The organism is Yoonia sp. 2307UL14-13 (assembly GCF_037572755.1).
Classification (GTDB): domain Bacteria; phylum Pseudomonadota; class Alphaproteobacteria; order Rhodobacterales; family Rhodobacteraceae; genus Yoonia.
Genome location: NZ_JBBIFZ010000001.1, coordinates 1,070,507 through 1,183,191 on the forward strand (window position 1 = coordinate 1,070,507; position 112,685 = coordinate 1,183,191).

Annotated in this window: 120 protein-coding genes, 2 tRNA genes and 1 pseudogene (2 of these 123 running past the window's edge); 56 read left to right on the top strand and 67 right to left on the bottom strand. The window is 59.5% G+C overall.

The window, feature by feature from the left end:
• The 5 genes from glnA to V8J85_RS05520 form a co-directional block, all read left to right on the top strand.
• Positions 1-183, top strand: the 3' portion of a protein-coding gene (gene glnA / locus V8J85_RS05500) for a type I glutamate--ammonia ligase (RefSeq protein WP_339952677.1). It extends 1,224 nt beyond the left edge of the window; the window shows 183 of its 1,407 coding nt (coding positions 1,225-1,407); its start codon lies beyond the left edge, outside the window; the stop codon is at positions 181-183.
• A gap of 88 nt (positions 184-271) precedes the next feature.
• On the top strand, positions 272-748 hold the full coding sequence (locus V8J85_RS05505; RefSeq protein WP_339952678.1) for a hypothetical protein: 477 nt from the start codon (positions 272-274) through the stop codon (positions 746-748).
• Positions 749-858: 110 nt separating this feature from the next.
• The gene (locus V8J85_RS05510) at positions 859-1,173 is read left to right on the top strand and encodes a hypothetical protein (protein WP_339952679.1); all 315 of its coding nucleotides are present in this window, start codon (positions 859-861) and stop codon (positions 1,171-1,173) included.
• Between the two features lie 190 nt (positions 1,174-1,363).
• A complete protein-coding gene (gene dddP, locus V8J85_RS05515) occupies positions 1,364-2,713 on the top strand; it encodes a dimethylsulfonioproprionate lyase DddP (RefSeq protein ID WP_339952680.1) in 1,350 nt (449 codons plus the stop codon).
• A gap of 82 nt (positions 2,714-2,795) precedes the next feature.
• Entirely contained in the window at positions 2,796-3,413 is a 618-nt protein-coding gene (locus V8J85_RS05520) for a LysE family translocator (RefSeq protein ID WP_339952681.1), read from the top strand.
• A gap of 18 nt (positions 3,414-3,431) precedes the next feature.
• Here the strand turns inward: V8J85_RS05520 and V8J85_RS05525 are convergent, their stop codons facing one another.
• Positions 3,432-4,343 (bottom strand): endonuclease/exonuclease/phosphatase family protein, encoded by a 912-nt coding sequence (locus tag V8J85_RS05525; protein WP_339952682.1) that lies wholly within the window; start codon positions 4,341-4,343, stop codon positions 3,432-3,434.
• A 32-nt stretch (positions 4,344-4,375) separates the two neighbouring features.
• On the opposite strand from V8J85_RS05525, the gene V8J85_RS05530 reads away from it, so the two are divergent.
• Entirely contained in the window at positions 4,376-5,581 is a 1,206-nt protein-coding gene (locus tag V8J85_RS05530; RefSeq protein WP_339952683.1) for a bifunctional alpha/beta hydrolase/OsmC family protein, read from the top strand.
• An 87-nt stretch (positions 5,582-5,668) separates the two neighbouring features.
• Positions 5,669-5,842 (top strand): DUF1328 domain-containing protein, encoded by a 174-nt coding sequence (locus tag V8J85_RS05535; RefSeq protein ID WP_339952684.1) that lies wholly within the window; start codon positions 5,669-5,671, stop codon positions 5,840-5,842.
• A gap of 64 nt (positions 5,843-5,906) precedes the next feature.
• On the opposite strand, the gene V8J85_RS05540 is transcribed toward V8J85_RS05535, so the two are convergent.
• Together V8J85_RS05540 and V8J85_RS05545 are read right to left on the bottom strand one after the other, a co-directional pair.
• Positions 5,907-6,515 carry a biotin transporter BioY gene (locus V8J85_RS05540; protein ID WP_339952685.1) on the bottom strand — a complete coding sequence of 203 codons (609 nt, stop codon included), beginning with the start codon at positions 6,513-6,515 and terminating at the stop codon, positions 5,907-5,909.
• 112 nt (positions 6,516-6,627) lie between these two features.
• A complete protein-coding gene (locus tag V8J85_RS05545; RefSeq protein ID WP_339952686.1) occupies positions 6,628-7,041 on the bottom strand; it encodes a DUF6314 family protein in 414 nt (137 codons plus the stop codon).
• Between the two features lie 99 nt (positions 7,042-7,140).
• Between V8J85_RS05545 and purB the strand changes: the two genes are divergently transcribed.
• A complete protein-coding gene (purB, locus tag V8J85_RS05550) occupies positions 7,141-8,445 on the top strand; it encodes an adenylosuccinate lyase (RefSeq protein WP_339952687.1) in 1,305 nt (434 codons plus the stop codon).
• A gap of 54 nt (positions 8,446-8,499) precedes the next feature.
• Here purB and V8J85_RS05555 read toward each other — a convergent pair whose 3' ends face one another.
• Positions 8,500-9,186: an acyl-homoserine-lactone synthase gene (locus V8J85_RS05555; protein WP_339952688.1), complete on the bottom strand. Its 687-nt coding sequence runs from the start codon at positions 9,184-9,186 to the stop codon at positions 8,500-8,502.
• A 166-nt stretch (positions 9,187-9,352) separates the two neighbouring features.
• Positions 9,353-9,874, bottom strand: coding sequence for an autoinducer binding domain-containing protein (locus V8J85_RS05560; RefSeq protein ID WP_339952689.1), 522 nt, complete (start codon positions 9,872-9,874; stop codon positions 9,353-9,355).
• A 270-nt stretch (positions 9,875-10,144) separates the two neighbouring features.
• Between V8J85_RS05560 and V8J85_RS05565 the strand changes: the two genes are divergently transcribed.
• From V8J85_RS05565 to V8J85_RS05590, 6 genes are all read left to right on the top strand, one after another.
• Complete coding sequence (locus V8J85_RS05565) at positions 10,145-10,609, top strand: autoinducer binding domain-containing protein (protein ID WP_339952690.1); 465 nt, start codon at positions 10,145-10,147, stop codon at positions 10,607-10,609.
• Positions 10,610-10,653: 44 nt separating this feature from the next.
• The gene (locus tag V8J85_RS05570) at positions 10,654-11,700 is read left to right on the top strand and encodes a FliG C-terminal domain-containing protein (protein ID WP_339952691.1); all 1,047 of its coding nucleotides are present in this window, start codon (positions 10,654-10,656) and stop codon (positions 11,698-11,700) included.
• An 89-nt stretch (positions 11,701-11,789) separates the two neighbouring features.
• Positions 11,790-12,095 carry a ScnB-like protein gene (locus V8J85_RS05575; RefSeq protein WP_445285883.1) on the top strand — a complete coding sequence of 102 codons (306 nt, stop codon included), beginning with the start codon at positions 11,790-11,792 and terminating at the stop codon, positions 12,093-12,095.
• A complete protein-coding gene (locus tag V8J85_RS05580) occupies positions 12,088-12,369 on the top strand; it encodes an SH3-like domain-containing protein (RefSeq protein WP_339952693.1) in 282 nt (93 codons plus the stop codon). Before V8J85_RS05575 ends, V8J85_RS05580 begins: the two co-directional genes overlap by 8 nt.
• A complete protein-coding gene (gene nthA, locus V8J85_RS05585; protein ID WP_339952694.1) occupies positions 12,359-13,015 on the top strand; it encodes a nitrile hydratase subunit alpha in 657 nt (218 codons plus the stop codon). The genes V8J85_RS05580 and nthA overlap by 11 nt, the downstream gene beginning before the upstream one ends.
• Before the next feature lie 12 nt (positions 13,016-13,027).
• Positions 13,028-13,915 carry a lysophospholipid acyltransferase family protein gene (locus tag V8J85_RS05590; RefSeq protein WP_339952695.1) on the top strand — a complete coding sequence of 296 codons (888 nt, stop codon included), beginning with the start codon at positions 13,028-13,030 and terminating at the stop codon, positions 13,913-13,915.
• Here the strand turns inward: V8J85_RS05590 and V8J85_RS05595 are convergent.
• Complete coding sequence (locus V8J85_RS05595; RefSeq protein WP_339952696.1) at positions 13,912-14,601, bottom strand: DUF1223 domain-containing protein; 690 nt, start codon at positions 14,599-14,601, stop codon at positions 13,912-13,914. The genes V8J85_RS05590 and V8J85_RS05595 overlap by 4 nt on opposite strands.
• Positions 14,602-14,814: 213 nt before the next feature.
• Between V8J85_RS05595 and acnA the strand changes: the two genes are divergently transcribed.
• Complete coding sequence (gene acnA, locus V8J85_RS05600) at positions 14,815-17,592, top strand: aconitate hydratase AcnA (protein WP_339952697.1); 2,778 nt, start codon at positions 14,815-14,817, stop codon at positions 17,590-17,592.
• A complete protein-coding gene (locus V8J85_RS05605; protein ID WP_339952698.1) occupies positions 17,589-18,416 on the top strand; it encodes a tetratricopeptide repeat protein in 828 nt (275 codons plus the stop codon). The genes acnA and V8J85_RS05605 overlap by 4 nt, the downstream gene beginning before the upstream one ends.
• 397 nt (positions 18,417-18,813) lie before the next feature.
• On the opposite strand, the gene V8J85_RS05610 is transcribed toward V8J85_RS05605, so the two are convergent.
• From V8J85_RS05610 to V8J85_RS05655, 10 genes are all read right to left on the bottom strand, one after another.
• Positions 18,814-19,350: a DsbE family thiol:disulfide interchange protein gene (locus tag V8J85_RS05610; protein ID WP_339952699.1), complete on the bottom strand. Its 537-nt coding sequence runs from the start codon at positions 19,348-19,350 to the stop codon at positions 18,814-18,816.
• On the bottom strand, positions 19,343-19,486 hold the full coding sequence (gene ccmD / locus V8J85_RS05615; protein ID WP_339952700.1) for a heme exporter protein CcmD: 144 nt from the start codon (positions 19,484-19,486) through the stop codon (positions 19,343-19,345). Before ccmD ends, V8J85_RS05610 begins: the two co-directional genes overlap by 8 nt.
• On the bottom strand, positions 19,479-20,207 hold the full coding sequence (locus tag V8J85_RS05620; RefSeq protein ID WP_339952701.1) for a heme ABC transporter permease: 729 nt from the start codon (positions 20,205-20,207) through the stop codon (positions 19,479-19,481). Before V8J85_RS05620 ends, ccmD begins: the two co-directional genes overlap by 8 nt.
• A gap of 40 nt (positions 20,208-20,247) precedes the next feature.
• The gene (ccmB, locus tag V8J85_RS05625; RefSeq protein ID WP_339952702.1) at positions 20,248-20,904 is read right to left on the bottom strand and encodes a heme exporter protein CcmB; all 657 of its coding nucleotides are present in this window, start codon (positions 20,902-20,904) and stop codon (positions 20,248-20,250) included.
• Complete coding sequence (gene ccmA / locus V8J85_RS05630; protein WP_339952703.1) at positions 20,901-21,524, bottom strand: heme ABC exporter ATP-binding protein CcmA; 624 nt, start codon at positions 21,522-21,524, stop codon at positions 20,901-20,903. The genes ccmB and ccmA overlap by 4 nt, the downstream gene beginning before the upstream one ends.
• Positions 21,525-21,878 carry an Mth938-like domain-containing protein gene (locus V8J85_RS05635; protein ID WP_339952704.1) on the bottom strand — a complete coding sequence of 118 codons (354 nt, stop codon included), beginning with the start codon at positions 21,876-21,878 and terminating at the stop codon, positions 21,525-21,527. It lies immediately after the preceding gene.
• On the bottom strand, positions 21,878-23,002 hold the full coding sequence (gene secF / locus V8J85_RS05640; RefSeq protein ID WP_445285884.1) for a protein translocase subunit SecF: 1,125 nt from the start codon (positions 23,000-23,002) through the stop codon (positions 21,878-21,880). The genes V8J85_RS05635 and secF overlap by 1 nt, the downstream gene beginning before the upstream one ends.
• 76 nt (positions 23,003-23,078) lie before the next feature.
• Entirely contained in the window at positions 23,079-24,743 is a 1,665-nt protein-coding gene (secD, locus tag V8J85_RS05645) for a protein translocase subunit SecD (protein WP_339952706.1), read from the bottom strand.
• Between the two features lie 4 nt (positions 24,744-24,747).
• Positions 24,748-25,029, bottom strand: a complete 282-nt coding sequence (gene yajC, locus V8J85_RS05650; protein WP_339953071.1) for a preprotein translocase subunit YajC — start codon at positions 25,027-25,029, stop codon at positions 24,748-24,750.
• A 179-nt stretch (positions 25,030-25,208) separates the two neighbouring features.
• Positions 25,209-26,201, bottom strand: coding sequence for a hypothetical protein (locus V8J85_RS05655; RefSeq protein ID WP_339952707.1), 993 nt, complete (start codon positions 26,199-26,201; stop codon positions 25,209-25,211).
• A gap of 166 nt (positions 26,202-26,367) precedes the next feature.
• Here V8J85_RS05655 and serS point away from each other — a divergent pair, with 166 nt between their 5' ends.
• A complete protein-coding gene (serS, locus tag V8J85_RS05660; RefSeq protein WP_339952708.1) occupies positions 26,368-27,660 on the top strand; it encodes a serine--tRNA ligase in 1,293 nt (430 codons plus the stop codon).
• Here serS and V8J85_RS05665 read toward each other — a convergent pair.
• The gene (locus V8J85_RS05665; RefSeq protein ID WP_339952709.1) at positions 27,657-28,775 is read right to left on the bottom strand and encodes a DUF2235 domain-containing protein; all 1,119 of its coding nucleotides are present in this window, start codon (positions 28,773-28,775) and stop codon (positions 27,657-27,659) included. The genes serS and V8J85_RS05665 overlap by 4 nt on opposite strands.
• A 116-nt stretch (positions 28,776-28,891) precedes the next feature.
• Between V8J85_RS05665 and V8J85_RS05670 the strand changes: the two genes are divergently transcribed.
• The gene (locus V8J85_RS05670; protein ID WP_339952710.1) at positions 28,892-29,611 is read left to right on the top strand and encodes a hypothetical protein; all 720 of its coding nucleotides are present in this window, start codon (positions 28,892-28,894) and stop codon (positions 29,609-29,611) included.
• Here V8J85_RS05670 and der read toward each other — a convergent pair.
• From der to V8J85_RS05685, 3 genes are read right to left on the bottom strand one after another with little or no spacing between them, the layout of a single operon-like run.
• On the bottom strand, positions 29,589-31,043 hold the full coding sequence (der, locus tag V8J85_RS05675; RefSeq protein ID WP_339952711.1) for a ribosome biogenesis GTPase Der: 1,455 nt from the start codon (positions 31,041-31,043) through the stop codon (positions 29,589-29,591). The genes V8J85_RS05670 and der overlap by 23 nt on opposite strands.
• Before the next feature lie 48 nt (positions 31,044-31,091).
• Positions 31,092-32,387 carry a PQQ-binding-like beta-propeller repeat protein gene (locus V8J85_RS05680; protein WP_339952712.1) on the bottom strand — a complete coding sequence of 432 codons (1,296 nt, stop codon included), beginning with the start codon at positions 32,385-32,387 and terminating at the stop codon, positions 31,092-31,094.
• 17 nt (positions 32,388-32,404) lie between these two features.
• Positions 32,405-33,073, bottom strand: coding sequence for a tetratricopeptide repeat protein (locus V8J85_RS05685; RefSeq protein WP_339952713.1), 669 nt, complete (start codon positions 33,071-33,073; stop codon positions 32,405-32,407).
• Positions 33,074-33,340: 267 nt separating this feature from the next.
• Between V8J85_RS05685 and V8J85_RS05690 the strand changes: the two genes are divergently transcribed.
• Positions 33,341-34,588 (top strand): efflux RND transporter periplasmic adaptor subunit, encoded by a 1,248-nt coding sequence (locus V8J85_RS05690; RefSeq protein WP_339952714.1) that lies wholly within the window; start codon positions 33,341-33,343, stop codon positions 34,586-34,588.
• Complete coding sequence (locus V8J85_RS05695; protein ID WP_339952715.1) at positions 34,585-38,325, top strand: efflux RND transporter permease subunit; 3,741 nt, start codon at positions 34,585-34,587, stop codon at positions 38,323-38,325. Before V8J85_RS05690 ends, V8J85_RS05695 begins: the two co-directional genes overlap by 4 nt.
• A gap of 1 nt (position 38,326) precedes the next feature.
• On the opposite strand, the gene V8J85_RS05700 is transcribed toward V8J85_RS05695, so the two are convergent.
• The 4 genes from V8J85_RS05700 to V8J85_RS05715 form a co-directional block, all read right to left on the bottom strand.
• On the bottom strand, positions 38,327-39,523 hold the full coding sequence (locus tag V8J85_RS05700) for a multidrug effflux MFS transporter (protein ID WP_339953072.1): 1,197 nt from the start codon (positions 39,521-39,523) through the stop codon (positions 38,327-38,329).
• A 71-nt stretch (positions 39,524-39,594) separates the two neighbouring features.
• Positions 39,595-40,230, bottom strand: a complete 636-nt coding sequence (locus tag V8J85_RS05705; RefSeq protein ID WP_339952716.1) for an exopolysaccharide biosynthesis protein — start codon at positions 40,228-40,230, stop codon at positions 39,595-39,597.
• A 20-nt stretch (positions 40,231-40,250) separates the two neighbouring features.
• Positions 40,251-42,083: an ABCB family ABC transporter ATP-binding protein/permease gene (locus tag V8J85_RS05710; protein WP_339952717.1), complete on the bottom strand. Its 1,833-nt coding sequence runs from the start codon at positions 42,081-42,083 to the stop codon at positions 40,251-40,253.
• A gap of 57 nt (positions 42,084-42,140) precedes the next feature.
• Positions 42,141-43,295 carry a LysM peptidoglycan-binding domain-containing protein gene (locus V8J85_RS05715; protein WP_339952718.1) on the bottom strand — a complete coding sequence of 385 codons (1,155 nt, stop codon included), beginning with the start codon at positions 43,293-43,295 and terminating at the stop codon, positions 42,141-42,143.
• A 99-nt stretch (positions 43,296-43,394) separates the two neighbouring features.
• On the opposite strand from V8J85_RS05715, the gene V8J85_RS05720 reads away from it, so the two are divergent.
• Positions 43,395-43,949, top strand: coding sequence for an LOG family protein (locus V8J85_RS05720; protein WP_339952719.1), 555 nt, complete (start codon positions 43,395-43,397; stop codon positions 43,947-43,949).
• On the opposite strand, the gene V8J85_RS05725 is transcribed toward V8J85_RS05720, so the two are convergent.
• The 9 genes from V8J85_RS05725 to V8J85_RS05765 all read right to left on the bottom strand — a co-directional run bounded on the left by V8J85_RS05725 (position 43,944) and on the right by V8J85_RS05765 (position 51,548).
• Positions 43,944-44,915 (bottom strand): threonine ammonia-lyase, encoded by a 972-nt coding sequence (locus tag V8J85_RS05725; protein WP_339952720.1) that lies wholly within the window; start codon positions 44,913-44,915, stop codon positions 43,944-43,946. The two genes, V8J85_RS05720 and V8J85_RS05725, sit on opposite strands and share 6 nt — an antisense overlap.
• Before the next feature lie 65 nt (positions 44,916-44,980).
• Positions 44,981-45,430, bottom strand: coding sequence for a host attachment family protein (locus V8J85_RS05730; RefSeq protein WP_339952721.1), 450 nt, complete (start codon positions 45,428-45,430; stop codon positions 44,981-44,983).
• Entirely contained in the window at positions 45,423-45,593 is a 171-nt protein-coding gene (locus V8J85_RS05735) for a hypothetical protein (RefSeq protein ID WP_339952722.1), read from the bottom strand. The genes V8J85_RS05730 and V8J85_RS05735 overlap by 8 nt, the downstream gene beginning before the upstream one ends.
• A gap of 112 nt (positions 45,594-45,705) precedes the next feature.
• Positions 45,706-46,305 carry a superoxide dismutase gene (locus V8J85_RS05740; protein ID WP_339952723.1) on the bottom strand — a complete coding sequence of 200 codons (600 nt, stop codon included), beginning with the start codon at positions 46,303-46,305 and terminating at the stop codon, positions 45,706-45,708.
• A 62-nt stretch (positions 46,306-46,367) separates the two neighbouring features.
• Entirely contained in the window at positions 46,368-47,213 is an 846-nt protein-coding gene (locus V8J85_RS05745) for an alpha/beta fold hydrolase (RefSeq protein WP_339952724.1), read from the bottom strand.
• Between the two features lie 63 nt (positions 47,214-47,276).
• Positions 47,277-47,843: a sarcosine oxidase subunit gamma gene (locus V8J85_RS05750; protein WP_339952725.1), complete on the bottom strand. Its 567-nt coding sequence runs from the start codon at positions 47,841-47,843 to the stop codon at positions 47,277-47,279.
• On the bottom strand, positions 47,836-50,898 hold the full coding sequence (locus tag V8J85_RS05755) for a sarcosine oxidase subunit alpha family protein (protein WP_339952726.1): 3,063 nt from the start codon (positions 50,896-50,898) through the stop codon (positions 47,836-47,838). Before V8J85_RS05755 ends, V8J85_RS05750 begins: the two co-directional genes overlap by 8 nt.
• Positions 50,895-51,224 (bottom strand): sarcosine oxidase subunit delta, encoded by a 330-nt coding sequence (locus V8J85_RS05760; RefSeq protein WP_339952727.1) that lies wholly within the window; start codon positions 51,222-51,224, stop codon positions 50,895-50,897. Before V8J85_RS05760 ends, V8J85_RS05755 begins: the two co-directional genes overlap by 4 nt.
• An 84-nt stretch (positions 51,225-51,308) precedes the next feature.
• Complete coding sequence (locus tag V8J85_RS05765) at positions 51,309-51,548, bottom strand: hypothetical protein (protein WP_339952728.1); 240 nt, start codon at positions 51,546-51,548, stop codon at positions 51,309-51,311.
• A 170-nt stretch (positions 51,549-51,718) separates the two neighbouring features.
• Here V8J85_RS05765 and V8J85_RS05770 point away from each other — a divergent pair, with 170 nt between their 5' ends.
• A complete protein-coding gene (locus tag V8J85_RS05770) occupies positions 51,719-51,874 on the top strand; it encodes a hypothetical protein (protein ID WP_339952729.1) in 156 nt (51 codons plus the stop codon).
• A 76-nt stretch (positions 51,875-51,950) separates the two neighbouring features.
• On the opposite strand, the gene V8J85_RS05775 is transcribed toward V8J85_RS05770, so the two are convergent.
• Together V8J85_RS05775 and V8J85_RS05780 are read right to left on the bottom strand one after the other, a co-directional pair.
• Complete coding sequence (locus tag V8J85_RS05775) at positions 51,951-52,178, bottom strand: hypothetical protein (RefSeq protein ID WP_339952730.1); 228 nt, start codon at positions 52,176-52,178, stop codon at positions 51,951-51,953.
• Between the two features lie 64 nt (positions 52,179-52,242).
• A complete protein-coding gene (locus tag V8J85_RS05780; RefSeq protein WP_339952731.1) occupies positions 52,243-53,487 on the bottom strand; it encodes a sarcosine oxidase subunit beta family protein in 1,245 nt (414 codons plus the stop codon).
• Between the two features lie 194 nt (positions 53,488-53,681).
• Here V8J85_RS05780 and ccmI point away from each other — a divergent pair, with 194 nt between their 5' ends.
• From ccmI to V8J85_RS05795, 3 genes are read left to right on the top strand one after another with little or no spacing between them, the layout of a single operon-like run.
• A complete protein-coding gene (gene ccmI / locus V8J85_RS05785; protein ID WP_339952732.1) occupies positions 53,682-54,875 on the top strand; it encodes a c-type cytochrome biogenesis protein CcmI in 1,194 nt (397 codons plus the stop codon).
• Positions 54,872-55,348: a Holliday junction resolvase RuvX gene (gene ruvX / locus V8J85_RS05790; protein WP_339952733.1), complete on the top strand. Its 477-nt coding sequence runs from the start codon at positions 54,872-54,874 to the stop codon at positions 55,346-55,348. Before ccmI ends, ruvX begins: the two co-directional genes overlap by 4 nt.
• Positions 55,345-55,584 carry a DUF1289 domain-containing protein gene (locus V8J85_RS05795; RefSeq protein WP_339952734.1) on the top strand — a complete coding sequence of 80 codons (240 nt, stop codon included), beginning with the start codon at positions 55,345-55,347 and terminating at the stop codon, positions 55,582-55,584. Before ruvX ends, V8J85_RS05795 begins: the two co-directional genes overlap by 4 nt.
• A 66-nt stretch (positions 55,585-55,650) precedes the next feature.
• Here V8J85_RS05795 and V8J85_RS05800 read toward each other — a convergent pair.
• Positions 55,651-55,726 (bottom strand) — tRNA-Val (locus V8J85_RS05800).
• A gap of 42 nt (positions 55,727-55,768) precedes the next feature.
• Complete coding sequence (locus V8J85_RS05805; protein ID WP_445285870.1) at positions 55,769-56,353, bottom strand: histidine phosphatase family protein; 585 nt, start codon at positions 56,351-56,353, stop codon at positions 55,769-55,771.
• 163 nt (positions 56,354-56,516) lie between these two features.
• Here V8J85_RS05805 and V8J85_RS05810 point away from each other — a divergent pair, with 163 nt between their 5' ends.
• Positions 56,517-57,413, top strand: coding sequence for a 5'-methylthioadenosine/S-adenosylhomocysteine nucleosidase (locus V8J85_RS05810; protein ID WP_339952735.1), 897 nt, complete (start codon positions 56,517-56,519; stop codon positions 57,411-57,413).
• A gap of 1 nt (position 57,414) precedes the next feature.
• On the opposite strand, the gene V8J85_RS05815 is transcribed toward V8J85_RS05810, so the two are convergent.
• The 5 genes from V8J85_RS05815 to V8J85_RS05835 all read right to left on the bottom strand — a co-directional run bounded on the left by V8J85_RS05815 (position 57,415) and on the right by V8J85_RS05835 (position 61,959).
• Positions 57,415-57,489: transfer RNA gene (locus V8J85_RS05815), tRNA-Val, on the bottom strand.
• Positions 57,490-57,502: 13 nt separating this feature from the next.
• Complete coding sequence (locus V8J85_RS05820; RefSeq protein WP_339952736.1) at positions 57,503-57,811, bottom strand: HU family DNA-binding protein; 309 nt, start codon at positions 57,809-57,811, stop codon at positions 57,503-57,505.
• Positions 57,812-57,925: 114 nt separating this feature from the next.
• Positions 57,926-60,331, bottom strand: coding sequence for an endopeptidase La (lon, locus tag V8J85_RS05825; protein ID WP_339952737.1), 2,406 nt, complete (start codon positions 60,329-60,331; stop codon positions 57,926-57,928).
• A gap of 205 nt (positions 60,332-60,536) precedes the next feature.
• The gene (gene tgt / locus V8J85_RS05830; protein ID WP_445285871.1) at positions 60,537-61,703 is read right to left on the bottom strand and encodes a tRNA guanosine(34) transglycosylase Tgt; all 1,167 of its coding nucleotides are present in this window, start codon (positions 61,701-61,703) and stop codon (positions 60,537-60,539) included.
• Complete coding sequence (locus V8J85_RS05835) at positions 61,672-61,959, bottom strand: SH3 domain-containing protein (RefSeq protein WP_339952738.1); 288 nt, start codon at positions 61,957-61,959, stop codon at positions 61,672-61,674. The genes tgt and V8J85_RS05835 overlap by 32 nt, the downstream gene beginning before the upstream one ends.
• 310 nt (positions 61,960-62,269) lie before the next feature.
• Between V8J85_RS05835 and V8J85_RS05840 the strand changes: the two genes are divergently transcribed.
• From V8J85_RS05840 to V8J85_RS05865, 6 genes are all read left to right on the top strand, one after another.
• Positions 62,270-62,632, top strand: a complete 363-nt coding sequence (locus V8J85_RS05840) for an SUF system Fe-S cluster assembly protein (protein WP_339952739.1) — start codon at positions 62,270-62,272, stop codon at positions 62,630-62,632.
• Positions 62,633-62,716: 84 nt separating this feature from the next.
• Positions 62,717-63,931 (top strand): glycerophosphodiester phosphodiesterase family protein, encoded by a 1,215-nt coding sequence (locus tag V8J85_RS05845; RefSeq protein WP_339953075.1) that lies wholly within the window; start codon positions 62,717-62,719, stop codon positions 63,929-63,931.
• Positions 63,932-63,988: 57 nt separating this feature from the next.
• A complete protein-coding gene (locus V8J85_RS05850) occupies positions 63,989-64,594 on the top strand; it encodes a hypothetical protein (protein WP_339952740.1) in 606 nt (201 codons plus the stop codon).
• A 195-nt stretch (positions 64,595-64,789) separates the two neighbouring features.
• Entirely contained in the window at positions 64,790-65,491 is a 702-nt protein-coding gene (locus V8J85_RS05855) for a DUF3307 domain-containing protein (protein WP_339952741.1), read from the top strand.
• Between the two features lie 45 nt (positions 65,492-65,536).
• Complete coding sequence (locus tag V8J85_RS05860) at positions 65,537-65,899, top strand: HesB/IscA family protein (RefSeq protein ID WP_339952742.1); 363 nt, start codon at positions 65,537-65,539, stop codon at positions 65,897-65,899.
• Positions 65,899-66,195, top strand: a complete 297-nt coding sequence (locus tag V8J85_RS05865) for a TfoX/Sxy family protein (RefSeq protein ID WP_339952743.1) — start codon at positions 65,899-65,901, stop codon at positions 66,193-66,195. The genes V8J85_RS05860 and V8J85_RS05865 overlap by 1 nt, the downstream gene beginning before the upstream one ends.
• Here the strand turns inward: V8J85_RS05865 and V8J85_RS05870 are convergent.
• Positions 66,190-67,110, bottom strand: a complete 921-nt coding sequence (locus V8J85_RS05870) for an isopenicillin N synthase family dioxygenase (RefSeq protein ID WP_339952744.1) — start codon at positions 67,108-67,110, stop codon at positions 66,190-66,192. The genes V8J85_RS05865 and V8J85_RS05870 overlap by 6 nt on opposite strands.
• A gap of 77 nt (positions 67,111-67,187) precedes the next feature.
• Here V8J85_RS05870 and tpiA point away from each other — a divergent pair, with 77 nt between their 5' ends.
• Positions 67,188-67,919 carry a triose-phosphate isomerase gene (gene tpiA, locus V8J85_RS05875; RefSeq protein WP_339952745.1) on the top strand — a complete coding sequence of 244 codons (732 nt, stop codon included), beginning with the start codon at positions 67,188-67,190 and terminating at the stop codon, positions 67,917-67,919.
• Between the two features lie 73 nt (positions 67,920-67,992).
• Here the strand turns inward: tpiA and V8J85_RS05880 are convergent, their stop codons facing one another.
• From V8J85_RS05880 to V8J85_RS05905, 6 genes are all read right to left on the bottom strand, one after another.
• Entirely contained in the window at positions 67,993-69,471 is a 1,479-nt protein-coding gene (locus V8J85_RS05880) for a TRAP transporter large permease (RefSeq protein ID WP_339952746.1), read from the bottom strand.
• Between the two features lie 3 nt (positions 69,472-69,474).
• A complete protein-coding gene (locus V8J85_RS05885) occupies positions 69,475-70,161 on the bottom strand; it encodes a TRAP transporter small permease (RefSeq protein WP_339952747.1) in 687 nt (228 codons plus the stop codon).
• Between the two features lie 54 nt (positions 70,162-70,215).
• Entirely contained in the window at positions 70,216-71,220 is a 1,005-nt protein-coding gene (locus V8J85_RS05890; RefSeq protein ID WP_339952748.1) for a DctP family TRAP transporter solute-binding subunit, read from the bottom strand.
• Positions 71,221-71,424: 204 nt separating this feature from the next.
• Complete coding sequence (locus V8J85_RS05895) at positions 71,425-72,252, bottom strand: cobalamin B12-binding domain-containing protein (protein WP_339952749.1); 828 nt, start codon at positions 72,250-72,252, stop codon at positions 71,425-71,427.
• Between the two features lie 121 nt (positions 72,253-72,373).
• Positions 72,374-73,600, bottom strand: a complete 1,227-nt coding sequence (locus V8J85_RS05900; protein ID WP_339952750.1) for a sigma-54-dependent transcriptional regulator — start codon at positions 73,598-73,600, stop codon at positions 72,374-72,376.
• Positions 73,597-75,363, bottom strand: a complete 1,767-nt coding sequence (locus tag V8J85_RS05905; RefSeq protein ID WP_339952751.1) for a sensor histidine kinase — start codon at positions 75,361-75,363, stop codon at positions 73,597-73,599. Before V8J85_RS05905 ends, V8J85_RS05900 begins: the two co-directional genes overlap by 4 nt.
• Positions 75,364-75,421: 58 nt before the next feature.
• Here V8J85_RS05905 and V8J85_RS05910 point away from each other — a divergent pair, with 58 nt between their 5' ends.
• Genes V8J85_RS05910 through V8J85_RS05935 form a run of 6 tightly spaced genes read left to right on the top strand, consistent with a single transcriptional unit; the run spans position 75,422 to position 79,610 of the window.
• The gene (locus tag V8J85_RS05910) at positions 75,422-76,600 is read left to right on the top strand and encodes a cytochrome P450 (protein WP_339952752.1); all 1,179 of its coding nucleotides are present in this window, start codon (positions 75,422-75,424) and stop codon (positions 76,598-76,600) included.
• A 27-nt stretch (positions 76,601-76,627) separates the two neighbouring features.
• The gene (locus tag V8J85_RS05915) at positions 76,628-77,059 is read left to right on the top strand and encodes a hypothetical protein (RefSeq protein WP_339952753.1); all 432 of its coding nucleotides are present in this window, start codon (positions 76,628-76,630) and stop codon (positions 77,057-77,059) included.
• Complete coding sequence (locus V8J85_RS05920; protein ID WP_339952754.1) at positions 77,056-77,865, top strand: HNH endonuclease; 810 nt, start codon at positions 77,056-77,058, stop codon at positions 77,863-77,865. The genes V8J85_RS05915 and V8J85_RS05920 overlap by 4 nt, the downstream gene beginning before the upstream one ends.
• Positions 77,866-77,872: 7 nt before the next feature.
• Positions 77,873-78,508 (top strand): SMI1/KNR4 family protein, encoded by a 636-nt coding sequence (locus V8J85_RS05925; RefSeq protein ID WP_339952755.1) that lies wholly within the window; start codon positions 77,873-77,875, stop codon positions 78,506-78,508.
• Entirely contained in the window at positions 78,505-79,122 is a 618-nt protein-coding gene (locus V8J85_RS05930; RefSeq protein ID WP_339952756.1) for a hypothetical protein, read from the top strand. Before V8J85_RS05925 ends, V8J85_RS05930 begins: the two co-directional genes overlap by 4 nt.
• 14 nt (positions 79,123-79,136) lie before the next feature.
• The gene (locus tag V8J85_RS05935) at positions 79,137-79,610 is read left to right on the top strand and encodes a cytochrome P450 (protein WP_339952757.1); all 474 of its coding nucleotides are present in this window, start codon (positions 79,137-79,139) and stop codon (positions 79,608-79,610) included.
• A 42-nt stretch (positions 79,611-79,652) separates the two neighbouring features.
• Here the strand turns inward: V8J85_RS05935 and V8J85_RS05940 are convergent, their stop codons facing one another.
• Positions 79,653-81,470 carry a hypothetical protein gene (locus V8J85_RS05940; protein ID WP_339952758.1) on the bottom strand — a complete coding sequence of 606 codons (1,818 nt, stop codon included), beginning with the start codon at positions 81,468-81,470 and terminating at the stop codon, positions 79,653-79,655.
• A gap of 284 nt (positions 81,471-81,754) precedes the next feature.
• Complete coding sequence (locus V8J85_RS05945) at positions 81,755-82,216, bottom strand: Lrp/AsnC family transcriptional regulator (RefSeq protein ID WP_339952759.1); 462 nt, start codon at positions 82,214-82,216, stop codon at positions 81,755-81,757.
• A gap of 136 nt (positions 82,217-82,352) precedes the next feature.
• On the opposite strand from V8J85_RS05945, the gene cysG reads away from it, so the two are divergent.
• The 6 genes from cysG to V8J85_RS05975 are packed head-to-tail and all read left to right on the top strand — an operon-like array spanning position 82,353 to position 87,746.
• On the top strand, positions 82,353-83,741 hold the full coding sequence (gene cysG, locus V8J85_RS05950; RefSeq protein ID WP_339952760.1) for a siroheme synthase CysG: 1,389 nt from the start codon (positions 82,353-82,355) through the stop codon (positions 83,739-83,741).
• Positions 83,741-84,049: a DUF2849 domain-containing protein gene (locus tag V8J85_RS05955; protein ID WP_339952761.1), complete on the top strand. Its 309-nt coding sequence runs from the start codon at positions 83,741-83,743 to the stop codon at positions 84,047-84,049. The genes cysG and V8J85_RS05955 overlap by 1 nt, the downstream gene beginning before the upstream one ends.
• Positions 84,042-85,712, top strand: a complete 1,671-nt coding sequence (locus tag V8J85_RS05960; protein WP_339952762.1) for a nitrite/sulfite reductase — start codon at positions 84,042-84,044, stop codon at positions 85,710-85,712. The genes V8J85_RS05955 and V8J85_RS05960 overlap by 8 nt, the downstream gene beginning before the upstream one ends.
• Positions 85,702-86,421 (top strand): phosphoadenylyl-sulfate reductase, encoded by a 720-nt coding sequence (locus tag V8J85_RS05965; protein WP_339952763.1) that lies wholly within the window; start codon positions 85,702-85,704, stop codon positions 86,419-86,421. Before V8J85_RS05960 ends, V8J85_RS05965 begins: the two co-directional genes overlap by 11 nt.
• Positions 86,418-86,828 (top strand): DUF934 domain-containing protein, encoded by a 411-nt coding sequence (locus V8J85_RS05970; protein ID WP_339952764.1) that lies wholly within the window; start codon positions 86,418-86,420, stop codon positions 86,826-86,828. The genes V8J85_RS05965 and V8J85_RS05970 overlap by 4 nt, the downstream gene beginning before the upstream one ends.
• 60 nt (positions 86,829-86,888) lie before the next feature.
• Positions 86,889-87,746 carry a ferredoxin--NADP reductase gene (locus V8J85_RS05975; RefSeq protein WP_339952765.1) on the top strand — a complete coding sequence of 286 codons (858 nt, stop codon included), beginning with the start codon at positions 86,889-86,891 and terminating at the stop codon, positions 87,744-87,746.
• Between the two features lie 56 nt (positions 87,747-87,802).
• Here V8J85_RS05975 and V8J85_RS05980 read toward each other — a convergent pair whose 3' ends face one another.
• From V8J85_RS05980 to V8J85_RS06000, 7 genes and pseudogenes are all read right to left on the bottom strand, one after another.
• Positions 87,803-89,053, bottom strand: coding sequence for an ankyrin repeat domain-containing protein (locus V8J85_RS05980; protein WP_339952766.1), 1,251 nt, complete (start codon positions 89,051-89,053; stop codon positions 87,803-87,805).
• A 60-nt stretch (positions 89,054-89,113) separates the two neighbouring features.
• A pseudogene (locus V8J85_RS20035) lies at positions 89,114-89,182 on the bottom strand (ankyrin repeat domain-containing protein); the annotation flags it as partial.
• A complete protein-coding gene (locus V8J85_RS20040) occupies positions 89,164-89,355 on the bottom strand; it encodes a DUF1378 family protein (protein WP_445285872.1) in 192 nt (63 codons plus the stop codon). The gene V8J85_RS20040 and the pseudogene V8J85_RS20035, both read right to left, overlap by 19 nt.
• Before the next feature lie 88 nt (positions 89,356-89,443).
• Positions 89,444-90,505: a phospholipase D-like domain-containing protein gene (locus V8J85_RS05985; protein ID WP_339952767.1), complete on the bottom strand. Its 1,062-nt coding sequence runs from the start codon at positions 90,503-90,505 to the stop codon at positions 89,444-89,446.
• A gap of 326 nt (positions 90,506-90,831) precedes the next feature.
• A complete protein-coding gene (locus V8J85_RS05990; RefSeq protein ID WP_339952768.1) occupies positions 90,832-92,325 on the bottom strand; it encodes an NAD(P)(+) transhydrogenase (Re/Si-specific) subunit beta in 1,494 nt (497 codons plus the stop codon).
• Between the two features lie 13 nt (positions 92,326-92,338).
• The gene (locus V8J85_RS05995) at positions 92,339-93,919 is read right to left on the bottom strand and encodes a Re/Si-specific NAD(P)(+) transhydrogenase subunit alpha (RefSeq protein WP_339952769.1); all 1,581 of its coding nucleotides are present in this window, start codon (positions 93,917-93,919) and stop codon (positions 92,339-92,341) included.
• Between the two features lie 104 nt (positions 93,920-94,023).
• The gene (locus tag V8J85_RS06000; protein WP_339952770.1) at positions 94,024-94,473 is read right to left on the bottom strand and encodes a methyltransferase family protein; all 450 of its coding nucleotides are present in this window, start codon (positions 94,471-94,473) and stop codon (positions 94,024-94,026) included.
• 77 nt (positions 94,474-94,550) lie between these two features.
• Here V8J85_RS06000 and V8J85_RS06005 point away from each other — a divergent pair, with 77 nt between their 5' ends.
• Complete coding sequence (locus V8J85_RS06005) at positions 94,551-95,324, top strand: SDR family NAD(P)-dependent oxidoreductase (protein WP_339952771.1); 774 nt, start codon at positions 94,551-94,553, stop codon at positions 95,322-95,324.
• Here the strand turns inward: V8J85_RS06005 and V8J85_RS06010 are convergent.
• Positions 95,321-96,181, bottom strand: coding sequence for a YihY/virulence factor BrkB family protein (locus V8J85_RS06010; protein ID WP_339952772.1), 861 nt, complete (start codon positions 96,179-96,181; stop codon positions 95,321-95,323). The genes V8J85_RS06005 and V8J85_RS06010 overlap by 4 nt on opposite strands.
• A gap of 208 nt (positions 96,182-96,389) precedes the next feature.
• Between V8J85_RS06010 and V8J85_RS06015 the strand changes: the two genes are divergently transcribed.
• Together V8J85_RS06015 and V8J85_RS06020 are read left to right on the top strand one after the other, a co-directional pair.
• Positions 96,390-97,043 (top strand): sugar transporter, encoded by a 654-nt coding sequence (locus tag V8J85_RS06015; protein ID WP_445285873.1) that lies wholly within the window; start codon positions 96,390-96,392, stop codon positions 97,041-97,043.
• A gap of 15 nt (positions 97,044-97,058) precedes the next feature.
• The gene (locus V8J85_RS06020; protein ID WP_339952773.1) at positions 97,059-98,687 is read left to right on the top strand and encodes an alpha-D-glucose phosphate-specific phosphoglucomutase; all 1,629 of its coding nucleotides are present in this window, start codon (positions 97,059-97,061) and stop codon (positions 98,685-98,687) included.
• A gap of 86 nt (positions 98,688-98,773) precedes the next feature.
• Here V8J85_RS06020 and V8J85_RS06025 read toward each other — a convergent pair whose 3' ends face one another.
• Genes V8J85_RS06025 through V8J85_RS06035 form a run of 3 tightly spaced genes read right to left on the bottom strand, consistent with a single transcriptional unit; the run spans position 98,774 to position 101,706 of the window.
• Complete coding sequence (locus V8J85_RS06025) at positions 98,774-100,084, bottom strand: TRAP transporter large permease (RefSeq protein WP_339952774.1); 1,311 nt, start codon at positions 100,082-100,084, stop codon at positions 98,774-98,776.
• A complete protein-coding gene (locus tag V8J85_RS06030) occupies positions 100,081-100,620 on the bottom strand; it encodes a TRAP transporter small permease (protein ID WP_339952775.1) in 540 nt (179 codons plus the stop codon). The genes V8J85_RS06025 and V8J85_RS06030 overlap by 4 nt, the downstream gene beginning before the upstream one ends.
• 54 nt (positions 100,621-100,674) lie before the next feature.
• Positions 100,675-101,706, bottom strand: a complete 1,032-nt coding sequence (locus V8J85_RS06035; protein ID WP_339952776.1) for a TRAP transporter substrate-binding protein — start codon at positions 101,704-101,706, stop codon at positions 100,675-100,677.
• A 265-nt stretch (positions 101,707-101,971) separates the two neighbouring features.
• On the opposite strand from V8J85_RS06035, the gene V8J85_RS06040 reads away from it, so the two are divergent.
• The 3 genes from V8J85_RS06040 (at position 101,972) to V8J85_RS06050 (ending at position 103,386) form a co-directional block, all read left to right on the top strand.
• A complete protein-coding gene (locus tag V8J85_RS06040) occupies positions 101,972-102,313 on the top strand; it encodes an ArsR/SmtB family transcription factor (RefSeq protein ID WP_339952777.1) in 342 nt (113 codons plus the stop codon).
• Positions 102,310-102,777 (top strand): SRPBCC family protein, encoded by a 468-nt coding sequence (locus V8J85_RS06045; RefSeq protein ID WP_339952778.1) that lies wholly within the window; start codon positions 102,310-102,312, stop codon positions 102,775-102,777. The genes V8J85_RS06040 and V8J85_RS06045 overlap by 4 nt, the downstream gene beginning before the upstream one ends.
• Positions 102,778-103,086: 309 nt before the next feature.
• Positions 103,087-103,386 (top strand): hypothetical protein, encoded by a 300-nt coding sequence (locus V8J85_RS06050; RefSeq protein WP_339952779.1) that lies wholly within the window; start codon positions 103,087-103,089, stop codon positions 103,384-103,386.
• A gap of 129 nt (positions 103,387-103,515) precedes the next feature.
• Here the strand turns inward: V8J85_RS06050 and V8J85_RS06055 are convergent, their stop codons facing one another.
• The gene (locus tag V8J85_RS06055) at positions 103,516-104,202 is read right to left on the bottom strand and encodes a fumarylacetoacetate hydrolase family protein (RefSeq protein ID WP_339953077.1); all 687 of its coding nucleotides are present in this window, start codon (positions 104,200-104,202) and stop codon (positions 103,516-103,518) included.
• A 78-nt stretch (positions 104,203-104,280) separates the two neighbouring features.
• Here V8J85_RS06055 and V8J85_RS06060 point away from each other — a divergent pair, with 78 nt between their 5' ends.
• Genes V8J85_RS06060 through V8J85_RS06080 form a run of 5 tightly spaced genes read left to right on the top strand, consistent with a single transcriptional unit; the run spans position 104,281 to position 109,159 of the window.
• Positions 104,281-104,931 carry a paraquat-inducible protein A gene (locus tag V8J85_RS06060; RefSeq protein ID WP_339952780.1) on the top strand — a complete coding sequence of 217 codons (651 nt, stop codon included), beginning with the start codon at positions 104,281-104,283 and terminating at the stop codon, positions 104,929-104,931.
• On the top strand, positions 104,886-105,533 hold the full coding sequence (locus tag V8J85_RS06065; RefSeq protein WP_339952781.1) for a paraquat-inducible protein A: 648 nt from the start codon (positions 104,886-104,888) through the stop codon (positions 105,531-105,533). Before V8J85_RS06060 ends, V8J85_RS06065 begins: the two co-directional genes overlap by 46 nt.
• The gene (locus V8J85_RS06070) at positions 105,530-107,623 is read left to right on the top strand and encodes a PqiB family protein (RefSeq protein ID WP_339952782.1); all 2,094 of its coding nucleotides are present in this window, start codon (positions 105,530-105,532) and stop codon (positions 107,621-107,623) included. Before V8J85_RS06065 ends, V8J85_RS06070 begins: the two co-directional genes overlap by 4 nt.
• Before the next feature lies 1 nt (position 107,624).
• Entirely contained in the window at positions 107,625-108,179 is a 555-nt protein-coding gene (locus V8J85_RS06075; protein ID WP_339952783.1) for a PqiC family protein, read from the top strand.
• A gap of 5 nt (positions 108,180-108,184) precedes the next feature.
• Positions 108,185-109,159, top strand: coding sequence for a membrane dipeptidase (locus V8J85_RS06080; protein WP_339952784.1), 975 nt, complete (start codon positions 108,185-108,187; stop codon positions 109,157-109,159).
• Here the strand turns inward: V8J85_RS06080 and V8J85_RS06085 are convergent.
• The 4 genes in view from V8J85_RS06085 to xylA are tightly spaced (at most 49 nt apart) and all read right to left on the bottom strand, a layout consistent with a single transcriptional unit that may run on beyond the window.
• Positions 109,143-110,345: a glycerate kinase type-2 family protein gene (locus V8J85_RS06085; protein WP_445285874.1), complete on the bottom strand. Its 1,203-nt coding sequence runs from the start codon at positions 110,343-110,345 to the stop codon at positions 109,143-109,145. The two genes, V8J85_RS06080 and V8J85_RS06085, sit on opposite strands and share 17 nt — an antisense overlap.
• A gap of 8 nt (positions 110,346-110,353) precedes the next feature.
• Entirely contained in the window at positions 110,354-111,559 is a 1,206-nt protein-coding gene (locus V8J85_RS06090) for a hypothetical protein (protein ID WP_339952786.1), read from the bottom strand.
• The gene (locus V8J85_RS06095) at positions 111,556-112,506 is read right to left on the bottom strand and encodes a hypothetical protein (protein ID WP_339952787.1); all 951 of its coding nucleotides are present in this window, start codon (positions 112,504-112,506) and stop codon (positions 111,556-111,558) included. The genes V8J85_RS06090 and V8J85_RS06095 overlap by 4 nt, the downstream gene beginning before the upstream one ends.
• Before the next feature lie 49 nt (positions 112,507-112,555).
• Positions 112,556-112,685: the final stretch of a xylose isomerase gene (xylA, locus tag V8J85_RS06100; protein WP_339952788.1), read on the bottom strand. Its footprint extends 1,175 nt past the window's final position; the window shows 130 of its 1,305 coding nt (coding positions 1,176-1,305); its start codon lies beyond the right edge, outside the window; its stop codon occupies positions 112,556-112,558.

The following is a 112,685-nucleotide window of genomic DNA, read 5'->3' on the forward strand; positions in this document are numbered from 1 at the left end:
ACCGTCTGCGCGTCGCTTCGTGAAGCGCTGGACGAGCTGGAAGCAGATCACGAATTCCTGCTGGCCGGTGACGTGTTCACCAAGGATCAGCTGGAAGGCTACATGGAGCTGAAGTGGGAAGAGGTCTATGCCTACGAGCACACGCCTCACCCGATGGAGTACAAGCTGTACTATAGCTGCTAAATCCCGCCATCTTGAAAAACACCCCCTTTTCGCAAAGGGGGTGTTTTTTTGCCTTATCGTCGCCACAGGGCGGGCCTACCCGATCGGGATGACCGATTCATCTGTGAACAACACCCGCCGTGGCCGCCTTTCATCCACCGTACAGGATTTGCTGGACGAAGACCCAACCGCCTTGCGCATCGCGGCAGAGCAGATCGACCTTCACGGGAAGGAACGGGATGATCCGCCGCTGCAGATGATAGCCGATGTCTTTTGGGGGCGGCGTTCTGTCTTTTTCGTCAAAAAGACAGAGGCACAGTTCAAACGGTCCTTGTGGTTTCAGACGCTTGCCGCATTCCTGATCTTTCCTCCGGTTGGTCTGCTGCTGGCCATCTTCAACTTTGTCGGCGGCATAAAACCACGTGTCACGCGACTGACCTTTTTCGGCGCGGTGGCCTTTGCACTGATCCTCTTGTCGTTGTCGAAGGCGGTTTATAGCGGCTGTACAGCGGTCGATAATGGGCCCGGTAAGATGATGACCGCAGATTGTTCCCAGGCGCCCACCAGTGAACCGATCAGCCTTTAGCGGATCGTAACAAACTGTGCTTAAGGTCACCAAATATGGTGAAGTTGTTGTGCGTGGGATGCAAATCTCGTAGACATTCAAAAAACCTGGGACGTGGAGAAAAACAGCCAATGACATCTTTGGGAAAATTCGTGTTGGTCATGGGTGCGACCGGTCTTTTGGCGGCGTGCGAAGGACGCAGTGGCGACAGTATTGACCCTGTCGATGCCGGGATCGACGGTGGTCCACTTGCTGACGGGGTTGCATCAATCTGGGTCAGCCCTGACGGGTGTCAGTACTGGTACATCGATGACGGGATCGAAGGTTACATGGCCGCCCGCCTGAACCGGGACGGCACCCCGCGTTGCACCGCCGCCGAACGGGGTGAGAGCATCACCACCAAGGGTGGTGGCGTTATCCAGGGGGAGCCTGAGCCGGTCCGCTGAATTTAGCGACAGGTCCGTCAAGGCCGTCGGGCAAAGCCAACGCGATGCAGGATTTTGATCTGGCAAGGGTTGGAATCGTTTGTCCGGTCAAGGCCGTTCTGCGACTTTTCTGCGGGGTTTGAACGTCGCGTTTGCACCAGAACATGCAATAAAATGATGTGAGCATATGGTCCGACAAGGGCATTATGCGATGAATAACCATCAACGGAACAACAGAAAGATCGATCCCAGTCGGGGGCTGATGCTGGGTGATGGCACGCCCAATGATCCTGACCGGGTCGAAATCGGGCCAACGTGCCTTGCCTTTGAGGAATGGGCCGCGGCGGGGCTGGACCTGCCCGATCTTCCCCACATGCGGGCCTATCGTCACAAGCGCCTGACCGATGCGGTCGTCGCGCGCGATTATGGCGGCATCCTGATGACCGATCCGCTGAATATCCGCTATGCGACCGACAGCACGAATATGCAGCTGTGGAACACCCACAATCCGTTCCGGGCCTGTCTGGTCTGCGCCGACGGTTATATGGTGATCTGGGACTACAAGAACGGCATGTTCCTCAGCACGTTCAACCCACTTGTCGCCGAACAGCGGACGGGGGCGGACCTGTTCTATTTCGACCGGGGTGATCAGCTTGGCCCGGCGGCGCGGGTCTTTGCCCAAGAAGTCCGCGATCTGATTGCCGAACATGGCGGGGGCAATATGCGCCTTGGCGTGGACAAGATGATGCTGCACGGTCTGCGCGGGCATGAGGAGGTTGGGTTTACCATCTTCCCCGGCGAGGAACTGACCGAAAAGGCGCGCAGCATCAAAGGCCCGGACGAGATCAAGGCGATGCGCTGTGCGAGCCATGCCTGCGAAACCGCTTGCCACGCCATGGAAGAGGCCGCACGCACCGGTGTGCCACGCGGCGACATGTCGGAAAATGACATATGGGCCGTTCTGCACGCCGAAAACATACGACGCGGGGGTGAGTGGATCGAGACACGGCTGCTCACATCGGGCCCGCGCACCAACCCATGGTTTCAGGAATGCGGGCCGCGGATCGTGCAGAACAACGAAATCGTGGCCTTCGACACCGATCTTGTCGGGGCTTACGGCATTTGCGTGGATATCAGCCGGACGTGGTGGATCGGTGATCGCAAACCGCGCCCTGACATGATCGAGGCGATGCGGATCGGCGTCGAACATATCGACCAGAATATGCAGATGCTGAAACCGGGTGTGTCCTTCAACGACCTGACCCACAATACGCACCAGTTGCCGGACAAGTATCAAAATCTGAAATATGGCTGCCTGATGCATGGTGTAGGCCTGTGTGATGAATGGCCGCTGATCGCCTATCCTGACCGCTGGGTCGAAGGCGCGTTCGATTACGAGGTGCAGGCGGGCATGGTCTTTTGCGTCGAGGCCTTGATCAGCCCCGAAGGTGGCGACTTTTCGATAAAGCTGGAAGATCAGGTGCTGGTGACCGATGACGGGTTCGAGAACCTGACGACCTATCCCCATGATCCGGCGTTAATGGGGCATTTTGGCGCATAGGTTGCCGCGATGCCTTTCTGATCGGACATCGTCCCTCGTCATCGGAGTGTCACCGCGCTAGGTCTTCTGGTGGAGGCGCATTATGACGTTGCAACAACTCATTATTTTCCTGCCGGCGGCGCTGCTTCTCGGGGCCTCGCCCGGCGCAAACAACCTGCTAGCCTTCATCTCGGCCACAAAGGCCGGTTGGCTGTCGACCGCCAAAAGCATCTTGGGGCGGCTTGCCGCTTGGGCGGTATTGGTCGTTCTTGTCTCTTTGGGATTAGATGTTCTTTTGCGCACGTCGGAAATGGCCTTTGTCGCGCTCAAATGGGTCGGCGTCGGCTACCTGCTATTTCTGGCCTTTCAGTTCTGGACCGCCGATGTGTCCAATGAAATTAAGGCACCGGACGTCTCGACATTGATGCGTCGCGAATTCCTGACGCTGATGGGCAATCCGAAGGCGTATCTGCTGCTGACCGCTTTTCTTCCGCAATTCGTCAACGACACCGCGCCGCTTGTGCCCCAGCTTTTCCTTCTGGGCGCGCTTTATCTGATCGCCGAGGGCATCGCTGCATTGCTTTGGGTCAGTGCGGGCAGTTTGGTGGGCGCGCATGCCCTGACACCGCTCAGGCGACAGGTCATCAATCGCGCGTCTGCAGGTCTGATGGGTACCGCGGCATTGCTGTTGGCACGGACGGAAAGGACGGCTCAGCCGTAAAATGGCTTATCAGCTACCCTACCCGTCCAAATCGACCACCGCCAGAATCCCCAGATGGTCCGACCCGAGCGGCGACCGATAGCTGGCATGGCCACCGCCTGGTGCCCAGACGTGGTCGAGAAACAGCGGAACACCTTTCAAATGGAAGGTCGGGCGCAGTGGCGTGACGGACCGCATCCTGCCCGACCGTCGCATCCGCTGCACACTTGCCGCCCAAGGGAAAATGTTGAAATCACCGCCCGTCACGATCGGGCCGTCCAGCCCGAGCAAAAGATCAACCGCGCTGTCGGCAGTCGCGCTGTTCCCATACGGATAAGGCCATTGCAGATGCACCGAAGCTGCCCAGAATGCCCGACCGTCCCGGGTGATCCGCGCCGCCGCCATCGCCCGCCGCGACGAACACGCGGTTTCCGCGATGGGATGAACCGATAAGACGGCGATCCGGCTCCACCCGGCAAAGGGGCAGACATGCTGATGCGGATAGCGTGGCCCCAAAAGCTGCAAGATCATGGCGTTCCGGTCGGACACCTCTTGCAGCATCACCACCTCTGCCCCGCTGTCGATGATATCGGTCGCCAGCGCCAGCAATTCGCCGTTTCGATACCACATGTTCTTGGAATAGATCCGCAAATCGCCCCCCTTACCGGGCACGAAAAGCGGCAGTATCGTCAGGGCCGCAGCGGCAGCGGCTCCAGCCAGGGCGATGCGGGTCACTTTCGCAAACCGCAGGCAGGCCCCCAGCAAACACAAAACGCCCAGCAGCGGGCGTAGCAACGACAGGCTATCGGCAAGTGGCCACCAACGGCCCAGAAACCCCGTCATAAGCGCCAGCCAGGCCAGCGCCATCACGCAGCCGACCAGCCACCACAGCAGCGTAACAACTCTCACCTTGCCGCGACCGGGGTTGTGTGATGCAGCCTGTCTGATCATGTCTGACCGCAGCTACAGGAAAGGGTCAGCCCATGCCAACCGAAAAACTCAGCTTTGCGGGCCATGACGGTCACCAGCTTGCCGCCCGTCTCGATCTGCCTGCCGGCCCGCATCTGGCCACTGCATTGTTCGCCCATTGTTTCACCTGCTCCAAAGATATCGCCGCCGCGCGCCGAATCGCCGCCCGCCTGTCGGCGATGGGGATCGCCGTCTTGCGGTTCGATTTCACCGGACTTGGCCATTCGGAAGGTGAATTCGAGAACACGAGTTTTTCGTCAAATGTCGATGATTTGATCGCGGCATGTCGTGCATTGGATGCGCGCGGCATGTCCCCTTCTTTGTTGATCGGGCATTCGCTTGGCGGTGCGGCAGTGTTGAAGGCCGCGCCGCAAATGCCCTCGGTCAAGGCGGTGGTGACCATCGGCGCCCCGTTCGACCCGGGTCATGTGACCCATAATTTCGCATCCGCCCTTGATGAAATTACGGGTCAGGGCGTGGCCGAGGTCAATCTGGGCGGGCGCCCGTTCCGGATCGGCAAGGGCTTTGTCGATGACATATCGCAGGTCGCGCTGACCGAGTCCGTATCGAAACTGGGTGCCGCGCTTTTGGTGCTTCACGCGCCCCGCGATGAAACGGTCGGCATCGAAAACGCCTCGCAGATATTTTTGACCGCAAAGCACCCCAAAAGTTTCGTCACGCTGGACGATGCCGATCACCTGATCACCCGACCCGCCGATGCCGAATACGCAGCCGACGTGATCACCGCGTGGTCCAAACGTTATCTGAACCTGACCCCGCCGACACCAAAGGTCGCCGCACCGGAAGGTGTCTTGCGCGTGACAGAGGCTGACCCGAACGGTTTCCTGCAGGATATCCAGTCGGGCCCCCACCATCTGGCCGCCGATGAACCGGCGAAATTCGGCGGGACGAACAAGGGGCTGACCCCATATGGTTTGGTGTCGGCGGGTCTTGGGGCGTGCACATCGATGACCATCCGGATGTATGCCCGGCGCAAGGGGTGGCCGTTGACCGGTATCAGCGTCGACATCGCCCATGCCAAGGAACACGCCCATGATGCCGCCGATCCCGGGGCCAAGGTCGATCATTTCGAACGACGTATCAGCCTGGAGGGTGATCTTAGCCCGGAGCAGCGTGATCGGCTGCTGGAAATCGCCGACAAATGCCCCGTTCACAAGACGTTGGAGCGCAGCTCGACGATCGCCACCGAACTGGTCTGAAAAAAGGCGGAACCAATTCGCGGGGCGGTGTGTTCTTTCACCGAGGCACAGAAGTGCCACAAACGAAACAACGAAAGGATGAATCCAATGCTTGGTTGGGCACTGACTTTTTTGGCAATCGCACTGATCGCGGCCCTGTTCGGTTTCGGCGGTATCGCCGGCGCATCGGCCGGGATCGCACAAATTCTGTTCTTTGTGTTCCTGGTTCTGTTCGCCATCGCGCTGATCTCGCGCGCTGTGCGGGGCAAGCCGCCGGTCTAAAATGACCTACTTGACGAAAAAAGGCGCTGCTGCGGCAGCGCCTTTTTTATTGAGATCATTGATCTTAGCGACGTGCGTCGCCAATCAGTTTCCATAGTGCAGGAAAGAGAAGTGCCGCGAGACCCAGTTTCAAAGCGTCAAAAACAATGAAATTCGTCAAGCCCCACTGCATCACCCATTCAATTCCTTTTGCCTCGAGGAAAAGATAGGCCATCCAGGGCAATCCGAAAGCGTAAATGATGATGTTACCGATAAGCATTGCCCCGGCCATTTTCACGACCGACCGATCCCAACCGGCCCGGGCAAGCGATGCCATTGCAACGGCAGCGATGAAGAAACCAACCAAATAGCCCCCGGTGGCGCCGGTCATGTAAGCCCAACCAAAACTCTCGGCGGACGAACCGGTGAAAACATCGTAGCCAAGAAGGCCCACCAACAGGTAACCGCCCAGCGTCAGCGAGCTCAGCCGCAGACCATAGGACGCGCCGATCGCCAGCACGACGAAGGTCTGCATGGTCGCCGGCACAGGCCACATCGGAAATCTGATTTTCGCAGCAATGGCCAGTGCCGCGACCCCCAGCACGACCATGACCGCCTGCTTGATCCGCAAAGCGGTGCCTTCGGATGGACCGAACGCTTCGGTCAGAACTTTGTCATTCAACGCGAGGGCCATGTGCCGCTCTCCCCTGTTAGTGTCCTTGTCGCGTGTTGTGCCCGATGCTGCAGTGCCGCGCAAGGCGGATAGCGTTAACGGCGGTCCGACGTAAGGTGGGTCTCGACCCACCCTATCGGGTGAATTCGGTGACCGATGTGTAATCTTTGCGCGGCCCGCTCACGACCCAAACCGCCCTCCAACGCGGCCAGGGGATGAAATCATAGCGCACCGCATACGTGTCGTCGCCACAATCATGCTCGGTCCCCTCCACGTAACCCTCGGGCACAAAACTGTGGAATGCGCTGCCATCCGCAAAGGTCATTGCGACCACATCGTCACCGAAGTGCCAGCGATAGGGTCGGGTCGCCTGCAGTTTCGGACCATCAGCCAGCTGCAGCGTCCCCTCCTCGACATAGGCCAACGTATTTCCGTCGGTCCGCGTGAACGTCGCCACACCATCCAACTGCCCTGTCTGTCCCGCCAACCGGTCAGTGATCACCCGGCTGATTTGCCAGGTTCCTTCGAAATCAGTGATCTTCAGCATCCGGCCCTCAGATTATGACATGCCTCTCTTGAGGCCCGTCGCCACCACCTTTATGACCCAAGCCGAAATCGCTGCCCAGCCCATATCAGAGGTGCCTTGATGATCCCCCGCTATTCCCGCCCCGAAATGACCGCCATCTGGGACCCCGCGACCAAGTTCCGCATCTGGTATGAGATCGAGGCGCATGCCTGCGACGCGCAGGCCGATTTGGGGGTGATCCCGAAAGAAAACGCAGCCGCCGTCTGGAAAGCCCGCGATGTAGATTTCGACGTGGCCCGGATTGATGAGATCGAGGCCGTGACGAAGCACGACGTCATTGCCTTTCTCACCCATCTGGCCGAGATCATCGGCAATGACGAGGCCAGGTTCGTTCACCAGGGCATGACATCGTCGGACGTGCTGGACACGACTCTGAATGTCCAGCTTGTCCGTGCCGCGGACATCCTGGTCGCGGATATGGACCGGGTGCTTGCCGCGCTGAAAACCCGCGCCATTGAGCACAAGGACACCGTCCGCATCGGGCGCAGTCACGGCATCCACGCAGAACCGACGACGATGGGCCTGACCTTCGCGCGCTTCTACGCCGAAATGGATCGTGGGTGCAAACGCCTCGTCGCTGCTCGCGAGGAGATCGCGACCGGCGCGATATCGGGCGCGGTCGGCACCTTCGCCAATATCGACCCGGCGGTCGAGGAACATGTCTGCGCCCAGATGGGCCTGACGCCCGAACCGATCAGCACGCAGGTCATCCCCCGCGACCGTCACGCAATGTTCTTTGCCACCCTCGGCGTGATCGCCAGCAGCATCGAAAACATCGCCACCGAAATCCGGCACATGCAGCGGACCGAAGTGCTGGAGGCTGAGGAATTCTTTTCCAAGGGACAGAAGGGTTCATCCGCCATGCCCCACAAACGCAACCCCGTCCTGACCGAAAACCTGACCGGTCTCGCCCGGCTGGTGCGCATGTCGGTGATCCCCGCGATGGAGAATGTCGCACTTTGGCACGAACGCGATATCAGCCATTCATCCGTTGAACGCGCCATCGGGCCGGATACGACAGTCACGCTTGATTTCGCGTTGAACCGGCTGGCGGGCGTGATCGAAAAGCTGGTCATCTATCCCGATAACATGCTGGCCAACATGAACAAATTCCGCGGGCTTGTGATGTCGCAACGTGTCCTTCTTGCGCTGACCCAGGAAGGCGTCAGTCGCGAAGACGCCTATCGCCTTGTGCAGCGGAATGCGATGAAAGTCTGGGAGGATGGGGCCGATTTCAAAACCGAACTGTTAGGCGATGCCGATGTCACGGCAGCGCTGTCAGCGGATGAAATCGCGGAAAAATTCGATCTGGGCTATCACACGAAACATGTCGATACGATTTTCGCCCGGGTTTTTGGTGAGTGATCGTCATATGGTGACCGGCCGTCTGTCCCACCCCGGCCGGTCACAGATTTTTCATCAGAGCGTCGCCACAGCGTGAGCCGGAGGGTGTTTTGCCACACGCGACCCTGCTGATGATTCGGCCGTCGTTACCTTTGTCGGTACGACAATCCGCCGATCGCTGCGCACCGTCGGCATGCTGATACAGGCATAGCGACGTCCGTCTTCCGCATTGCGATAGGGCTCCCCTATCCGCTCGGCCTTGTATCCCAATTTGCGCAGCGTCCGCGACATCGCCACAGGTGACAATGACAGCAATTCGGTTGCACCACGTGATTTCGCGACATCGACCGCACCATCCAGCATCATCGACAGGCAGACAGAGCGATCTTCCTGCGTATTGATATCGTCCGCGATCACGGTACGGGTCACTTCCCAGACGTTCGCAGTGGATTCCGCCGCCGGTAGGATATTCTTGGGGATGCCGATCAGCTTACCGGCAACGGCGTCACGCAACATGTATGTATGTGATCCCCATTGCGCCGTCGTCGGCATCACCCGTGTACCGGCAACGACCACGCCGTCGGATACGATCAAGGAATAATAGGCTGTCGGATTATCATACTGATCCATTTCGACATCATCGTCATGCGGTATCTCCCACCCGAGTTGGTCCACGAAGAACCGCTTACGCAACTTCAGGAAATCATAGAACTCGGCGCCGTATTGGTGTAGCTGCGCCAGACTAAAGACAATATTCTCCATAACCCTCTTTCTGTCTCCTCGGGGCGAGTGGCACATCAAGCCACACCCGCCGATTGTCATTTACTTTAACAACGACAAGTTATCTTGATTTGTTCCGATTGCGGAGAAAAAAGACGATGTGGTGGAAATCTGTCGCCGACCGGGCGTTGCAAAAACAACCCAGAGCTTAAATCAAACCATACTGACTGGCGAGCGTAGCGGCTTGTGTTCCTGTCTTTGCGCTGAGTTTTTGCTTTGCGTTCTTAAGCCTTTGTTTCACGGCGCCCTCGCTCACGCTCAACTCATGGGCGATTTCCTTAAGACGCTTGCCGTCCTTGACCATGCTCAACGCTTCCAGTTCGGCATTGGTCAGGTTCGTCGGCGGAGCCGTCTCGTTGTGGCGTCGTGTCAGAAAAGCCTTCAGCAGCTTGACCTCGAGATCGGTGTACTCCCTGTCACCCCGCCCGAACGATGCAAACGACCGCTGCCCGTCGCCGTTCGAATCGAACACCGAAACGACCACGCCGTATCGCATCCCGAATGTCTTGGCCTGTGCAAGCACACGCTTTGGATCATCCAGCGAAAGATCGCTCCAGCGGCATGTGCCGATATGGCTGTAGGCCCATCTAATCACCGGATCGAAAAGCATAAATCGATGCACCGTATAGTGCTCGACCCATTCAGGCGGCAGCGCGTTGGTCTCTTCCATCGGAAACGCGAAACCGATACGCAGGGCGATGTAGTGACCCGCTGGCGCAAGCTGCTCTATGTCCTCCGAACGGAGCAAAGTCGACATTTAAGTACCTCGAGGCTTCCACATTTAACAAAAGCCTTGTTGCTTTCGCACTGTTATACCTACAATGTTGATACGCAATGCCTTGCGCCAAAGTAGTGCGGTCACGATCTATTTGGCAACCTGAAAGCGAGTGTTAGTTTAATGTCGTCGACATCGTTAGAGATCAGCGAAGTATTGGGCGAAATGCGCGAGTTTGCTCCAGCTGGTTATGCGATCGGTCTTCAGATAAAATATACGACGCCGAAATTCATGTTTCAAACCTATGCCAAAGCGTGGCTTGATCACTACGGTCAACAAGGTCTTTTGATGACTGACCCGACGTTAGGTTGGGGTTTTGAAAACGTCGGCGTCGTGCGTTGGAGCGACTTGCAGGATCTGGACATTCAGGGTGTGCTGGTTCAGGCTAAAGAGTTCGGCATCAATTACGGTATAACTTGTGCAAGAGAACGTCAGGACAAGGCCGATGGCATCAGAAGCATTGGCAGCTTTGCACGAGGCGATCGAGATTTCACGGACGCAGAGGTCGAAAAGATCCACGTGGCATTCAACCTTCTTCACGATGGGACCGAGGATCAGGCACAGCTTGACCCCGAGACGATCCAGCAACTGCGCAACATGTCGATCATGGTGACACATCCCGGTTCTTAGCTTCGCCTAACCTTTCCTTTACGGCCTGCGGTTAGTCAGTGGGCATGACGCAAGCCGATCAAACCACACGCGAAAAACCGCTTACACGCCGCCGGAAAGCGGCGGTTGTCGTTCAGATGTTGCTGAATGATGGTGGCCAGCTGGCGCTCTCCTCTCTGCCCGAATCATTGCAAGAGGTTCTTGCGGATGAATTGGGTGATATCCGACTGATCGACCGCGACACCGTCAACGCCGTCGCCGCCGAATTCGCGGCCGAGTTGGAATCCGTCGGACTCACCGCACCGATATCGCGCGATGCTGCGATCACCGCATTGGCGGACCACCTCAGCGCGCCTTTGGCGGACCGTTTGCGTGCCCGGACGGAAAGCGCGCGCAACGGTGATCACTGGCCTGTCGTGCTGGATCTGTCCGTGGATCGGATCGCCCAAATCATGACCGCCGAAAGCACCGAAATCTGCGCCATCCTTCTGTCCAAGCTACCGGTCGCCAAGGCGGCCGAGGTTCTGCAATCGACCGAAGGCAGTCGCGCCCGCCGCATCACTTTCGCGATGTCCCAGACGGCCGATGTTTCACCCGATGTCGTGCGCCGAATCGGCAAGACGCTCGCGACGGATTATGGCCGGCCACGTATCACGGCCTTTGACAAAGCCCCCGTGCAGCGGCTTGGCGCGATCCTCAATTCGACGGCCAACGACACACGCGAGGATTTGCTGGCTGCCTTGGGCGAAACGGACCCGGACTTTGCCAGTGATGTACGCAAGGCGATCTTTACGTTCAAAGACATCCCGCACCGGATCCAACCTTTGGATGTGCCCAACTGCATCCGGCCTGTCGACGGCGATATGATGATCACCGCCATCGCCGCCGCGCTCGCCGGTGGTGAGGACACGGTGCAGGCGGCAGAGTTCATCCTGTCGAATATGTCGCAGCGGATGGCGGATCAGTTGCGCGAAGATGCCAGCGAGAAGGGAACGATCAAGAAGGCGGATGCCGAAAAGGCGATGAACGCCGTCACGACCGCGATCCGGGATCTCGCGGATCGCGGGGATATCATATTGATCGACCCCGATGCGGAAACAGCGGACGGCTGAATTCGCCGGGTGACAAGCCGCGGTCGGACGCCTACCTTTGCGTCATGACAAATGACATGACGGATTTCGATGGCCGGCGCTGGCATGACATGGGCGGTGATGCCGCAGGCCCGGTCCCGCATGATGATCACGACTTCGCTCTATGGGAAAAGCGTGTCGACGCGCTGATGATCATCGCCTCTGGTAAAGGCTATTTCACCGTCGATGGCCTGCGCCGAGCGCTTGAAGACATGGGCGAAGAGGCGTTCGAGACGATGTCGTATTACGAACGCTGGATCGCGTCGGTGAACCAGAACCTGATCGAGGCGGGTGTCTACACCATCGCCGAGCTTGCCGAGCGGATGGACGTCGTGGCAAGGCGCGGCACGACGTATGGCGAGGCCGCGAATGGCTGACTGGGTCCGCGTCAAGGCATCGATGCCGCCGGGCCATGTACGCACGCCGGCCTATCTGCGCGGCAAAACCGGTTGGATCGAACGAACGCTGGGGGCCTTTTCCAACCCCGAAGAACTGGCCTATGGCCATGACGGGCAGCCGACAAAGCTGCTGCGCGTCCGCTTCACCATGGCCGAGCTATGGGGTGACAGGGCCGAAACGCCCAATGATACGCTGGATGCCGAAATCTATGCCCATTGGCTTGAACAGGCGGAGGCACCCGATGCCGCATGATCATCTTTCACCCTCCGGTCACCCCTACCGCCCCGACGACGACACGCCGCTGACCTACTGGCAGCAGATGGAAATCGCGATCCGCGAAATCCTGATCGAAAAGGGCGTGACGACGCCTGCGGCGATCAACGCCCAGATCGGCACGATGGATGCGCGCAGCCCGGCGAACGGTGCCGCCGTCGTGGCACGCGCCTGGATCGATCCGGGGTTTCGCGATGACCTTTTGCAAGATGCAAGCGCGGCGAGCGCCGCCATGGGGTTCGATATCGGCCCGCTGAGACTGATCGCCGTTGAGAATACGGACGATGTCCATAACGTCATCGTCTGCACCTTATGTTCCTGCTACCCACGCAACCTGCTAGGTCTGCCGCCGGACTGGTACAAATCCCGCGCCTACCGGTCCCGCACGGTCAAAGAACCACGCAAAGTGCTGGCCGAATTCGGCGTCATTCTGCCCGACACCACAACAGTTCGGGTCCACGACAGCACCGCCGACATGCGCTATATCGTGATCCCCGCCCGACCCACCGGCACCGACGGATGGTCCGAAACCGACCTTGCCCAGTTGGTCACCCGCGACAGCATGATCGGGACCGGCCTGCCGAAATCACCCGACGCGCTTGTCCGGAACGGCACTGCCGGTTAGGCAACCGGCACAATGACGACAACGGATGAGACAGAGCCCCCTGATGGGTCAACAGCCGATTGGCTGGCCGACAAGGTCTTGCGCGGGCTGATCAGCGCGCTTTTGCGCCTGCCACACGAGCGGCGCGTGCCGCTGATGGGGGCGATCCTACGCCGAGGAATCGGGCCGCTGGTCGGCTATCGCAAGCGCGCCGAGGATAACCTGGCCATGATTTACCCCGACATGCCCCAGGCCAAGCGGCGCGCGATCGCAGCAGCCTGTTGTGACAATTTCGGGCGGACGCTTATCGAAAATTATGCGTGGACGGAATTCGGCCAGCGGCTGAAAGGAACAGTCCCCACCGGGGAAGGGCTGACCGCCTTGTCACAGGCAGCGACAGACAATCGCCCGGTCATCTTTGTCACTGCACATTTCGGTAATCACGAAGCACCGCGTCAGGTGCTGACCGCGATGGGTCATGTTATCGGCGGCCTATATCGCCCGACACAGAATCCGTTCTTCAATGCGCACTATGCCAAGACCATGACGTCATGGGGCGGCCCGGTCTTCGCGCAGGGACGACGCGGCACCATGGGCTTTGCCCGGCATTTGAAATCGGGCGGGATGGGCACGCTTTTGTTCGATGTCTCCGCCAAGGGACCGGCCGTCCCTTTCCTTGGGCATCCGGCACATACGGCGCTATCGGCTGCCGAGATCGCGTTGAAGATGGACGCGCTGATGATCCCCTATTTCGGCATACGCCAACCCGACGGTCTGTCCTTCGCGGTCGAGGTCGAGGCGCCGGTCCCGCCCGGCTCGGCCGAAGAGATGATGATCAACGCAACACAACGGCTCGAAGCGCAGATCGCGCGCCATCCGTCCCAGTGGTTCTGGGTCCACAGACGTTGGAAAAAACGCTAGCGCAACTGGGCCGCGCCGACGATCGCGCCGTGACCGGCCTGCTGGATCAGCACCACCACAGGCTCGTCCCCTTCAGCGGCCGCACGCAGGTTGAGGGCGCTGGACCCGTCCCAACGTCCGACCACGTCCCATTTCCGCACGACATTGGCGTAACTCAGTTCGCGCCCAGCATTTTCGCCCCGGCGAATGGCTATCGTTTCCTGCGGGGTATAGCGAACAAGCTGGACAAGGTAATCCCCTTCCTCGTCCGCATCGGCGCTTATTTCCACGGCACCACCGGATCGTGTGACCGACACATCCACAGAGGACGCCGCCGCCTGATGCCGCATGATCCCGTCCATCACCTGCACGGTACGCGACCCCACAACGTGTTCCTTACCGTTGATCACCATTTGCGGGGTATAGACGACCGCTGCATTGAACGACTGCGCATAGGCATGCTGGCGTGCGGTATATTCCGGCGTCGCAAAGCTGTCTTTCCAACCGATGTAATCCCAGTAGTCGACATGCAACGCCAGTGCGATGACATCGTCGCGCTTTGCCAACTCGTGCAAAAACGCATCTGCCGGCGGGCAGGACGAACACCCCTGCGACGTATAAAGTTCGACCACGACCGGACTGTCGGCCACAGCCTGTGTCGTGGTGAACATCCCTGTCAAAGCCATAGCGGCCAGAAGTGCGCGCATATCGATCCCTCGTCAACGAATTGCATTTCGGTCTATTGCGCATGCAGGCAAAAATCCAATCAATGAATTGCGAGAAACATGTTAGTTTTGTTTCACTGGACCTCCCACCACGATTTGCATACAATCGCATACAATCTCCACTTGAACGCCGCGCGCCGTTAGGGCACAAGCGCGTCAAATACCTTCATAGCCTCCGCCAGGAAAGGGATTCCCATGCCTATCACCGTCGGCAAAGACACAGCCAAAACCCGTAAAACACTGACCGTCGGCGACCAGTCGGTCGCCTATTATTCCATCCCCGCCGCGCAAGCGGCGGGATTGGGCGATTTCACCAAACTGCCCGCCGCGTTGAAGGTGGTGCTGGAGAACCTTTTACGGTTCGAGGATGACGGGTTTTCGGTCTCGGTTGACGACATCAAAGCCTTCGGCGAATGGGCGGAAAAAGGTGGGAAGAACCCGCGCGAGATCGCCTATCGCCCTGCCCGTGTGCTGATGCAGGATTTCACCGGCGTGCCTGCCGTGGTCGACCTTGCCGCCATGCGTGACGGCATCGTCGCTTTGGGTGGTGACGCCCAACAGATCAACCCGCTGAACCCTGTCGACCTTGTCATCGACCACTCGGTCATGATCGACGAATTCGGCAACCCGCGCGCCTTCCAGATGAACGTGGATCGCGAATATGAACGCAATATGGAGCGCTACCAGTTCCTGAAATGGGGCCAGGGCGCGTTCAACAATTTCCGCGTCGTCCCCCCGGGCACCGGCATCTGCCACCAGGTGAACCTGGAATACCTCGCCCAGACTGTCTGGACAGACAAGGACCAGAACGGTGAAGAGGTCGCCTATCCCGACACGCTGGTCGGCACTGACTCGCACACGACGATGGTCAACGGCCTCGCCGTCCTTGGCTGGGGCGTCGGCGGGATCGAGGCTGAGGCCGCGATGCTGGGCCAGCCTGTGTCGATGCTGATCCCAGAGGTCGTGGGCTTTGAACTGACTGGCGAAATGGTCGAAGGCACCACCGGCACCGACCTCGTCCTGAAAGTTGTCGAAATGCTGCGCGAACTCGGCGTCGTCGGCAAATTCGTCGAATTCTACGGCGAAGGCTTGGACCGTTTGCCGCTCGCCGACCGCGCCACCATCGCCAACATGGCCCCTGAATACGGCGCGACCTGCGGCTTCTTCCCGATCGACGGCGAAACCCTGCGTTACCTGCGCAACACAGGTCGCGACGAAGACCGGATCGCACTGGTCGAAGCCTATGCCAAGGAAAACGGCTTTTGGCGCGATGAGAATTACAAGCCGATCTATTCCGACACGCTCAGCCTTGATATGAGCACCGTGGTGCCCGCAATCTCGGGCCCGAAACGTCCGCAGGATCACATCGCGCTCGACGTGGCAGCCACCGAATTCGGCAAATATGTAAAAGGGATCCGCGACGGCAAAGACGCCAGCGCCAATGCCGAAATCCGTTGGGAAGGTGAAGGCGGCCAGCCAGAGCCGCAGGATATCCCCGGTGATGAAGGGCATCACAAGCGGGGCTATGTCGCTACCGAGGATGGCAATTATCAGCTGCATGACGGGTCCATCGTCATCGCCTCCATCACGTCCTGCACCAACACGTCGAACCCCTACGTGATGATCGGCGCCGGTCTTGTCGCACGGAAGGCACGCGAATTGGGGCTGAACCGGAAACCATGGGTGAAGACATCGCTCGCGCCCGGATCGCAGGTGGTCAGCGAATACTTGGAGGCCGCGGGCCTGCAGGACGACCTGGACGCGATCGGCTTCAACCTTGTTGGTTATGGCTGCACGACCTGCATCGGCAATTCCGGCCCGCTGGAAGAACCGATCAGCAAAGCCATCAACGATTACGACCTGATCGCCACATCGGTTCTGTCCGGTAACCGCAACTTCGAAGGGCGGATCAGCCCGGACGTGCGCGCCAACTACCTCGCCTCGCCCCCGCTCGTCGTGGCCTATGCGCTGGTCGGTGACATGAACGTGGACATCGCCAACGACCCTATCGGACAGGACAAGGACGGCAATGACGTCTACCTGAAAGACATCTGGCCATCGTCGGCCGAAATCAATGCGCTGGTCGAGAAAACGGTCACGCGAGAGGCGTTCCAGTCGAAATACGCCGACGTGTTCAAGGGCGACGAAAAGTGGCAGGCTGTCGAAACCTCCGACGGGGAAACCTACGATTGGCCCGCATCGTCAACCTATGTGCAGAACCCGCCCTACTTCCAGGGCATGTCCAAGGATCCGGGCGAGATCAACGATGTGGTCGATGCCAAGGTCCTTGCCGTTCTCGGCGACATGGTCACGACCGACCACATCAGCCCCGCCGGGTCGTTCAAGGACACAACGCCAGCCGGCAAATACCTGATCGAACGGCAGGTGCCGGTGCGCGAGTTCAACTCCTACGGATCGCGCCGCGGCAACCACGAGGTCATGATGCGCGGTACATTCGCCAATATCCGTATCAAGAACGAGATGCTGGACGGCGTCGAAGGCGGCTACACCAAAGGACCGGACGGCAACCAGACGTCCATCTTCGAGGCCGCGATGGCGCACCAGGCCAACGGCACTCCGCTGGTCGTCTTCGGCGGCGAACAATACGGCGCCGGATCATCCCGCGACTGGGCGGCCAAGGGCACGTCGCTGTTGGGTGTGAAAGCGGTCATCGCCGAAAACTTCGAACGTATCCACCGCTCGAACCTCGTCGGCATGGGCGTGGTGCCCTTCGAATTCACCGGCGGCGACACCCGCAAATCACTCGGCCTGACGGGCGAGGAAACGGTGACGATCAAAGGGCTGGCCGACGTGAAGCCACTGCAAGAGGTGACGGCGAACATCACCTTCGCGGATGGATCGACCAAGGACATAACGCTGAAATGCCGGATTGATACAGCGGTGGAGATCGACTACATCAAGTCCGGCGGCGTGCTGCATTACGTGCTGCAGAATTTGGCGAAGGCGGCTTGATTGCAGACGCGCTTAAACAAACGAATGGGCGACCCTTTCCGCCCATTCACAGCATCGTTCTGGAAACTGCCGTGCGGATAAGCATTGTTGTCGCTGCGTTGTTGATTTCGGGCAGCGCTTTTGCTCAAGAGACATCGGACCTTTCATGTTTCGATGCAGACCCCGTTACCAATCCGCCCGAGACGATAACCGCCTGCACCGCCTTGATTGATGAAAAAGGCGGCGACCAAGATTTGCTCTTGTTCGGCTTACATCGGCGCGGCATCGCCAAGCGACAAGCAGGCGATATGGAAGGCAGCATCGCAGATTTTGAACAATATCTCAAAATAGAGCCCGATAATACCGCGACACTTCGGATGCTTGCTTGGACTTATCGTGAACAGGGAAGATCCGAAAGGGCAGAGGCCTCGTATACCAGTATTCTTGAACAAGATGATCATTGGCAAGGCTGGCTCTCGCGCTGTGCGGTCCGCACTGATTTAGGGCGCTACAGCCTGGCCGTCAGCGACTGCATGCAAGTCGAAGAGCGGGTCAATCAAGACCCAGACGCTGACCAAGAACTACGTGAAAGCGTCATGCAGGACGCATGGTACTTTTGGTCATTGTCGCTCAATCAAATGAACAAGCCGGCTGAGGCGGCGCGTGTGGCACGTCGGGGTTTGGGCACGAAAGACATAAACGCACGGTTGTACTTCGTGACACTCGTTGGTCTCTGGAACAGCGATCAAACGGAAGAGATAGATAGCTTGTTGTCTGAGGGGCTTCAAAAGTACCCGGGTGATGCCGATCTGGAGTATTTTCTAAGCGAGTGGGAAAAACGATAATGCAAGGTCGCACGTTATCACCGCCCGATCCCAAACTGCTTAAGGATTGGATCGACAAAAACGCCTAAGCCGATCAAAACAGCGGAAAATAACGGTCCCCCTAAGATCGCCCGGACTTTCGAGACACCCTGCATGTTGCGCTCTAGCTGGGATGGGTGGACCCGATAGCCGCAACTTTGGCAGTTGAAGGCACCGAAACGCCGACCATGCTCTGTCTGACAACGTGGACAAATGCCGTCATTCGCCTGAAATTGTTCGTTTGAACCTATGTTGTGCACAACCACACTTTTGCCATTACCTATCAACGTATACATTAAATTAATTGGCGCGATATGTCATGTAAAATGTGGGCTAAAAACAATCTTACTGTGATACTTGTCGGCTGAGCACACCATCTCTACTCCACTGCCTTGGCCAATTCCGGCAAAAACCGCTGCTCGTAATCCGACCCGACCAGCGGGCCGACGTACCGAAACAGCACCGTCCCGTCCCCATCCACGATGAATGTTTCTGGCGGCGCAGTCACGCCCCAGTCAATCGCTACCCTGCCCCGCAGATCAAACCCGGTGGCAAAGAAGGGGTCCTCATAATCCGCCAGATAGCTTGATGCCTGATCCTGCGCGTCTCGAAAATTCATGCCAGCCACGCGATAGCCCTGCGCCTCAAGGTCTAAAAGGTTCGGATGCTCCGCCCGGCAGGGCGGGCACCAGCTGGCCCAGAAATTGACAATGGTGATCTCGCCCGACCGCAGGTCGTCATCGGTCAACTGCACCGTCCCTTCGACCGCCTCGACAGGCACGGCTGGCGCTTGTTGGCCGACAAAGGTCGAAGGCAGCTCATCCGGATTGTCCCGCATCATCCCCGCCAGCGCGAGCCCGGCAAAGGCCGCGAAGATCGCAGGCGGCAGGATCATCAGGGGCGAGACCTTAGCCATGCTTCTCCACCCTCTCCAACGCCGCGCGGACACGGACATAGCGCCGCCAACTCAGGCCCACGATGGCCAACAAGAGCGCGAGACTGCCCGCATAGGCCAACAGGACCTCGACAGCGTATTCCCCCAAATCAGGCATGCTGCATCCTCATCTCCAGCGCGCGCATGCGGCGGGCGCGTATCTCGGTCCGTGTCCGCATCAGGACCAAGGCGACAAACAGCAAAACAAACCCCGCGATGCAGACCAGCAAAGGTATCCAGAACACATCCGCTACATTCTCCTCTGCGTCCAGCGACAGGGACGCCCCCTGATGCAGTCCTTGGTTCCAGAACAAGACGGCATAACGGGATAACACAGCAAAGATCGACCCAACCATGCACAGCACGCTGGTCAGGTCGGCGGCCGTATCCGGGTCTTCGATCGCTTCCCACAACGCCATGTAGCCCAGATAGAACAGGAACAGGATCAGGAACGACGTCAGGCGCGGATCCCACGCCCACCATGTCCCCCACATTGGTTGGCCCCAGACGGCGCCTGTGAACAGTGCGATCAGCGTCATCGTCACGCCCACCGGTGCTGCGGCCCGCGCGGCAAGGGCCGACACATGATGCCGTCGCACGACCCAGATCAGCGAGGCGACCAGCATCATGATCCACGCATTGATCGCCATCAGGGCGGCGGGCACGTGCAGGTAGATGATCTTGACGGTCGATCCTTGGCGGAAATCATCCGGCGTAAAGAAGAACCCCCAGATCAGACCAACGCCCAGGCACAACCCGGCCAGCCCGAATGTCCACGGCAAGACAGGCCGCGTCCATTCCATGAACTTTTTTGGGTTTGCATATTCCCACATCGACATGCTCGCTATCTAACCTCCCTGCCCGGGGCATCAATGGCCCTCATCGTAAATTGATGCGTAACACAGCCGCAGCGGCGAAGGGCATGATCGCGAATGTGCCTGCAGTGATCCCGCCAAGCAAGATCAGAGCACCGGTCGGGTCCAGCGCATCCGCACCACGCCGCGTCGCCTCGGCCCCAAAGATCAGGGTCGGCACATAAAGCGGCAGGACAAGGAGCGACAACAGCAGCCCCCCGCGCCGCAAGCCAATCGTCAATGCCGCGCCAAACGTGCCGATCATCGACAACGCTGGCGTACCGATCAACAGCGAGACCAGAAGGTAAAGGTAAGCCGAGGGCGCGAGGTTCAGCAAAAACCCCAGCACAGGGGCCGCCAGCGTCAGGGGCAGCCCGGTGGTGACCCAATGCGCCAGCGCCTTGATCAGCGCGACACCTTCCAGCGGCAGCGGCGCAGTGGCCAGCAGGGCCAGCGATCCGTCCTCATAATCCAGCGCAAAAATCCGGTCGAGAGAAAGTAAGGCCGCCAGCAATGCCGCCACCCAGAGGATGCCCGGCGCGATCCGGCCCAACAGCTCCGCATCCGGCCCAACGCCAAACGGCACCAGCACAACAACAATAAGGAAAAACGCGAGACCCAGCCCAAAGCCGCCGCCCGCGCGGATCGCCAACCGCAGGTCACGCATCAAGAGCGCGATCACAGAAATGCCTCGTCCGACCCGCCGCCCACATACGGGGCGGCCTTGAACGGAGTCAGGTCAAGCTCCGGCGCATCAAGATCAAGGTCGATATGGGTCGCGATTACGGCGATGCCGCCATCAGCCAGATGTCCACGCAGCCAATCAGCGAACAGCTTGACCGAAAAACGGTCGAGCGACACGGTCGGCTCATCCAGAAAAAGAACCTTTCGCCCTATCACCGCCAGACGGGCAAGGCCAAGGCGGCGTTTCTGACCAGCCGACAAGGTGCCCCCCAAACGGTCCTTCAGATCGGCCAGGTCAAACGCCCGCAGTACGTCCGATAAGGTGGGTGAAACCCACGCGCTGCCATACACGTTACCCCAAAATGCCAGGTTCTCCGTCACGCTCAGCGCGGCCTTGATCCCGTCCGCGTGGCTGGCATAGGCGCCCTGCTCTTCCGGGTATTCGACCAGCCCATGCAACGAAGGCTGCAACCCCGCCAATGTCCGCAACAATGTCGTCTTGCCCACGCCATTCGGGCCGCGCAAGATCAGCGCCTGACCTGCGCTGACCTCAAACCCGACCCCGCTTAACACCGGCATCCCGCCGCGTGCGCATGTCAGGTTGGACACTGTCAGCATTCAAACAGGGATCAGGGCCACGGCCACACGCCGCCCCTCAGAGAGCAGGATGTTGTAGGTGCGGCATGCGGCGGGAGAGGCCATCGGCTCCACCCCGATCCCCGCCGCCTCGCATATCGTGCGAAAATCGGTTGGCAAATGCGCGATTTCCGCCCCGGTGCCCACAAAGACGACGTCAAGATCGGCGACCTGATCAATAATGGTTTCCGTATCCGAGAACCCACCCCACGTGGTGACACCAGCAGGTGACACCATCACAGGCCCTTCAACCTTCTCGCCGCCGATCCGAAAGAACCCCGGCCCATAGCCGTCAATCGGCACGCTATCATCATATGCGATCTCGTTGAGGCGCATCAGTCAGTCGATTTCGCCTGCGCCTCGACCTCGGCATAACGGCCACCTGCGGAGGGATCCTTTTTCGACCAGTCGCGCTTGACCCCCAGCACCAGCAAGAGCGCCGAAGCCACGAAGATCGACGAATAGGTCCCGATGATCACACCCCAGATCATCGCGAAGACAAAGCCGCGGATAACGTCACCACCCAACACGAAAAGCGAAATCAACGCCAGCAAGGTGGTGACCGAGGTCATCAAGGTCCGGCTGAGCGTTTCGTTGATCGACAGGTTCAGCACCTCCTTGAGGTCCTTTTTCTTGTACTTACGCAGGTTCTCGCGCACGCGGTCGAACACGATCACCGTGTCGTTGATCGAATAGCCCACGATGGTCAGCAGAGCGGCGATAATGGCCAGGTCGAACTTGATCTGCAATTCCGAGAAAATCCCGATCGTCAGGATCACGTCGTGAGTCAGGGCCAGCACCGCGCCCACGGCGAACTGCCATTCGAAGCGCAGCCAGATATAGGCCAGGATCGCCAGAACCGCGAGGGCGACAGCGATGGCCGCCGTCTGGATCAACTCGCCAGAGACTTTCGGGCCGACCGACTCAACGGAGGGAAAAGAGATATTGTCGAACGAACGGCCGATTGAGGTAACTGTATTCGATGCCGTGATGGCCCTTTCGATCTGCTCGATTTGTTCCAACGTCGTGCCTGCGGGAACTGCCAAAGTGACGTCTCCCGTATTGTCGACGAGTGATACTGACGATAAAGCAGATTGCGCCGCATTCAGGACTGCATCCGACGATCCTGTTTCAAGATCAACTTCCAAGAAGGTCTGACTCTCTAACATCTCTGCCAAAGCGAACTGAATAGCTTGGATCGTCTCCGACGCGATCCGCTCATCGCCTTCCTGCGCCTGCACACGGACCATCGCGACGTTCTGGTTTTCGTCGAAATTCGGATCGAACACCTCCGTGATCGAGATATCGCCCAAACCCAATGGCTCTAAAGTCGACCGATAGGCGGCAACATCCACGGGCTGTTCCGATTGGGTCCGGACGCTCGTCCCACCCTGAAAATCGATCCCGAAATTCAGGCCCTGCACCAAGAAGAACCCGAAGGCCACGACCATCGCCACCATCGAGATACCCAGCCACAGCCGCGCCTTGGCGAAAAAGTCGATGTTCGTACCCTGTTTGACCAGTCTCAGACGCATATCAAACCTCGATTGTCTTGGGGCGGGTGCGCGAGAACCAGATCACGATCAGCGACCGGGTGACGAAAATCGCGGTGAAAACGGAGGTGACGATCCCAAAGCCCAGCGTCACGGCAAACCCACTGACCGGGCCGGATCCCATGGTGAACAGGATCACAGCCGTAATGAACGTCGTGATATTGGCATCGATGATTGATGACAACGCCTTTTCATAGCCCAATTCGATCGCGCGCGCCGGACCCTTGGCCGTTTTCAGCTCTTCGCGGATGCGCTCGAACACGATCACATTGGCGTCAACCGCCATCCCGATGGTCAGCACGATCCCGGCGATCCCCGGAAGGGTCAGGGTCGCGCCCACAATGCTGAGCAACCCGAAAATCAGCCCAACATTCACGATCAGCGCGATGTTCGCAAAAATGCCGAACAGGCCATAGCTCAGGAACATGTAAAGCAGGATCGCAATCCCCGCGACGATACAGGCGATCTGCCCCGCTTCGATCGAATCCTGCCCCAGTTCCGGGCCAATCGTCCGTTCCTCTAGGAAGGTCAGTTCAGCCGGCAAAGCACCCGAGCGCAGCAACACCGCGAGTTCGGTCGCCTCTTCGACGGTGAAGTTGCCTGTGATGATCCCCGACCCGCCTGGAATATGGCTTTGGATCGTGGGGGCCGAGATCACCTCGTCATCCAGCACGATGGCGAAGGGCGACCCGATATTCGACAGCGTGTAATCACCGAACGTGCGCGCAGCGGACGTGTTGAACCGAAACGCCACCGCGGGGCGGCCGTTCTGGTCGAAATCCAGCTGGGCATTCTCCAGATCCTCGCCCGTCACCACCGGACGGCGTTCGAGGATGTAAAACTGGTCGGTTCCATCGCGGGACGGGACAATGATATTACCGGTTCCCGCCTGTTCATCCGGACCACCGGCCACCCCACGCACGGGGTTGAATGTCAGTTGCGCCGTCGTGCCCAGAAGCGAGATAATCTCGTCTGCGGACCCGACACCCGGCACCTGCACCAGAATACGCTCCGCCCCCTGGCGTTGGATCGTTGGTTCGCGCGTGCCGACCTCATCGATCCGGCGGCGAATGATTTCAAGCGACTGCGCCATGGTCCGTTCGTTCATGGCCAGCATTTCGGCCTCGCTCAGCGTGATCGTCAGCAGCGTGCCGTTCAGGCGGACGTCGATATTGCTCGACGCGGCACCGGTAAAGGTCTGCACCGGACGTCCCAGCCCGCGGACCAGTTCAAACGCGCGGTTCGCGCCTTCGGGGTTCGAAATCCGCACGCGCAGTTCCGTTTCAGGTCCGTCTTCCTCGCGCGTGACGAACCCGATCGTATCCCGCTCCGCCGCGAGAGCATCCCGCACGCTGGGCCAAAACCCTTCCAGGAATGAGGCGTGCACGTCCGAGACCTGCACCTCGACCAGCAAATGCGCCCCGCCCCGCAGGTCAAGGCCGAGATTGACAAGGTTCGACGGCAGAAAATCCGGCCACAGGGCGGCATCCGCTTCCAATTCCGCGTTGGTCTGACCGCTTTCGATCAAGACCATCGCATCGTTATGCGTCTCGACCCGGCCATAAAAACCGTTGGGCATCGCAAATGTCAGGCCGACCAAAACGGTCAGCCAAATCATGATTTGCTTGGGCAGCGAAATGTTGAGCATCAGATCAGGTTTTCGCCGGTTCGGTTTTGTTGACGACGGTAGCGATGGTGGATTTCACGACGCGGATGTTGACGCCTTTGGCAATCTCGACCTCAACCTCGTTTTCGTCATCCTTGACCTTGACGATCTTGCCTTTCACACCGCCTTGGGTGATGATCTGATCCCCCCGACGCAATGCGGACAGCATAGTCTGATGATCCTTGATCTTCTTCTGTTGTGGCCGGATCAGCAGGAAATACATGATCCCGAAGATCACAAGCAATAAAATCAGATCGGCAGGTCTCATCATCCATCCCTATATTGTTTGGGCCGTCGCCAAAGTCGCGGCACATTATGTCCCGCGCTTTCCAATGGCAACACGGCTTTGAGGCCATATGGGGCCTGTCGCGACAATTCTCAATGACGAAATGAATAACGCAAAAGGGCCCGCATGTGCGGGCCCTTTGCTTCCATTACGCCAACGCCCTAGAAAAACGAGTCGACACCCTCATTCCTGTCATCAAAACGATCCTGTTCGAATGCGCTATCCACACGGATGCGAGAGCCGGTTTCAAAGCTGATGGTTGCCTGAACGCGAACCGCATCATCCCCATCCGCATTATAGCTGCCGACGTCCAGATCTATCCACGCACCGTCGACAACTTCGTAGCCGCCGCCAACTGCCAAAACGCTAAAGTCAGCACCACCATCTGTTGTCAGCGTTTCGTACGCAGCATTGGCACGGAATGCGTTGCCAAAATCATACGTCCCACGTGCGCCAAAGATGGTGTCATCGAACTCGGTGTCGCCGCGATAATACACGCGCCCAGCGATGTTTCTTTGATCGTAATCTGCGGCAAGATAATACTGAGCGCCATCAAATTCGCTGTCACGGATGAGCGTCGCAGAGAGCGTTACTGCCGGATTGATGCCGTAAGCACCATTCACGATCGTGCGCAGGTTATCTTCGTCAAAATCCAATTTGAGCAAGGTAACGCTAGCCTCAAACTGGTCGTCGACATACTGACCGAAAACCTCGTAACCATTCCGGTCAACGTCTTCCGCTGACAATCCGGTCAGCCCCGCACCGAATAAGATGCCGGGGCGGGCACCGTATCCAGCCCAAACGTCATAAAACGTGAAATTTTCCACATCGCCATCGTCCGTTAGGTCGGTGCTGAAATTACGCACCCCAGCGCCCAAGAAAATCTGGTCGAACGACATCTCGGCCTCACCTTGGAAAATACCAGTGATGAAATCACTGTCATCGAACGTGAAACTGTTCAGATCATAGCTCAGCCGTGCGTACTCCAAATTCTGTGCGGCAGCACCGGTGCCACAAATGGCGAGCGCGCTTGCAGACAAAAAATATTTCAACATGATAACTTCCTTTCGTGCATGCCGCGTCGTTGAGCGCTGAATGTGGAATTTACAAGGTCGATCGACCACAAAACTGCAACTGATGCGTGAATACCGCAATATGTGCACACCGTCCCCATCCCATAATTTCCCAATATCGCATCACCCGACAGCCCCCTGTGCCCGAAGAAAAGCCGACGCTTTGCCGACTGCATTTTTCCGGTTCACCCCGCCCCCCGGATCGGGCATATCAGCGCCACTTGAAATCAATCAAAGGATCGGACCAATGCATGATATCCGTACCATCCGCGACAATCCCGCTGCTTTTGATGCAGCCTTGTCTCGCCGTGGGATGGACGCGATGTCATCCAAAATCCTAGCCATAGACGAAGCACGGCGCAGCGCGATCCTTGCCGCCGAGACCGCGCAGGCCGAAGCGAACAAGGCTGCCAAAGAGGTCGGGGCTGCAAAGGGCCGCGGGGATGAGGCCGAGTTCGAACGGCTGCGCGCCTTGGTCGCTGAAAAGAAAGCGGAAATCGCCAAGCTGAACGATCAGGCCAAGGCCGAGGATACCCGTCTGAATGACCTGCTGATGGGTATCCCCAACCTACCGGCCGAAGACGTACCCGAAGGTGCGGATGAGGACGACAATGTCGAAATCCACCGTTTCGGCAACGTTCCCAACTTCAGCTTCGACCCGGTGGAACACTACGACATCCCCGGCATCCACCCCGGCATGGACTTTGAAACCGCAGCCAAACTGTCGGGCAGCCGCTTTGTCCTGATGTCCGGCGCCGTCGCCCGCCTGCACCGCGCGCTCGCGCAATTCATGCTTGATTTGCATGTAGAAGAGCATGGCCTGACCGAGACGATCACCCCCGTCCTCGTCCGCGAGGAAATGATGTATGGCACCGGGCAGTTGCCCAAGTTTGGGGAGGATAGCTATCAAACGACCAACGGCTGGTGGCTGATCCCGACGGCGGAGGTCACATTAACAAACATCGTTAATGGACTGACGATAGACGAAAATTACCTCCCACGCCGCTATGTGGCCCATACCCAATGCTTCCGGTCCGAAGCCGGGAGCGCGGGCCGCGACACGTCGGGCATGCTGCGCCAGCACCAGTTCGAAAAGGTCGAAATGGTCAGCGTCACGACCCCCGAGAGCAGTGCGGCCGAGCATGAGCGCATGACCAAATGCGCCGAGGCCGTGCTGGAAAAGCTGGGGCTGCCCTACCGGACCGTGATCCTCTGTACGGGTGATCTGGGCGCGGGCATGCGCAAGACGCACGATATCGAGGTCTGGTTGCCGGGGCAGAACAAATACCGCGAGATCGCCTCTATTTCGACCGCCGGCGATTATCAGGCCCGCCGCATGAACGCGCGGTACAAGCCCGAAGGCGGGGGTAAGCCGCAATTCGTGCACACGCTCAACGGCTCGGGCCTTGCCGTTGGCCGCACGCTGATCGCGGTCGTGGAAAACGGGCAGCAAGAGGACGGGTCGGTCGATCTGCCCACCGTCCTGCATCCTTATCTGCGCGGCAAAACGCGGATTACGCCAGACGGCGCGCTGGTCTAGGCCACACGTACAGGCGCTGTCGTCGATAGCAGCGCCTGTCGCACGCCATGGGCTGATCTGGGGTTGTAGCTGTCACCCAATAACTGCATCCGCTCCGCCACAGAGGCATGGTATTGTGTTGGGTCGGTTGGCCCAAGGCGCCACGCATAGAGCGGCCCATCGCGATGGGCCAGATGGGGAGAGTCCGCACGGGCATTTCCCGGCACATCTGGTAGCTTAATTTTTTCTTCCAACTGCAAGCCCAGATTGACCGCTCCGCGCACCACCCATTCCAACGGGAATGACACCAGTTCGCGCGTGCTTTTGCTGCCGCCAATGGTGCCGTGGTCCCCGATGAACCAAAGCTGCTGATAGGGGCGATCAGCGTCGGTCCGACCACCGTTGCGACGATCGAGATTGTCCCAACCCGTTGGCTCGAACAGTCTACGCTGTTCATCGAGCGCCAGCGCGTGACGGGCGTTTTTGACCATGCCCGACAGCTTCATGTCGTAGAATTGGTAGCGCCGGTTGAAAACTTTGGCGACGGGGCCAAGCAATGACACCGGCAGCCCCATCGCGCCCACAGTGTCCCAGACGCCGATATATTTGACATCGACGATACTTCCGGTCTCACCCCGCGCTCTCCAGTCATCCTCGGACGTCGCGATATGTGGCGACAGCGCCTGACGCTGGATCCACAGTGGGCCCTTGTCGATCTCGGGCGCTTGCCGCTTATACAGCTGCCATGCGCGGTTGAGCGTGAACGGGCTTTTGATCCGGTTCGCGGGCACGATCCCGCATTTGCGGATCATCCCACCCAGCGACCGCGCGGTATAGGCCCCGCGCGAAAAGCCGAAGATGTAAATCTCATCGTCCGGTTCATAATGCTGACACAGCTGCTGGTAGGCTTTCTTGACGTTTCGTCCGAGCCCCCAGCCAAAGGCCCCACCGCCCAGCTTATGCAGCAAGCCAATCAGGCCCTTCGTGATCGGGTTGGCTCCGACACCCGGAATGTAGATAACGACCTGATTTTCGCCGTCATTCAGGCAGGCGTCGCGTAGCTTGACGACGTTGGTTGGGATTTCGATAGTTGGCGAATTCCATGTGCCATCGCACAGGATAACAATGCGTTTCATGCTCAAATTCCTTCGTTAAATGCAAATAGAGTGCCAGAAATGGCGATTTTCGGCAAGTCTGCAAAACCGGACCTGTCGGGCTGGAACGGATTGCGCCGCGCCATAGTTACTTTTCCATGACCAATGCAAAAGCGATCCTGACCACCATTCTTACGCTCACCTTCGTGCTGTCCCCTATCGTCACTGACCCGTTCAGCGGCTTCCGTGCGGATCAGTTGCCAAACCCGCAGATCGAGCCGCCGGTGCAACCTGCAGGCTATGCCTTCACGATCTGGGGGCTGATTTATGCATGGCTGGTCATCTCGGCCGGGTTCGGCCTGTGGAAACGCGCGGATGCCGATGATTGGAACCGCGCCCGACTGCCCTTGATCATCAGTCTTGCTGTCGGGACACCATGGCTCGCCGTCGCGAATGCCAGCGCCGTCTGGGCGACGATCCTGATCTTCGTAATGGCAGCTGGCGCGATCGCCGCCTTGATCCGGTCACCGATGCGGGATGAGTGGTTTTTCCGCGTGCCTGTCGGTATCTACGCGGGCTGGCTGACGGCGGCGTCATTCGTGTCGCTTGGCAGCACAGCGGCAGGATACAGCCTTCTGACGGATCAAATCGGTTGGGCGTATCTTGGGATTAGCGGCGCCTTGGTTATCGGTCTTTATGTGACGTATTTGACGAACACCTTGGCCTATGCGCTGACGATTGTCTGGGCGCTCGTGGCGATCATCGTCGCGAATGGTGCTGATCCGTGGACTGTTTCAGCGCTGGCAGCGGTGGGGATCGTCGCGCTGCTGGCTTTTGCCGTGCCGCGCAAAGCGGTCAGCGCGAAGGTCCCTTCTTGAGGTGCTTCGACAAACGCGAGGGCTGCGAAGATTTTTTATCCTTGTACGGGTTCTTGTCCCCCTGATCGCGCAGATAAAGCCGCACAGGCGTACCAGGCATATCAAAATCCTCCCGTAACCCGTTGACCAGGTAGCGTTTGTAGCTTTCGGGCACATCCTGCGGATGCGAGGTCATGACCACAAATGCCGGAGGCCGCGTCTTCACCTGCGTGGCATAACGCATCTTGATCCGCTTGCCGCCCGGCGCGGGTGGCGGGTGCTGTTCCAGCATGCCGGTCAGCCACCGGTTCAGTTGGGCGGTGGTCACGCGGCGGTTCCAGACCTCATGCGCGCGCATGATGGCCTGATGCAGGCGATCAAGACCCTTGCCCGTCTTGGCCGAAACAGTGACAAGCGGCGCGCCGCGCAGTTGCGGCAAGAGCCGTTCGAAGGATTGGCGTAACTCGCGCAGCTTATCCTGCTTGGCCTCTTCCGCATCCCATTTATTGACGGCCACGACGACCGCCCGCCCTTCGCGTTCGGCCAGATCGGCGATGCGCAGGTCTTGCTGTTCGAACGGGATTTCGACGTCGAGCAGGACTACGACGACCTCGGCGAATTTCACGGCGCGGAGGCCGTCGGACACCGACAGCTTTTCGATCTTCTCCTGAACCTTCGCCTTTTTGCGCATGCCCGCCGTATCGAAAATACGCATGGGCACGTCGGCCCATTCTGTCTGGACCGAGATGGCGTCACGGGTGATTCCCGCCTCCGGACCGGTCAGCAGCCGTTCCTCACCGATGATCTTGTTGATCAATGTGGATTTGCCCGCATTGGGACGACCCACAACAGCAATCTGCAACGGCTTATCCCGCGTCGGCATCCGCGGGCCATCCTCATCATCGTCGCCCACATCGACATCCGTTTCAGGCGTGTCGGCGGCAGCACTCTCAGCCCGCGCATCGGCGATCGGGCGCAGGACATCGAGCAACTCACCCATGCCCTCGCCATGTTCGGCAGACATGCGGATCGGCTCGCCCAAGCCAAGGGAATAGGCCTCGAGGATCGACGCATCCGCCGCTTTCCCCTCGCCCTTATTGGCGGCAAGGATCACGTTCGCGTTCTTCTTGCGCAGGATATCGGCGAAAACCTCGTCCGCGGGCAACACCCCCGCCCGCGCGTCGATCATGAACAGGCACACATCGGCCATCTCGACGGCGCGTTCGGTCAGGCGGCGCATGCGCCCTTGCAGGCTGTCGTCGGTCGCCTCTTCAAGACCTGCGGAATCGATCACCGTGAACCGCAGATCGGCAATCCGCCCCTCGCCTTCGCGCAGGTCGCGCGTCACCCCGGGCTGGTCATCGACCAGCGCCAGTTTCTTGCCAACCAGCCGGTTAAACAACGTGGATTTGCCCACATTCGGGCGGCCCACGATGGCGAGGGTAAAGGTCATCTGAAGGCTCCTGCGCGTCTCAGACGGCGCGCATACACCATGTTGCGTTTAACGGAAAGCGTGCAATACGCCATCTGCGCTGACGACATAGAGCGTCTGCCCCGCGACAACCGGATGCGACGCCGCGCCCCCCGGCAGCGCGACGGCACCGGTCAGCGCGCCCGAGACCGGATCGAACTGCCGGATTTGCCCATCGGAGGACGCGACGATCAACCGCCCGCCCGCCAGAACCGGGCCGTAGTGGCCGATCACGCTGCGTTGCTGACGGCGGCGTTCGCCTTCGACATTGGGCAAATCAACCCGCCATACCGGATCGCCACTGGCTGCGTTCAATCGCACAAGCTGGTTGACGTCATTGACCAGATAAATGGCGCTACCCACCGGCCAAACGGGACTGATCGCTCCCTCACCGGCCGTCCAGAGCCGATCGCCTGTCGTGGTATCCAATGCAACGACCCGCCCGCCGAAATTGCCCACGTAGACGCGATCGCCGACGATGACAGGATCACCGGCGATATCGGTGATGACGGACGCAACGCGACCTAGCCGATCACCGGTCACCGCGCTCGACCATCGACGCAGCCCGCCCTGGGGGAACGTGCCCACAACCTCACCGGACGGGAATGGGAAGACGGCGATGTCGCCATTGACGGCGGGCGCCGCCCCGCTGCCGAAATTCGCAGTCGAGGGGTTGGCTGAGACCTGCCATTGAATACGGCCCGTCGCCACGTCCAGCGCCCAGGCGGTGCTGTCGCGGGCCACGACATAAACGAGGTTACCGGCGATCGTGGGCGGCGACATGGCAGGCGCGTCAAGGTCCTGCACCCACCGGATCGCGCCTGACGCCGCATCAAGCGCGGTCAGCTCGCCATAGCCCGTCGTGACGTAGACAACGCCACCCGCGACCGAGATACCACCGCCCGAGGCATCTTCGCGATTATCAAGCGACGGCGTGAGGCTGCGCGTCCAGGCCGTCTGACCTGCGGTTGTCGTCGCGGTGACAAGGCCGCGGGCGTCCAGCGTATAGACCACACCGCCCGCAACCACAGGATCTGCGGTGATCCGGGCACGGCGGCTATTGCCTTCGCCAATCGGGGCGACAAAGGCCGACGTCAATGCAGTACCAAGCGCGGGATGCGTGATTTTATGATCCGCATCGCCATTGCGATGGGTCCAATCGACGTTGGCGCGTTGCGCCGGAAGGGATACCGGCAGGGCACGGTTCACCAGAACGGGCTGTTCCCGGAGGTCAAACCGTTCGCCGGGCAGGATCACGTCTTCTTCACCACAGGCGGCCAAAAGGGCAAGCGCAAGCGTCGCGCCGAAAAATCTGCTGGCTGTCACGTCCGATCCCACCTTGGTTATTCGCCTTGCGGCGCTGTCTCTTCCTCGGGCAGCGGTTCGCCCAGAGCCACCATCAGGCTTTGTGCGCGCTGTCGCAAGCCCTGCGGTACAGCCGCATCCTCGATGATCATCCGCAGATTGGTCAGCGCCGTGTCGGTGTCGCCCGCCTCCAGATGGAGGTAGACGATCTGCTCCAGGGCGAGAAGACGAAACGGCTGACCAGGCTGCGCCTGCTGTTCCAGCGCCAGCATCGCGGCCTCTGCATCATCATTGGGCAGAATCGCCGCTTTGAACACGGCAAGGTCGCGGTAAATCTGCGGAGCGTCGCCATCGGCGGCAACGCCGGCAAGCGTCTCCGCAGCAGCCGCATAATCTTCGGCCCGTTCTTGCACACCGGCCGTCAGCAAAGCGACAACCGCAGCCGAATCCGGACCCGCCTCGATCTCGGCAAACGCTGTTGCCCGCGCCTCCCAACCTTCCAACTGCATTGCGGCCAGCAAGGCATCGCCGGTCGCTTCGGCCTCAGCCCGGGCCTGCGCCTTGGTGTATTCGTTCCATGCGGCCCAGCCAACGACGACGAAGACCAAAGCCACGGCGATCCAACCATAGCGGCGCAGGTAGCCGTACAGCTTGTCCCGCCGCATTTCTTCGGTGACTTCATCAATGAAACTGTCAGGGTTGCTCATTCAGGCCTCGTTCATCGCTTTGGGCGATCAATCATTTGCGCGTTCTTATCGTGAAGCCCATGGCAGGGACAAGGGGCCTGTGATTGCACAAATGCCAGCATCATGCGGCAGCGCAGAAAAGTGACCTTGCGTGACCCTTGCCAAACCTGTAAAGTGAACTGAATGGTTTAGTTCGAAAAGTGATCCGCGTTAGTGGTTGCATCGTAATCCTGAATATCTATGTAAAGCGTCATCACATTGCCGTGACGTCATGCGAAAGGCAAAATCATGAAGATCATTCCGGTCATTTCAGCGGTCGTTGTGCTTGCCGCCCTCTACTTCGCCGTGTTGGAGCGTGATCGCCTGATGGAGTTCGCCGGCGTGACCACGACGGACGCCGCTGACCCCGAAACCGACGCCGCTGCGGAAGAAACGCTGGCCGAAGAAAACGAAGCGCCTGCCCAAGGTGTCGGCGTCGTGGCCATTCGTTCGGTCGCGCAGACCATCGACAGCGCGGTGATCCTGCGGGGCCGGACCGAGGCTGCGCGTCAGGTGACCGTTGCAGCTGAAACATCCGGTCTCGTCATCTCGGAACCGTTGCGCAAGGGCGCGACGGTCGAAGCTGGACAGGAAATGTGCCGCCTTGATCCCGGAACGCGCGAAGCGTCGCTAGCCGAGGCGCGTGCCCGCCTGACCGAAGCGGAAGGGCGTGTCCCCGAGGCGCAGGCCGCCGTCGCAGAGGCCAACGCCCGCGTCCGCGAGGCCGAGATTAACCTTAACGCCGCCTCTCGCCTGTCGCAGGACGGCTTTGCGTCCGAAACAACGTTAGTCAGCGCGCAGGCCGCCATGGATGGCGCACAGGCCGGTGTGCAGCGAGCAAATTCGGGCATCAAATCAGCCGAAGCCGGGATTGAAGCGGCGCAAGCCGCCGTCGCTGCCGCCGAGCGTGAAATCGAACGCTTGACGATCGAAGCGCCCTTTGCCGGCCTGCTTGAAACCGATACGGCCGAGCTTGGCAGCCTGATGCAGCCCGGCACGCCATGCGCAACGATCATTCAGCTTGATCCGATCAAGCTGGTCGGCTTTGTTCCCGAAATCGATGTGCACAAGGTCAGCGTCGGCGCCGTCGCCGGTGCCCGTCTGACCAACGGCGACGAAGTACAGGGCACCGTGACGTTCCTGTCGCGCAGCGCAGATGAAACCACGCGCACTTTCCAGGTCGAGGTCACCGTCGCAAATGCCGATATGGCGATCAGCGATGGGCAGACCGCCGAAATTGTGATCGCATCGGACGGGCGCACCGCGCATCTGATCGCTCAATCCAGCCTCACGCTGGACGATGACGGCGTGCTTGGCGTCCGGACGATCGACGCAAACAACACGGCCGCTTTCATGCCGGTGACCCTGCTACGCGATACCGCCGAAGGTGTCTGGGTCACCGATCTGCCTGATGAGGTCGATATCATAACTGTCGGCCAGGAATTCGTCACCGACGGCGTGCGCGTCGCCCCGACCTTTGCGGAGGCAAAAGGATGACTGGTATCGTCGACTGGGCCGCGTCACGGGCGCGGATGGTTATGGCCTTTATCGGCCTGTCGCTGTTGGCGGGCGGCCTGGCCTATGTCGGACTGCCGAAAGAAGGCGAACCCGACATCGAGATCCCCGCGATCTTTGTCTCGGTCCCCTTCCCCGGCATATCCGCCGAGGATAGCGAAAGTCTGCTGGTCCGACCTATGGAAACGGAGCTGTCCGATCTCGACGGGTTGAAGACCATGTCGTCGACAGCCGCCGAAAGCTATGCCGGGGTGGCGCTTGAATTCGAATTCGGCTGGGACAAGACAAAAATCCTTGCTGATATCCGGTCGGCCATGAACGATGCCGAGGCACAGTTTCCCGCCGGTGCCGATCAGTATTCGATCAACGAAATCAACTTCTCGGAATTCCCGATCATCATCGTCAACCTGACGGGCGACGTTCCAGAACGCACCCTGATCCGCGTGGCCAAGGACCTGCAGGACCGGATCGAAGGTCTGGATGCGGTGCTCGAGGCCGGCCTGGCAGGCACCCGTGACGAAATGCTGGAGGTCGTGATCGACCCGCTTCGGCTGGAGGCGTACAACGTCACCGCCGGTGAGTTGATCAACGTCGTCACCAACAACAACCTGCTGATCGCCGCCGGTGAGGTGGAAACACCGCAGGGCACGTTCGCCGTCAAGATCCCGTCATCCTTTGACGAGGCGCAGGATATCTACAACCTGCCGGTAAAAACGAACGGCGACCGGGTCATCACGCTGGGCGACCTCGCCACGATCCGTCTGACCTTCGAAGACCGCGCAGGCACGGCCCGATTCAACGGCGTGAACACCGTTGCGCTGCAGGTGGTCAAGCGCAAGGGCTTCAACCTGATCGACACCAGCGCCCTGGTGAAAGAAGTCGTCGAAGAGGAACGGCAAAGCTGGTCGCCCGAATTGCAGGCCGCGATCGAGGTCGGCACGTCGAACGACCAGTCGCGCAACGTGGCTTCGATGGTCAGCCAGTTGGAAGGGTCGGTCCTGACCGCCATCGCGTTGGTGATGATCGTCGTGCTGGCGGCGCTGGGAACACGCCCTGCCCTGCTGGTCGGCTTTGCCATCCCGACATCGTTTCTGTTGTGTTTCGCCCTGCTTGCAGTGATGGACATCACGATCTCGAACATCGTCATGTTCGGTCTGATCCTCGCCGTGGGGATGCTGGTCGACGGGGCCATCGTCGTGGTCGAATACGCCGACAAGCGCATTCGCGAGGGCACAGGCCCGATGCATGCCTATGTCGAGGCGGCGCAGCGCATGTTCTGGCCCATCATCTCGTCCACGGCGACGACGCTATGCGCCTTTTTACCCATGCTGTTCTGGCCCGGTGTGCCCGGTCAGTTCATGGGCATGTTGCCGGTCACCCTGATCTTCGTCCTGTGTGCGTCACTTGTCGTCGCGCTGATCTATCTGCCGGTCATGGGCGGCGTGACCGGCCGGATGAGCCGCCTGTTCGGCAACGCATCCGACGGCCTGCGCGCCCGGCTGCCATGGGTGGTGTGCGCGCTACTGATCATCCCCGCGGGCATGATCGTGTTCACCGGCGCGATGCTGACCCTGAACCCCGGTTATCTGAGTGGTGAGGCCGTGCAAACCGACGGGCTTTTTGCGTCTCTTCCCGGTATGGCGCTGTTCCTTGTCGGCGCGTTCCTTTTGTCGATCACGATCGGCGCGGCCCGGCTGGAGCGTGAGAAAAAGCGGATCAGGGCTGGCTATCGCCGCACGCCTTTCGGGCGCATGATGCATTTCATCGTCGGCAACCCGATCATGCCCTTGGTGGCCGTTGGCGGCGTCGTCTTCACCGTGTTTTCGATCTTTGGCTATTACGGTGCCAACAACAATGGCGTCGAATTCTTCGTCGAATCCGAACCCGAACAGGCGATCATCTATGTGCAGGCGCGCGGCAACCTCAGCCTGGCCGAAAAAGACGATCTGCTGAAACAGGCCGAGGATATCGCCCTGGCCCAGCCCGGCGTTGACAGCGTCTTTTCGTTCGCGGGTGATGGCGGCCTCAATTCCAATACCGGCGGGGCCGAAGGGCCGGCGGATACGGTCGGGCAGGTCCAGCTGGAATTGATCCCATGGGAAGACCGGCCAACGGTGTCCGAACGCACGAGACTGCTGGGCTTCATTCCCTGGACAAGCACAAATGTCGATCCGGCATTCGACGGAGACTTTGTTCTTGCCAATCTCGATGCCGACTTGAAGACGATTCCAGGTATCCGGTTCGAGATCCTCAACCTCTCACGCGGTCCGGCTTCGGCCAAGCCGGTGCATCTACGTCTAAAAAGCGACAACTGGGAAGAACTGCGCGCGGCCACCGCCTTGGCACGTGAACAATTCGACCGGATGCCGGGCCTGATCACGATCGAGGACTCGCTCCCCTTGCCAGGGATCGACTGGCAAATCGACGTCGACGTCGAAAAGGCTGGCCGTTATGGCGCCGACGTCGCCAGCGTTGGCGCCATGGTGCAGATGGTCACGCGGGGCATCCTGCTAGATACGATGCGGGTGGACAGCTCGGACGAAGAAATCGAAATCCGCGTCCGTCTCCCCGATGAAGACCGGGTTCTGTCGACGCTCGACAGCCTCCGCGTGCGGACCAACCAGGGTCTTATCCCGCTGTCGAACTTCATCACCCGTACACCCGTCGCCAAGCTCGCGCAGATCGATCGCGTGGATCAGAAACGCTATTTCGACGTAAAGGCCGGTGTCGCCACGGGCCTGCTGACCCTGTCGACCAATGGCGAAGACGTGGCCATCGCGCGGATTGCCGACGACGCGGCGGAAGGCATGGCGCGTTATGACGTGGTGCAGGTGATGGACGGCACGACCATTGCCGCGCTGACCGACCTCGTCAATGATGGCGCGGTGACCGAGGCATTGATCAACCCCAACGAACGGATCACCGCCCTGACCGAATGGTTGGAGACGAACCCATTCCCCAACTCGATCAGTTGGGAATGGACCGGCGATCAAGAGGATCAGGCCGAGTCGCAGGCCTTCCTGCAGGTCGCATTCATGGGTGCGCTTGGGCTGATGTTCATCATCCTGCTGGCGCAGTTCAACAGCTTTTACAATGCCGTTCTGGTGCTGATGGCCGTTGTCATGTCCACCGCCGGGTCGCTGGTGGGGATGCTGGTGATGGATCAGCCCTTCTCGATCATCATGACCGGGACCGGGATCGTGGCGCTTGCCGGGATTGTGGTGAACAACAATATCATCCTGATCGATACCTATCAGGAATACAGCCAATACATGCCACGGACCGAGGCGATCACGCGCACGGCAGAGGCCCGTATTCGCCCCGTCCTCTTGACCACGATCACGACCATGGCCGGTCTGGCACCGATGATGTTCGGACTTAGTCTCGACTTTATGAACGGTGGTTATTCGCTCAACAGCCCGACCGCGCTGTGGTGGAAACAGCTTGCGACCGCCGTCGTATTTGGCCTTGGTATCGCGACCGTGCTGACGCTGGTCTTTACGCCGTCGATGCTGGCCGTGCGGGTCTGGGTCACGACCTATGTGAAGTGGTTCGCACAGCTTCTGGCGAAACTGTCCATGGGCCGCAGCAGCCGCGCGGCACGTGACTGGGCGCTTGCGAAACAGGCAAGCCGGGCAAAAATGCCCGACTTCATCTGGACCGAGGATGACGACACGCCGTCGCCTCTGGTGCTGAAACGGCCACTTGCGGCCGAATAGGTCACCCTTGAATCGCGCCCATTCCGGCGCGGTTCATCACCGCCAAGGTCCGCAGCGCCAACGCGAGCGCAAGACCGGCGCACAACGCAATCGCGGCGATCATCGGCACCGCCGTCCCGTCGAAAAACAGCCCTGTCACAGCCACCATCACGCCCCCTGTCAACATCTGCAGGGTGCCGCCAAGGCTGGAGGCCAGACCGGCAATTTCACCATGCGGGTCGAGGGCCATCACCATCGTCGTGGGAATGATCAGGCCAAGACAGGCATTGGCCAGAAACAACCCTGCCACGATGACCGGTAGCGTGCCGAAGCCAGCCAATGCGATCAAAAGCAAAAGCACAGAAAACCCGGCAAAGCCCAGAACGGCCCACCGGATCACCGGCAAGATTCCGTACCTCTCACCCAACGGGCCCGCCATTTGCGAGGCGGCAAAGAAACCGACTGCATTGATGGCGAAAGCCACGCTGAAACCTGTCGGACTTAACCCGAACTGGCCGGTATAAACGAACGACGCGCTGGCGATGAACACCATGAAGCTGGCGAAACCGAACCCGCCGATCAGGGTGAGACCCATAAACACAGGGTCACGCATCAGCACCTTTGTGCCACGCCACAGGTTGGCGACATTCACCGGCACGCGGTCTTTCACCGCCAGCGTTTCAGGCAATACGAAAGCGGTCATCAACAGGCTCAGCCCTGCAGCACCGCACAGCACCCAAAAGATCAAGCGCCAGTCGCCGATCGCAATCAGCCCGCTCCCCGCCAGCGGCGCGAGCATGGGCGACACCGAAATCACCAGCATCACCATCGCCATCAGCTTGGTCGCCGCCGTACCGGTATGCATGTCCCGGATCACGGCACGCGGGACAACCATCAGGACAGCGCCCCCAAATCCTTGGAAGGCGCGGAATGCGATCAGGCTTTCAATCGACCCGGCTATCGCACATCCCGCCGACGCCAGCACAAACACCGCCAACCCGGCATATAGCGGCACCTTTCGCCCCACCTGATCCGCCCACGGGCCATAAATCAGCTGGGCGATACCAAACGCGACAAAGTAGCTGATCAACGTCAACTGCACGGCTGCCACGTCAGCACCAAGACCGGCGGAAATCGCGGGCATGGCGGGCAGATACATATCGATCGCGAAGGGACCGACAGCAGAAAGAAGGCCCAGAACAAGGGCCGCGCGCAGCATGGACATGGGGAAACCTCGCAAACAAATGCTGGGACTTGTCCTAACGCCAAATCGACGCAGGGGCAATCGCCCTAGACCGCCTCGGCAACTCTGCTGACAACAAAGATCGGAATGACCGGCACCAATGGGAACGTGGCAAGGCCGACGATCGCGAACAAACCGTCACGTGCCAGAATGCCGATGGCGATCAGGGCGACACCGGCCCCCACGATTGACGACGACAGCGGGACAAGCTCCAGAATGGGAATCGCCGCTGCGAAAAAAGCGCAGATCAGGTAAAGGACCCGGTTTGCGGGTCGTTTGACCAGGAACGTCAAGCGTTGTCGGGTCGCCCGGTCAAGCCAGTACGCGATCCGACGCAAGGCGTGGGTTGCATCCTGGGTCCGCTTGGCGGGAAGGACGCGGTTACCGACAAAGCCAGGCAGCCACAATTCAGATCGCCCCATGACGCCCTGAACGGCGATGACAAGGATCAGGAATCCGCAAAACGTCGAAAACAAGGGTATGCCACTGAGCGGGGACATCACCAGCAAAGCCGGTACTGCCAGAACGGGCGCAATACCTGCGCTGCCGAAAGCTGCCAGGATATCGCTCGTCCGCGTTCGACCCTTGGTCACAGTCGCATCCAGCGTGTCGATGATCTGCGTCACCGGTGCAGCCTGCGCCATTTCCTTGCCCTCATCCATGCTGATGGATGTATACATCATCCACTTTATTACAACGCGGATCAGACCGTTTGGTTCACCGCATCTTCCTCAGACTGGCGGTTCCAAAGATGCGCATAGCGACCTTCGCGGGCAAGCAGGTCGTCATGACGCCCTTCCTCGATGATCTGACCACGTTCCAGCACGACGATCCGATCGGCATCCGCGATGGTCGACAAACGGTGGGCGATCGTGATCACCGTCCGGCCTTCGCCCATGGCTTTCAGTTCCGCCTGAATCTCCATTTCCGTCTCGGTATCCAAGGCGCTTGTCGCCTCGTCCAAGAGCAGGATCGGCGGGTTCTTCAGCAAGGTGCGAGCGATGCCCACCCGCTGCTTTTCGCCGCCTGACAGTTTCAAACCGCGTTCGCCGACAGTGGTCTGATATCCGTCCGGCAGGCTTGTCACGAAATCGTGGATCTTGGCAGCCTTCGCCGCAGCGACGATCTCCTCCTCACCCGCATCGGGACGGCCATAGGCAATGTTGTAGTGGATCGTGTCGTTGAACAGGACCGTATCCTGCGGGACGACACCGATCTGCGCATGCAGGCTCTCTTGCGTCACATCCCGCACATCCTGCCCATCGATCAGCAAGGCACCGTCGTTTACATCATAAAACCGGAACAACAGTCGCCCGATCGTCGACTTCCCCGATCCCGATGAACCGACGATAGCCACCGTCTGGCCGGGCGGAACATCCAGCGTGATCCCGTTCAGGATCGGGCGTTCCGCATCATATCCAAAGGCCACATCGCGCAATGTGACGTGACCGCCCTTGACCTGCAGATCCTTGGCTCCCGGCTTATCCTGCACCTCTGCCGGTTGCCCCAGCAGATCGAACATATCGCCCATATCGATCAGCGCCTGCCGGATTTCGCGATAAACCGTCCCGAGAAAGTTCAGCGGCATGGTGATCTGGATCATATAGGCATTGACCATCACGAAATCGCCAACGGTCAGATCGCCGCGCTGCACGCCAACGGCTGCCATGACCATCACCGCGACCAGACCGCCAGTGATCAGCAAAGATTGCCCGAAATTCAGAAACGCCAGCGAATAATTCGTCTTGATCGCAGCCCTTTCGTAATTCTGCATGGCCATGTCATAGCGATCGGCCTCCCACGTCTCGGCCCCGAAATATTTGACCGTCTCGAAATTCAGCAGGCTGTCGATGGCCTTTTGGTTTGCATCGGTATCCTGATCGTTCATCTCCTTGCGGATTTTCACCCGCCATTCGGTGACTTTGAACGTGAACCAGACATAAAGCGCGATGGTCAGGGCCACGACCGCCAAGTACCAGACATCGAACAGGAAAAAGAGGATGACCGCGATCATCAGCAGCTCCAGCACCAGCGGCCCGATGCTGAACAACAAAAAGCGCAACAGAAAGTCCACACCCTTTACCCCGCGCTCGATGATCCGGCTCAGACCTCCGGTTTTGCGGGTGATGTGATACCGCATCGATAGACGGTGAATATGGGTGAAAGTCTCTAGCGCCAGTTGCCGCAATGCGCGCTGCCCGACCCGGGTAAACACCACATCGCGCAACTGCTGAAAACCAACCGTCATCAGGCGCGCAAACCCATAGGCCAGTGTCAGACCGACCGCCCCCAAGCCCAGAATAGTCGCGGTATCCGCTCCCTCTGGTGCCAGCGCGTCAACCGCCTGTTTATACAGGATCGGCGTCGTCACCGCGATCAGCTTGGAAATCACAAGGACAGCCAACGCGAGCATCACCCGCCGTTTCACCCATCCCTGCCCCTCAGGCCACAGATAGGGGGCCACCTTGCGAATGACCGACCACCCCTGAATTCGGTTGTCGTCGAAATTGGCGGCGGTCTTGGTCAGTCCACGCATCTGGCACTCCGGCTGGCGAGCCACCTACGTAGGAGGCCAGCACCGGTTTGACCAGACCTACTGGCCGATATCCGGGATACGAAAGATCTGACCGGGATAGATCAGGTCGGGGTCCTTGATCAGGTCGGCATTCGCCTCGAATACGGCGACATAAAGGATGCCGTCGCCAAGGTTCTCTTCAGCAATCGCCCAAAGCGTGGCACCCGGCTGGACGGTCTTGACGGCGACTTCAAAGCCCTCGCGTGCGGTCTCTTCCGCCAGAACAGCCGCGACATCATCGGCTTCTTCACGTTTGAAGGGGGTTTCGATGCGCGAGACGACGGCGCCTTCCTCATCCACCTCATCGATGCGCAGCGTATAAACGCCCGTATCGATGTCCGGCAGGCCGATGCGCCAGTCGCCGCCCTCTTCGACGGGCGACGTCGTCACCGGTTCGTTGTCCAGATAGATCTGAACCGCGCCGTCACCGACAGCACGGCCCGACAGCAGGACATCGCCCGCGGGATCGTAGGTGATCGCGTCCAGCACGACGTTCTGATCCACAATAGCCGCGGCAGCGCTCGGCGCGGCCTGGACGACGCGAATGCCATCGGCATCAGCCTGCAGAACAGTTGGCAGGGTCGGTGGACCCCCTTCTGCCGCGCCAAGGGTCGGCGTGGCGCTGCTGACGGCGCCAGCCGTATCCTCATCAGACAGGGTTGGCGGTGCCTCGGCAGCGGCGGTCAGTTCTGGGCCTGCGGGTGCCTCTGGCAGGTTCGACGGGGGCGGCGGTGCAGCAATAGGTGCCACGATATAGGTCACCTCGGACTCAATAGCGGCCCCATCAGGGTCAGCGAGCAGCGACAGGATGCGCGGCTTTTCTGACGGACCAGCCACCGGAAACGCGACAAAGGACCCAGCATCGTCCGCCGTCACGCGCTCGATCGCCGCGCCTGCCAACAAAATATCAACGATCTGGCCCGGTTCGGCCCGGCCCGCGACAACCATGCTGCCATCCGTTTCGACCCTGAAGGTATCGAACCGGGGCGGTGGCGGGCCAGCGACCTCCGTCGCGGCGGTTTCGGGCTCAACGGCGGCAACCGGATCGGTTGCGGGCGCCATTGGCTGCGAACGAAACATCGGCAACAGGACAAACGCACTGACACCCAATGCCAGCGCCGCGATAACACCCGCAGCAATCCGCGTGGCGTTTGATTGTTCTGCCTCACTCACCTGCATATCCTCGATGATGGCCGCGCCCGGCCAATGGTTGAGGCAGCATAGCAACCCCGCTATGACCGGTCAAAATCAAGTCTTTGAGAAGGTGTCACAATGGCCACAGTCACGAAATCGGTCTGCGTTTATTGCGGATCACGCGACGGCGGCGCGCCCACCTATGCCGCGGCGGCAGAGGAAACCGGCGCAATGCTTGCCCGCAATCACTGGCGGTTGGTCTATGGGGCGGGCGATGTAGGACTGATGGGGCGCGTCGCGAATGCGGTACAGCGTGCTGGCGGGAACACGTTCGGCGTCATCCCGACGCATCTGCTGGACTGGGAAGTCGGTAAGCGGGACCTGGACAGCTTCGTGATTACCGAAACCATGCACGAACGCAAAAAAGTGATGTTCATGAATGCCGATGCCGTGGTGGTGCTGCCCGGCGGCGCGGGGTCACTGGATGAATTTTTCGAGGCGCTGACATGGCGGCAGTTGGGGCTGCATGCGAAACCGATTTTTCTTCTCAACATCGATGGCTTCTGGGAGCCGCTCGATACACTGCTTCGCCACGTGGTCGACCAAAGCTTCGCGGGCGATGATATCCTGTCGTTCGTGACGTCGGTCGACGATGTGGCCAGCCTTGAGACAGCGCTGACGCAGGCGTTATAGGTCCGCGATCAGGGTCCGATACCGATCCATTGAGATGTTCGACCCGCAGGCGATAATGCCCACGTGCCGCCCTGCCAGATCATCGCGCAACGGTCCCAGAACAGCAGCCAATGACGCGGCGCAGGCAGGCTCTGCCGTGATCCGCAGGTTGTCCTGATACAGCTGCATCGCCTGCAGCATCTGATGGTCCGAAATGCGGACGACGCGATCAGTGTAAGCCCGCGCGATCTCGAACGTGTAATGCATGGCCAAGGGCGCGCCCAGACTGTCGGCGATCGTCGCGACGCGATCGATCGCGACCGGATGCCCGGCCTTTAAGCTGCGCGACAGGCTGTCGGCACCCATGGGCTCTACCCCAATCACCTGCGCGTCCGGTTTGACCTGTTTGATCGCAGCGGCCATACCGCTGATCAGACCCCCACCGCCAACCGGCACGACAAATGTATCCACCTCCGGCGCCTGCTGCATGTATTCCACCGCACAGGTCGCCGCACCAAGAACCATATGCGCCGCCTCGAACGGATGAATCAGCGCACGCCCGCCAGCGGCGGCGGCATTCATGGCGGCAAAGGCCTCAGCCATATCGTCATACAATTCGATGCACGCGCCCAGCGTTTTGCACCCGGCGATCCGTGCCGGGTCCGTCGCGCGGGGCATCGTGATCAGCGCATCGACCCCCGCCTCGCGCGCCGCCCAGGATACGGCCAATGCGTGATTGCCGCCGCTTGCGGCGACAACACCGGCCACCCGCTGATCGTCGGTCAGACCGCGCAGGCCCAGCAACGCGCCGCGTGCCTTGAACGACCCGGTTTGCTGGAACAATTCCAGTTTCACCGCAACGCCCGCGCAATCCGGCAGGACGCCATCCCAGCGGGCCGATGTCAGCGGCAATACGGGTGTTTCTATGATGCGGTCACGGATCGCATCTGCTGCCGCCTTGATATCGTTAAGAGAAGGGCCAGGCATTTATCATCCAAAAAAAGACCCGCAGGGTGTCCCATGGGTCTTTGATCATGTCCAGTGAGTGACCGTCAGGCCAGTTCGGCCTTCACGATTTTCTCAATCTCGATCAAGGGATGGTTGGTGAGGGTCTTGTCAATCTCAGCCACCACTTTATCGCTGACCTCTTGATGCAGTTCATCACGCAAATCACCAAGAACGGCAGGCGACGCGACCAGAATGATATCGTCAAAATTGCCCTTATGCGCATGACCATACAGAAGGTCGGCGATATCCGCCGCGAACCGCTCTTTCGCCAGTTCGTGCCAATCGGTATCATCGACTGCCGATTTGTGGCCCGGGCCGCCATCGTGCATGCGGCCGGGACGATTGGCGGATTGTTCGTAATCGGACGGGTTGTCCTGCGTCTCTTTCTTGACGACCTTCAGATGTGGATCCTCATGGTCGGTTTCGTTCTCCAACAGCAGGGCTTTCTCGCTGTCGGCGACCAGAACCCACGTACCTTCCCGCAACTTAGTCATTGGCGGCATCCTCGGTCAGCGGAATATCTTCGTGATCACCGCGGACACGGCTGACACCGCTGATGCCCTTGTCAAAATCGTCGCCCTTACCGTGCGCGCCCGGCACTTTTTTATCCTTTTCAGGGTTTTTCGGATGGTTTTGGGATTGATGACGCTCCGCCATGTGCGATCCTCCTATTGCTTTCACAGGATCAACCGATCAAAGGCGCCTTCCGTTCCAATGAAAACGCCCGCCGCGATCTGCGACGGGCGTTTTCACTCGCATTTTTTGCGGGTCACATGCGCGATGCGACGTTTTCCCAATTCACGAGGTTATCAAGGAAATTCTGCAGGTAAGCAGGACGTTTGTTGCGGAAGTCGATATAGTACGAATGCTCCCACACATCGCAGCCCAACAATGCCGTCTGGTCGAAACAGACCGGATTCACGCCGTTTTCGGTCTTGGTGACTTTCAGGCTGCCATCGGTGTCTTTCACCAGCCACGCCCAGCCGGACCCGAATTGGCCGGCACCAGCAGCGCTGAATTCTTCCTTGAACTTGTCGACCGAACCAAAACTCTCGGTCAGGGCACTCTCCAATTCGCCCGGCATCTTGCTGCCGCCGGGGCCCATCATCTCCCAGAACTGGTTATGGTTCCACAACTGACTGATATTGTTGAAGATACCGTTTTGCGCCACGGCATTGGGGTCGTATGTGCCCTTAATGATCTCTTCGAGGGATTTACCCTCCCACTCGGTCCCTTCAATCGCCTTGTTGCCATTGGTCACATAGGCGTTGTGGTGCAGGTCGTGGTGATACTCCAAGGTCTCTTTCGACATGCCATTGCTGGCCAAAGCGTCATGTGCATAGGGAAGATCAGGAAGTTCAAAAGCCATGTCTCATATCTTTCCGAGTTAGGGACTGTCTATGATCGTAAATGTCATATGAAGACCTAAGGTCAAGAGCCACCAAAAGGTTCCGGTTCAAGTTCAGCAAGGTCTGTCGGTGCGGCAGACGCCGGAACGACCTGCCTTGCCGGTCCGAACTGCAACCACCCCCGCAATGCCTTATCGAATGCGGACGGACTCTCAAGAAACGGTAAATGCCCCGCATCCAGCAGACATCCCTGCGCACCAGACGCTGTCTTGATCAACTGCAGCTGATGTTCCGGCGGCACGACATGATCGCGCCGTCCGACAATACCCAGGATGGGCACGTCGATTTCGGCAAGATCATCCAGAATGCTGGTCTTCAATACCCAATTCGTCATGCTGCGCAGCGCCTCGGTATCGCATTTCTGTAAGGTCACGCGCATTTCATCGGGGACGGTCGACGCTGCCTCAGCTGATGTGGCAAGCTGCAGCCCCACTTCGAATGATCGGCGGGATGCCAGCCACATCCGCCATCCGATGGAGAACGCGGTCGGACCCAGCACGTCGCTGGCGAGAATACTCTGTTCGACCATCACAGCCTTGCCACGATGACCGCAGGTCAGGCTACCGACCAGCACCAGACTGTCCACTCGCCGCGGATATCGTTTCGCAAGGACCAGACCCAAAAGCCCGCCGGTCGAGTGGCATACCAAGGTCACCTTATCCGTCAATCCAGGCGGGAAGATCTTTGCCGCGGCGCGCTCGACCCAGCGATCAACATCAAAAATAACACGATCGGTCGGATCATGCCCGCCCAGTTCAAGACAAACCAATTCAGATATGGGCAACTCCAACCGCGTAATGGTCGGCTGCCAAATCGCCGATGTTTCGAAAAGACCCGGAATAAAGGCGAGTGGCTTATTTTTGCGCATTGAATGTCCTGAGGTAACCTCAAAAAACACCCTGCCCGGCTATTGGTTCCATGACCTTGGCGGTCAGATCAGGTGGTCGACACGCCCGGCCCGAGCGCCATTTGCCAACAGGCCGAACACATATTCTGCCACCGATCGAAAACAGACGACATGAAAGGTCTCATCATCCCGCATCCAGAACGCTGCCGCGACCTGTCCCAACTTCGACCGGCGAAAGTCGCCGGGAACAAACACATCCGGATGCAGGTCAACCGGCGTCAGCTTCGCCATGACCTCGCGGGCAAAGGTGCCTTCTACGGTCAGGACGGCCCGCGCGTCCGAGACGTTCTCGGCCAGATAATGGGTCCCTGCCAGCGCCGCGTCGATTGTCGCCAACGTCGCCGCGACGTCCGCGTAAGGCACAAATACCAACAACTCATCCGGCGACATCCAGCACAGGCCATTGTCGCCCGCAACCTCGGCCTTGCGCTGCTCCGGGAAAGCGACGCCTGTCACGTCCGTGCAAACCCTGCGCAGTTTCTTGTCCGTCAGATCACCGCGCAGGGTGATCATCCCTTGCAATCCGGCGTCCCGCACTGTGACCTCGCCCGCCTCCACCTTGCCATTTAACGCACTGACGGAATTAGACATTCTGTTTGTCTCCGTCTTTGTCACATAAAACTGGATCAATGATCTTTGCCTTTGTGGTCGTACCGTCCAGATTGCTGAACAAAAGTGTCTCCCCGATCCGATCAGGGCCGTGTCGAACCAGCCCCATGGCGATGCCACGCTGCAGATTTGCGGACCAGTACGTCGAAGTGACACGACCGCAGGTCTTCGCCTGGCCATTGGCGTTCGACTCTGTTGCAAGCTGCGCCAAATATTCATGATCCCGCTCGTCTTTGGGAACTTCGACATCAATCGCGTAGGCACCGACCTCTAACACTTCGCCGCCTTCAGCCTCCAACCCCACCAGTTTCCACCGATCCGGGTCCGCCATCGCGCTGCGCTCGTGGGCCCGCTTACCCAGATAATCATCCTTCTTCTTCGACAGCGCCCAGTGCAGGTTCAGGTCTTGTGGAATAACCGTCCCATCGGTCTCATCCCCGATCATGATGAACCCCTTCTCGGCCCGCAGAATATGCAACGCTTCGGTCCCGTAAGGCATCACACCGAACTCTTCCCCGGCCGCCATCAGCGCTTCCCAAAAGGCGCGGCCCTGCCCGGCCGACACAGCAATCTCGTAACTCAACTCGCCCGAGAAACTGATCCGGAACACCCGCGCATCAAAGCCGCCAATCTCCCCCTCGGCCCATTGCATGAACGGCAGCGCCTCACGCGATACATCCATGCCACCCAGCTTCTCCAGCACCTTGCGCGCATTGGGGCCGACAACCGCGACCTGCGCATATTGCTCGGTCACGTTGGCGACATAGACCTGCCAATCCCACCATTCGCATTGCAGCCAGTCTTCCATATGCGCGTGGATGTGATCGGCGCCGCCGGTCGTCGTGTGGCACAGCCATGTGTCGTCGGACATGCGGGCGACAACACCGTCATCCATCAGAAACCCGTTTTCAAAGCACATCAGCCCATAGCGGCATTTGCCCACCGGCAAGGTCGACATCATGTTGGTATACATCATGTCGAGGAACCTGCCTGCATCCGGCCCCTTCACGATCAGCTTGCCAAGGGTCGAGGCATCCAGCAGCCCCAGGTTCTCGCGCGTGTTCTTCACCTCGCGATTGACGGCATACTCCACGCTCTCGCCCGAGCGGAGATAGGCATAAGGCCTGCGCCACTGGCCCACCGGCTCATTCTCCGCCCCGTTCTCATTCGCCCAGTCCGAAATCGGCGTTTTACGCACCGGCTGAAACAGATCACCCCGCGCTTCGCCAGCAATCGCCCCCATGGAAATCGGGGTGTATGGCGGGCGGAACGTCGTCGTGCCAACCTGCGGAATATCTTCGTTCAACGCATGAGAAAGCGTCGCGAGGCCGTTGATATTACTTAGCTTCCCCTGATCCGTTGCCATGCCCAGCGTCGTATACCGCTTGGCATGTTCGACACTCTCGAACCCCTCCTGCGCGGCCAGCTGCACATCACTGACCTTCACGTCGTTCTGGAAATCCAGCCAGGCCTTGGCGCGCAAATCGTGCGTGGCGCCCTGTGGCATCATCCAGACCGGGGCGATCGGCTCTGCGGCCACACACGCCCCCAGCGGTGCCTGCCCACCCTTGCGCATATGCCCCGCGGCCTTGGCCGCCGCACGGCCAGCGGCCCAGCCATCGCCCACGACCTCGGCAGTGAACAGATGGCCATTGGCGATCCCCGCAGCCGTCACAAAGGTCTCACCCGCCGCCCCGGTCGGCGCCCGTTCGGCATCCGGCCGGAACATCACCTGATCGGCATCCCAAACCAGCTTGCCGCCGCAATGCGACCACAGATGCACAACCGGAGACCAGCCGCCAGACATCGCGACACAGTCGCAATCGATCTCTTCCAGCACTCCGCCCTCGCCCGCCTGCGCACAAAGCGAAACGCCGGTCACGCGCTTGCCGCCTTTGACCTTCGCGATCGCCTTGCCCGTCTCGACCCGGATACCGGCGGCACGCGCCTGTTCAGGTAGTGTACCCGTCACGACGGGCCGTGCGTCAACGATCACCGGCACATCCAGCCCTGCCTCTTTCAGCGCCAAGGCGGTGCGGTATGCATCGTCGTTGTTGGTCACAACAACGGTGCGGTCGCCCGGCGACACCCCATAATCGACCACATAGTCGCGGACGGCAGAGGCCAGCATGACCCCCGGCACATCATTGCCCGCAAAGGACAATGGCCGCTCGATCGCCCCCGTCGCGGTGACGATCTGTTTGGCGCGGATACGCCATAACCGATGGCGCGGGCCCTCAGCCTCTGGCCTGTGGTCGGTCAGCCGCTCATAGGCCAGCGCATAACCGTGATCATAAACCCCCGCGCCCATGCAACGTGTCCGCACATCTACATTCGGCATCGCCTGAAAAGCGGCAACGGTCTGCGCGACCCATTCCGCCGCAGGCATCCCGTCGACCTGCGCACCATCCACCACGGCCCGACCGCCCCAATGGGGCGTCTGTTCGACCACCAGCACCCGGGCACCACGCTCGCCCGCCGCCTGTGCGGCGGCCAGACCTGCGATCCCGCCACCGACGATCAGAACGTCCACATGCGCATGGAAATGCTCATACGTATCCGCGTCCCGATCTTTTGGCGCCTTGCCCAGACCCGCCGACTGGCGAATGAACGGCTCATAGACATGCTTCCAGAACGGGCGGGGATGGATAAACATCTTGTAGTAAAAGCCCGCGGGTAAAAACCGGGCCAACCGCGCATTGATGGCACCCACATCGAACGCCAGGCTGGGCCAGCAGTTCTGCGACTCGGCGCGCAACCCGTCGAACAGCTCTGTCGTGGTAGCACGCTGGTTTGGCTCGAACCGGCCACCCTTGCCTAGATTGACCAGCGCGTTGGGCTCTTCCGCACCACTCGCGACGACACCGCGCGGACGGTGATACTTGAAGGACCGGCCCACCAGCATCTGATCATTGGCCAACAGGGCCGACGCCAAAGTGTCCCCTGCAAATCCCTTGAAATGTTTGCCGTCAAAGGTGAACGATACCTGCTGCGCACGATCGATCATACGGCCCTGTCCAGCCAGACGGGTACTCATGAAAATTCTCTCCATGACCAGCCGGAACGCTTGGCGGCAACCGCATTCTTGATCTCTTGCGGCGGTTCGGTCGTTTGTGCCGGATAGGTCCCGAACACCTCGAGCGTCGCGGTACACCGCGCGGCCAGAAACCACTTGCCGCAGCCATAGGCATGGCGCCAGCGTTCGAAATGCACCCCCCGGGGGTTTTCACGCATGAAAAGGTAACCTTCGAAATCCTCGTCCGTCGATCCCGGACCATAGCGCTTAAGATGCGCCTCACCCCCGCCATGTAATTCGGTTTCATCGGCATCGACGCCGCAATAAGGGCAATGCAGGATCAACATGGGCACACCCCTTTGGCAGATGGCCACGCACAAAGGGCGGACGCATCGCTGCGCCCGCCCCAAGCGGTTCTAAGGTGAGTGGCCTTATTCTGTTGCTGGCACAGCCGGTGCGGCTGGTGCGGTTTCTTCAACTGCGGGCGCCGTACCATCGAGGGCCGGAGCCGTCTCTGACTCTGCCGCGCCGATCGCCGCAGGATCTGTGGTCGTCTCGACCGATCCACCAGCGAAAAGCGCGTAAAGCAGGACAAGAACAACAATGACTGCGGCAACGATAAACCCGATACCGCCGGCACTGCTGGTCTTTGATTGGGTATAGTCAGCCATGAGCATTCCTCCATTTCAGATAGGGCCATAAAAAAGCCACAATTTTCCAAAATGGAAACATTGGCGGAAATCCTCCGGTATTTTCGGCCAATCATGGCCAAATCCGCCGATTTCAATGGGCTAACCTCCGCCGGGGTCGCATTTTTTGACGGGATTGCTACCTTTATTGCATGGAATTGCTGCTGATCATCATTGGGGGAATACTCACCACAGCGATCATCTTTATGATGATCGACTGGGCACGGGGGCGAGTCGGCGACGATGACGTCGATCCATTCGATCAACGCAGACGGGATGAGACGCGGCGACGGCAAAGTCGACGCTGAGATCATGACGAAAGAAATCCCGCCAACACACAATATGGCATTGGCGGGATCATCGTGATCAGAAATATATCGTAAGTCAGTTGCCGTCGTCGCTGATCGCTTCGGCACCATCTTCGACCGCTTGTGCGGCATCTTCGGCAGCTGCACCGGCACCTTCGACGGTGATGTTGAGGTCTTGACCACCATCCGCATCGCCATCGGCGAACATGACATAGGCCATGACGGCAACGACAACGACAAGGATTCCGACGAGAAAGGCCAAACCTGTATTGCCGGAAGAGTTTTGCGTGGTTTGATCGGACATAGCGTATCTCCTTTGTATTCCGCGATTGCAGACCAAACACGCCACCCCTGTCGGTGGTTCCCTCTCAATGTGCTACCCCCGCCGCGACGCTTTCGTCGATGAACTTGCCGGCACGGAACCGGAACATGCTGAATTCATCGGCCAGGGGCGATGCACCCTTGACCATCAATTCGGCCATCGCCCAACCAGAACCGGGGATCGCCTTGAAACCGCCCGTGCCCCAACCGCAATTTACGAACACATTCTCGACCGGCGTTTTCGAGATGATCGGCGACCGGTCCCCGGTCATATCCACGATCCCGCCCCACTGTCGCAGCATCTTGAGGCGGCTGATCATCGGGAACGTCTCGACCAGCGCGCGCACGGTTTCCTCGATATGGTGAAATGAACCGCGCTGGGTGTAATTATTATAGCCATCGGCGCCGCCCCCGATCACCATTTCGCCTTTGTCGGATTGGCTCATGTAACCATGAACCGTATTCGCCATCACGACGACATCCATGCAGGGCTTGATCGGTTCAGACACAAGCGCCTGCAGGGCCACGCTCTCGATCGGCAAACGGAATCCGGCCATATCCGCCAGGACCCCGGAATGACCGGCCACGACGATCCCCAGCTTGTTACAATCGATCGCACCTTGGGTTGTATCCACCCCGACGACTTTGCCGCCTTCCCGCCGCACGCCGGTCACTTCGCATTTCTGGACCACATCCATGCCCATGTCCGAGCATGCCCGCGCATACCCCCAAGCCACCGCATCGTGGCGCGCGGTACCACCACGGGCCTGCCAAAGGCCACCCAGCACCGGATAGCGGCGACCGTCCAGATTGATGATGGGGCACAGTTCTTTCACGCGCTGTGGGCCGATCCATTCGGTCTGCACGCCCTGCAACGCATTCGCCTGCGCCGTCCGCTGATAGCCCCGGATTTCGTGCTGCGTCTGGGCCAGCATGATCACGCCGCGCGGACTGAACATGATGTTGTAATTCAAATCCTGGCTCAGCGTCTCGTATAGACTACGCGATTTTTCATAGATGGCAGCCGATGGATCCTGCAGATAATTCGACCGGATGATCGTCGTGTTCCGGCCCGTGTTGCCGCCCCCCAGCCAGCCCTTTTCAAGGATGGCGACATTCGTGATCCCGAAATTCTTGCCCAGATAATACGCCGTCGCCAGCCCGTGCCCGCCGGCACCGACGATAATCACATCATAACGCTTCTTCGGCGGCCGCTTTGCCCAGGCCCGCTCCCAGCCCGAATGCTGGCGAAAGGCTTCGCGTGCGATGGCAAAGGCGGAATACTTTTTCATCCGATGCGACTCTCCACGAGGTCCGATGGGCTTTGCATGGTTGTGAACCCTCACTGCCATGGCTTGGCCACTGACAGCGGCGTCCCGCAGATCATTTACGACATAGGCACACCAACATGAATAGCCGCATGGTCGCAGGGTCTTTCCAGCGCCCGACCGCGTCGTTACTTAGACGAAACGGAAAGGAGCGATAGATGCTGTTCTGGATTGTCTGCGGGGCGATGTCGCTGGCGGTGCTGGCCACGATGGTCATGCCATTGTTGCGACCTGCCGCAGCACCGACCGAAAACCCGGATATCGCCATCTACAAGGCGCAACTCGCTGAAATCGACCGTGATATCACACGCGGCCTGCTCTCCGAAGGCGAGGCCGAACAGGCGCGAACCGAAGTCGCCCGCAGGCTATTGGCCGCAAACCAAACCGAGGTCGCGATCGGCAAAACGGGCATATCACGCGGCTTCGCGGTGACGGTGGCCGCGGCGACCCTGGCCATCACCTTGGGCACCTACTGGACCATCGGCGCACCGGGCTATCCGGACCTGCCGCTGGCTGATCGGCTTGCGCAAAGCGACGAAATGCGTGCCAATCGGCCATCACAATCCGCGCTTGAAAACGCAGCGCCCGTACCGCCGGCGATCGACGCACCGCGGGAATATCTCGACGCTGTCACGGAACTCCGCACCGTCGCGCCCACCCGGCCAAACGATCTGCAAGCCTGGCAGCTACTCGTGCGGCACGAGGGTGAACTGCGCAACTTCGCCGCCGCCGCCCGCGCGCAGGAACAGGTGATCGCGATCAAAGGGGACCAGGCGGATACCGAAGACCGACGGCTACGGCTCGACCTTATGGTCACCGCCGCAAATGGCATTATCTCGCCCGAGGCCGAGGCGCTGGCCCGCCAAATCCTCGACACCGATCCCGAACACCCCGCCGCACGCTTCTATCTGGGCGCGATGTTCGACCAGACCGACCGGCCTGACATCGCCGTGCGGCTGTGGCGGGACATGGCGGAAAACGGAGATCCGACGACCTTCCACGTCACCCGCGCCCGTGAGCTGATCGAAAACGCGGCCTTCCGGGCGGGGCTGGAATACACGCTCCCAGAAATCCGGGGGCCTTCTGCATCCGATATCGCCGCTGCCCAAGACCTTAGCCCCGAAGAACAGGCTCAAATGATCAGCGGCATGGTCAGCGCGCTGTCCGACAGGCTCGCGACGGAAGGCGGCACATCCCGGGACTGGGCACGCCTGATCACCGCGCTTGCCGTTCTGGGCGATGAAACCGGCGCGCGCGAAGTCTGGGTCGAAGCGCAAGAGGTCTTCGGCACCAGCGAACGCGACCTGACCGTCATCACCGAAGCCGCCGCCGCGGCGGGGCTGACCGAATGATCTGCCACACGCCCGAAGACTTCGCGACCGAACTTCCGCCGCTGGGCGCCGTCGCGGGGCTCGACCTTGGCACGGTGACGATCGGCGTTGCGATCTCGGACAGCATGCGCGGTATCGCCACCCCTGTCGAGACGATCAAGCGCAAGAAATTCGGGCTGGACGCCGCGCGGCTTCTGCAAATAACGACCGACCGGCTTGTCCACGGCATCGTGCTCGGTCTGCCCTTCAACATGGATGGCAGCGAAGGCCCGCGCTGCCAGTCCACCCGCGCCTTCGCGCGCAACCTCGAAAGGTTGACACCGCTGCCGATCACATTCTGGGACGAACGATTGTCGACGGTCGCCGCCGAACGGGCGCTGCTGGCGGCGGATACGTCACGGAAGCGTCGCGCAGAGGTCATTGATCATGTAGCGGCGACGTATATCCTCCAAGGACTGCTGGACCGACTGATGCATATGAAAGGCACGATGTGACCAAACCCGAAAATACCGATCACATCTGGGCACGGGCCGAAATCGAAAGCCCCTGCATCAAGATCTGCGTGATTCATTCCGAAAGCCGACTGTGCACCGGCTGCCTGCGCAGTATCGACGAAATCAGCGCATGGTCGCGGATGACGCCCGAAAACCGTAAAACGGTGATGTCCGAACTCCCCAACCGGAAAATCGCCCAACGCCGCGGTGGCCGTAAATCAAAGTCTTCGAAATGAAGACTTTGTGACATGCCAGACTTTTCGTTACGAAAAGTCTTACGACACCAACCTGGGAATGAAAAATGGTGGGTGATGAGAGACTCGAACTCCCGACATCTTCGGTGTAAACGAAGCGCTCTACCAACTGAGCTAATCACCCGACCCGCGCTGCAATAGGGGATTCCCGATTGCGATGCAAGCGTCAGACCAGCTCCGTCTGCGCGCCATCTTTCAGGTGAAACACATTCCCCTGCCCACCCGGCATATTGGCCAAAGCATCCCGGCCCAAACCCAGTGACAAACACCGCAACATCCGCGATGTGATCCCATGGGTCACGATCACAACGGGCCCGGCCAAATCCGCCAGAAACGCACGACAGCGCTGCTCCAGCCCGGCGAACCCTTCGCCGCCCGGCGCATGCTCATACAATGCCAACGGGCCGTCCGGACCATCCACAACGGGCACATGCACACGCAGATCATCGCGGACCTTGCCCTGCCATTCCCCCACCCCGATCTCGCGCAAACGGTCATCGGTGCGGATCAGCGGAATCAACGGGGCCACCGCAATCGCCGCTGTCTCGAACGCACGCCCCTGCGGGCTGCTCAACGCAGCGAAGCCATCCAAATCCAGCCCACTCAGCAATTCGCCTTGTCGGGCCGCTTGCGCCCGGCCTTTCTCGGTCAAAGGAGAGTTCAGCCCCCCCTGCATTCTGTTCTCGGCATTCCAAACGGTTTCACCGTGGCGAAGGATATAAAGTTCGGGAAAATCAATATGCTGTGCCATACCGCTACTCTCACCGATCAGCTGGCAAAGGCAAGCGCTGCTGGCAAATTATGCAACGTGATTAAATGTTGGACATCCCCGAACCGTGTCCATTCTGGCACGAAGGCGTGATCTTGACTGGCAGCGCCCAGCGCACACTGTTTCAAAAAACAAGGAGGACACGATGCGTCTGCTACCCCTACTCGCCCTCACCGCCCTGCCCGGCCTTGCCCATGCCGAACTCTTGGACGACACGCCGCGTATCGCACTGATATCTGCCTTTCCACCCGAATGGATCGCGCTGCAGGACGGATTGATCGACGCGACCGATCACAAACTGAACGGCGTTACCTTCATTACCGGGCGGATGGAGGGCAAACCCGTGGTCCTCTTCCTCTCTGGCGTTTCGATGGTAAACGCTGCCATGACAACGCAACTGGCGCTGGACCATTTCGACATCACCGCCATCGCCTTTTCCGGCATTGCAGGCGGAGTCGATCCAAACCTGTCGATCGGCGACGTGGTTGTACCCGCGCAATGGGGCAAATACCTCGAAGGGGTCATGGCCCGGGACACCAATGATGCATTCGCGATCCCGCCATGGATGAGCACCGATTACGAAGGCCTTGGCATGATCACGACCGTGCCTTTCGGCGTCACGACGGCCCGCAGCGAAGACCTCGACCGGCGCTTCTGGTTCGACACCGACCCCGACCTGCTCGCCACTGCCAAAGCCGTCGCCGCCGACATGACGCTTGCCGATTGCAACGCCGACAATGCCTGTCTCAGCGACCCGCCGCAGATCATCCTTGGCGGCAACGGAGTGTCAGGATCATTCTTCGTCGACAACGCAGACCTGCGGGAATGGGCGTACACGACGTTCGACGCACAAGTACTGGATATGGAAAGCGCGGCTGTCGCGCACGTGGCATACGCCAACGAGGTGCCGTTCATCACTTTCCGGTCGCTATCGGATTTGGCCGGTGGTGGCGACGGCGCCAACGAGATGAATACATTCATGTCACTCGCTGCCAGTAACGCCGCCAGCGTCATGCGGGCCTTCGTTGGGGCGATGGAATGAATGGTGGGTGATAAGAGATTTGAACTCCTGACATCTTCGATGTGAACGAAGCGCTCTACCACTGAGCTAATCACCCGACGTTGGGTGATCTAACCATCCTCGCCCGCATCCGCAAGACCCGACGGGGGCTGACGTGACGCATCTTTGGGCGTCCGCAGCTTCAGCGTCATGACCTGTGCACCATCAGCGAGGTCCTTGGTCTTGACCACACGCAGTTTGCCCAGTGGCGGCAGCACGACCTCATCCCCGCGGGCCAGCGCTTCGCCCAAAACCGCCAGGCTCGCCTCGACCGCTGGCTTCACGTCGCGCTTTTTGAGGTTCGTGCGGGCGACGACCTGTTCAAGCAAGTGGGGTTTCTTGAAACGCGGGTCGTGCGCGTCGTCATTTGTATCGGTCATGAGGTTTCCTTTTTCCATGTGATCGGTGGGTGGGTCGAGACCCACCTTACGGGCTGCGCGTTCAAAAGAAAAAGCGCGCCCGGCAGGGCGCGCCTTTAAATCTTTGGCGATGGCTCAATGGGTCCGTGCGCCTTCGCCCTCACCCTTGGACTTCAGCGCGGCGGCGGCAGCTTCTTCTGCCGCCTCATCCCACTCGATTGCCTCGGGCTTGCTCACCAGCGCATGCTCCAACACCTCTGACACGTGACGCACGGGGATGATGTTCAGCCCGTCCTTTACGTTATCCGGGATCTCGGGCAGGTCCTTGGCATTATCCTGTGGGATCAGCACGGTCGTGATCCCGCCGCGCAACGCGGCCAGCAGTTTCTCTTTCAAACCACCAATCGGCATCGCGTTCCCGCGCAACGACACCTCGCCTGTCATGGCGATGTCCTTACGCACCGGGATGCCGGTCAGAACCGATACGATCGACGTCACCATGGCCAGACCAGCCGACGGCCCGTCCTTCGGTGTCGCCCCGTCCGGTACGTGCACGTGAATATCGATCGTATCGAATTTCGGCGGCTTCACCCCGATCTCGGGCGCGATGGACCGCACATAGGACGACGCCGCATCAATCGACTCTTTCATGACATCGCCCAGTTTCCCGGTCGTCTTCATCCGACCCTTCCCGGGCAGGCGCAGCGCCTCAATATTCAAAAGGTCACCACCCACCGACGTCCAGGCCAGACCCGTGACAACACCAATCTGATCCTCTTCCTCGGCCAGACCAAAACGGTGCTTTTCAACGCCCAGGAAATCGGACAGGTTATCGGCATTCACCTCAATCACCTCGGCCTGCTTGCGCACGATCTGCGTCACGGCCTTCCGGGCGATCTTGGCTAATTCCCGCTCCATGTTCCGCACACCGGCTTCGCGGGTATAGACCCGGATCATTGCCGTCAGCGCGTCGTCAGAGACCGAGAATTCCTTCGGCTTCAACCCGTGGTTCTTCATCACTTTGGGCAACAGATGCTGCCGCGCGATCTCGCGCTTTTCATCCTCGGTGTAACCGGCCAGCGAAATGATCTCCATTCGATCCAGCAAGGGCCCCGGCATGTTGTAGCTGTTCGCGGTGGTCAGGAACATCACGTTGGACAGGTCGTATTCGATCTCCAGATAGTGATCAACGAATGTCGCGTTCTGTTCCGGGTCCAAAACCTCGAGCATCGCCGACGCCGGATCACCCCGGAAATCCTGCCCCATCTTGTCGATCTCATCGAGAAGGATCAGCGGATTCGTCGTCTTCGCCTTTTTCAGCGCCTGAATGATCTTGCCAGGCATGGACCCGATATAGGTCCGGCGGTGACCGCGAATCTCAGATTCATCCCGCACACCACCCAGTGAGATGCGGATAAACTCACGCCCCGTCGCCTTGGCCACAGATTTACCCAAAGACGTCTTACCGACACCCGGAGGGCCGACAAGGCACATGATCGGGCCTTTCAGCTTTTTCGAACGCTGCTGCACGGCGAGATATTCAACGATCCGTTCCTTGACCTTCTCGAGGCCATAATGATCGGTATCCAGAATATCCTGCGCGCGGTTCAGGTCCTTCTTGGTGCGTGATTTCGTGCCCCATGGCACCGCCAGTATCCAATCCAGATAATTGCGGACAACCGTCGCCTCGGCGGACATCGGCGACATGTTCTTGAGCTTTTTCAGCTCTGCATCCACCTTCTCGCGTGCCTCTTTCGACAGCTTGGTCTCTTCAATCTTCGCTTCAAGCTCGGCAACCTCGTTCTGGCCGTCCTCGCCATCGCCCAGTTCCTTCTGGATGGCCTTCATCTGCTCATTCAGATAATATTCGCGCTGGGTGCGCTCCATCTGGGACTTCACGCGGGTCTTGATCTTTTTCTCGACCTGCAGAACAGACATTTCACCCTGCATCAGGCCAAAGACCTTTTCGAGCCGTTCGGACACCGACAGCGTTTCTAGCAGCCCCTGCTTTTCATCGACCTCGATTCCCAGATGACCGGCCACCAGGTCAGCCAGTTTCGCAGGCTCGGTCGCTTCGCCAACCGCAGCCATCGCCTCTTCCGGGATGTTTTTCTTGATCTTCGCATAACGCTCGAATTCGGCCGAAACATTGCGTACCAGCGCTTCCAGCTCGGTCGGATCGCCTGGAATTTCCGTCAGGTACTCGCAACCCGCTTCGAAAAACTGATCGTTTTCGATGAAATGGGTGATCCGCACGCGGCTGCGCCCTTCGACCAGTACTTTCACTGTGCCATCAGGCAGCTTCAAAAGCTGCAGCACATTGGCCAGCACACCGGCCTTGTAGATACCTTCCTGATCAGGATCGTCCTGACCGGGATCGACCTGGCTCGACAGCAGGATCTGCTTGTCGTCCTGCATCACCTCTTCCAGGGCGCGGACAGACTTATCACGGCCCACGAAAAGCGGCACGATCATATGCGGGAACACCACGATATCGCGCAGCGGCAGGACGGGATAAGACGAACTCAACGGTTCTTGCATGATTTTTTCCTTTTCTGGCAAAACGCATCGGCCCCGCTTGGCGGCAGCATGATGCGTTTCCTCATGGCTTCAACATGTGGGGTTGGGTGAAATAGTTTCAACCGGACATGCCGTGGTGGTTTGGCGCATGGTGCCTGCGAAGGCAGGCAGTCGCAAGGGAGGAAACACCGAAATGCCTAACGTCTGCTTAGCACATGACCTTCGGTCATAGCGGATCGATATCGCCCTGCGCGCGACCCGCATGAAACGCGGCCTCCCACGCCGCAAACGTCCCAGCCGCAATCGCATCCCGCATCCCCGACATAATCTCTTGAAAATAATGCAAATTATGCCAGGTCAGCAGCATCCCTGAAATCATTTCGTGCGCGCGGAACACGTGGTGCAAATAGGCGCGTGAATAATCACGGCAGGCCGGACAGGTACATGCCTCATCCAAGGGCCGCGGATCATCCGCATGCCGCGCGTTCTTGATGTTCACAACACCGCGACGGGTAAACACCTGCCCGGTCCGGCCAGAACGTGACGGCAGCACACAATCCATCATATCGATGCCACGCTTGACCGCGCCGACGATATCATCCGGCTTGCCCACCCCCATCAGATAACGCGGCTTGTCGACGGGTAGCTGATCGGGCGCATAATCCAGACAGCCGAACATCGCCGCCTGGCCCTCACCCACGGCGAGACCACCGACCGCATAGCCGTCGAATTCGATCACGCGCAAAGCTTCTGCCGATTGCGCCCGCAAATCCTCTTCCAAACCACCCTGCTGGATACCAAACAACGCATGGCCGGGCCTGTCGCCAAACGCATCGCGTGACCGCTGTGCCCAACGCATCGACAATTCCATGCTCTCCGCGATCCGCTTGCGATCCGCAGGCAGCGCCGGGCATTCGTCAAAACACATCACGATGTCCGAGCCCAAAAGCCGCTGAATTTCCATCGACCGCTCCGGCGTCAGATTATGCTTCGACCCGTCGATATGGGACTTGAATGTCACCCCTTCCTCGTTCAGCTTTCGCAGATCAGACAGCGACATGACCTGAAATCCACCGCTATCCGTCAGGATCGGCTTACCCCAATTCATGAACTTGTGCAGGCCACCCAACCGATCAATCCGCTCGGCAGTCGGGCGCAGCATCAGGTGATACGTATTGCCCAGCAGGATATCCGCACCCGTCGCCGCCACACTCTCGGGCAGCATCGCCTTGACGGTGGCGGCCGTCCCAACCGGCATGAAGGCAGGCGTGCGAATGTCGCCGCGCGGGGTATGGATCACCCCGTTGCGGGCCTTGCCATCGGTGGCGTTCAGCGAAAATGAAAACCGATCGACCACGCCGCTACCGCTCTGAAAGGTAATCGGCAGAAACATAGCCGGTGACCTGCGGCGCGTCTGCCAATGACACTTCGCACCACAACTGCCCCAACTCCGTCTGGCAATCGCGGCGGATCAGGCGGGTGCCATCCGGCAGGCCATACTGAATATTGTACTGCAAACTCGGACCAGACCGCAGTTTCAACAACTCACCGGCCCCAACGCCGCGGACGACAACCACGTCACCTCCAACGGAAGTACATGCACCCGCCAGACCAAATCCAACGATGCTCGCCAAGATACGATGATTCATCACACTGCCCTCATTTTTTCTCTGGCTTAAATGGAGAGCGCAAAAATTGACAGAGGGCGAACTGGCAGAGTGCAGCATTATTCGACGGCGATGCATCTTTCGTTGCCTTGCTTCAAGAATGTGGACGATGTGATCATCCAAGCCGATCCGATCACAACGCCGGATGTCAGAACCGGGGAAACAGCGGTCAGCAATCCGGCAAAATTGCCATACATACATTCGACGCGACGCCGACACCCGGCAGATCGTCCCCCTTTACGCCCAGCACCCCTATCCCTATATCTTCGCTCAGGATTAGGGGTGAACCGCCATGACCGACACCAACAGCCAACTCGAAGGCGCGCCGATGATCGCGCCATCGACCACCGACCATCCGCTTTACGAGGATATCGTACAGGCCTGTCGGTCCGTCTATGACCCCGAGATTCCGGTGAATATTTATGATCTTGGCCTGATCTATACCATTGATATCAAAGACGATAACGCCGTGAACGTCACGATGACACTCACCGCGCCCGGCTGCCCCGTCGCTGGTGAAATGCCCGGGTGGGTCGCCGACGCGATCGAACCTCTGCCAGGCGTCAAACAGGTCGATGTGGAAATGACATTCGAACCGCAATGGGGTATGGACATGATGTCCGACGAGGCGCGCCTCGAACTGGGCTTTATGTAAGCCTTTGGAAATTCGTCATTAATTCGTAAAGTTTTCGTTACAATCTCGCGTCACGCCGGTCCCGTTAATCAATAGGGGGCGATGATGACTCGCGTTTCACTGACACTTTCACTGGCCTTGATGGGCACGACCGCGCTGGCCGAAGGCCACGCAGAACTGGGACTGACCTACGGGCCACGGCCCGCGTTCCTGATCGGCCAGATGGCCGACAGCGATCTGAAAACAAAGCTGCAATCCTGCCAGGGCCAGACACCGGCACGCTCGGATTTCTCTATCGGGCACCGCGGCGCACCGCTCCTTTTCCCCGAACACACGGTCGAATCCAACGTGGCGGCCGCGCAAATGGGCGCAGGCATCCTCGAATGCGACGTGACCTTCACCGCCGACCAGGAACTGGTCTGCCGCCATGCGCAGAACGATCTGCATACGACCACGAACATCGTCGTCACCGATCTGGCCGAGAAATGCACTCAGCCCTTTTCGCCCGCATCCGGCGACACACCTGCCGCTGCCGAATGCCGGACGTCCGATCTGACACTGGCCGAATTCATGACGCTCGCGCCCAAGATGGACGCCGCCGACAGCAGCGCAACAACGGCCGAGCAATACTTGGGCGGCACAGCAGACTGGCGCACGGACCTCTACGTGAACGACACCACGCTGATGACCCATGCGGAATCCATCGAAATCTTCCGCGACCTCGGCGCGAAATTCACACCAGAGCTGAAATCCCCATCGGTCGACATGCCCTTCAACGGCTTCAGCCAGGAAGATTATGCACAAAAGCTGGTCGATGAATACAAGGCCGCAGATGTCCCGGCTTCTGACGTTTGGCTGCAATCCTTCGACCTTAATGACGTCCTCTACTGGATTGAAAATGAACCGGAATTCGGTGCACAGGCCGTTTATCTGATGGACGAATACGACATCGAAGGCTACTCTCCGCTGGACCCGGCCACTTGGCCCAACACCATGGAAGAACTGAAGGGCATGGGCGTCAACTACATCGCCCCGCCGCTCTGGATGCTGATCACGCTGGAAGATGGCGAGATGGTGCCATCTGCATTGGCCATAGCCGCGAAAGAGGCCGATCTTAAGATCATCACGTGGACGCTCGAACGCTCCGGCCCGTTGGCCGGCGGCGGTGGCTGGTACTACCAGACAGTGACTGAGGCCATCGATACGGACGGCGACTATTTCGAGGTGCTCGACGTCCTCGCGCAGGATGTCGGCGTCGTCGGGGTGTTCTCGGATTGGCCCGCGACAACAACCTATTACGCGAACTGTATGGGGCTCTGACGCCCCTTGCACTTGGTCCCTTGCCGCGTCAGCATGGCGTAAAATGGCGAGGGGCCAATGACAAACTACGCTGTGCTGACGGGCGATATCGTCAAATCCTCCAACCTGCCCGAGGGCGGATTGGATCGTATTTTTACCAACCTCAACATGGCCGCCGATCGGATCGCCGACTGGCAGGACGGGCCTGTCTATTTCACCCGCAACCGGGGCGATGGCTGGCAAATGGCGGTCAAACCCGCTTTCGCGCTGCGCGCGATCTTCGCCAGCCGCGCCGCCGTGCGGATGGTCGATAAACGGTTCGACACCCGCGTGGCGCTGGCGCTGGATGAAGGCACGATCCCGGGTGAGACGCTCGCCGACGCACATGGCCCCGCCTTCACCGCATCCGGACGAGCATTGGAGGATATGCCGCGCAGGCGGACGATGATCTTTGCCGAGAATTCAGGCGTTTATGCCATCGTCATCCGGCTGGCAGAGAAAATCATCGAAGGGTGGACCGAAGCACAAGCCGAAGTTGCGCTGGCCGCGCTGGCCGCGGACAAGCCAACACAATCCGCCCTAGCATCGGCGCTGGATGTTACAAAACAAACGATTCAATCACATGTCGACGCTTCCGGCATAGACGCATTGATCGAGACCTGTGAGATGATCGATGCACGGTGAATTACAGCCCAACCAGACTGTATTTCCAGAAAACAGCCCAATCAGGCTGTTTCCGCCAAAGACAGCCATATTTGACTGTCTTTATAAAAGTCAGCCATATTCGACTGACACTCAACAGCTACCCCCATTAACCCCACCTTCACCAATAACAACCAAATTCGGTTGTTATTCCCAATTACAACCTCTCCAAAAACCATGCTGACCACCGCCCTCGCCCTGTTCCTGGCGCACCTTTTGGCCGACTATCCGCTGCAGAACAGCTGGATCATCAAGAACAAAAAACAGTCCTTGGCGATGGCCTGTCATATCGCCGTGGTCTTCCTGCTGACGTTCCTCGCCCTCCGCGGCAACCTCCTGCCCGCGCTGACCATCACCAGCGCACACCTGATAATCGATCTGATCAAAACGCATTATGCGCCCGACAAACTCTGGGCCTACCTCACCGATCAGGCCGCGCATGTCGCGACCATCGCTCTTGTTTTGATCGCCTGGCCCGAACTCGGCACGCTCTGGCCCGAGGCCACAGCAACCACCAACTACATTCTTGTCCTTACCTCTGGCCTCATCCTGTCCGTCTGGGCCGGTGGTCCCGCCATCGGTTATCTGATGGAAAAATTCGAAGATGCGCGCGGTGACAGCCTGCCAGAGGCCGGGCGCACGATCGGCATGCTGGAACGCGCGCTTGTCTTCCTGATGATCATTTCCGGCCAACCCGGCAGCATCGGCTTTCTCATCGCCGCCAAGTCGATCTTTCGCTTCGATACCACCGCCGATAACCGCAAGGTCGCCGAATACGTCATCATCGGCACCCTCGCCTCATTCGGCTGGGCATTGCTGGTCAGCTACGGCGCGCTGTCGCTCATCACAATCACGGGCATCACCCCCGCCACACCTTGAGCCAAAGCCGCCCCTGCCCTAGATATGGGTCAAAGGAGATTTCCCATGTTCGGCATCCCCGGCAAACAGGCCGTGACCATCACGCACAAAGCGGCAGCGCAGATCGCGAAACTCATGGCCAAGGACGGGCATGAAGGGCTGCGCATCGGCGTCAAGAAAGGCGGCTGCGCGGGTATGGAATACACCATGGACTACGTGACCGAGATCGACCACCATGACGAAGTCGTTGAACAGGACGGTGCCCGCGTGATGATCGCCCCCATGGCACAGATGTTCCTGTTCGGGACCGAAATCGATTATGAGGTCTCGCTCCTGGAATCCGGTTTCAAGTTCCGCAATCCAAACGTCGTGGATGCCTGCGGATGTGGTGAGTCCATCAAGTTCGACGAAACCCTCGCCGCCAAGTAATGGTCCTCGGCGACGCCGATATCGCTTTTGCCACCGACCTTTTCTCTGACCTTGGGCAGCTGACGACGCGCAAGATGTTCGGAGGCATGTGCCTTTATCACCAGGGCATCGTCTTTGCGCTTATGAGCAGTGAAGGACGGCTTTATCTGAAGGTCAAAGGCGATCTCGCCCGCGAATTGCAAGATCAAGGCGCCGAGCAATTCCACAACATGCCCTACTGGTCGCTACCCGACGCAGCACTTGAAGACAGCGAAGAAGCCACCGCCCTCGCCCGCCGCGCCCTCGCCCGTTTATGATTTAGCCTTCTGCTGCAAATGCACATAAGTCTGGTCGAACCGGGCCTGCAGGTGATCAACAGCCATGATCGGCGCTGCGCCTGCGGGTGCGACATTCACATCATGATTGGGATTGAAGAACAGCGGAACCGAAATCCGCTCCGCCCGCGTCCCGATGACCCGATGCGGCGTGGCCTTGATCCGCCCGCCGGTCCACATCTCCAGCATCTCCCCGAAATTGATGATGAACGTCCCCGGCTCCGCCGACAATGGGATCCAACCGCCACCCCGTTTGCGCACCTCCAACCCCGACGATCCATCGGTGGCCAGCAAGGTCAGACACCCATAATCCGTGTGGGTCGCGATCCCGAAATCCTTCTCCGACGCCCAGGCAGGCCGTTCGGGATAGTAATTCCCCCGTAACAACGCCATCGGTCGCGTGAACTTGTCGCGAAAATACGCCCCATCCTCACCCACCGCATCAGCGATGGCGCACAGCAGATCAAGGGCAAAGGCGGTCGCTGCCGCATAATAACCCCGCAATGCGTCCGCAAATCCGGGCGTCTCCGGCCAGACATTCGGCGCATACGAAGGCAAAGCTGTCAGCGGATCACCCTCCGGCAATTCAAACCCGCAATCAAAGAATTGCTTGAAGTCGGGGTTGGTATCGGGATCGACCTGCTCCGAGCCCGGCGCGCCCCAGCCGCGGTTCGATCCGGTCTTGGACATATCATAAGCCGCCTTCTCGGCCGCAGGCAGATGAAAGAACGCGCGATAAGTCTCGACAATGCGCCGAACATCCGCCGCAGCAATCGGTGTATTATGCACGGTCAGAAACCCGACATCCGTCGCGCCGCGCACGACGTCCGTCCGGGCCGCCGCATGCCCCGGCGCCGCGGGATCAAGCAAATGAACTGCATCAACATGCGGGATCATGACATCCTCCTGGACCTTTGCATTCGGCAATCCACTTGCTAACACCATAAGAAGACTTTGAAAATGGAGACTGCCGCATGCGCCGCAAACTCGCCGCCGGAAACTGGAAGATGAACGGGCTGCGCGCCGCACGCGCAGAACTCGACACGCTTGAGCAACGACACGGCGATGCCGGTGTCGATATCCTGATCTGCCCCCCCGCCACACTGATCAGCGCTTGCGAAGACACGCCTTTCGATATTGGCGGGCAGGATTGTCATGCCGCGGTCTCCGGTGCGCATACAGGCGATATCAGCGCGGAAATGCTGGCTGATGCCGGGGCCAGCTATGTCCTGACCGGGCACTCCGAACGGCGCACCGATCACGGTGAAACCGACGCGATGGTCGCTGCAAAATCACAAGCCGCCTACGATGCGGGCCTGATCGCCGTCATTTGCATCGGTGAAACGCTCGACGAACGCGAAAACGGCAAAACACTTGACGTCATCGACGCCCAACTTGCCGGTTCCATCCCCGACAGCGCGGACGAAGAAAACACGGTCATCGCCTACGAACCCGTCTGGGCCATCGGTACGGGTAAAGTCCCAACGCTCGACCAAATCGGCGAGGTCCATGCCCACATCCGCAAATGCCTGACAGAACGGTTCAGCGACGGTGACGGAATGCGGATCCTCTATGGCGGTTCGGTCAAGGGCAGCAACGCGCCGGACATTTTTGGCGTACCAGAGGTTGACGGCGCCCTCGTGGGCGGCGCAAGCCTCAAAGCCGCCGATTTCTCCCCCATCATCACCGCCCTCGAAAATAGCTGACCCGCAAAGTCTTCGCAAAGAAGACTTTGCCCACCACCAGACTTTTCGTCACGAAAAGTCTGCACGACCCCCGTCAATTCACGATAATCTCCGGCCCCATGAAGTAGGTCGGCAAAAAGGTCGAGATCGCCGGAATATAGGTGATCAGGATCAGAAAGATGAACAACACGCCCAGGAAAGGCAGCGCGGCCCGGACGACCGACATCATCGGCATACCGGCAACGCCGGACGTCACGAACAGGTTCAACCCCACCGGCGGCGTGATCATCCCGATCTCCATATTCACCACCATGATGATCCCCAGATGGATCGGGTCGATCCCCAACTGAATCGCGATCGGAAACACCAAGGGCGCCACGATCACGATCAGCCCCGACGGCTCCATGAACTGACCACCGATCAGCAGGATCACGTTCACAATGATCAGGAAGGTCACCGGCCCCAGCCCCGCATCCAGCATCGCACCCGCAATATGCTGCGGAATTTGCTCATCGGTCAGCACGTGCTTGAGCAGCAGCGCGTTCGCGATGATGAACATCAGCGTGATGGTCAGCTTGCCGCCCTCGAACAGCGTCTCGCGTGTGTCCTTGTGAAAAAACGCCGTGACCAGCGCCCAGGGCTTCTGGAACAGGTTGTACTTCTGCGGCACCGCCGCCGCAGACAGGCTGACCGCCGCGCCCTGATACAGGTTCCCCTCCGCATCCCGCGCGGCCAGCGGCCCCATATCGCGATAGATAAAGGTCGCCACGACAAAGGCATAAACCGCCGCAACCGCAGCCGCCTCGGTCGGCGTAAACGCCCCGCCCTGCCAGTAAATCAGGCTCAACCCTTCTTCGAACCGAATCCATGGATGGCCGTAAATGCCGCCCATGATGATCAGGATCAACAAAAGGCCCCAGACGGCATCGCGGAAGCTGGCGAATATCTCGCCCCAGCCCTTCCATTCACCCTTGGGCATGTTCTTGATCCGGGCGATGATGTAGATCGTAATCATCAGCATCAGACCCGCCATCAGGCCGGGGATAACGCCCGCAAGGAACATGCGACCCACGGACACATCCGTGGCGGAGGCGTACACAACCATCACAATGGACGGCGGGATAAGAATGCCCAGTGTACCTGCGTTACAGATGACGCCCGCCGCGAATTCCTTGGTGTATCCGACCTGGCGCATGGCCGCGATCACGATCGTCCCGATCGCGACCACCGTGGCGGGCGACGACCCGGACAGGGCCGCGAACATCATACAGGCGAAGACGCCCGCAATCGCCAACCCGCCTTGCAAATGGCCCACACAGGCGATGGAAAAGCGGATGATCCGCTTGGCCACGCCGCCGGTCGACATGAAAGATGACGCGAGAACAAAGAACGGAATGGCCAGCAGCGTGTAATGCCCCGCCATCGCCAGATACAGCGATTGGGCCACAGCTGCCAAAGATGTATCCGAAAACGCCAGTTGGAAGATGATAGAACTGACACCCAGCGCCACGGCGATCGGCACACCGATCAGCAACAGGCCGATGATCATCAGGAAAAGAAGGGCGACTTCCATCTTTTAACCCTCCTTCCGCAGCTTCGCAGCGGCTTCTTCGACCGCTTCTTCGGCTTCATGGCTGACGATCATGCTATCGCTCTCACCCGTCCAGACACGCCAAACCGCCTGACAGACACGAAACAGGATCAGGACAGAGGCAATCGGCAGGATCAGATAAGGGATCATCCGGGGCAGCTTTGAATAACGCTCACCGTAATTGATCCAATCTTCCAAGAACCGCAGCCATTCCGGCATCGGGATCTGGTCGGTCTCAAAGAAACTGCGACCACGCGCATCGAAATCTAACCCCGTCGGAAACCACTTGCCCGTGGTCGGCGGCAAGTCCGCGAACGGCGCCCATTGATCCCAGGCCCCCTTCAGCAGCATCACCGCATAGAAAATCGTAAAGGCCCCGGCCATCAACGCTGCCGCTTTCCGCATCCGCGGTTCAAGAAGATTGGTCAAGGCATCCACACCCAGATGGGCGGTCACCTTGAACCCATAGGCCACGCCAAACAGCACCAGCCACGCAAACAAGACCAGCACGACCTCGAGGCTCCAGATGATCGATGAGTTGAACCCGTAGCGCAGAACCACATTGACGAATGTCAGCATCGCCATGGCGCCCAACAGCACGGCGATCGCGTTCTCCTCAAACCCATGCACGGCGCGGCCCACCGGCCCTTTCGGCGTGTACTTGGTGCCCATCTGTGATCCTCCCCAAGATGGCGGCCCGGGCTTCCCGGACCGCCCAAGATCGCTTTACAGCGACTCGTTGATCGCCTGCGCGGCGTCGATGTTTTCCTGACCCACTTCGTCAGCGAACTGCTCCCAGACAGGCTTCATCGCCTCAACCCAGGCCGTACGCTGTTCGGGCGTCAGCTCACGCACCGTACCGCCTGCATCGATGATCGCCTGCCGGTTCTCGGCATTCACGCGCGCGGATTCACCATTCCGGGTCTCCGTCACTTCGGCCAGAATGGTCAGGAACTGGTCGCGCACCTCAGGCTCAAGACTATCCAGCCAGTCGACCGAGGCCACCACCAGATAATCGATGATTCCATGGTTCGTCTCGGTAATCCCGTCCTGCACCTCAAAGAATTTCTGGCCGTAGATGTTCGACCAGGTGTTCTCCTGCCCGTCCACAACGCCCGTCTGCAACGCGCCGTACACCTCGGCAAAGGCCATCGGCTGCGGTGACGCGCCCAGCGCTTCCATTTGTGCGACCAGCACATCGGACGGCTGCACGCGGAACTTCAGACCAACCGCATCACCGGGTGCTTCCAGCGGCACATTCGCGCTGATCTGCTTCATGCCATTGTGCCAGAACTGCAGGCCCTGCAAACCACGGCGCTGCATCGAATCCTTCATCGCCTGCCCGGCCTCAGACGCCTGAAACGCATCCACGGCAGCAATGTTTTCGAACATGAAGGGCAGGTCAAACAGGCGATAGGCTTTGGTGATCGACTCGAACAGCGACAGTGAAGGGGCCGCCAGCTGCACGTCACCACGCAGCATCGCCTCGATCACCTGCTCGTCGGTATAAAGGGTCGAATTCGGGAACACCTCCATACACATAGTGCCGTCCATCTCGGCATTCACACGCTCGGCCAAAAGGCTCGCGGCGATACCCTTCGGGTGGCGGTCAGTGTTCGTCACGTGGCTGAACTTGACGACGATCTCGCCGGTGTCACAGGCAGCATGGGCCGATGTCGCCGCCATGACGGATATCGCGGCCATCGCGGCCGCAGCTTTCAGAAACTTCATGATTGTCCTCCCAGAATCCGAGCGCCCGTTTTTCGAGCGTCACAAATACTGTGACAGCCACGATGCCCGACACGCAAGAAAAGGGCGGCGCACAATATATTCCTTAAAAAACAGCAGTTTGAGCCGTATACACATCACACGCCAACGACTTGGCGCGAAAAACCGCACAACCTTTGGCGCTAACAGTGCGGAAACCCACACACCTTACAACGGACGATCCATCTCCGCGCGCAGTGTCTCGACGGCTGTCTCGATATCTTCCATCACCGCGTCAGCACCGACGACATGCTGAATATCCGCATGATGGTTCAGAATATTGCCCGCCACCACGATATGCGCCAATGGTTGCGAAATGCGCAGCGCAAGAACCAGCCGCGTCAACGGCTCGATCATCCGGTCCGAATGGGCCACCAGCACGATCGCGCGATAGCTGCGCTTTTCCGACTGCTCCAACAATGCGTCATGGGTCTGGCCAAGGGACATATCCACATCCCACCCCTCGCGGCGGAACAGATCAGTGGCGATCTCGATCCCCAGCGTATGGTCTTCCCCCGGCACCAAAGCGAAAAGTGCGGGTCGTTCATCGCGGCCATCCGAAAACGTCGAGGCCAGCACATGACGCAGGCCGCGAATAATGCGATACAACCGGCCCGAGGCCAGCGTGACCTCGACAAACGAAATCTCGTCCTCTTCCCACATCTCACCCAGACGGCGGGCCGCCCCCGCCACATAGCCCAGATAGATGTCATCGACATCCACGCCATCACGGCGCGCGGCCAGAATGATACGGTCCGCGGCATCCTCATCGGTCGAAAGCAGCGCCGTGCATAGCAACGAGATCTCCGACTGGGTCGGCAAATCTTCTTTTCTGGCTGTCCGTGGCATGCGAAAGGCGAGCCTTCTTACAACTTCGCGCGCCAAGGACTCGACCGCGACAGATGGCAGTTTTTGGCCAGCCAAACGAAATTGCTGATCGGCCCTATCATATTCCGACCGGTCGAACGTTGCACCGTCCATTGGCACGCGGGCCATGAACGCCCTCCCCCTTGGCAAATCAGATGATGTGGCAGGTCATCTGACGGTATTCGATTGCATGCTTTCTAACATATCCGCCTCATTCTCAACCGTGGCAGAAAGTCGCGGTAAGGTCGGCTTAACCCCGAAAATCTTCGGCCTTCAGCCCATGTTTGTTCAACTTGTCATAGAACGTCTTGCGGGGCAGTTGCAGGTCGCGGGCCGTCTCCGAGGCGCGACCATTATGACGCTGCAATGCTGCAATCAGCAGGGACCGTTCGACCTGCGCCATCTGTGCCGACAGACCCAGACCGGACGGCGTTTCGCTATCCTCCAACCCCATTGCAAAGCGCATGGCGGCGTTCATCAGCGCCCGCGCGTTACCGGGCCAGTCCCGCGCCATCAACCGGGCGGTATAAGCCGCGGTGACCGCGGGCGGGGTCAGATTGGCTTGTTCCGCGGCCTGCGCCACGTAATGACGAAACAGGATCGGAATGTCCTCGGGCCGCTCGTGCAGCGCAGGCACCCGCACCCGCATCAGATCAAGGCGATAGAACAGCTCGGCGCTGAACGCGCCGGATTTCATGGCCTCCTGCAGATCACGGGTCGATCCCGCAAGCACCCGCGCGGTGCCGCCTTCCTCCAACCGATCCAACAGGGTAAGCTGCACATCCGCCCCAAGCCCTGTGATCTCGTCCAGATACAGCGTCCCGTCCAATGCATCGGCCAGGGCCGCGGCCAACCCCGCCTCATCCAGCGAAGACGCCGCCCGCTTCACGAAAGGTCGCGCTGCCGCAGAAGACAGCAAGTGGATCACCTCCGCGATCTTCGGCGTACCCGACCCCGGTTCGCCCACGATCAGCACTTCGGTCCCGGCCCGCGCCACGGCGCGCGCCTGATTGCGCAACTCCTCCGCCAGTTTCGAATGACCGAACAACATCCGCGAGGCCGCATCGCCCGCCTCGAGCTCATGCTTGAGCCGCCGGTTTTCCAACACCAATGCGCGGGCTTTCAACGCCCGCTCGACCACGGCCACGAAACTCGCGGGCGCGCACGGCTTTTCAAGAAAATCATAGGCCCCCGCCGACATCGCCCGCACTGCCATCGGAATATCCGCCTCCCCCGTCAGCAGGATCACAGGCAATTCGCCATCGGTCTCGCGGACATAATCCAGCAGATAAAACCCGTCCCGGCCCGGCATGCGAATGTCCGAGACGACGACACCATCAAAGCGGGGCGTCAGGTGATCCTTCGCTTCGACGAAAGATCCGGCGACAGTGGGCACCAGATCGGCCAGTTCCAACGTCTGCCCCAACGCCTCGCGAATATCGCGGTCATCGTCCACCAGCAGCACACGCTTGGTCATGCAGCGGCCTCCTGCGCGACACTATCCAACTCGACAGTAAACACCGCGCCACCATCCGGATGGTTACGCCCCCGGATCGCACCCCCGAAACTCTGCACAAGACCGTAAGAGATCGACAGACCCAGCCCCATCCCCTCAGCCGCGCCAATCGCCTTGGTCGTGTAAAACGGATCGAAAATCTTCTCGGGCGCATCAATGCCCGGCCCCGTATCGCGGACAGACAGCACCGTCCGGGCACCCTCCCGCAACACGCTGATGGTCAAAACTTTCTCTGCGCTCTGCTCCATTGCATCCATCCCGTTGGTCAAAAGGTTCAGCACCACCTGCTGCAGCCTCACCTCGCCGCCGCGCACGATCACGGGCGCGGCATCAGGCGTCCAGTCCAGCGTCACGTCGTCCTGCGCAGCACGTGGGGCCACGATCTCCAACGCCGCATCGACAACGGCGACCAGATCAACGTCTTTCGGCGGCTCATCCTCCTGCCGGGCAAAGGCGCGCAGATTGCGGATGATCCGGCCCATGCGCCGCGCCAGTTCCGAAATCCGGCCCAAATTTTGCGCCGCCACCTCCGGCTTGCCCCGGTCCAGAAAGCCCTGCGCGTTCTCCGCAAACGACCGGATCGCCGTCAGCGGCTGGTTCAACTCGTGACTGATCCCCGCCGACATCTGACCCAGGGCCGACAGCTTGCCCGCCTGCACCAGATCATCCTGCGCCTTCTGCAATCGCGCTTCCGCAGCCGTGCGCTCTGCCACCTCCCGGCGCAGATCGGCGTTCACCGCCCGCAACTCCGCCGTCCGATCCGCCACACGACGCTCCAACCGCGCATTCAGCAGCGCCAGGGTCCGCCTGCGCTGCGTCGCCACCAGCAGCAGCAACCCAAAAGCGCAACAAAGCGCCGCGACCGCCGCCGCCTGCAGCCCCGCAAGTTGCCTTGCCGGGGCGACATCGACCAGCACCTCCCCCGTCATCTCGATCACGGGCAAGTCCAGGGTCAGATGCAAGGCACGCTCCGGCAGGTAACGGCCACCATCCACATCCCACACCTCATGACCACTCACCAATTCCTCCGAATAGCGCACGAACGGCGCCAACCGGCTGGCCGGATACTCCGCCCGCGGGGCCGGATCACCCAGCCGCGACCGGAACACCAGTTCCGACCGGTTCGACAGAAAGATCACCCCCCGCCGGTCGGTGAAAAACACCGCCGGACGCGCCCCGCGCCACGACGCCTCTACCGCTTCGATATCGGCGTAGACAACCAGCGCCCCCAAGACCGGCCCCGCATCCGAGAATACAGGCGCCGCGAACACGACCGCCCGCTGCTGATAGGCCTCGCTGTAAAGATGATGAAACCCCAGCGCACCGTCCAGCGCCCGCTCAAAATACCGGCGGCCCGCATGATCCACATTCGGTGCATCCGCCGTCGCGACCAACACACGCCCCGCATCATCGACCAGCATGATGTCCAGCGCCCCGGTCTTGTCCGCGATCTCCTGCAATACAGGGCGCACCGCGTCCGGCGCCCGCCCGTCCAGCACCGCCCGCACCTGCGGCCGGTCCGCCGTCAGCACCGCCAATTCGCGATAGCGCCGCAACTCCGCCGTCAAACTGTCCGAGGCCAGCGCAAGGTCCGACCGCGCCCGCTGATCCAGCTGGGCCAGCGCCGCAGTATAGCCATACCACCACACGACCGCCGTCACCCCCGTCACAGCAACCAAAAATCCGGCAATCACCAGCAGATACGGTCGAAAAACACGTCCCATCCCCGGAACATATCGGGGGCATCTTGCATTGGGAAGCACACCGCGCCAAAGCTGCGCCATGCAGCACGTCCACCAAGACCCGACCGACCAGGCCTTCATCCAGAACCCCTACGCCTTTTACGACCGGGCCCGCGCTAGCGGAGATTTCGTCTACTGGACCGACTACGCCATGCCCTGCGCGCTCAGCCACGCCGCCGTCCACGCCGTTCTCCGCGACCGGCGAATGGGCCGCGAATGCCCGCCCGAACGCGCCCCCGCCATACCCGACCATCTCCGCCCCTTCTACGCGGTCGAGGCGCATTCCATGCTCGAACTGGAACCGCCCCGACACACCCGCCTCCGCGCCCTCGTCCTGCGCGCCTTCACCAGCCGGACCATCGCCGCCCTCGGCCCCGACATAAGACAACTCTGCCACGACCTCATCGACCGGTTCCCCGACGACCCCTTCGACCTCCTCACCCACTACTGCCAGCCCGTCCCGGTCATCACCATCTGCCGGCTCCTCGGCGTGCCCGAGGCCCATGCCGACGACCTCCTGCGCTGGTCCAACGCCATGGTCGCCATGTACCAGGCCCGGCGGACGCGCGCGATCGAGGACGCCGCCACAGACGCCACCAACGCCTTTGCCGCCTTCATGCGCGACTATATCAGCCAGCGGCGAAAGACGCCCGGCGATGACCTCATCTCAACCCTCATCGCGGCCGAGGAAGCGGGCGACAAACTCAGCGAAGACGAGCTGATCACCACCTGCATCCTGCTGCTAAACGCAGGGCACGAGGCGACGGTCCACACCATGGGCAACGGCGTCAAAACCCTGCTGGAACATGGGGTTACGAACATCACCGAGCCCTGTATCGAGGAAATCATCCGCTACGATCCCCCCCTGCACATGTTCACCCGCTGGGTCTACGAGGACGTGACGATCGGCGATCACTGCTTCAAGCGGGGCGACCAGATCGGGTGTCTCCTGGGGGCCGCAAACCGAGACCCCACGGCCTACCCCAACCCCAACAGCTTCGACCCCACGCGGACGGGTCCCAAAAACACGAGCTTCGGCGGCGGCATCCACTTCTGCGTCGGCGCCCCCCTGGCACGGCTGGAACTACAAATCGGGCTGGAGGTGCTGTGGGAACGGTGCCCCGGGCTGCGGATGGTCGGAGAGGCGCAGTACGGGGACGTGTACCATTTCCATGGGTTGGAGGGGTTGGTGGTTGGGCGGGCCGAGTATATAGATTGACAAAGCCGTATTTCATTTGGGCGGATCATGTTTAAGCTTACCAATAATATGTTGGACAAAGGTTTGGCCAAGGAACCGACTGTCCTTAACGAAGCGTTAGCCGACACCACCTTTGCAGGACATGGCTATTATGGCGTGATGCCGCGAGAACTTCGCTTGTTATTGGCCGAGGCGGCGACCACGACTGCACAGCAAAACACCATCTTCAGTCCAGAACCGATTACGCAATTCGTCCAGGCCATGGTTGATATGTCACCACGTTTTTGGTGCTTTGAGCCGTTCAAGGATATCTTAGCCAACCCGCGAAAAACCGATGCGCACAAGATGACGCTGATCATGTCAGACGAGATGGTAGAAGCGTGGGAGCCCATGATTGCTCACTTACAAGCTAACGAGGACTGGCACTTGGAGTATTGGGACCTGATGATCGACTGGACCACGGCGGAGGTGCGCCATTGAGCCGAACATTGAACGAACAAGGCTACACGTCTGCTAGGCAAGAACTGAACGACATCGCCGCTGAGCGCGCCCGTAATATATCCGACGCCGAATTGGACGCGGCGCAAATGGCGCTTGGTGCCGCCGGTCTGTTGGACCCCAGCCCAACAGCAGACGGCGTGAATGCCGGTATCAGCCTCGCCCGAGGCGACTATTTTGGCTTCTTCCTCGATGGTGTCTCGGCAGTGCCATACGTTGGCGATCTCGTCGCAAAACCAGTCAGAGGGGTGCAGATGGGCATCCGCGGCTGGGCGCGTGGACGTCGGTTGGCCGCTTTCGGCAGGCGGGGCGCCGAACTTGTCGACAATATACGAACCATGCGCCAAAACGCGGCCAATGCGGTGAAAGAGGCACGTCGCCGGGTCTGCAGAGGGTGCAATAACGCTTACGGCACAAAAACCCCGACGCGCGGTGACTGGGCCGACCCAGACAACCCGGGCAACGGGACCTACACAACGCCCCCCAGGGCTGACGGAACAACCAGCGACTACAAATTCAAGGACGGCTATCCGGATTTCGATGACGACAGTATGAAGCAGTACCTGCACCCTGACGCTAAAAATGGAGTGTCGATCGAAATGACGGGTACGCGCCGACATGATGATGAGTTGGCCAATACCGTGTCAGGATTCGACAGAACACCCGACGGATACACATGGCACCATGGCGATGACGGGACATCCATGTATCTCGTGCAAGAACGTGCGCACGCCGACGTCATCCCACACACCGGCGGCCATAACATAGCCGCCGATCCACTATTTTGAGGAAGCTATGGCAGACATCGTGATCCAAGGGGCTTTCGGACCCGTCAACTTTACTCCTGCAGTTGAAAAGCCCACCCTGACAGCTGTCGATATCGAAAGTCTTGATGAGTACTTAGATGCAAACGGTATGACACTACCCGATGCCTACCGTCAGTTTCTACTGACCAACAATGGTGGAAAGGTCTCGCCCAACGGCTTCGCATACCGCTACGATGCCGCCGGAAAGGAACTATTGGCACAGGTTCTGGACCCAGAGGATGAAATCCTCACAGAGTCAGGAAACACACTGCGATACTTTCATGGTTTCGGCCCTGGCCCAATCACCAACCTCATCGATTTTCAAAGCCGCGTCATTGACTGGGGGCGTCCCGGCCTTTTCGGCATTGCATCCGCAAGTTACGGCGATGTGGTAGTCCTTGATCTCGCGCCTGGGCCGGATGTCGGCTCGGTTCATTATCTCACATTGCAAGGCGTCGCCCCATTGGTTGAAGAGGGTGAGCAAGTACCGCTCGGCTTCATTGCACCGAATTTTCAGGCATTCCAAACCGGCTTTTTCGACTTTGATGAGGTTATGGCCGCATCACAATCCGAGCGCCTGCAAGACTTTCTGGACAAAACGCTGCGGCCAAACCAGCAAAATTGAACATCATCATGGATGTACGCAACAGCTTCATCGAATTCTGGCCAAACTGGCTGCAGGAATTGGCTTTGCCGCATCTGGCGATTTCCTTGCGCCCTGACGAAGCCGAAGCGGTGCGCCGATGTCATCGCCTCGGAAACGATGCGGATGATCAGTTGATCAGACTCGCCGGTCGCGCGACCGACATGACAAATGGGCGGCCTTTTTTCATGCGGCTGGGATATGGTTCGTGGGCCGGCCCGCAGTTAACTTGCTTTCAAACCTTGAAGGTAGACGATGCCCAGCGTGCGCACGATACCCTGACACTCCGAGACCTACGGTTGGCCGAAATCAACCGGCGGTGGGTGCGCGGCTACGACCTGCAGCTGTTTCTGCGACCGTTCTTGGAATTGTCGCCACAAGATGAGATTCGTACACAAATTTCTAACGCGAAATTGGTCAAAGCGTGGCTACGTCACGCACCAACAACCATCTGTGCACCCCCGGAAGAGGCGATGAAAGTGGCCACCGACTTCACCGGGCTCGACCACTACTTTGCGGATTTCATACGCATGAATGGAAAATGGCACCTGTCCGACATCAATCCGATCTTCGAACAGAAACAGGCCGCGACCTGACCTACCCACCGTTATTGGGCGGTCGTTCATGTAGCAGGTCAGAAACCCCTGCGCACACCATGGGCAACGGCGTCAAAACGCTGCTGGAACATGGAGTTAAGGAGATCACCGAGCCCTGTATCGAGGAAATCATCCGCTACGATCCGCCCCTGCACATGTTCACCCGCTGGGCCTACGAAGACGTGACGATCGGCGATCACTGCTTCAAACGAGGCGACCAAATCGGGTGTCTGCTGGGTGCCGCGAACCGAGACCCCACGGCCTACCCCAACCCCAACAGCTTCGACCCCACGCGGACGGGTCCCAAAAACACGAGCTTCGGCGGCGGCATCCACCTCTGCGTCGGCGCCCCCCTCGCACGGCTAGAGCTACAGATCGGGCTAGAGATGCTGTGGGAACGATGCCCCGAGCTGCGGATGGTCGGAGAGGCGCGGTACGGGGATGTGTACCATTTCCATGGGTTGGAGGGGTTGGTGGTTAAACTGTGAAACCTAAACCTAGCAATTCAGACAAAGCTTGGCCTGCATGGTCTAGGCTTCGTTGGCAATCTCGCCAAGCGAATTTGTCTGTGCCAACTCCATGAGAACTTTTGGTCGGACTCTTCTTATGCGCAATGCCTTAAATCCTTCTTCGGCATCGGCTCTTCTGTTAAGTTCATCCAAAATGCTTAGCGCCCATTCTTTCTCTGCGCTGAGGTCCCTCTCTAATTGACCAGACTCATATCTATTTTCCAGTGCATAATTTACATAACGCCAGTTTTGCTTTGACGAAGCAAGCCAAACATCAACAAATCTGCTTGCTGAGCAATGATGCAACAGTGGAATATAGGCATATGGGTTTGATCCACTATTTGTGGGCGAAACCTTTTCAAAAAAGTCGTTCGAATTTTTGCTAAGATCATCCAGAAGAGATTCTAGAATATCTGGAACTGTTCGCTGAAACGCCTCCTCGCGAGCATCAAGAAGGTGTTTCCAAATCTTGTTGAAGTGATCAGCGTTTGTCTGCGCTCCCCAATAACCAAGACCATCATGGGAGTGTTGAAAGTCGCTGTACCACCGCCAATCTGGTTCCCGTGGTGGCAAATTTCCTGCGGCAAGAAGGTCGTCAACATATCGCATATTTTCGTCTGTTACTTCGTCTAAGCTTCCGCCGATTATTCCATTTTCTGCCATCATCAGACGCAGCGAAAAAATATGAAGCATCTCGCCTGAGTCAGTCACTTCACGACCATCGAATTGAGCATTCATGCGCTCAACAGCAAGATCCACTACTGCATCGTCTAGTTGGTCGAAGTGAGTAACTGTTTTCCATGGCGGCACGTCCTCTGGAACAATAAAGTACGCAGAATTGTCGAGTGCCTGCTGAATTTCAGTGTCCAAGAAAAGGCCTTCTATCAACATATCAGACAATACGTTGTCACTTAGGATCGTACTCTCTAAATCAACTGTAGGGTACTTCTCGTTTGCTATGAGCAAAGGTGGCTTTTCTAGCGTTTTGTTCGAACTCGCCCTAATCCAATAGCGTGATTCAGTCCCACGACGGTTTTGCAGGTGATCTCTGTCGAGGTTTCCTGACCTAACTTCAATCTGGAATGCAACGAAGGTTTTGACTAATTCTTCCATAGCCGCTTCGTTTTTGATGTGATTGTCCGTCAAAGCGGAATGCAATCTGACCAAGTCCTGAACGGCATATCGAAGCACGCGAAGAGACTGTTCGTTTGAATGAAAGAACGTATCGAGGATATTAGAGCGCGCTGTGTCCACGAATTTCAGGGCTTTATCATCGTCGATGCTCTGAACAAAATGACTCATCGCCTCGCTGACTTGAGCTTTTACCCGAATACTCTGCCCAAAGATTTTTTCCTTAATCGGGTTAAGTTTCTTTGTGAGCTTTTGATCATGAGCAATTACGATCACTCGAAAACCAAGATGTTCAACATAGGAGTTGATAGCACCTAGTATATCCTTGATCTTCAATTCACTTCTCTCTAAGTCATCGAAGATAAGCGTTTTCGTAGGCTCAACTCTTTGCCTAAATGCTGCGTTGAAAACGCCAGGTATCGCCCCTGCCAACGCCCATACACCGCCCATGTCAGCGACGTTTTCACTACCCCGCTGAACTATCTGCTTCACCTTGGAAAAGGTTGGATCCGATGCAGCAAAGACCTCCGCATGTAGTTGTTCAATACTCTGAACTCCAAACAAGCTGACATACAGCCTTTCATCTTGAGGTATACATGCTTTGACTTGATAGGTTTTGCCAATGCCCCAAGCTCCGCTCACCAAAACTGCGTACCCGGGTGCTTCCAGAGTTACGTAATAGGCCAGATAATCCGAGAGATGTGACATTTGTCAGCGATGCCTTTCTTAGAATTCAATCCACGGAAGTTGGCGCCAGATCATAGTTCGCCATCCGTCCGCTGAAGACTAGAGGTTTCTGTCAAACAAACCCTTAACATCCCACCACCGCACGCCCCCTTAACCCGGCCAAAAACACACAAACGTGCGCACGCTGTGTGTACGGCGTGTGTACGCTATGCACACACTCCCAAACCTCTTATTTCCCTACCTTAACGCGCTCTGACGGCCCCGGCGCCGTCCGCCCCGCCGGACTCAGCGTCCGCCCCGTTAACCTATAACGGCAGCGCCACCGTCGATTTGATCTCTTCCATCGACAAAAGCGCCGTCACATTATGCACCTTCACCTCGGAAATCAGCGCCTGATAGAACGTGTCATAGGCCCGCGCATTCTGCACCCGCACCTTCAGGATATAGTCGATATCCCCCGCCAGCCGGTGCGCCTCTTGCACTTCTGGTCGTGATTTCAATGCCTTAAGAAACCGCCCCTGCCACTCCGCATCATGTTCCGACGTCCGGATCAGAACAAAGAAACACGCCTCGAACCCCAGCGCCTCCGCATCCAAGAGCACCGTCTGCTGCCCGATAATCCCCGCCTCACGCATCTTCTTGATCCGGTTCCACACAGGCGTCTTGGACGACCCCACCGACCGCGCAATTTCGTCAAGTGACTGGGCAGCATCCGCCTGCAACGCCCCAAGGATTTTCCGGTCTGTGGCATCAATCCGAACCGACATTCTCATTTCTCCATTTCTGAGGAACAGGCGGTCCAAATTCGCCCGCACCCGGAACAAACGTCCTTACTTCGCGCCAAGGGGGCGCACTTTGCAGAACGTTATTCTATATTGAGCCGAAGAAATCAAAGGGTCCGTCATGCAGCACTTCCCCATCTTCCTCGCCGTCGCCGGTCGCCGCATTGTCCTGTCGGGCGGTGGTGACGCCGCCATGGCCAAGCTGCGTTTGCTGATGAAGACCGAGGCGCACCTGACCGTCATCGCGTCCGAGATCGCCCCCGACATCCGCAAATGGGCGGCGCAGGGCAAATTGCAGATTATCGAACGCGCGATGGAGCCCGGCGATGCCCTGTGCGCCGCCCTCTTCTACGCCGCCAACGAAGATGACGCGGAGGACGCCCGGGTCTCTGCCATTGCCAACGCGGAAGGTGCGCTGGTGAATATCATCGACAACCTCGCCGACAGCCAGTTCATCACCCCCGCGATCGTGGACCGCGACCCAGTCACCGTCGCCATCGGCACCGAAGGTGCCGCCCCCGTCCTCGCCCGCGCGATCAAGGCTGATCTGGAAGAGCGCCTGCCCCCCTCCCTCGGCGTCCTCGCCCGCATCGGCAAGACCTTCCGGCATGCGGTCGAGGTTCTGCCCATGGGCCGCAAACGTCGCGACTTCTGGTCAGCCTTCTATTTTGGCAAAGGCCCGCAAGCGATTGAAGAGGGCGAAGATGCCGTCATCCCCGCATTGGAAACGCTGCTAGACGACCACATCATGGCCGAAGCGAAAGAAGGTCATGTCGATCTCGTCGGCGCAGGACCGGGCGACCCCGAACTGCTGACGCTCAAGGCCCGCAACGCGCTCGATAAGGCCGACGTCGTCATACACGACCGCCTCGTCACCGGCGAAATCCTCGAACTCGCCCGGCGCGAGGCAATTATCATCGACGCAGGCAAAACCGGCTTTGGCCCGTCGATGAAACAGGAAGATATCGACGCGCTGATCGTCCAGCACGCGCAGGACGGCCATCATGTGGTCCGCCTGAAGGCGGGTGACCCCACCGTTTTCGGCCGCCTCGATGAAGAAATCGAAGCCCTAGAAGCCGCCGATATCAGCTACCGCATCGTCCCGGGCATCACCGCCGCCTCTGCCGCCGTCGCCAATATCGGGCAAAGCCTGACAAAGCGGCAGCGCAATTCCTCCGTCCGCCTGATCACCGGCCATGACACCAAAGGGTATGCCGATCACGACTGGCGCGCTTTGGCCCAGCCCGGTGAGGTCGCCGCGATCTACATGGGCAAGAAATCCGCCCGCTTCATTCAAGGTCGCCTGCTGATGCACGGCGCTGATCCGCATACGCCCTTGACAATCATCGAAAACGTCAGCCGCCCCGATCAACGGATCGTCGCGACGACATTGGCCGAGATGGAACCGACGATGACCAACGCGGGTCTCACCGGCCCAGCGATCACCTTCTACGGCCTCGCACCCCGCGACGCCCAAGCCAATGCATTGAAACTCAAGGAGTTTGCCTGATGCCCCGCACATTTACACCCAAAGTCGTGACCGCCAACGCGCTGCTGGAAGGCGATGCCGTCTGGCTGACCGAAGACAATACATGGACGCGCAACATGGCGCAGGCTGAACTGCTGACCGATGAGGCCCATGCCGACCTGCGCCTGCTCGAAGCCCAAGCGCGCGTCGATGAAATCGCGGGCGCTTATCTGGCGGACGCCAAAGCAGGTGAAAACGGCCCCGAGCCCACCCATTTCCGCGAAGCATTCCGCACGCGCGGCCCGTCCAACTACAACCACGGCAAACAAGCGGACCTGACCAATGTATAAATACAACGACTTTGACGAAGCCTTCGTCCGCTCTCGCGTCGCCCAGTTCCGCGGCCAGGTCGAACGCCGGATCGACGGCTCCCTGACCGAGGACGAATTCAAGCCGCTGCGCCTTATGAACGGCCTCTATCTGCAACTGCACGCTTACATGCTGCGGGTGGCAGTCCCTTACGGCACGATCAACCCATCGCAAATGCGCCAACTCGCTTCCATTGCGGATAAGTGGGACAAGGGCTATGGCCATTTCACCACCCGTCAGAACATTCAGTATAACTGGCCCAAGCTACAGGACGTGCCGGATATGCTGGAAGCGCTAGCCGATGTCGGCATGCACGCGATCCAGACATCCGGCAACACGATCCGCAACGTGACCGCCGACCATTTCGCAGGGGCTGCGGCGGATGAAATCGAAGACCCGCGCCCGTATGCGGAACTACTGCGCCAGTGGTCCACAGATCACCCGGAATTCCAGTTCCTGCCGCGCAAATTCAAGATCGCTGTGACCGGCGCCGCCGAGGACCGTGCCGTCGTCCGCGCCCATGACATCGGGTTGCAAATCGTGCGCAATGACGCAGGGGAGATCGGCTTCCAGGTCATCGTCGGCGGTGGCCTTGGCCGCACGCCGATGGTCGGCAAGGTCCTGCGGGACTTCCTGCCCAAGGAAGATCTGCTGCCCTATTGCGAGGCCATCGTCAGCGTCTACAACCTGCTCGGTCGCCGCGACAACAAGTACAAGGCGCGGATCAAGATCACCGTGCATGAGAATGGGTTGGAGAAAATCCAGTCGCTCGTGGAAGAGCGTTTCACTGCCATCCGGGCTGCCTTCTCAGGCCAGGATCAGGAATTGTTCAAAGACATTAAGTCCGCCTTCGCTACACCCGAATTCGCCCAAAAATCGACCGACGGCTACGAGGCCGCCCGCCTCGCCAACCCCGCCTTCCGGTCATGGACCGACACGAACCTGACCGAGCACAAGGCCGACGGGTATGCCATCGTCTCGATCAGCATCAAGAAACACGGGGCAACGCCGGGCGATGCGACCTCTGACCAGATGCGCGTTATGGCCGATCTTGCAGAACAGTACGGCCACGGCGAACTCCGTATCAGCCACGAACAGAACGTGATCCTGCCGCATGTCCATAAATCCGACCTGTCAGCCGTCTATCAGAAGCTGCGCGAGGCAGACCTCGCGACCGCCAATATCGGCCTCGCCTCCGACATCATCGCCTGCCCCGGCATGGATTACTGTGCGCTGGCCACGGCCCGGTCGATCCCCATCGCACAGGAAATCGCGACCCGCTTTGACGAGCTGAAAATCGAACACGATATCGGCGAGCTAAAGATCAAAATCTCCGGCTGCATCAACGCCTGCGGACACCACCATGTCGGCCATATCGGGATCTTGGGTCTCGACCGCGCGGGCGTCGAAAACTACCAGATCACGCTGGGCGGTGACGGCACGCAGACGACATCCATCGGCGAACGGGCCGGCCCCGGTTTCAGCGCCGACGACATCGTACCTGCCATCGAACGGCTCGTGACGGGCTACATGGACCTGCGCAGCGACGAAAACGAAACCTTCCTCCAGGCCTATCGCCGTCTTGGCATGGAACCGTTCAAAGCCATCCTTTACCCAGCCGAGGACAAAGCCGATGCCGCTTAAGGAACTCGCCGAACGCCGGAATAGCCTGCACCGGAAATCCGATGCGCAAACCGTGCTGAAACATGCGCTGGACGACGTGCAAATCGGCCCCGTCGCGATGGTGTCATCTTTCGGAGCGGAAAGCGTCGTGCTGCTACAAATGATCGCGCAGATCAACCCGGCCACGCCAATCATCTTCCTCGACACCGAAATGCTCTTCCCCGAAACGCTGACCTACCAGCGCGAGGTGGCCGCATATCTCGGCCTGACCGACGTCCGGGTCATCACCCCCAACCGGAATGAAGTGCTGGAACAAGACGTCGACGGCCTCCTCCATCAAGCCAACACCGACGCCTGCTGCGACCTGCGCAAAACGCGGCCCCTCGCACAAGCCCTCGAAAACTTCGGCGGCTGGATCACCGGACGCAAGCGGTTCCAGGGCGGACAGCGGGCCGAACTGCCGCTGTTCGAAAAGGACGGCGCAAAGATCAAGATCAACCCGCTTGCCAAATGGTCCTCAGACGACCTGAAGGCTTACATGACCGCACACAACCTGCCCCGGCATCCGCTCGTGGCGCAGGGCTACCCCTCCATCGGCTGCATGCCCTGCACCAGCCGGGTCAGCGCGCATGAAGACCCGCGCGCAGGCCGCTGGCGCGACAGCGACAAGACCGAATGCGGGATCCATTTCGACAACGGCAAGGCCGTCAGACCAGGACAAGCAGCATGAGTATCATCGTCACCGACACGGGCTTCGCCAAAGACGATTGGCAGGGCAGCTTCATCGCGCATACGGACGCCGCGGCAAACGACTGCGACTATGCGATCGACCTGCCGTCGGACACGGCCCCCGAAGCACTCGCCGGGATCACCAACGCCCCAATGATCCGCATCGACTTCCCGTCCTTTGCCGATGGGCGCGGGTTCACGCTCGCCTCCATGCTGCGCAAAGCAGGCTACAAAGGCCGACTGCGGGCCAAAGGCCATGTGCTCGCCGATCAATACGCCATGGCGCGCAGGTCAGGCTTTGACGAGGTCGAAATCGACGACGCCCTCGCCCAGCGCCAGCCCGAAGACCAATGGCTGTTCCGCGCCGACTGGCACGCCCACAACTACCATTCCCGCCTGCGCGGCTAAGACCCCTTCCCCTGATCCAGATCAATGACTAAGACGGAGGTCGGCCCGATAAGGGCTGCCATGACACACATGACCGAGCAGACACCAGTGACCCTCGACACCGCCAAAGCCGTTCCTACCCTGCCCGACGCGCAGACCGTGACGGACGTGAAACACTATACCGACCGGCTGTTCAGCTTCCGCTGCACACGGCCCGCTTCGCTCCGGTTCCGGTCGGGCGAATTCGTCATGATCGGCCTGATGGGCGACCCGCACCCCGAAACCGGCAAGCAAAAACCACTGCTGCGCGCCTATTCCATCGCCTCACCCAGCTGGGACGAGGAACTGGAATTCTACTCGATCAAGGTGCAGGACGGTCCGCTGACCTCGAAGCTCCAGCACATCAAACCGGGTGACGACATCATCCTGCGGCCCAAACCCGTCGGCACGCTGGTCCATGACGCGCTGCTGCCCGGCAAGCGTATCTGGTTCTTCGCCACAGGCACCGGTTTTGCGCCCTTCGCGTCGCTGCTGCGCGAACCGCAGACTTACGAAGATTACGATGAAATCATCATCACCCATACCTGCCGCGAAGTGGGCGAACTGACCTATGGGCGCGACCTGATCGAAAACCTCAAGCATGACGAACTGCTGAACGAGGTGATCGGCGATGGCTTCTGGAAGAAAATCAAATACTACCCGACGACAACCCGCGAACAGAGCCCCAAGATGGGCCGCATCACCGACCTGATGAAATCGGGCGAAGTCTTTGCAGACCTTGGCGTTCCAGCACTGAATCCGGAAACCGACAGGGCGATGATCTGCGGGAACCTGGCGTTCAACCTCGAACTGAAAGACATGTTCGAAGAATACGGGCTGGAAGAAGGCGCGAATTCCAAACCCGCGCATTACGTGGTCGAAAAGGCGTTTCTGGACTAAACGTCGATCACTACCGTCGGGCAAAAGCCGTCTACGCCATCACCGATACGAAAGCCTTATTCGGACAACATATCGAATGCGACCGGATCAGCGCGTAGCTTGCGGTTATTGTAGCCCAGTATTGCTGGACTACGACCTTCGCTGTCCAGTACATTTGGATCAGCCCCCCGGCGAATGAGCGTTCGAACGATTGGACCGTCGGCAAAGCGCGCCGCATAATGCAAAGGCGTCGATCCAAACGCATCCTTCGCAGCGACATTTGCACCGGCGTCGATCAACACTCGGATGAGTTCTGGCGGACCCGTTGCAGCCGCCAACATCAGCGGCGTGACGGCATTGTCATCCCGCACATCAACAAGGGTCGTCGCGCCAAGTACCAAGGCCATCATCTCGGGGTTTTCAGAACTAGCGGCATAGAAAAGCGGCCCGCGCCCAGCAAAACCTTTCACCTCGACGTCGGCTCCCAATTCAATCAACGTGCGTGCATTCTCGACCCGCCCCTCTTTCAAAGCTACCAATAACGGCGTCGCGCCATCGCCGTCCAAGGCCTCAAGATCGGCGCCTGCTTCAACTAGCTGGTTCAAGCCTTCCGGTGATGCGCGCTTGACAGCACGATGAAGCGGCGTCTGATCCCGACTGTCACGGGCATTTAGATCGGCACCAGCAGCAACCGCCAGCGAGATATTCTCGACGCTGAGGTATCTATTGCTGATGGCTCCATGAAGCGGAGTGCGACCGTAATCATCCACGACGTTCAGATCGGCGCCCGCTATAATCATCCGATGAACAATAGCAGCATCTGCATGTCTTAAAGCGCTAAATACAGGCGTCCGCCCGTTGCTATCCTTTGCGTTGATATCCACCCCGGCCGCCAGTAATGCCTCTAGCCCCGACAGATCATCACCAACGCCAAGAGCATGCAGACCAGTCATACCGTTCGCGGTTGAGATCGTTGGGTCGGCACCAGCGAATAGCAGAAACTCGACAGCCCCTGGAATACGACCCCATACGGCATCGTGAAAAAGACCTGGCTGATGAACATCTGCGCCAGCGTCGATCAACATCCGGGCAACGGTCAGATCATCGCGGTCAAAAGACCGTTGTAAAGGTGTCGTCGCACCCGGGCGGACGCTCTGATTCACATCTGCACCTGCTTCGATAAGCAAGGCGACACTCTCGGCGTCTGCGCGCTGAATTGCATAGATGAATGGCGTTTCGCCCCAGTACGTTTTTGCGATGTTGGGATCAGCACCAGCCGACAACAGTTGCTGGAAGATGTCGAATGCATCGTCAGGCTCTTCGAGCAAGGGCCGACGAGCAACGGACAAGAGCAATGGTGTCCAGCCCCGATCTGAAGCAACGTTTACTGGTGCACCGGCTCCCAGTAGCTTGCGAACAATTTCTGGGTCTTGATGCCCTACGGCCCAATGTAAGGCGGTCGAACCATTCTCGTCCCTTGGTCCTGCGCGGATACGAAAATCGATGTGTCTGGACACATCATCTGCAGACGGGTCCGTAACCCAGAACGCCTCGTCACAAAGTGTCGAACAACGATGTAGCCACCGCTCACCCAGTACAACACCGGCACCAAGCACCAAAAGTAAAGCAAGCAGGACGCGAAATTTGGACATGATGAATATCCGTATGTATTTTCAGCAACCTTAAGGTGATTGATGTCGGATCTCCAGCGCCACCACTCAACCGATACTAATCACCTCCCCCTGATCCGCAATAATCCGATCGATCTCTGCCCGCGCAAAGCTCGCCAGCACCGCCTGATCATCGCGGGCCTGTCCGCTAGGCAGGTCCAGATCGCCGAGCACGATGATATTCTCGTCATTCACCAGATTGGCAGGACCCGTATAGTTGTAGCTGCCGATGATCGTCAGCGCGTCGTCGATCACCATCAGCTTGTGGTGCACCTTGCGCACACCCGTCCCCGTCTTGTTGCGATGCAGGGTCACGCCGCCGTTCACCAGCGTCCCTTTTGAGGCCCAGACCTGATTGGCCTGCCTACGATCCAGAATACCCTGCACCGCCAGCCCCTTTTGCCGTGCATTCACCAGCGCATCATCGATCCCCGACGATTGGGCAAAGGTGAACACGGCGAAATCGATCCGCTGCTCCGCCTTGATCATCTGCTTGATGAATTCCATCTCGGGCGCGTGGTCCGGGGCGAACAGCGGCTTGGTCCGCACCCCGCTGACGAAATGCCCCTCGAGCGGCTTGCGCGGTGTTTCAAGACTGCGCTTGCCAAAAATCCCGCGGCGCATCTGGCGAAACTCGCGCGCGTATTCGCGCGCGACCTCAACATCATCAAGGATCGCGACGTGGTTGAGGTTCTTCGTCACCCCCGTCGTGGTGAAATTGGTCGATCCGGTCAGCAGCGCGGTTCGATCCCTTACGATGAATTTCTGGTGAAAGATGCTGGGATTGTAGTCCGCCTTCGCATCCACCCCAACGCGCAGAATACGGCTCAGCAGATCGCGGTTCACCTCGCGCGCGCCCAGACCATCGCCTACTGGCACCTTCAGCTCGCGCAGGTAATCCTGCTCGAGGATCACGCGCACGATCACTCCGCGCCTGCGTGCGGCGATCAGGGCATCGGCAATCGGGCGATGGTCCAGTTCCTGCACCGAGACGAGCAGTTCTTCCTGCGCCGCCCCTATGAAATCGATGATCGGGGCTTCGAGGTTATCGGGCGCGCCAAGGTTATCCGGCCCCATGAAAAGTGTGATCGCACCAACGGTAGCAGGCATAATAATCCTCCTCAAATCCCTGTAATCAATGTCATCAGGCTACACCGTTGCTGCAATCAGACAACCCGTAGGGTGGGTGAAACCCACGCACGCGCCATTCACCTTTGCGCAAACAACCAGCGCTAGACCGGCGCCAAATGGTTAACGAAATGCACCAACACAGAACGCGAAGGTCCGATGGAATTCCGATACAATTCATATGGAATTCCGATAGGCGAAATGAGGTGTAGCGAATTGATTTAAAATGACAAATCGGGATCTCAGCGCAGAATACAAAAAACCGCCCGCATTCCCATGCGGACGGTCCTGTGACAAAGCGTTAAGCCTTAGTCGATCTTGGGCAACAGCGTATCCAAAGACGCCTTCGCATCCCCATAGAACATCCGCGTATTGTCCTTAAAGAACAACGGATTCTCGATCCCCGAATACCCGGTCCCCTGCCCGCGCTTGGACACGAACACCTGCTTGGCCTTCCAGCATTCCAGCACCGGCATGCCGGCAATCGGTGAGTTCGGATCATCCTGCGCCGCCGGGTTCACGATGTCATTGGAGCCGATGACGATGGCCACATCCGTATCGGGGAAATCGTCGTTGATTTCATCCATCTCCATCACGATGTCATAAGGCACCTTCGCCTCGGCCAAGAGCACATTCATATGGCCCGGCAGACGCCCCGCGACCGGGTGAATGGCGAAGCGCACGTTCTTGCCCTTCGCCCGCAGCTTTCGCACCAGTTCCGCAACAGCCGTCTGCGCCTGCGCCACGGCCATGCCGTAACCGGGGATGATGATGACGCTATCCGCCTCGTTCAGGGCCGTCGCGACACCATCCGCGTCAATCGCGATCTGTTCGCCCTCGACCGCCATCTGCTCACCCGCAGGGCCGCCAAAGCCACCCAGGATCACACTGACGAACGATCGGTTCATGGCCTTGCACATGATGTAGGACAGGATCGCACCGGACGAACCGACCAATGCCCCCACAACGATCAACAGATCATTGCCCAGCGAGAACCCGATCGCCGCAGCCGCCCAGCCGGAATAGCTGTTTAGCATCGACACAACGACAGGCATGTCGGCACCGCCGATCCCCATGATCAGGTGATAGCCGATGAACAGACCGGCGATGGTCAGCAGGACCAGCGCCCATGAGCCGCCGCCAGTCAGATAGACAAACAGCAGCAGCACCGACAACGCCGCAGCACCTGCATTCAGCAGATGACCACCCGGCAGTTTCTTGGCGCTCGTATCCACCTGGAACGGCAGCTTTGACGACGATCCGGCCAGCTTAGCATAGGCGATGACAGAGCCGGTAAAAGTCACAGCCCCGATCCAGATGCCCAGCACCAGTTCAACCCGCAGAATGCCGATCTCGACACTCGATTTCTTGGCGATCAGCTGACCGAAGGCGGACAGGTCGTTGTAGATGCCTTTGGGCAACGCCCCCGCCCCCAGTTCGGCGGCGTTTTCGGCGAAAAGCGTGTCGAGAGTATTGATCATGATGTCGGCATTAAAACCCACGAAGACCGCCGCAAGCCCCACGAGAGAGTGCATGATCGCCACCAGTTCCGGCATCTGGGTCATCTCGACCTTCGTCGCCAGTTGATAGCCAACGCCGGCCCCCAGCGCGATCAGGATCAATGACAGCAACCAAAGGCCTGACCCCGGCCCGATCAATGTCGCAAAGACGGCAATCGCCATCCCGACGATCCCGTACCAGACCGCCCGCTTCGCACTTTCCTGCCCGGACAGACCGCCGAGCGACAGGATGAAGAGGATGGCTGCGACGACGTAGGCCGCGATTGTGAATGCGTTTTCCATGTGCCTGCGCTCCTTAGGATTTCTGGAACATGGCGAGCATGCGCCGTGTCACGAGGAAGCCGCCGAAAATGTTGACCGCCGCCATGAAGATACCCAGCGCCGCGAGGATCGTGATCAGCCATGATGTGGACCCGATCTGGATCAACGCACCAAGGATGATGATCGACGAAATCGCATTGGTCACGGCCATCAGCGGCGTATGTAGTGAATGCGCCACGTTCCAGATCACCTGGAAGCCGATGAAGACCGACAGCACGAACACGATGAAATGCTGCATGAAACTGGCGGGCATGCCCGGGATCATCCCGATGCCCAGCACCAGAGCACCACCAATGGCCAGCAGACCGACTTGGGTCTTGGTCTCGTTCTGAAAAGCAGCCACTTCCTGCGCGCGCTTTTCTTCAGCCGTCAGTTCCTTCGGCTTGTCCTTTTTCGGCTGCGCCGCAATCGCGGCGATCTTGGGCGGTGGTGGCGGGAACGTTATCTCGCCCTTATGGGTGGCGGTCGCCCCACGGATCACGTCATCGTCCATGTTGTGATTGACCTGACCGTTCTTTTCAGGGGTCAGATCCGTCATCATATGTCGGATATTCGTCGCATAAAGAGTCGAAGACTGCGCGGCCATACGGCTTGGGAAATCGGTGTATCCCACGATGGTCACGCCGTTTTCCGTGACGATCTTTTCGTCCTTGACGGTCAGCTTGCAGTTCCCGCCACGTTCGGCGGCGAGGTCAACGATGACCGATCCGGGTTTCATCGCCTGAACCATATCTTCGGTCCACAATTCCGGCGCATCGCGTCCCGGGATCAGCGCCGTGGTGATCACGATGTCCATGTCCGGTGCCAATTCACGGAACTTGGCCAACTGGGCCGCAGCAAATTCAGGCGAGGACACCGAGGCATAACCACCGCTTGCCGACCCATCCTGTTGCTCTTCCTCGAAATCGAGAAAGACGAACTCTGCCCCCATCGATTCAACCTGTTCGGCCACTTCGGGGCGCACGTCGAAGGCATAAGTGATCGCGCCCAACGACGTTGCTGTCCCGATCGCGGCCAGACCAGCCACACCAGCGCCAACGACCAGCACCTTGGCAGGTGGCACCTTGCCGGCGGCGGTCACCTGCCCGGTGAAGAACCGGCCAAAGTTGTTTCCCGCTTCGATCACAGCACGATAGCCCGCGATGTTGGCCATGGATGACAGCGCATCCATCTTTTGGGCGCGAGAGATCCGGGGAACCATGTCCATCGCGATAACGGTCGCGCCCTTCTTTTTGGCCGCATCCATCAGCTTTTCGTTCTGACCGGGGTAGAAGAACGAAATCAGCGTCTGTCCTTCGCGCAAGCGCTTGATCTCGGCATCCTCGGGTGGGCGGACCTTTGCAACGATATCAGCCTCTTTGTACAGCGCTGCAGCCGTTTTCACGACCGTGACGCCCGCCTCTTCATAAGCCGCGTCCGAGAACCCGGCGGCCATCCCAGCCCCGGTCTCGATCAGGCATTCGTATCCCAGCTTTTGCAGATCCCTGGCCGAGGCCGGGGTCATCGCGACCCGATCCTCACCCGCAAATATCTCTTTCGGCGTACCGATTTTCACGGACCATCCCCCGTATTGCTGCTTGCAGTCTTGGTTGGATTATAGGGCGGAAGAATATTTCACAAGGCGGTGGTCGCTTTGTTCTTTTCTGTCAGGCGCTAACATCAGACCCAACGTCGCGTCTTTTCGCAATACCGGGCGAAATCGACGCGGAACTTGCGGCGCAGCCGGTCTTCTTCCGGCAGAATGAACCGCTGCGTGATGGTGAACATGAACAGCGGCACGAGAATCAGGGCGACCGGCGCATCCCAGTAAAGGGCGAGCCCGGCCAAAACCAACGTATCGCCCAGATAGATCGGATTGCGGCTGCGTCTGAAAATGCCGCTGGTGACCAGATGATCGGCCTCCATATGCGGGATCACGGTCGTGCGCTGTTTGCGCATTTCGGTCAAAGCCAGCAACATCAGGACAGCGCCACCGCCGACCAACAATCCGCCCAGCAGGTCGGTCACCGGCCCGCCGATGCGCAGCGACAAGGGCTGCATGTCAGCGATCAGCCATGTCATCACGACGGCCAACAACAACCACATGGGCGGGATATCTATCCATTTCATGCCGCTCTTGTAGAGGACGTAGCGGAAACATACCACGCCCCTTGCCGCCCCCGATTACCCCTGTAGCATCGGCGAAAATGGAGGAGATCATCATGGAACATGCAGGCAAACACGCACTCGTCACAGGCGGCGGCACGGGCATTGGCGCCGGGATCGCGATTGCATTGGCCGAGGCCGGGGCCGAGGTGACGATCACCGGACGCCGGACGGAAAAATTGGCAGAGGTTGCTGCGAAAAGCCCGCGCCTTCATGCGCTTGAAATGGATGTGGCCAATGAGGCCTCTGTCAGGGACGGCATCGCAGAGGCCGCCAAAACACGCGGCCCCATCCAGATTTGTGTGGCAAATGCGGGCATTGCCGAAGGCAAACCCTTCGCAAAAACAACGCTTGCCGATTGGCAGCGCACGATGACCACCAATCTCGACGGTGTGTTCCTCACCTTTCAGGCGGCCATGGCCACGCTCGGCCCGGATGACCCAGCCCGCATGATTGTTATCAGCTCCATCGCAGGCGTGCGTGGGCTAAAGGGCGGACCCGCATACACAGCTTCAAAACATGCCGTTATTGGTTTGATCCGCGGTTTATCTGAGGAATACATGAAGACGTCCATTACATTTAACGCCATCTGCCCAGGCTATGTGGACACAGACATCGTGCGCAACCAGATCCCCGGATTGATGAAACGGTTTGATACGGACGAAGCGGGCGCCATTGCGGCCATCGCCAAAGGAAACCGGAACCAACGATTGCTTGAGGTCGATGAGACGACATCAGCCGCCATGTGGCTCTGCTCGGACGGGGCGCGCAGCATCAATGCGCAGACGGTGCAGATCTCGGGCGGACAGGTCTAAACCCCTTCCTCCAAAAACGACGTGTCGCCCTTGTCCGGCGGCACGTCATAGCCGTGAACCTGCACGTTCAGGGCGGCCCCTAACAGAATCAGGTAGGCACTGACGTAAAGCCATAACAGCAGGCCGATCACCGCACCGATCGAGCCGTAAACCTCGTTGTAGCTTGCGAAATTCGTCAGATAGTACGACAGCCCGGCCGAGGCTGCGACCCACAGGATCACGACGACGAATGCGCCCACGGTGAACCAACGCCCCCGGCTGCCGATCCGTGCCGGACCAAAGCGATACAGCAGACTGAGCGCCAGCATCAGAACGCCCAGCGCGATCAGCCAGCGCGCACCCTCGAGTAACCATTGGGTGGACGTGGCGAGCGGAATGAACGCCAATGCGATCGGCAGAATGATCACCACCATCACCGCGACGATCGCCAGGGAAACCAACGCGATCGTCAGGAAAAACGCCACTGCCATTTGCCAGATGCCATTGCGCTGCCGCTGCCCGGCGATGGCATTCAAGCCGCCAATCAACGCGGCCACCCCCGCACGGCATGACCAAAGCGCCAGCATAATCGAGACGAAGGTCGCGAACCCCAATGCCTCGCTTGGGGCTGTGATCAACGTATTCAGATGTTCCGACATCAATCCATAGGCGCCTTGCGGTATGATGTCTTCCATCAGCGTCAGTTGCTCGGCGATCACGACCGGATCCGCGACCAATCCGAAAATCGCGATGACCGCCGCGATGCCGGGAAAAATCCCGAACATCCCGAAAAACGCCACACCAGCCGCGATCAGGCCGATATGTTTTTCGCTGGCCGTCGTCCAGACCGCCACCAGAATACGCCATATCCTCAACATCAAAGCGATGTCACAACTCCCTAAAATATTGCAGTTTCAACCCACACCTTCATGTAAACGTTCCGCCGTGCTTCGGTGATCTGCCACAGCAAATGCCACACTTCCCGCCGACTTTCCCCTATTTTCTGAAAAAGATGTCGCCGTATCAATCACTTCGCGCTAGGCTTTATTCAAACAGGGCAAAGCCCGGCTTGAGGCAGACATCGCAGTGAATACGTTGACGCAACATGTGAATGCGTTGGTCGAGCATTTGTTCGACCGACCATCAGGGCGCCATCTGGTGGCCGTCACCGGCGCACCAGCCAGCGGGAAATCCACGCTCGCGGCGGAATTGGCGCGGCGGTTGGTGTTGGGCAAACGCGCGGCCGTCGTGGTGCCGATGGATGGATTTCACCTCGACAATGGGCTGCTGGAAGAACGCAACCTCAAGCCCCGTAAGGGCGCGCCAGAGACATTTGATGCACGCGGGTTCATCCGCCTTGTCCGGGCGCTGAAATCCGGGGAAGAGGTCTTTGCCCCCATCTTCGACCGCACCCGCGACATCGCCATCGCCGCCGCCGTTGCGGTCCCCGCCGACACTGAATTTGTCATTGTCGAAGGCAACTACCTGATGTTCGACGAGGCACCCTGGTCCGACCTCGCGCCGCTTTGGGATGTGACCGCTCGGCTTGATGTGCCGATGCCCGAATTGCGCGCACGGCTGATCCATCGGTGGCTTTCGCTCAACTATTCCCGCGCCGTAGCCACCCGCCGCGCGGAAAGCAATGACGTGCCGAATGCGCAACGTGTCACCGATCACGCCCTGCCGTGCGACTTTACGTTTGACGGTCAGCCCAATCCATCGCCAAATCCGCCCGCATAAACTGCGAGGCATTTGATGACCAAAGTGATTCCGACGACACCCATCGCCGGGCAAAAGGCCGGCACATCCGGCCTGCGCCGCCAGACCCGCGATTTCATGGCGCCGCATTTCCTTGAGAATTATGTGCAGTCTATCCTGAACGGCATTGGCGGCGCCGAGGGCAAGACCTTCGTGTTGGGCGGCGACGGGCGGTATTTCAATGCAGAGGCGATCCAGACAATCCTGCGTATGGCGGCGGCGAATGGCGCGGCAAAGATGATCGTCGGGCAGAATGGTTTGCTATCGACCCCCGCTGCCTCGCACCTGATCCGCCTGAACAAGACCAATGGCGGTTTCATTCTCTCGGCGAGCCATAATCCCGGCGGGATCGACGCGGATTTCGGACTGAAGTTCAACATGGCCAATGGCGGTCCCGCAACGGAGGCGGTGACGGCGGCGATCTTTGAGGCGACACAAAATATCAGCGAATACAAGGTGCTGGAGGCTGCAGATGTCGATCTAAGCACCCTTGGTGAGACGCAGATGGGCGACATGCAGATCAGCATCGTCGATCCGGTTGTTGACTATGCGGCCCTGATGCAGACGCTCTTTGATTTCGACGCCATCCGCGCGCTGTTCGCTGGCGGGTTCACCATGAAATTCGACGCGATGCATGCTGTGACCGGTCCCTATGCCAAGCACATCCTCGAAGACCTGCTGGGTGCACCGGCGGGCACTGTCATGAACGGCACGCCATCAGTCGATTTCAACGGCGGCCACCCTGACCCCAACCCGATCTGGGCGCATGAATTGATGGCGATCATGACCGACCCCGACGCCCCCGATTTCGGCGCGGCCAGCGACGGCGACGGCGACCGCAACATGATCGTCGGGCGTGGCGCCTATGTGACGCCGTCAGATAGCCTCGCCCTGATTGCGGCGCAGGCGCATCTGGCGCCGGGCTATGCGCAAGGCTTGTCTGGCGTTGCGCGCTCCATGCCGACATCCGGCGCAGTGGACCGCGTGGCGGAGGCGAAAGGCATTGAATGTCACGAGACACCAACAGGCTGGAAATTCTTCGGTACATTGCTCGACGCAAGCCGCGTGAACCTATGTGGCGAGGAAAGCGCCGGGACCGGCTCGGATCACGTGCGGGAAAAGGACGGGCTTTGGGCTGTGCTGATGTGGCTCAATATCATCGCAAAGCGCAAGATGTCTGTCGGCGATTTGATGGCAGAGCACTGGCAGACATACGGGCGGAACTACTATTCGCGGCACGATTATGAGGCGGTCGATAGCGATGTCGCGAGCAAACTGATGGATGATCTGCGTACCAAACTCCCTGCCCTGAAGGGCCAGACCTTTGCAGGACTGACCGTCGAGAAAGCAGACGAATTCGCCTATGACGATCCGGTCGATGGAAGCCACACGAGCGGCCAAGGGCTGCGTATCTTTTTCGATGGCGGTGCGCGGGTGGTGCTGCGGCTGTCGGGGACCGGGACGCAGGGGGCAACGATCCGGGTCTATCTGGAGCGGTTGGAGCTTGATCCGGCCGCGCTGGGCATGGATGCCGAAGAGGCGCTCGCGGATGTGATCAAGGCGGCGGATGCGATTGCCGAGATCAGCGCCCGGACGGGGCGTGCCGCGCCCGATGTGAAGACCTAAAGCGCGACGCAGTCCCGAACTTGATCCTGGACCTCTTACCGGCGTTGGCTCCGAGGCCTCGAATCAAGTCCGGGGCTGCGGCACACCTAAATGAGAACAAGCGTAATCACCGGAAACAGCATCAGGATCACCACCCGCACAATGTCCGACCCCACAAAGAACAGAACCGACCGGTAAGTCGCGCTCATCGGCGTTTCCTTGTCCATGTTGTTGATAATGAACAGGTTCATTCCTACCGGCGGCGTGATCAGCCCGACCTCGACCACGATCAGCACGATGATCCCGAACCAGATCGCGACCTCTTCCGTCGTCATTCCGAAATCCAGCGTCTGGATGACCGGCCAAAAGATCGGGATCGTCAGCAGGATCATCGACAGGCTGTCCATCAGACAGCCCAGGACGAGGTACAAAAGCAGGATCATGACCATCACCGCCCACGGGCTGAACCCCTGCCCTGTGACCCAAGCCGACAATTCCTGCGGCATCTGCGTCAGGGCGAGGAAACCGTTATAGAACCCCGCCCCCAGCACGATGAAAAAGATCATGCCCGTGCCCGTTGCGGTCTGGTAGATGCTGTCGCGGAAGACGGCCCAGTTGAGTGACCGCGAGAACAGCGCGATCAGCCCCGTCCCCATCGCGCCGACTGCCGCACCTTCGGTCGGGGTGAACCAGCCGTTGTAGATGCCCCCCACGACCAGCGCGAAAACCAAAAGCACCGGCCAAACGGCCCCCAACGCGCGTATCCGCTCGCCATAGGGCAAGCGCGGATGCGTCCCCGCCTGATCGGGATAAAGGCGGACATAGATCGCGATGGTGATCATGTAACCGATAGCAGCCAGCACCCCGGGAATGACAGCGGCAGCGAAGAGTTTCGCGATGTTCTGCTCTGTCAAAATCGCGTAGATCACGAGGATAACAGAGGGCGGGATCAGAATGCCCAAAGTCCCCCCGGCGGCCAAAGTCGCGGTCGAGAAGCCACCCGAATAGCCGTATTTCTTCAATTCTGGCAGCGCGACCCGGCTCATCGTGGCCGCCGTCGCCAGCGACGACCCGCAAATCGCGCCGAACCCGGCACAGGCGCCAACCGCGGCCATCGCCATGCCCCCTTTACGGTGGCCCAACCACGCCTCGGCCGCTTTGAACAGCGCGCGCGACATGCCCGAATGGGTCGCGAACTGCCCCATCAGCAGGAACATCGGGATGATCGACAGGCTGTAGCTGGAAAAGGTCGAATAGACTTCGGATTTCAGCTTGGCCATGAAAACGGTCGTGCCGTCGGTCACCATCCAGATGCCACCAATCCCGCAAAGCAACATCGCGAGCCCGATGGGCGCGCGCAGGAAAATCAGCGCGAGCAGAACCGGGAAGGACAGATAGCCCAGCGCAAGGTCGCTCATCCCAGACGCTTTCCGGTGAAACGCAGCACGGCGCAGTAGATACTGATGATACTGGCGGTGATCGCGGCGGCAAAGCTCGCCGCGTAGGCCCACCAGATCGGAAACTGGATCAGATACGTCGTTTCACCATAGCGCAGCTTGTCCTGCATGCCTGCGAACAGACGCCACGTGATCAGGATGATCGCCACCGCCATGACAAGGCTCCAGAATGCGGCCAGAAAGTCATTCACACGCGGCCCGACGCCTGCGGTGAAGATATCAACGCTCGCGTGGGTTCCGGTCAGTTGTGTCAGCGGCAGGAAGGCAAAAATGGCAAAGGCGATCCCTGCCTCGACCAGCTCGAAATCGCCTGTGACCGGCCCGATACCCAGCCCCAACAGCCAAGGACCCAACGGCCCCAGGTAACCCGCATGCGCGACATCATTCACCTCGCGCCCCAGCACGCTGATGCAGACGGTCAGGACCAGAGTGCAGAGCACAATGCCGCCCAACAGCGCCATCAGCCGCGCCAGCCCAGCGATCAGGGTGTGAACCAAACGTGCCTCCGCATCAAAATGCCCCCCAAAGTCGATTGGAGGGCATCAATGCGTTTAGTTGCCCGCACTATGTTTGGCAATCAGCGCGATCGCGGCGTCGTACAGACCCGTGCCGTCTATTCCGGCGGCATCCGCCTCGGCGATCCAGTTATCTATTGTGGGCTGGCTGGCCGTGCGCCATGCCTCTACCTGATCCGGCGTCAGGCTGATGATGTTGTTGCCCGCATCCTCGGCCAGTTTGCGGCCCGGCGCATCATATTCCTCCATCGTGCGGCCCGCGAAGGCCGAGAATTCAGCACCGGAATTTGCATCGATCACCGCCTTGAGGTCATCGGGCAGCGCGTCATACGCATCCTGGTTCATCGCAAAGATGAAAGCTGTCGTATAAAGATGCGCGTCACCGAATTCGGTGTGGTTTTCGACCAATTCATGCACTTTCAGCGCCGGGACGACCTCCCACGGGATGACGGCGCCGTCGATCACGCCCTTGGACAGGGCCTCGGGCACAGCAGGCACCGGCATCCCGACGGACGTGGCGCCCAGACCGGTGAACATCGTCGTCGTGGTGCGGGTGGGCGCGCGCAGCTTCAGGCCCTGTAGATCAGACACCTCTGTAATCGGGCGGCTGGAATGGATCAGCCCCGGCCCGTGGACCCACAGGCCCAGCGGTTTGAAGGCGGCGAAATCGGTATCCATCATCCGCTCTTCGGCCAGTTCCCAATAGGCCCGGCTTGTCGCCTCGGCACTGGTCGAGATGAAGGGCAACTCGAACACTTCCAGCTGCGGGAAACGACCCGGCGTATAGCCAGCAACTGTCCAGATGATATCGGCCACGCCGTCAATCGCCTGATCGATAAGCTGTGGCGGTGTGCCGCCCAGTTGCATCGACGGAAAACGGTCGATCTTGATGCGGCCATCGCTGTCGGCCTCGACCTTGTCGGCCCAGACATCGAGGATGTGGGCGGGCACATTGGCCTGCGCTGGCAGGAATTGATGCAGGCGCAAGGTCACCTCTTGCGCGAATGCATTGGTGCCTAGAAACGCGGCGCCCATCAGGCCCAGCACCAAACGGCGAGTGGTTGTCATGGTGATCCTCCCTCGATCATGAACTGTGCGGAGTGTGGGATGAAGGGGGCAGCAGGTGCAAGGCGGTTTTGTCAAATGCCGACTGTTCGGCGGGCCCACGTTGGGGATATCGATTTGACGAAAAGTATCGGCATGTCTGTGAGGGATATTCGATTTGGGCCCAATGCCCCCGCAAAAGTGCGATAGAGCGAATGTCGGTTTCGGTAAAATTTAGGTAAGTTCCTAAGTTTCTTGATCTCATCGGATCTTCGCGTTACTAAGGGATATGTCTAAGTATGATTCCAACCTTGACCTCTGCTTTTCGGCACTCGGTGATCCGACACGACGCATGATCCTGCAGCGGCTTGCACGAGGCAAAGCGTCAGTCAGCGAATTGGCCGAACCTCATAAGATGGCCCTGCCTTCGTTCATGGAGCATTTGAAGAAACTCGAAGCTGCCAACCTGATCACGTCCCAAAAGGAAGGCCGTACCCGCATATGCGAGCTTGCGCCGCATGCGTTCACCCCGGCCAAAGACTGGCTGAGCGAGCAAAGCACGATCTGGGAGGGGCGGCTGGATCGCTTTGACGATTACATCAAGAACCTCGTGAAGGAGCGCAACAAATGAAACTCGATCCGAAAACCGATCTTTCATTCACCCGGACGATCGACGCACCGAGAGAGCTTCTATGGGAATGTTGGACCACACCTGAACATATCAAGCATTTCTTCGTGCCAAAGCCGCATAGCATCACCTCTTGCGAGATTGACCTGCGGGTTGGCGGCAAATTCAACACCACAATGAATGTCGAAGGCAATCTTATGGCGAACGAGGGCGTTATTCTTGAAATCGTGGATGGTAAGCGCCTGGTCTTTACCGATACCTATAGCGAGGGTTGGAAGCCTGCTGCCGATCCTTTCATGACCGCAATCATAGAATTTGCTGACGATGGAAATGGCGGCACGAGATACACTGCAACTGCCAGACATCGCTCGCCCGACGCGCGTCAGACCCATGAAGATATGGGGTTCTTTGACGGTTGGGGCACGGTGGCGGCACAACTTGAGGAATACGCCAACAGCTTGCGGTAATGAAGGCGGCTGGCAACGGGAAGACTGATCCCCGAACCGATCGTTTCAATAGATGGTTTCGCGCCAGGGACTTATTCACCGACCTATTGCGGTTAAGGTGAACCAGAGTTCCTGGCATGATTGGCTGAGACGGCGGAGCAACCACACCGTCTGGTCCTTGGACCAAAAAGCGCGCCGATCTATCGGCGGATCGCGTGTCACAACCGGCCCGATCTCAGTCGATCTGATGCGGTTTGCGATTTTTTCCCCGTGATATGACAACTGCTTCCCCCTAGGTCATTCACGATCTTGGTAACCAGTTTTTCGCTTATGACCGACCTACAGATTGACCAAATCATCTCGGCTTTGACCGGCAGGCGCGACAAGCACGTTCTCGCCGTCACCCGGAACTATGAACGCAGGCAGCCCAACGATCCTCTGCCCCCGGTTCTTGCGACAACTGGACAGATGCGTCGGTTTCGCCGTTTGGGTCTGGCGACCAAACGCGCAGGACACGAAAAGGCACCTGTCCAAGATGCAGAGCATGTCTTGACGGAAAAGGGCCGGATCATCGCGGATGTGATCAACGATCGCTTCACGCTTGCACTGGCGATCCCGTCCCGCTCTTAACGGCGCCGGTGATCACGAATTTCGACCGGCTCGGTGACAGACCCTATCGCCGTTCTTTTCGACGCAAGGGAAGATGCGCCATATTCGGCTGCCAAAGCCCGCGTCGATTCATGTTCTCGCCATTCCTGTTCAAACGATCCGCGTCGTGACCGATGCCAGATCATCGATCGTCCCGCGCAACACGTCCCCGGGTGTCACCGGCCCGACGCCGGCAGGCGTGCCGGTCATGATCAGGTCACCGGGCCCAAGCGTATAAAGCGTGGACAGATCGGCAATGATCTCGCGCACCGACCAGACCATGTCCGACAGTAACGCCTCTTGCCGCACAAGATCGTTGACCGTCAGCTGGATTTTGGCGCCGCCCCACGCGGTCATCTCGTCCTTTGGTTTGATTGGCGCGATGATCGCGGCATTCTCAAAGTCCTTGCCGGTATCCCATGGTCTGCGTTTTTCTTTCGCGGCCGCCTGCAGATCGCGGCGGGTCATATCGAGGCCACAGGCATAGCCCAACACCACATCCATGGCGTCGGCTTTGCCAATGTCGTGGGCATCACCGCCGATGGCCATGACCAGTTCCATCTCGTGATGCAGGTCCGAAGTGCGCGGGGGATAGGGCATGTCGTGCCCCGACAACAGCACCGCATGGGCGGATTTGGTAAAGTAAAACGGCGCCTCCCGGTCCACGTCATGCCCCATCTCGGCGGCATGGGCGGCATAGTTGCGGCCGACGCAAAAGATACGGGCGACCGGGAACCCAGACCCGCCTGCGATCGGGATCACGGGGGTCTGACGGGGTGGAAAGGCTGTTTCGGTCATCATCGCGCTCCGACGGCTTCACTTGTCGCCAGCTTGGACGTGGCATATCTGAGGTCAACCGGATAGTATTGGCCAAGCATGAGCATCGCAGACCCGCCCCAAACCTACGCCCTGCCGGACCTCGATGACCTCGTGGCCTGTCCGCAATGCGATACGCTGCATCATGCGGCCGACCTGCCCGAAAATGCGCGGGCCTATTGCCAGCGCTGCGGAATCGTCCTGATGACATCCCAGCCCACGGCCATCGCACGCATCCTCAGCCTGGCGCTGACGGCCTTCGTCATGATGATCGCCGCAATCAGCTTTCCGTTCCTGTCGCTCGAGGCAGGCGGACTAGAGAACGCCACATCCGTGATCGACGCGGTTCTGGCATTCAACGATGGGCTGGCGATCCCGCTGGCCATCGCCGTTTTCTTCTTCATCGTCGTCATCCCGCTGATGCGGCTTAGCGCGCTGATCTATGCGCTTGGCCCTCTCGTTCGGGAAAAACCCATCCGGCGCGGGGCGCGCAAGGCCTTCGGTTTCGCCGAGAAACTGCGGCCCTGGAGCATGGCGGAAATCTTCATCGTCGGCGTGACCGTAGCACTGATCAAAGTCGCGGGCATGGCCGCTGTCACACTTGGCCCTGCCTTCTGGGCCTTTGCGGGCGTCGTCATTATCACCGTCCTCAAGGACCAACTGATTTGCAGGTATTCGATTTGGGAAGCACTGGACAAGTCGCGGGCCTGATCACCGCGCGCGAGGCAGGTCTGGTGGCATGCCAGCGCTGCGGTCAGGTTCATCACGCGGCGACCAGCCATTGCAAACGGTGCGAGGCACCCTTGCAAAGCCGCGATACCGACAGCCTGCAGCGGGTCTGGGCCTGGCTGATCGCGGGTATGATCGCCTATATCCCTGCCAATATCTATCCGATGCTGCTGACGTCGACCGTGGTTGAAAGGTCGGAAAGCACGATCATCGGCGGCGTTATCGAATTGATTGAATATGGATCGGTCGGGATCGCGATCATCGTCTTCGTCGCCTCTGTCCTGATCCCCGTGGGCAAATTCGTCGCGATCGCGTATCTTGCCATCAGTATCCAACGCGGATCGCGCCGCGACCCCCATGCGCGGCACAAAGCCTACGAAGTGGTCGAGTTCATCGGTCGCTGGTCGATGATCGATGTCTTTGTCGTTGCAATCCTCGCAGCACTGGTGCAACTGGGAACCATTGCGACAATCAACCCGGGCATTGCCGCCGTCAGTTTCGCCCTGTCAGTCATCTTTACCATGCTGTCGGCGCAAAGTTTCGACCCACGCATGATCTGGGACAAAAACAGGGCGAACGGATGAGCGATCAGGGACCAACAGGACCAGCCCGTCTGGATGTTCGCCCGGTGAAACAGCCGATCTGGCGACGCCTGTCACTTGTCTGGCTTGTCCCGGTCATCGCGCTTGTCGCTTCGCTCTATACCGCCTGGCTCAGCTACCGCGACCTTGGAACATTGATCACGATCAGCTTTGAAAACGCCGCGGGGGTGAAGGCAGGTGAGACCCAGGTCAGATATCGGGACGTCACCGTGGGTGAGGTCGAAGATGTCGAATTCACCCACGGGCTGAACGATGTCCTGGTCTATGTGCGGATCAAAAAGAACATCGCGCCCTACCTTGATGATGACGCGCAATTCTGGGTCGTGCGCCCGGATGTGTCGGTTCGTGGGATCACCGGGCTCGATACCGTCCTGTCGGGCGTCTATATCCAGGGCAACTGGGACACCCAGGCCGATGTCGCCCAATACGATTTCGTCGGGTTGGAAACACCGGCGCTGACCCTGGCAAGCCAACGCGGGGTACGTGTAACCCTGCGCGCGGCAGATGGCAGCGCCCTGTCTGCCGGGGCGCCTGTGCTGCACAAGGGCATTCAGGTCGGCTATCTCGAAACACCGCAGCTGTCTGCCAATGGTAGCGAAGTACAGGTCGATGCCTTCATCGAAAGCCCCTATGACCGGCGGATCACGACCAACACCCGCTTTTGGGACACGTCCGGCTTTAGCGTCCGGTTCGGGACCGGCGGTGTGTCGCTCGATGTCAATTCGCTCGCCTCCTTGATCGAAGGCGGCGTGGCCTTCGATACGATCGTATCCGGTGGCGGGCCCGTCCGGGACGGTCATATCTTCAGCATCTTCGACGAAGAGGAAGCGGCGCGCGACAGTCTGTTCGCCGACCCCGATGCGGAAACACTGCAAATGGCCGTCCTGTTCGAACAATCGGTCAGCGGCCTTGCCCAAGGGTCCGAGGTGCGGTTCCAGGGTATCCGCATCGGTGAAGTCAGCGACCTGAACGCCATCGTCGTCGGTGAAGGCGATAGCGCCGAGGTGCGCCTGCAGGCCGTCCTGTCGATCGAACCGTCACGGCTTGGCATGGGGGCGGATGCGTCACCCGAGGCGGCGCTCGCGCTCTTGTCCGACTTCGTCGCCCGCGGATTGCGGGCGCGGATGGTCACGGGCAACATCCTGTCCGGATCGCTTCAGGTCGAACTGGTCCAGGTCGACGATGCGCTTCCCGCCATCGTCACCCTCACCAGCGGCGAATACCCGGTGATCCCCACAACGGATTCGCAAATCTCCGACGTTGCGGCGACCGCAGAGGGGCTGTTGTCCCGGGTCAACGATCTGCCGGTCGAAGAACTGCTGAACGGCGCTATCGACATGATGGACAGTATCGAAGCACTGGCCAATGACGAATCTACCCGCGCAGCACCCGCATCCCTCGTCGCGCTTCTGGACGAGGCACGTGAACTTGTCGCGGGTGACGACACGCAGGCGATCCCCGGCGACCTACGCACCGTAATCGCCGATTTGAACGCGATCATCACCGAGGCCGGAGAAGAGAACATCGTCGGCAATCTCAGCAGCACGATCACCAACACCAACGAAGTCGCCGCCAACATCGCGGCCGCAACCGAAGACCTGCCCGCCATCATCGACCAGATCGAGGCCTTGACGGCCAAGGCCAATGCACTGGCGCTGGACGATCTGGTGAACAATGCCAGCGAAACCCTCGCCGCGATCGACCAACTTGTTAGCAGCGAAGATGCCGCCGCCCTGCCCGGCACCCTGAACGGCGCACTGGATGAAATGCGCGGTTTTCTGGCCGAGGTCCGCGAAGGTGGCGCGATCGAAAACGTCAACGCAGCCCTTGCCGCCGCCAATGACGCAGCACAAGCCATCGAACAATCGGTCGAAACCCTGCCCGCCCTGTCCACGCGCGCCAGCCAGCTGGTCGCCGAAACCCGTGCGGTCATCGACGGCTATGGCGAACGGTCGCGGTTCAATGCGGAAACGCTGCAAACCTTGCGTGATATTCAGGAGGCCGCCGATGCCGTGTCCGCCCTCGCCCGCGCAATCCAGCGCAACCCGAATTCCATTCTGACAGGACGATGACATGCGCCTTCTTATGATCACTGCCCTTGCCGGACTCGCCGCCTGCTCAGCGCCCTTGGAACGACTGGCCATGGCACAGCTGCAATCCGACCTCGAACTGCGCCCACTTGTCAGCAGCGTCATCGTGCGCACGGTCGTGTTGCCGACCTACGCGGCGGTGGAAGAGATCGCATTTGAAACCGAAACCGGCCTGATCGCCAGCAGCGAAGACATTCTGTGGGCCGACGATCCGCAGCGCGCCGTCACCGTCGCGCTCAGCCGAAACCTCGCCGATATCCTCAACACCGATGTGGGCCCCGATCCATGGCCCTTCGTCGGGCTGCCTGACGTGGCGGTCGACGTGCGCGTCGAACGGATGCTTGCGGGGGCCGACGGGATATTTCGCCTGACCGGGCAGTTCTATGTAGGCGGTGACGGGATCGATTTCCGGAACAGGTCGCAGGCGTTTTCGGTCGAGGCGCCGATGAACGCAGCGGGCCTTGGCGGTATCGCCACCGCACAGGCGCAGGCCCTGCTGACCTTGTCGGAACAGATCGCCCGCACGCTGGGGCGCTGACCCCCATGCGCATCGACAACCTGCAATATGCCAACTGGTCCGAAAAAGTCTTTCGCCAGATGCGCGAGGGTCAGGTGGATGCGGTTCACGTCACCATCGCGTATTACGAAACATTTCAGGAAACGGTCCGGAACATCGCCGCATGGAACCGGCATTTCGCCGCCTTCCCCGATCTGATCATGCAGGCGTACACTGCCAGTGACATCGACCACGCCAAGGCGACGAACCGCACCGCCATCATCTTTGGCGCGCAAAACCCCAGCCCGATCGAGGATGATATCGACCTTGTTGAAATCCTGCACCGGCTTGGCCTGCGGTTCATGCAGCTGAGCTATAACAACCAATCCCTGCTGGCGACCGGCTGCTACGAAGATGACGACCCCGGCATCACCCGTATGGGCAAAGAGATCATCGCCGAAATGAACCGTGTCGGCATGGTCATCGACATGAGCCACAGCGCTGATCGGTCCACCATCGAGGCCGCTGAGCTGTCCACCCGGCCCATCGCGATCACCCACGCCAATCCCGATGCGTGGCACCCCGCACGGCGGAACAAGCGGGACGAAGTGATCAGGGCCGTGACCGAGGGCGGCGGCATGCTGGGATTTTCCCTTTATCCGCACCATCTGAAAAACGGCCCTGACTGCACGCTGCAGGACTTCTGCGAGATGATCGCGCGAACGGCGGACCGTTTCGGCACGCAACATCTCGGCCTCGGCACCGATCTGTGCCAGGACCAGCCCGACAGCGTGGTCACCTGGATGCGCAACGGGCGCTGGACCAAGACCACCGATTACGGCGAAGGCGATGCGACGAACCCCGGTTTCCCACCCATGCCGTCCTGGTTCCGCGACAATCGCGATTTCGACAATATCGCGGGTGGGCTTGCCGCGACGGGCATGACCACCGAAGAGGTCGCGGGGATCATGGGCGGCAACTGGTACAGTTTCTACACCGACAACTTTACGCCTGCCGGATAAGCACCCCCAGATCGGCCACATTCGTGCCTGTCGCGCCTGTGATCAACAAGTCACTCGCCAGCCGCAGCGCCTCGTAACTGTCGTTGTTGGCCAGCAGAGCATCTACATCACCACCCGCCGCCGCGATCCGGTCAAGGGTCCGATGATCAACCAATCCACCGGCCGCATCGGTCGGACCGTCGCGACCATCGGTGCCGCCCTGCAGGCAGGTCCAATCCGTCCAACCGCGCAGGCGGGCCTCGATCGCGATGCGCAGGGCCATCTCCTGATTGCGCCCGCCCCTGCCGTCACCACGTAAGGTCACGGTCGTCTCGCCGCCCCACAGCGTCACACCCGTCTGGGCTTGATCGCAGATAAGACGGGCGGCATGGGCGACGTCCCCTTCGACCGGCGTTTCAACGACCCGCGCGATCGGCACACACGCATGCATGGCGGCGACACTCTGCGCGTTGGACCCGATCAGCCGATTGTCCGCAGCTTGCAGATCTGGCGGTGCGCCAACTGCCATAAGGTGATCGCGCACCGGCTGGGATACCCGATCCCACAGACCCGCCTGATGCAACAGCGCCATCGCATCCGCCGCACTCCCCAACGGCGCGACCGTGGGCCCACTCGCGATCGCCGACAGATCATCGCCAATGACATCCGACAGGATCAAAGCGGTCACCGGATGTGGTGCCGCGTGGCGCAGAAACCCACCGCCCTTCAGGTCTGAAAGCTGCTGCCGGATCAGGTTCATCTTATCGATCGGCAGACCCGATGCCAGCAGCAGATTATTCACCCCCGCCTTGTCCGCCAGCGTCAACGCGCCCGCGGGCGCCGGCAACAGGGCCGAACCACCCCCCGAAATCAGCGCCAGGACCGGGCCGTCCGCGGCGCGCAACGCTGCAATAACCGCACGCCCCGCCACCGCACCATTCTCGTCCGGGACCGGATGACCCGCCGCAAAGACCTGCGCACCCTCCAAGTCCTGTGCATTCTCATAATTCGTCACGACCAGGGTGCTACAGTCCCGGAAGCGCTCCAAAGCCGCCTGCGCCATCAAACGCGCGGCCTTCCCCACAGCCACGATCAAAGAAGGCTCTGATACCCCGTTCAAATGCATACCGACGGCGGCATGGGGGTCGGCCGCGGCCACACCGGCATCGAAAATACGGCGGACATCGTCGCGTTCACTCATGATCATTCTTCCCGTTACAAAGGCGGCTGCGCCTGGCCCGAAATCAGTGCCGCCATCCGTTGAACGACCTCCAATTCCAATTCGGTATTTGGCGAAGTGTTCAACGACGGCATCGACAACGCAACCAGAATACGCGGCGCATCCGCAACCCGCATGATATGCGTGGCCCGGTAGCGGTCGAACAGATAGGTGATATGTTCCTCCGCCGTGGCCCCCAAAGCCGGTGGCGCGGCCTTGCGCAAGACGGGCGCTGCCGCGAAAATCCGATCGATCACCTCTGCATCCAGATCGCTCAGGTTCTCGTCACGCAGGATCACCGCGCCCTCGACCAGCGGATGGGCCCGCAGATCACGCAGGAAACCCACCGGTTCGTCCACGCGCGCCGTCGCCATGTGGCGCAGCAGCCCGATCCGTTGCGCCTCGTTCTGCAGGTTGCGCGCATCCGAAACCGCCGCAGCCAAAAACAACGTCGACATGATCAGTGCGATGATGACCAGCACACCATCCCGATCCACCGCCACCAGAACGCCGATCAACCCACCCAACACCACCGAAGCCAGTATCGTCATCCCCATCTGTAACAACGTCATCCCGTGTCCCGCATGGGCGCGCGACAACCCGATCGCCAGCCAGCACAGGATCAGCACACCAAGGGCCGAAAACTGGATTGGCAGCCCCCAATAGATCAACAGAAAATCGCCGGCCCCCAGCGGAATGAACACCAAAAGCGAAAACCCCAGCCGCGCGACGGTGACGTTTTCACCCGCCGATAGCGACGCCCGATCACGGGTCACGATCAACCATCCGGCCAGGCAAAAGCCGACCATTTGAAAGGCCAGCAGCCCTATCAATCGGGGCGGATCAACGCTGTCGGAATACCAGAATGCCGTGATCACGAACAATGCGGTTCCCCCGGCGACGAAGGTCTTGATCCAGAACGGCGCATGCCGTCGCAATAACCCCTCGGTCAGCAAAAGAACGGCCAACGGGATCAGTCCCGCGGCCATCAGTTCGACGATACGAAACAGCTCTGCCCCGGTGCCCGCCTGTAACAACCGGCCAACGAACAAGGCAATCGTGACCCGAACGCCGAACAGAAACCGGCGATTGATCGGGTCCCACCCATCCTGACTGACCAACACCCAACGCAACGTCAAAAGACCAAAGACGGCCGCAAGCGACAGATAGATTTCAGCCAGCATCGGCGCGGCGGCGATCACCGGATGTCATCTTTCGCGGGTCGCAACGTGCCCCATTGCGTTGCACTATCCGCCCAATACGTGACCGGCAGCACGATCCGTCGCAACGCGACCAACCCGCCCGTGACAAGCAGACCCAGCACCGCCGATTTTGGTACTTCGCGCGCAAGATAGGTGCGCATCGCCGCCAGATCCATCTGCCCCAGCTGCAGCACATCGTCGCCGCGGTCGTAATCCAACTCCTCCTCGCAAAAGGCCTGATAGCGCATATCGCGATGCTTCGGTGCCTCTTCGAACGTCTTTTTCAGATCATCCGACCCGCCCGTATAGGCATCGGTGATGACAAAGCGCTCTTCCGCAAAACCCGCATCCGGACCAACCCCAAACACATCGCGATGATCCGCCATGATGTGGCGCGCCAGCAGCAGATGGGTCAACGTCCGCCGCTCATCCCCCGGCTTTGGCCAGACATGCGAAAACATCTCGGACACCATGCCCACAACGGCGGGCACCTGCGTGACGTTGGAAATCCAGATGGGGCGAAACTGACGGCGGAAAAAGATCAGAAAGCAGGTCAGACCATAGAGCACCCAAGAAAGGTTCTTCGACCGCTCATCCGGATCGACCATCACGAGGCCCAGATGCAAAACCTCGGTGGGCTCCGGCGCCGTCTCCAACGTCATGACTGCCAGTGCATTGAAAGCGACCGGCGTCCCATCACCACGACGGACCAGCGTGATAATCACCTGTTCCATCCGCGCCTTGTCACCGGAAAACACGCCATAGGTCAGATCACCGGTCAGCGTCCGCGACGCCACCGCGCGCAGATCAGCCGAAAGCGCCGCGATCTCGGCTGATGACATCCAAAGTCCCGGCCGTTCGATGATCCGCACGACATAGTCCGACCCCGACCGCAGGGTCACATCCATGTATTTCCGACGTAACGCCTTGAAAACCGTACCGATCAACGGCCAACCTCACTCTGCCCGTGGGCAGGTTAGGCAGGCCGGGGCAAAGTCACAAGTAGCGGTTGACGAGGTTCTCCAGCCGCTCCTGACGGCCCGATCGTGGCTGCGGGTCAAGATTATCCCGCACAACGCACTCATAGCATTGTTCCAAATTGGCTTGCGTCAGCAGCCCTTGTGCA

Bases quoted from the DNA above. Each gene is read 5' to 3' on its own strand.
- V8J85_RS05505 (WP_339952678.1), top strand. From the start codon at position 272: ATGACCGATTCATCTGTGAACAACACCCGCCGTGGCCGCCTTTCATCC.
- V8J85_RS05510 (WP_339952679.1), top strand. From the start codon at position 859: ATGACATCTTTGGGAAAATTCGTGTTGGTCATGGGTGCGACCGGTCTT.
- dddP (WP_339952680.1), top strand. From the start codon at position 1,364: ATGAATAACCATCAACGGAACAACAGAAAGATCGATCCCAGTCGGGGG.
- V8J85_RS05520 (WP_339952681.1), top strand. From the start codon at position 2,796: ATGACGTTGCAACAACTCATTATTTTCCTGCCGGCGGCGCTGCTTCTC.
- V8J85_RS05525 (WP_339952682.1), bottom strand. From the start codon at position 4,343: ATGATCAGACAGGCTGCATCACACAACCCCGGTCGCGGCAAGGTGAGA.
- V8J85_RS05530 (WP_339952683.1), top strand. From the start codon at position 4,376: ATGCCAACCGAAAAACTCAGCTTTGCGGGCCATGACGGTCACCAGCTT.
- V8J85_RS05535 (WP_339952684.1), top strand. From the start codon at position 5,669: ATGCTTGGTTGGGCACTGACTTTTTTGGCAATCGCACTGATCGCGGCC.
- V8J85_RS05540 (WP_339952685.1), bottom strand. From the start codon at position 6,515: ATGGCCCTCGCGTTGAATGACAAAGTTCTGACCGAAGCGTTCGGTCCA.
- V8J85_RS05545 (WP_339952686.1), bottom strand. From the start codon at position 7,041: ATGCTGAAGATCACTGATTTCGAAGGAACCTGGCAAATCAGCCGGGTG.
- purB (WP_339952687.1), top strand. From the start codon at position 7,141: ATGATCCCCCGCTATTCCCGCCCCGAAATGACCGCCATCTGGGACCCC.
- V8J85_RS05555 (WP_339952688.1), bottom strand. From the start codon at position 9,186: ATGGAGAATATTGTCTTTAGTCTGGCGCAGCTACACCAATACGGCGCC.
- V8J85_RS05560 (WP_339952689.1), bottom strand. From the start codon at position 9,874: ATGGAAGAGACCAACGCGCTGCCGCCTGAATGGGTCGAGCACTATACG.
- V8J85_RS05565 (WP_339952690.1), top strand. From the start codon at position 10,145: ATGCGCGAGTTTGCTCCAGCTGGTTATGCGATCGGTCTTCAGATAAAA.
- V8J85_RS05570 (WP_339952691.1), top strand. From the start codon at position 10,654: ATGACGCAAGCCGATCAAACCACACGCGAAAAACCGCTTACACGCCGC.
- V8J85_RS05575 (WP_445285883.1), top strand. From the start codon at position 11,790: ATGGGCGGTGATGCCGCAGGCCCGGTCCCGCATGATGATCACGACTTC.
- V8J85_RS05580 (WP_339952693.1), top strand. From the start codon at position 12,088: ATGGCTGACTGGGTCCGCGTCAAGGCATCGATGCCGCCGGGCCATGTA.
- nthA (WP_339952694.1), top strand. From the start codon at position 12,359: ATGCCGCATGATCATCTTTCACCCTCCGGTCACCCCTACCGCCCCGAC.
- V8J85_RS05590 (WP_339952695.1), top strand. From the start codon at position 13,028: ATGACGACAACGGATGAGACAGAGCCCCCTGATGGGTCAACAGCCGAT.
- V8J85_RS05595 (WP_339952696.1), bottom strand. From the start codon at position 14,601: ATGCGCGCACTTCTGGCCGCTATGGCTTTGACAGGGATGTTCACCACG.
- acnA (WP_339952697.1), top strand. From the start codon at position 14,815: ATGCCTATCACCGTCGGCAAAGACACAGCCAAAACCCGTAAAACACTG.
- V8J85_RS05610 (WP_339952699.1), bottom strand. From the start codon at position 19,350: ATGGCTAAGGTCTCGCCCCTGATGATCCTGCCGCCTGCGATCTTCGCG.
- ccmD (WP_339952700.1), bottom strand. From the start codon at position 19,486: ATGCCTGATTTGGGGGAATACGCTGTCGAGGTCCTGTTGGCCTATGCG.
- V8J85_RS05620 (WP_339952701.1), bottom strand. From the start codon at position 20,207: ATGTCGATGTGGGAATATGCAAACCCAAAAAAGTTCATGGAATGGACG.
- ccmA (WP_339952703.1), bottom strand. From the start codon at position 21,524: ATGCTGACAGTGTCCAACCTGACATGCGCACGCGGCGGGATGCCGGTG.
- V8J85_RS05635 (WP_339952704.1), bottom strand. From the start codon at position 21,878: ATGCGCCTCAACGAGATCGCATATGATGATAGCGTGCCGATTGACGGC.
- secF (WP_445285884.1), bottom strand. From the start codon at position 23,002: ATGGTGGCGATGGTCGTGGCCTTCGGGTTCTTCTTGGTGCAGGGCCTG.
- secD (WP_339952706.1), bottom strand. From the start codon at position 24,743: ATGCTCAACATTTCGCTGCCCAAGCAAATCATGATTTGGCTGACCGTT.
- yajC (WP_339953071.1), bottom strand. From the start codon at position 25,029: ATGAGACCTGCCGATCTGATTTTATTGCTTGTGATCTTCGGGATCATG.
- serS (WP_339952708.1), top strand. From the start codon at position 26,368: ATGCATGATATCCGTACCATCCGCGACAATCCCGCTGCTTTTGATGCA.
- V8J85_RS05665 (WP_339952709.1), bottom strand. From the start codon at position 28,775: ATGAAACGCATTGTTATCCTGTGCGATGGCACATGGAATTCGCCAACT.
- V8J85_RS05670 (WP_339952710.1), top strand. From the start codon at position 28,892: ATGACCAATGCAAAAGCGATCCTGACCACCATTCTTACGCTCACCTTC.
- der (WP_339952711.1), bottom strand. From the start codon at position 31,043: ATGACCTTTACCCTCGCCATCGTGGGCCGCCCGAATGTGGGCAAATCC.
- V8J85_RS05685 (WP_339952713.1), bottom strand. From the start codon at position 33,073: ATGAGCAACCCTGACAGTTTCATTGATGAAGTCACCGAAGAAATGCGG.
- V8J85_RS05690 (WP_339952714.1), top strand. From the start codon at position 33,341: ATGAAGATCATTCCGGTCATTTCAGCGGTCGTTGTGCTTGCCGCCCTC.
- V8J85_RS05695 (WP_339952715.1), top strand. From the start codon at position 34,585: ATGACTGGTATCGTCGACTGGGCCGCGTCACGGGCGCGGATGGTTATG.
- V8J85_RS05700 (WP_339953072.1), bottom strand. From the start codon at position 39,523: ATGCTGCGCGCGGCCCTTGTTCTGGGCCTTCTTTCTGCTGTCGGTCCC.
- V8J85_RS05705 (WP_339952716.1), bottom strand. From the start codon at position 40,230: ATGATGTATACATCCATCAGCATGGATGAGGGCAAGGAAATGGCGCAG.
- V8J85_RS05710 (WP_339952717.1), bottom strand. From the start codon at position 42,083: ATGCGTGGACTGACCAAGACCGCCGCCAATTTCGACGACAACCGAATT.
- V8J85_RS05720 (WP_339952719.1), top strand. From the start codon at position 43,395: ATGGCCACAGTCACGAAATCGGTCTGCGTTTATTGCGGATCACGCGAC.
- V8J85_RS05725 (WP_339952720.1), bottom strand. From the start codon at position 44,915: ATGCCTGGCCCTTCTCTTAACGATATCAAGGCGGCAGCAGATGCGATC.
- V8J85_RS05730 (WP_339952721.1), bottom strand. From the start codon at position 45,430: ATGACTAAGTTGCGGGAAGGTACGTGGGTTCTGGTCGCCGACAGCGAG.
- V8J85_RS05735 (WP_339952722.1), bottom strand. From the start codon at position 45,593: ATGGCGGAGCGTCATCAATCCCAAAACCATCCGAAAAACCCTGAAAAG.
- V8J85_RS05740 (WP_339952723.1), bottom strand. From the start codon at position 46,305: ATGGCTTTTGAACTTCCTGATCTTCCCTATGCACATGACGCTTTGGCC.
- V8J85_RS05745 (WP_339952724.1), bottom strand. From the start codon at position 47,213: ATGCGCAAAAATAAGCCACTCGCCTTTATTCCGGGTCTTTTCGAAACA.
- V8J85_RS05750 (WP_339952725.1), bottom strand. From the start codon at position 47,843: ATGTCTAATTCCGTCAGTGCGTTAAATGGCAAGGTGGAGGCGGGCGAG.
- V8J85_RS05755 (WP_339952726.1), bottom strand. From the start codon at position 50,898: ATGAGTACCCGTCTGGCTGGACAGGGCCGTATGATCGATCGTGCGCAG.
- V8J85_RS05760 (WP_339952727.1), bottom strand. From the start codon at position 51,224: ATGTTGATCCTGCATTGCCCTTATTGCGGCGTCGATGCCGATGAAACC.
- V8J85_RS05765 (WP_339952728.1), bottom strand. From the start codon at position 51,548: ATGGCTGACTATACCCAATCAAAGACCAGCAGTGCCGGCGGTATCGGG.
- V8J85_RS05770 (WP_339952729.1), top strand. From the start codon at position 51,719: ATGGAATTGCTGCTGATCATCATTGGGGGAATACTCACCACAGCGATC.
- V8J85_RS05775 (WP_339952730.1), bottom strand. From the start codon at position 52,178: ATGTCCGATCAAACCACGCAAAACTCTTCCGGCAATACAGGTTTGGCC.
- V8J85_RS05780 (WP_339952731.1), bottom strand. From the start codon at position 53,487: ATGAAAAAGTATTCCGCCTTTGCCATCGCACGCGAAGCCTTTCGCCAG.
- ccmI (WP_339952732.1), top strand. From the start codon at position 53,682: ATGCTGTTCTGGATTGTCTGCGGGGCGATGTCGCTGGCGGTGCTGGCC.
- ruvX (WP_339952733.1), top strand. From the start codon at position 54,872: ATGATCTGCCACACGCCCGAAGACTTCGCGACCGAACTTCCGCCGCTG.
- V8J85_RS05805 (WP_445285870.1), bottom strand. From the start codon at position 56,353: ATGGCACAGCATATTGATTTTCCCGAACTTTATATCCTTCGCCACGGT.
- V8J85_RS05810 (WP_339952735.1), top strand. From the start codon at position 56,517: ATGCGTCTGCTACCCCTACTCGCCCTCACCGCCCTGCCCGGCCTTGCC.
- V8J85_RS05820 (WP_339952736.1), bottom strand. From the start codon at position 57,811: ATGACCGATACAAATGACGACGCGCACGACCCGCGTTTCAAGAAACCC.
- lon (WP_339952737.1), bottom strand. From the start codon at position 60,331: ATGCAAGAACCGTTGAGTTCGTCTTATCCCGTCCTGCCGCTGCGCGAT.
- tgt (WP_445285871.1), bottom strand. From the start codon at position 61,703: ATGTTTCTGCCGATTACCTTTCAGAGCGGTAGCGGCGTGGTCGATCGG.
- V8J85_RS05835 (WP_339952738.1), bottom strand. From the start codon at position 61,959: ATGAATCATCGTATCTTGGCGAGCATCGTTGGATTTGGTCTGGCGGGT.
- V8J85_RS05840 (WP_339952739.1), top strand. From the start codon at position 62,270: ATGACCGACACCAACAGCCAACTCGAAGGCGCGCCGATGATCGCGCCA.
- V8J85_RS05845 (WP_339953075.1), top strand. From the start codon at position 62,717: ATGACTCGCGTTTCACTGACACTTTCACTGGCCTTGATGGGCACGACC.
- V8J85_RS05850 (WP_339952740.1), top strand. From the start codon at position 63,989: ATGACAAACTACGCTGTGCTGACGGGCGATATCGTCAAATCCTCCAAC.
- V8J85_RS05855 (WP_339952741.1), top strand. From the start codon at position 64,790: ATGCTGACCACCGCCCTCGCCCTGTTCCTGGCGCACCTTTTGGCCGAC.
- V8J85_RS05860 (WP_339952742.1), top strand. From the start codon at position 65,537: ATGTTCGGCATCCCCGGCAAACAGGCCGTGACCATCACGCACAAAGCG.
- V8J85_RS05865 (WP_339952743.1), top strand. From the start codon at position 65,899: ATGGTCCTCGGCGACGCCGATATCGCTTTTGCCACCGACCTTTTCTCT.
- V8J85_RS05870 (WP_339952744.1), bottom strand. From the start codon at position 67,110: ATGATCCCGCATGTTGATGCAGTTCATTTGCTTGATCCCGCGGCGCCG.
- tpiA (WP_339952745.1), top strand. From the start codon at position 67,188: ATGCGCCGCAAACTCGCCGCCGGAAACTGGAAGATGAACGGGCTGCGC.
- V8J85_RS05880 (WP_339952746.1), bottom strand. From the start codon at position 69,471: ATGGAAGTCGCCCTTCTTTTCCTGATGATCATCGGCCTGTTGCTGATC.
- V8J85_RS05885 (WP_339952747.1), bottom strand. From the start codon at position 70,161: ATGGGCACCAAGTACACGCCGAAAGGGCCGGTGGGCCGCGCCGTGCAT.
- V8J85_RS05890 (WP_339952748.1), bottom strand. From the start codon at position 71,220: ATGAAGTTTCTGAAAGCTGCGGCCGCGATGGCCGCGATATCCGTCATG.
- V8J85_RS05895 (WP_339952749.1), bottom strand. From the start codon at position 72,252: ATGGCCCGCGTGCCAATGGACGGTGCAACGTTCGACCGGTCGGAATAT.
- V8J85_RS05900 (WP_339952750.1), bottom strand. From the start codon at position 73,600: ATGACCAAGCGTGTGCTGCTGGTGGACGATGACCGCGATATTCGCGAG.
- V8J85_RS05905 (WP_339952751.1), bottom strand. From the start codon at position 75,363: ATGGGACGTGTTTTTCGACCGTATCTGCTGGTGATTGCCGGATTTTTG.
- V8J85_RS05910 (WP_339952752.1), top strand. From the start codon at position 75,422: ATGCAGCACGTCCACCAAGACCCGACCGACCAGGCCTTCATCCAGAAC.
- V8J85_RS05915 (WP_339952753.1), top strand. From the start codon at position 76,628: ATGTTTAAGCTTACCAATAATATGTTGGACAAAGGTTTGGCCAAGGAA.
- V8J85_RS05925 (WP_339952755.1), top strand. From the start codon at position 77,873: ATGGCAGACATCGTGATCCAAGGGGCTTTCGGACCCGTCAACTTTACT.
- V8J85_RS05940 (WP_339952758.1), bottom strand. From the start codon at position 81,470: ATGTCACATCTCTCGGATTATCTGGCCTATTACGTAACTCTGGAAGCA.
- V8J85_RS05945 (WP_339952759.1), bottom strand. From the start codon at position 82,216: ATGTCGGTTCGGATTGATGCCACAGACCGGAAAATCCTTGGGGCGTTG.
- cysG (WP_339952760.1), top strand. From the start codon at position 82,353: ATGCAGCACTTCCCCATCTTCCTCGCCGTCGCCGGTCGCCGCATTGTC.
- V8J85_RS05955 (WP_339952761.1), top strand. From the start codon at position 83,741: ATGCCCCGCACATTTACACCCAAAGTCGTGACCGCCAACGCGCTGCTG.
- V8J85_RS05960 (WP_339952762.1), top strand. From the start codon at position 84,042: ATGTATAAATACAACGACTTTGACGAAGCCTTCGTCCGCTCTCGCGTC.
- V8J85_RS05965 (WP_339952763.1), top strand. From the start codon at position 85,702: ATGCCGCTTAAGGAACTCGCCGAACGCCGGAATAGCCTGCACCGGAAA.
- V8J85_RS05970 (WP_339952764.1), top strand. From the start codon at position 86,418: ATGAGTATCATCGTCACCGACACGGGCTTCGCCAAAGACGATTGGCAG.
- V8J85_RS05975 (WP_339952765.1), top strand. From the start codon at position 86,889: ATGACACACATGACCGAGCAGACACCAGTGACCCTCGACACCGCCAAA.
- V8J85_RS05985 (WP_339952767.1), bottom strand. From the start codon at position 90,505: ATGCCTGCTACCGTTGGTGCGATCACACTTTTCATGGGGCCGGATAAC.
- V8J85_RS05990 (WP_339952768.1), bottom strand. From the start codon at position 92,325: ATGGAAAACGCATTCACAATCGCGGCCTACGTCGTCGCAGCCATCCTC.
- V8J85_RS06000 (WP_339952770.1), bottom strand. From the start codon at position 94,473: ATGAAATGGATAGATATCCCGCCCATGTGGTTGTTGTTGGCCGTCGTG.
- V8J85_RS06005 (WP_339952771.1), top strand. From the start codon at position 94,551: ATGGAGGAGATCATCATGGAACATGCAGGCAAACACGCACTCGTCACA.
- V8J85_RS06010 (WP_339952772.1), bottom strand. From the start codon at position 96,181: ATGTTGAGGATATGGCGTATTCTGGTGGCGGTCTGGACGACGGCCAGC.
- V8J85_RS06020 (WP_339952773.1), top strand. From the start codon at position 97,059: ATGACCAAAGTGATTCCGACGACACCCATCGCCGGGCAAAAGGCCGGC.
- V8J85_RS06025 (WP_339952774.1), bottom strand. From the start codon at position 100,084: ATGAGCGACCTTGCGCTGGGCTATCTGTCCTTCCCGGTTCTGCTCGCG.
- V8J85_RS06035 (WP_339952776.1), bottom strand. From the start codon at position 101,706: ATGACAACCACTCGCCGTTTGGTGCTGGGCCTGATGGGCGCCGCGTTT.
- V8J85_RS06040 (WP_339952777.1), top strand. From the start codon at position 101,972: ATGTCTAAGTATGATTCCAACCTTGACCTCTGCTTTTCGGCACTCGGT.
- V8J85_RS06045 (WP_339952778.1), top strand. From the start codon at position 102,310: ATGAAACTCGATCCGAAAACCGATCTTTCATTCACCCGGACGATCGAC.
- V8J85_RS06050 (WP_339952779.1), top strand. From the start codon at position 103,087: ATGACCGACCTACAGATTGACCAAATCATCTCGGCTTTGACCGGCAGG.
- V8J85_RS06055 (WP_339953077.1), bottom strand. From the start codon at position 104,202: ATGACCGAAACAGCCTTTCCACCCCGTCAGACCCCCGTGATCCCGATC.
- V8J85_RS06060 (WP_339952780.1), top strand. From the start codon at position 104,281: ATGAGCATCGCAGACCCGCCCCAAACCTACGCCCTGCCGGACCTCGAT.
- V8J85_RS06070 (WP_339952782.1), top strand. From the start codon at position 105,530: ATGAGCGATCAGGGACCAACAGGACCAGCCCGTCTGGATGTTCGCCCG.
- V8J85_RS06075 (WP_339952783.1), top strand. From the start codon at position 107,625: ATGCGCCTTCTTATGATCACTGCCCTTGCCGGACTCGCCGCCTGCTCA.
- V8J85_RS06080 (WP_339952784.1), top strand. From the start codon at position 108,185: ATGCGCATCGACAACCTGCAATATGCCAACTGGTCCGAAAAAGTCTTT.
- V8J85_RS06085 (WP_445285874.1), bottom strand. From the start codon at position 110,345: ATGATCATGAGTGAACGCGACGATGTCCGCCGTATTTTCGATGCCGGT.